Here is a 115,343-nt window from a genome sequence, read left to right as displayed (position 1 = left end):
CCTGAGGAAGCCGGTGTATATGGTGCTTATTGCATTGAAGCCGCTCTTTCCAAAAGTGGTGTCTTTGTTTTGAAACCGGGAGAGACGCTTGAATTCTATGCAATCTTTTCCGGAAGGAAACTGGCGGATGCTTCGTCCGGACTAAACAGCACCGGCCTTTCACACATCAACATCCTTAGTGAACGTGCCGCGCGTGAAGCGCTTATCAGTCAGTGGTGGGGCAATCTGGTTTTGGAGACTCCCGATCCCGTGCTCAATCGCATGTTTGCCTTCGCCAAACTGCGTGGTGCTGAAAGTATCTACCGTACGAAAGGCGGATTGATGCATGGTCCTGGTGGTGAAGCTTATTATGCGGCTGTCTGGGCTAACGACCAGGCAGAGTATATCAATCCTTTTTTCCCTTTCTTGGGTTATGAGATTGGTAATGAGTCCGCATTGAACTCTTTCCGCCACTTTGCCCGCTATATGAATCCGGAGTATAAACCTATCCCGAGTTCCATCATCTCCGAAGGTGTCAGCTTCTGGCATGGAGCCAAAGATAGGGGAGACGGTGCGATGATTGCTTACGGTGCCGCACGCTATGCGTTGGCTCGTGGAGATAAGGCGGAAGCGCGTGAACTGTGGCCTCTGATCGAATGGTGTCTGGAGTATTGCAACCGTAAACTAACTCCCGCCGGCGTGGTTGCATCGAATTCGGATGAATTGGAGAACCGCTTCCCGGCTGGTGATGCAAACCTCTGTACCTCTACGCTTTACTACGATGCTTTGCGTTCAGCCGTTATGCTGGGGCGTGAATTGGGAATATCGGCAAAGCAGTTGAATACGTATCGTGATCAAGCGAATGCTTTAGAGAAAGCCATAGAAAAACATTTTGGTTATGAGATAGAAGGTTTCCACAGTTACCGCTATTATGAAGGTAATGATATCCTGCGTTCCTGGATTTGTATGCCTCTTGTTATGGGTATCTACACCCGTACGCAAGGTACTATAGATGCTCTCTTTTCGCCCCGTCTCTGGACGGACGACGGATTATTGACGCAAGCCGGTACCGAAACCTTCTGGGATCGTAGTACCCTCTATGCTCTACGTGGCACCATTGCTGCCGGAGAAGTGGAGAAAGGTATGAACTTCCTCAAGAAGTATTCACATCGCCGTTTGTTGGGCGATCATGTGCCTTATGCCATTGAAGCGTGGCCCGAAGGAGATCAGCGTCATCTTTCTGCTGAAAGCGGATTGTATTGCCGTATCTATACCGAAGGTCTGTTCGGCATTCGCCCCACAGGATTGCGTAGTTTCGAGATGACTCCCCGTTTGCCACAGGAGTGGGAGTATATGAATCTGAATCGTGTACGTGCTTTCAATTCGGAGTTTGATATTCGGGTACGTCGTGCAGGAAAGAAGCTGCATGTAGAAATTCTGAAAGGTGGCAAGCCCGTGTTGAAGAAGAGCGTGACGGAAGGGGCAACGATAAAGGTGAATTTATAATCTATTTGTATGAATTTATAATCAATTTTGCTTTTCGAGAATGCAGTTCTTAACTACTTGTTTATCAAGAACGTTAAGTTGACGCATAATGAGTATACGAGTGAATAGGGTTCAGTATACGACTGAACCCTATTCAGTATACGACTGAAATAGGATAAGATTACGACTGATTTGCACTATAAAATTATTCTGTAACTATTTAGTGACGCCGGACTAACCTTTCTTTTCTCCTTATATTGTTTATTTCACCTTAATATTCTATGTTATTTCCGGGCTTTTCTTATTTTTGTGTGCAAAACATATCTATACTGATGAAAACGAAAATATTGATGATCTTTCTAATTTGCTCATTTCCGGTCTTGTGTTTATGGGCTGAGCATTCTAAATATTCATTCTACTATAGCCAGAAACTGAATGAAGGAATTTCCCAACTCTCCGTGATGACCATTTGCCAGGATACCCGGGGATACCTTTGGTTGGGGACACGTAATGGACTGAATCGTTATAATGGAAGTGAGTATACCGTTTTTCGTCACCACTCGGGAGATTCTCTGAGTTTGGCAGACAATGAAGTCAATGAAATACGCGAAGATCATAGCAAGAATTTATGGATAGGTACCAGTCGCGGATTAAGCCGGATGTGCCTTCGTACCGAACGTATCCGCAACTATTTTAATGTAGATGGACTCTCCAGTGCAAGTATTCTTTCTCTTTTAGTTGATAGTTCCGGCAAAGTATGGGTGGGTACCCGCAGTGGGCTTTGTTGTTATATTCCCGAACAAGACAACTTTAAAAGGGTGGAATTTGTAGAGAACTTCAATAGTTCCGTCACTGCCTTGATGGAGGATAAGACAGGCAATTTCTGGATAGGTACGGCAGTGAATGGTGTTTACCAGTGTAACAAACAGATGCAGGTGATTAATCACTATGACCGTCATGCCGGCTTACCGGATAATAGTATTTCCACTCTTTATGAAGATTCTTATCATCGCATCTGGGTAGGTTGTCAATTTGGCGGACTGAATCGCATTGATGTCCGTAACCATAAAATAACTTCTTATACATCTGCCAATAGTGGTCTGAAGAATAATTATGTCCGTTGCCTTGCCGAATGGGATGGAGAGATATTGATTGGTACTTTCGACGGTATTTATGCTTATGCGCCGTTGAAAGACCAGATTCGTAAAGTGAGCAGTTATGACGAACCCGGACGTGGCTTGGGGCATTTTTCCATTTATTCTTTTTGCCGTGATCATACCGGTACGTTGTGGATTGGTACTTTTGCCGGTGGTGTCACTTGGTTGAGTTCTCTTACCGACCGTTTCATTCATCATACTCCAGGGAAGACGGTGAATCTGCAAACGGGAATCTACGGTACGGCTTGTGTCGATAAACAGAAAAATTTATGGATAGCTACTGAAGGGTATGGATTATTGCAATATGAAATTTCGACAGGGGAAGGGCAGTTTTATCTGATTGATAAGGATAGCTATTCTGTGCATAATTCGAATGTTATCAAAACGGTGTATGCTGAGGACGATTGTATCTGGTGTGGTACGGTATTGGGTGAGGTTTATCGTTTTGATCTTGCTACCCGGCGTTTTTCTTTATTCTATAAATATCCCATAGAACTTGCTATTTATGGTATTGTGCGTGATGCAGGCGGTAATTTATGGGTAGGAACTTCAAAAGCCGGATATGCACTGACCTGTTTTACTCCTTCCGGTGAGCGGAAGACTGAGTTTACCGGACCGGAAGGAGAGAAATTACACTTTTCTTCCGTTCGTTGCATGGAGGAAGAGAGTCCCGGTGTGCTACTGATAGGTATGCGTTCTGCCGGACTGTACCGTTTTAATACTCATACAGGTGAACTGACTGTATTTCGTACATCTCGCCCGGAACAGGAAATGCAAATTCCAAGTAACTATATATCTTCTATATTATCAACCAGATCCGGTGATGTATGGGTATCTACCTATGGAGGCGGTATTTTCCAACTGGATAAACGGGGAGGTGTGCTTCGCCGGGTAACAGAGAAAGAAGGACTGATGGGAGGGGATATTTGTAAATTGCTGGAAGGAGCGGACGGGAATCTATGGATGAGCTCGTTGCAGGGAATTTCCTCTTATTCTCCGTCCACCGGGGAGATTAAAAACTTTCCATTCAATAATGGTATTCATTTGCGTGAATTTACATATCGGGGTGGGGTAGCCATGCCGGACGGTACATTGTGTTTTACCGGTAATGATGGCTTTATCACTTTTTACACACCGGAGATGCCGATGAATCGTTTTGTGCCGCCAATCGTATTGGAAGACCTGTTGGTGAATAATCGTGTGGTGCGTGCAGATGATGGAACTGGAATCTTAAGTGGGTTGCTTAATGAAGCGGAGGTTATCAATTTACGGTACAATCAGAACAATCTGGCTATAGGATATAAAGCGTTGAATTTCATCAATCCGGAGATGAACCGGTATGCCTATAAGTTGGAAGGATATGATGAAGACTGGAATCATGTGGGAGAACGCAGCACGGCTTACTATACCAATCTGCGTCCCGGCAGCTATCTTTTTCATGTCAAAGCTTGTAATAACGATGGGGTCTGGAATGAGGAAGGGAAGACTTTGAGGATTGTTATTACCCCGCCTTTATGGGCTACTTGGTATGCTTTCCTGATTTATGGATTATTGGTGATAGGAGTGCTTTACGCGATATTCCATTATTTTAATGCCCGCCGCCGCTTGCGGGAAAGACTGCAAATGGAGCAGAAGGAGAAACTTCAACAGGAAGAATTTCATCAGGCAAAGATGCATCTGTTCACGAATTTTGCCCATGAGTTACGTACTCCCTTGACGCTGATCATCACTCCTTTTGAAGAACTGGTGAAGCGGATGGATATGACTATGGAACTGCGGGATAAACTGATGGTTATTTATAAAAATGCCCAACGGCTTCTTTTATTGGTTAATCAGCTGTTGGACTTGCAGAAAAACCAGAGTGGTACGATGGAATTGCAAGTCACGGAGAATAATGTATATGAATTTGTCACGGAGATCTATTGTGCGTTCAATCAGATAGCGCAAACCAATGAAATCACTTTTACACTGGATTGCCGGGATCGGGAGTTTCAGGCCTGGTATGATAAGGTGCTGCTTGAGAAGGTCGTATTCAATTTACTGTCCAATGCATTCAAGTATACTCCTTCCGGCAAAGACATACGTATGTTGGTAGAATGTATTCCGGCTGGAGAGTTGGAAGAATCGTATCGAAAAGAAGTAGCCCCTTCTGCCCTGTATATGATGTTGCAGGTTGTGGATGCCGGTTGTGGAATCCCACTGCAGGAACGGGATAAGGTGTTCACACCTTTCTACCGGGTACCTGAAACGGCAGGGGTAAATGTACCGGGTACAGGTATCGGGCTAAGTCTGGTGTATTCCATTGTAAAGCTACATAAGGGAGTGATACGTATTGAAGACCGGGAAGATGGGACGGAAGGAGTACGGTTCATTGTTTTGCTGCCCGTTTCCCGTGAAGCTTTCACAGAGGAAGAGACGGATGCTATGCCTGTGGAAACGATTGGTGATACGGCATTTGCACAGCCGGTGGAGAAACCGCAAACATCTCCCATTGGAGAAATTGCACCTAAAAAGCCGGTGGTTCTCTTGGTGGAAGATGACAAAGATGTACGGGATTACCTGCATAAGTCCTTGGAAAATGACTATGAAATCATTGAAGCGGCAAACGGTATAAAAGGATATGATAAGGCAGTACAGTTCTTCCCAGATTTAGTGTTGAGTGATATTATGATGCCTAAGCGGAATGGGCTTGAACTCTGTTCCATGATTAAGAATGATATCCGTATCGGACATATACCGGTGATACTGATGACTGCACGTTCCATGGTGATGCATATCAGGGAAGGTTTTGAGGCAGGGGCGGATGATTACGTGATTAAGCCTTTCAGTATGGATGTGCTTCGGATACGTATTCAAAGCCTGTTGCAGTCGAGGGAGCAATTAAAAAAACTGTATGGCAAACGCTTTTCGCCCGAAGTGGTAGGGGTAAGTACTACCTCAGCGGATGAACGTTTTTCACAGAAACTGTATGAGATTATTGAGAAGAATATATCTGATCAGAATTTGGGTATAGAAATGCTTTGTGACCAGATTGGTATCAGCCGCGCCAATCTCTACCGTAAAATCAAAGCTATATCAGAGCTTTCACCCACGGAACTGATACGTAATAAGCGCTTGGAAGTGGCCTTGCGTTATCTGAAGGAAACGAATATGAGTGTTTCGGAAGTGGCAACTTTGTTGGGATTCAACAGTCATTCCTATTTCTCCAATTCGTTTAAAGCATTCTATGGGTTCACACCTACCGAGTTCGTACAGATGAACAGTGCGAACAAAGAGAAGATGTAAGACGAAAAATAAGATTTAAGGCGGAAAGAAGTTTCCGCCTTTTTTGTCTCAAACGATTCTCACTACCGTCTCAAAATGCTTACTGCATTTGTTTTGAGACATTATTGCAAGTCAATGATACACGATTGATAACCCTCAGAACAGTGATGCCCTATCTTTGTGATGTGAAAAACAAGCTTAATTCAATCACTATGAAGTATAAAAGTCGTAGCATCGCAAAGGTTATAGTGCCTGTGTTTTTAGTGGTATCTCTATTTGCATTTACTACTCATACTACGGAGCAGCCGGAAGGAACTCCATTGTTTATAACGGGTATCACTCCTTATAAATCCGGAATGATCGTATCTCAGAAGGGCGTTCAGAAGGTTTCTATTTATTCATCAGATTATAAAGAACGTTTGCAAGAGTGGGAACTGGATGAAGTCCCTACCGGGGTTGCTACAGATGGAGATCAAATTTATGCAACGGTGGCAGGTGAACATAAGAATGGTGTTTATTTCCTGTCTGCTTCCAATCCTTCGGAGAAAGTCTTTGTGGAAACAGCTTCCGGTGCCTGTGCTCCGTTGGTAAATACGGGTAACGGCAAGTTATATATTTGCAACCAGTTTGCCGGTACGGTGTCTGAGTTGGATAAGAATGGAAAGAATGTAGTAAGAACGGTGAAAGTATTGCGTGAACCGAAATCTGCTGTTTTTGATAAAGAAGGAAAACACCTGTTTGTTACCAATTTCCTGCCTATGCAACGGGCGGATGTAGATACTGTAGCTGCTTGCGTATCAGTGATTGATATGAACAGTTTCCGAAAGATAAAGGATATTCAACTGGCTAACGGAAGTAATGCCTTGCGTGGAATGTCGCTTTCTCCGGACGGGCGTTATTTGCTGGTTACTCATAATCTGGGTCGTTTCCAGGTTCCGACATCCCAGTTGCAACAAGGCTGGATGAATACCAGTGCCATCAGTATCGTTAATCTGGCTACTCTGAACTTTGAGGGTGCCGTGTTGCTGGATGAACCGGAACGGGGTGCAGCAGGTATATGGGATGTGAAGTGTACGGATGATAAGATTGTGGTTAGCCATTCCGGTACCCATGAGGTCAGTGTGATAGATTATCCTGCATTTATTCGGAAATTTGAGCAGTATCCTCAAAAGGATGCTTTAGCGTATGACTTACGCTTTTTATACGGTATGCGTAAACGCGTAGCCTTGGTAGGTAATGGACCGCGTTGTATGATGTTGAAGGACGGAACTGCCGTTGTTCCTACTTATTTCTCTGATACATTGAATATCGTGGATTTGAATACGGCAAATGTTCAGTCGGTTGCTATGGTGAAGAATCGTACGGAAAGCAGAATACAGCGTGGTGAGAAATACTTCAATGATGCGGAACATTGTTTCCAGAACTGGCAGTCGTGCAATGGATGCCATCCGGGAGATGCGCGTATGGATGCCATGAACTGGGATTTGATGAATGATGGCATTGGTAATTCAAAAAACTGCAAGAGCCTGTTATTCTCCCATGTCACTCCACCATGCATGATTTCCGGTATTCGTGCTCATGCCGAGATAGCGGTTCGTGCAGGATATAAGCTCATTCAGTTCAGTGATCTGCCGGAAGAGTTTGCAGAGTGTGTGGATGAGTATCTAATGTCATTGAAACCGGTTCCCAGCCCTTATCTGGTGAATGGTGAGCTTTCGGAAAAGGCTAAACGGGGGCGTAAGGTTTATGAAAAGTTTAATTGTGACGAATGTCATTCCGGTCCCTATTATACGGATATGAAGATGCACCGCATCGGTGAAGATATCGAGTTTGAGAATGGGTGGGATACGCCGACGCTGCGTGAAGTCTGGCGCACAGCTCCTTATCTTTTTGATGGACGTGCTGCTACCATGGAAGAAGTATTTACGGTGCATAAGCATGGCATTGAAAAGAAAATATCAGCTAAAGAAGCGGAAGAACTTGCCGAGTATGTGAATTCACTTTAATAGGATAAGAAAGAAGACCATGATTACACACGAAAATATAGAGATTGTTCATCATTTCCTGCAAGTTGCTAAAGCTCCTTTTAAGGAAATGCTGATGCAATTATTGGCGGAATACAGGGCGGTTTATACACCGGTACGCATGGTGATATTCGATGCACCGGTGGATAATAAAGAATATGTAACCCGTTTTGCTTGCATCAAGGAGGCGGTGAAAGAGCTTTTTAAAGAAAAACAACCTTCTGTAAGCTATGTGGCACAACCTCCTCAAACTATGGGCTTGGTGATGGAAGTGCATGAAGTGCAGTTGACGGAACAAGATCATATTGAATATCGGATACTGGAAGATTTGCCTTATATCACTATCGAAAGAGAAGGATGTAAACGCTTGTTCCTGAGCGGTGTGACGGGAGATGTACTACGTCAAAACATCCGTGAACAATCTCATGGCGTATTTTCCAGGATAGCCGGAGTATTGGAAACGGAAGGTATGCCGGTTTCTTCAATCATACGTCAATGGAACTATATTGAAAAGATAACAGCTTGTGATGCAACCGGACACCAGCATTATCAGGATTTCAATGATGTACGTTCGCTATTCTATAATGGTGTGGAGTGGACCACCGGTTATCCGGCTGCTACCGGTATCGGGACTCAGTGGGGCGGCATTATGATTGATGTGGATGCCTTACTCTGTAAAGATGGAAGTGTCAGGGTTCTTGGGGTGGATAATCCTTTGCAGATTGCCGCTCATGCTTATTCACAGAATGTATTATTGGGAGAAAAGGATGCCGCTCTTCCTCAAAAGACCACTCCGAAGTTTGAACGTGCCAAGGCTGTATGGAAAGAAGATCATGGTTTCGTATATGTATCGGGCACAGCCGCTATTCGTGGTGAGCAGAGTCTGGAAGGTGTTGGTATTGAACAGCAAACACTGACTACCTTGGAGAATATAGAATATCTGGTATCTCGTGATAACCTCAATCGTTCCGGTATTCCTGCTATGGAGAATGCTACCCTTATCACCTTCCGCGTGTACGTGAAACGTTGGGAAGATATGGAAAAAGCAAAACAGGTAGTGACAGAGCGATACCCCGATTTACCTGCCATCTATACTTTAACAGATGTGTGCCGTTCGGAACTATTGATAGAGATAGAAGGAATGGGAATATTATGTTGAAACTGATTATTAACCATTAAAATAGATAAGTACATGAGATTAAAGCAAGTATTAACCTTGGCATTAATTGCCGCCTGCGGTATGGGACTCGTTTCCTGTACGGCAGAATCTAAAAAAACAGAACAAGTTATGACACAAGAAAAGGCAACGTATCAGAAGAAGTACACGAACGCTGACTTCTACAAAGACGGAAAGTTTGATCAGGAAGCTGCCAAGAAAGCATTCCTTGACATGTTTGAATTTTATGGTGTGCCTTACACTCCGCTGATGGAGAAAGATATCTGGTTTACAGATTTCGGTTTGGGTGACTTTGAGAATGTAGGTATGGGAGGCATCTTCTGGGTAAACGACCCTGAATATGGCTACTTTGCACATGCTATTTATTTGTTGCCGGGACAAATGATTCCGGAACATGCACATGTGAAAACGGCATTCCCGGCAAAACACGAGTCATGGATGGTAAATCACGGCTGGGTTTATAACTTCTCCGAGGTAGGAGAGGAGACTCCGAATGCTCCTGCGGTTCCGGCATCTCACGGTCCTATCAAGAGTAAGAATTTCGTGAAGCAGAATGTGGGTGATGTCCTTCGCCTGAAAGAACTGGGTACTTTCCATTTTATGATGGCCGGTCCTGAGGGAGCTATTGTAGATGAATGGGCATGTTACCATGATAACGATGGTCTGCGTTTCACTAATGGACAGGCTGCTTTGTAAATCATTCAATAATTAAGAATACCATGAGAAAGATTAATCATTTTGGAATACCAACCACCACACCGCAACCGGGTGAGGTATATGTGGAAGGATTAAAGGTATGGCTGACTAACTTTAATGAAAGTCCCAATAAGATAGAATATTTGCGTTTTGAAGAAGGTAGCTGGATGCCTGAACTGATTCAGAAAGTAGCACATATCGCTTACGAAGTAGATGATCTGGCGGCCGAACTGGAAGGTGCAAAAGTATTGGTTGAACCGATGCCGGGCGGAGAGAATCTGACAATTGCTTTCATTGAAGAAGAAGGTATTGCTTTGGAGTTAATGCAGTTTGATAAATAATCAATTAGTAGAAAGAAATTATGATGAATAAATTCATAAATGATCCGGATAACCTGACAGCTGAATTGCTGGAAGGATATGTAATGGCTTATAGTAACCAGGTAGCCATCGGCGGAGAAAACATTATTGTGCGTGCACATGCGAAAGCTGAAGATAAAGTAGCTGTGATCACTTTGGGTGGTTCCGGTCATGAACCCGCATTAAGCGGTTTCGTGGGCGACGGAATGTTGGACTGCTCTGTAGTCGGTGATATTTTTGCTGCTCCGGGTGCGCAACGTTTGTTCCAGGCTTTGCAGATGTTCAAACGTGAGGCTGGTATCTTGCTTGTGGTGTTGAATCACTCCGGCGATATCATGAGCGCAAACATGGCGTGCCAGTTGGCTGAACGTACGGGCATTAAGGTAAAGACTATTCTGACACACGATGATATCAGTGCAGGACTGGATGCACCGGATGAAGATCGCCGTGGTCTGGCAGGTTGTGTTCCTTTGATTAAAATCGTTGGAGCTGCCGCTGAAGAAGGTAAGTCGTTGGACGAGATTATTGAAATAGGTGAACGCTTCAATGCACGCTTGGCTACGTTGGCAGTGGCAATGAAATCCTGTACCCATCCGCAAAACGGTATGACTATCTCTGACCTTCCGGACGGTGAAATTGAAATCGGTATGGGGCAACATGGAGAAGGTGGAGGAGGTCGCAAGCAACTGGTTTCTGCCGATGAAACAGCCGAAGAAATGATCGGTTTGCTGATGAAGAAACTCCAACCGAAAGCCGGTAACAAGGCCCTGTTAATTATTAACGGTGTAGGAGCAACTACGCACATGGAGATGAATATCGTTTATCGCAAAGCTCATCAGGTGTTGGAAAATGCCGGTATCGAAGTGGCTGCTGCCCGTATCGGTGAGTTGTTGACCGTTCAGGAACAAGCAGGTTTCCAAATGATTCTTGGTTTGCTGGATGACGATCATATAGATTATCTGAATAATAAAATGTCTAATGCTCCTTATTGGACGACTATTGGTAAGTAAGAGATGGATAAACTGACTATAGATGATTTCAAGAAGATGCTCCGTAATGCGCTGGTGTGCATTACGGAGCGCTCCGACGAATTCTCAAAACTGGATGCGGTATTGGGAGATGGCGATCATGGAACAGCTATCGTTCAATCCATGTCGGCCCTTGTTGCTACGGCTGATAAGGGCACTGAATTTAAGTCGATGCTGAATGACATGAGTTTTAACCTGATGCTTGAGATCAGCGGTTCGACCAGTACATTACTGGGGGGATTTTTCCTAGGAATGAGCGACCATGCAGAAGGTACCGAACTGGACGTGGCAGGCGTAAAAGCTATGTTTGCAGGTGGACTGGAAGGTGTGAGAAAACAAACAAAAGCAAAACTGGGAGATAAAACAATGATGGATGCCCTGATACCGGCGGTGGAAGCCATTCAGGCTTGTGATTCTGCTGATGTGAAGATTATCCTGACAGCGGGTGCTAAAGCGGCTGTGAAAGGTGCTGAAGCTACCAAAGAAATGAAGGCAAACTTCGGACGTGCCCGTAATTACGGCGAACGCTCTATCGGGTACGCAGATTCCGGGGCTTCATCCTGGTCATGCATGTTTGATGCGTTCGCAAAAGCTTTATGATAAATAACTAATGAAAAGATAAGAAATGGCTGATTTAGATGATTTAAGAGAAGGCTGCAATTTCGGTTTGGGGGTAGCTGCTACTAATAATAGTTTTCATGTAAAAGGAGCGGAACATCTTCCGTGGGGTATGAAGGATCGTTTATCGCGTATTTTCAATCCGAAGACAGGCAAAACCGTGATGCTGGCATTTGACCATGGTTTTATTATGGGACCGACATCCGGTTTGGAGCGTATCGATTTGAACATTGTTCCGTTGATAGAATATGCGGACTGCCTGATGTGTACACGCGGCATTCTTCGTACGGTGATACCGCCCAGTACCAATAAACCTATTTGTCTTCGTTCGGATGCCGGCACTTCTATTCTTACAGAACTGAATGACAACGTATTGATTGACATTGAAGATGCAATACGTATGAATGTATCGGCTATGGCAGTTATGCTGTCTATCGGAGATGCGGCCCACGAAGCAAAAACGGTTGCCAACTTGTACAAGGCAGTAGATAAAGGTACCCGTTACGGAATACCGGTGATGGGAGTGACGGCTGTTGGTAAAGATATGGCACGTGATGCCCGTTATTTCGGTTTAGCTTCCCGTATCGCTGCCGAGAATGGAGCGAATATCGTGAAGACCTATTATTGTGATGGCTTTGAAAAGGTAGTGGCAGCATGTCCTGTTCCTGTGGTGATTGCAGGTGGAAAGAAACTTCCTGAACTGGAAGCGTTGGAGTTGTGCTATAAGGCAATCAGCGAGGGTGCTTCCGGTGTGGATATGGGACGTAACGTGTTCCAGTCGGAAGCTCCTGCCGCTATGATACAGGCCGTTCATGCAGTGGTACACGAAAACCTGAAACCGGAACAGGCATTCGAACTGTTCAATGCACTGAAGAATAAGTAACACTGATTACAAAAAGAATGATGAGGGTTTATATAATTATTTGGATCATTCTTTCCATGGGATTTCGGGCGGCAGCACAAGATAAACTCTTGGTTGCCGGTTCCGGAAATCCGAATATCCTGCTGCTGGATAAACAGACGGGGAAAGTGGAATGGCAGCATGCTTTGGAGAAAGGGGAAGAATGTAATGCGGTTGCTTTGACCCGGAAGGGAGAAATCTTGTATTCGTATAAGCGGGGAGCAAAACTTGTGACATGGGATCATCAGGTGGTCTGGGATTATAAAACACCGGACAAGACGGAATTACAATCAGCTACCTTGTTGCAGAACGGTGGCGTGTTATTGGGAATATGTGGTGTTCCTGCCCAATTCATAGAATTGGATAAGAAAGGTAAAGAAGTAAATAAAGTAACATTGAATCTGGAAGTGGAAAGACCCCACAGTCAGTTCAGACAGATATTCCAGCTCCGGAACAGCAATTATCTGATACCGGTAATGGCAAAACAGAAAGTGTTGGAAGTAAGCCGTAAAGGGAAGATCATCGCTGAACACCAGATTGAGGGTAAGGCATTCTCGTCTCTTGAACTTCCTGATGAAAATCTGCTGTTGCCTTGTGGCGACAATCATTGTTATATCGTGATCGACCGCAAGACAGGCGAAGAGTTGAAACGGGTAAATGCACTGGATATTGAAGGAGTTGCTTTATTGTTTGTAGGGCAAATCCTGCAATTGAAGAATGGGAATCTATTGATTTGTAACTGGTATGGACATACGAAAGATGCCACGGTGGATGAACCACAATTGATAGAGATAGATAAAAACGGTAAAGTGGTGTGGAGCTTGCATGATAAGAAGAATGTCGGTAAGATATCCGCTGCCTGCTATATAGACAATTTCCGCTTACCGAACTTAAAATAGGAGATTAACTTTAGAACAAAGTATTATGAATAAGAAATTATTAGTAATGTCTGTATGCATTGCCCTGTCGCTTCCCACTATGGCACAGCGAAGGGCGAGTGCGAAGGTGAAAGCGCCTGCTACGTGGGCGGAAAGCATTGCTGCGGCTAAGAATCAGGCCCATGCGGAAATGCAAAAGACCTGTTTGCCGGTTGCATCGAAGGTAATTAAGGCAAAAGAGGTGGCAGTGCCTTTCTCGGCGGATATAACCGGACTGGATGAAATGGTGCTTTATACCTGGGGTACTGTAGATGGTACAGGAGATGATCAGGCTGTATGGGCAAATGCTAAATTAGTAGCGGCAGATGGCTCTTCGGTTTGGCTGAACGACTTGAGAAGTACTTTCAAGAAAACAGGTAGCGGCAATCTGCGTTTTAATGAGAATGCCAAGGGACAGGATGTAGTCATGAAAGGCAAAACCTACAAACGCACGATCATGGCAAATGCCAATGCGCAAATCGTGGTTCCTCTGGATAAGAAATATACCCGCTTTGAGGCGGAGACCGGATTGGAGAACCGCTCTTCTGCGGGGACGGTGATTTTCCGTCTCCAAGGGATTACTGGTGCCGGAGCTGCTTCGGATCTCGTTGCCAAATATCCGACTGAGGCTACTTTGTTTCTGCCATTCGGTGGAAGCGATATGAAAGCGTTGGTTACGACCTATGATGCCGGTATCGAAAAACATATAGCAACGGAAGTTATTAATCTGTTGAATGATAAATCTTATTTCACTGCCCAGGTTGTACAGATTGCTTCTAAACCAACCTTGGACGATCAGGTTATCGGCTATTTGAATCTGGCACAGGAGGCTATGAAAGTATATCAGTTGCAGGAATCTCTGTGTTGGTTGAATATGCGTGCCATTGAAGAGGCTTATAATGACATGGTAAAAGATGCCGGTTATGATAAGAATACGAACCAGGCCAAGCTTGCCGAACTGAAGTTACTGACCGGAAAAGGTTTCTCCGGTATTTATAAAAATGAGGCTTCTGCCTTGGAAGCTGCCAACAAAGCTTTGCAATTGAAGCGTGATATCCTGCTGGCAAATACAGCGCTGGATATGGATAAGATCATTGTCGGCCGTTATAAGATAGGTACTTCTGCCCGTCAGGTGAATCCGCGTGCCCTGGGTACTCAGAATAACAACTGGTCCAATCAGACTTCCGCTTCACGAGGTGGCTTTAATGCTGAGATTGCGGAGTTATCCAACTTGCGTGGAGATGTTAAGACCCGTACTATCTTTAAACCTACCAACGGTTCCTCTGTGCCTGATTTGAAATTACATTGGGATGCTGACCGTTTGATGTTCTCTATGGTAGATACCGACCGTCGCTGGCAAGTATTTGAAGTGAAATTGGATGGTACCGGTTTGAAGAAACTCATAGAGACTCCGGAAAAGGATTTGGAATTCTTTGATGCTACTTATTTGCCTTCCGGTAAGCTTATCGCTGTATCCAATATCGGTTATAACGGTGTACCTTGCGTGAATGGTAATGACGAAGTAGGTAATATGTGCTTGTATGATCCGAAAGATGGTTCTTTGCGTCGTCTGACCTTTGACCAGGATGCCAACTGGGCGCCAACGGTTATGAATAATGGCCGTATCATGTACACACGTTGGGAATATACGGATTTGACCCACTATTTTTCCCGCTTCGTAATGCACATGAATCCGGACGGAACGGAACAGAAGTCTTTGTATGGTAGTGGTTCTTACTTCCCGAACAGTACGTTCGATGCCAAACCGCTGCCCGGTAGTTCGTCACAGTTTATCGGTGTGATTTCCGGTCACCATGGTGTGACACGTTCCGGCCGTTTGATGTTGTTTGATCCTTCAAAGAGCCGTAAGTCAGAGAAAGGTATGTTGCAGGAATTGCCTTTCCGCGACCGTAAGATAGAACCGATTGTAAAAGACCGATTGGTGGATGGCGTTTGGCCTCAGTTTATCAAGCCTTATCCATTGACGGATAAATATTTCCTAGTTACTGCTAAGCTGAATGAAAGCGCCCTGTGGGGAGTCTATCTGATCGACATATACGATAACCTCACGCTGATTGCCGAATTTGAAGGTGAAGGCCTTATTTGTCCGACTCCTGTAGTGCAACGTCCGGTACCTCCGGTGATTCCTGAAAAGATTAATCTGGCCAGTAAGGAGGCTACCGTATTCATTCAGGATATATACGAAGGTGAAGGTCTGGAAGGTGTGCCTCGTGGTACAGTAAAAGCATTCCGTGTGCTTGCTTATGAATATGCTTATAACAAAACTCCGTCCGACCATTGGGCGCAGGGTGTTCAGAGTGGTTGGGATATCAAGCGCTTGCTGGGTACCGTTCCTGTAGAAGAAGACGGTTCTGCGATATTTAAGATTCCTGCCAATACACCTATCTCATTGCAGCCGTTGGATTCGGAAGGACGTGCCATTCAGTGGATGCGTAGTTGGTTGACTGGTATGCCGGGAGAAACTGTTTCTTGTGTAGGTTGCCACGAAGACCAGAATCAATTGCCTATACCGAAACGTGTGAAAGCTTCGGCTATGGCACCTCACGAGATTACGAAGCCGGAAGGTGGCGTACGTTCTTTCACTTTTGATCTGGAAGTACAGCCGGTGCTGGATCGTGCTTGTATTGCCTGCCACGATGGTTCTAATAAACTGGCTGACTTTACAGGTGGAAAGATAGATAAGTTCTCTGGTTTTGGAGTCAGTTACCTGAATCTGCATCCTTATGTATATCGTCAAGGTCCCGAAGCGGAGATTGAAGTGCTCGATCCGTATGAGTATCATGCTTCCGTGAGTCCGTTGATCAAGATATTGAAGACGGGACATCATGGAGTGGAACTGACCGACAAGGAATGGCAGGCTCTGTACAACTGGATTGATTTCAATGCTCCTTATCATGGCAAGTTCAAGGCCAATGAATTTAAGGGAGTAGAGCAAATCAGTCGCCGTACGGAATTGACGGAGAAATATGCCCGCTCCGGTGTAGACTGGCAGTCAGAGATCCGTTCGTATGCCAAATACCTGGAAGGACAAGAGAAACCGGCTCCAGTGAAACCGGAAAAGAAGGAGTATAAAGACAAGGATGTAAAAGTCAAAGGCTGGCCGTTTGATAAAACTGCTGCCCAGGCTATGCTTGCCAAAGAAGGAGAAACGAAGATGAGCATTGAATTGGCTCCGGGAGTAAAGATGAATTTTGTCCGCATTCCTGCCGGTTCATTTGTGATGGGTAGCAACAGAGGCCATTCCGATTATTCTCCTGCTCATAAGCAGGTTGTGAAGAAAGGATTCTGGATGGGTGAGATTGAAGTCAGCAATGAACAGTTCCGCACAATCTTCCCGGAACATGACAGCCGCTTCATCCGCCAGTTGTGGAAAGATCATGTACACGAGGGCTATCCTGCCAATAATCCTGAACAGCCTGCCATCCGTGTGAGCTGGGAAGAAGCAATGGCATTCTGTAAGAAACTGAGTGAAAAGACAGGTAAGATCGTCACTCTGCCTACCGAGGTTCAGTGGGAGTGGGCTTGTCGTGCAGGTAGCGACGGTGAGTTTTGGTATGGTTCTTTAAACACAGACTTTGGTAAGTTTGAGAATCTGGCCGACAAGCATCTGAATCAGATGGCGGTAAGAGGAGTGAATCCGATGCCGATGCGGGAGACTGACCCTTGGTATAAGTACTACACTTATCAACCCAAGGAGAATGGTGTGGATGACGGCAATATGCTGATGGTGAAAGGCGGCGGATACCAGGCTAACGCGTGGGGACTCTATGATATGCAGGGTAATGTTGCCGAATGGACATCCTCTGATTATCTGCCTTATCCTTACAATGAAAAGACGCAAGGAATGGGTACGGAGAAAGTGGTTAGAGGCGGATCATGGAATGATCATCCGAAAGCGTCCACCACATATTACCGCAGATCGTATTTGCCTTGGCAGAAAGTGTATAATGTAGGCTTCCGTGTGATTATCGAAGATTAATATGTGATTGAATAAACCGGCGCCTGAACTCTTGACAGGAGAGATTGCGCCGGTTTTTTTATGAATTGATATGGAGAATGGAAATATGAAAACTATAAGTTTAGTGGCCGGTCCGTGTAGTGCGGAAAGTCGTACACAGATGTTGGATACAGCAAGAGGACTGAAAGAGATAGGCGTTGGCACTTTACGTGCCGGCTTGTGGAAGCCCCGTTCGCGCTGTGGAACATTTGAGGGAGTTGGCGAAGAAGGACTGGACTGGATGCGAGAGATACAACAGAAACTGGGACTTCGGGTTATGACTGAGGTGGCACTTCCCTGCCACGTGGAAGCTGTACGGAAAGCCGGTCTGGATATGATCTGGATTGGTGCACGTACTACGGTCAACCCTTTTATGATGCACGAACTGGCAGAATCCCTGCGCGGGTGCGATATGCCGGTATGGGTGAAGAATCCTGTATGTCCCGACGTAGACTTATGGATTGGTGCGGTAGAACGCCTTCAACAGGCCGGACTGAAAGACATCCGCATCATTCATCGTGGCTTCTGCACGGTAGATAGTTCTCCTTACCGCAATGCCCCCCTTTGGGAGTTGGCGGAACGTTTTCATACTCATTTTCCTGAATTGCCTTTCTACTGTGATCCGAGCCATATCGGAGGAAAACGTGAATTATTGGCGGCTATTTGCAAGAAAGCCATATCTTTGCACGCCGACGGTCTGTTTATCGAGTCGCATTGCTGTCCGCAGAAAGCTCTTTCTGATGCTGCCCAGCAACTGACGCCACCGGCACTTGCAGAATTGTTGGCTATGTTGAATGTTTCAATTGAATGATACACACATGAAAAAAGTAAGCTCCTCCCTGAAAGCGATGTTCACTTCGTGGAAGATAACATTGATATTGCTGGTGCATTATGTGATTCTGCTGGCTGCCGCAACTTTTGTCGAGAAGGCGCAAGGGACGGCGATGGCAAGGGAAATAATCTATAACAATCCGCTTTTCTATCTTCTGCAATTTCTTTTGATTCTCAATTTCTGCGCTACTGCCTGGCAAGCACGTTTGTGGAGCCAGCGCAAATATGGAGTCTTACTGTTGCATATCTCCTTCATTGTAATCCTACTGGGAGCATTGGTAACCAATATGTTCGGTTTTGAGGGCATTGTGCATATCAGGGAAGGAGAAACCGTGTCCCAAATGTGTACGACGGAAGACCAACGTCCGTTGCCTTTTTCCATCCGCCTGGATGACTTTAAGTTAGTTCGTTATCCCGGTTCTCACAGCCCTTCTTCTTTCGAGAGTTTCCTGACCATTCATACGGAAGAGGGAGAACGGAGCGAACACATCTACATGAATAAGGTGATTTACGAGCAGGGATACCGGCTCTACCAGTCCTCCTATGATGCTGATGAGCAGGGTACCATCCTGACCGTCAACAATGATACGGCAGGAACGGGTATTACGTATGCCGGATATCTGTTGCTGCTTGCCGGTATGTTACTGACCTTGGCAGATAAAAAGTCCCGTTTCCGCCAACTGGCAAAACAATTGAAACAGGTGACTCCTCTTTTGCTACTGGCTTTTCTTCCCACCCTTTCCTTTGCGCAAAAGGCTGAAACGGAACATCTGCTGAAGAACACCATCCCTGCGGAACAGGCTGAACAATGGGGACGAATGCAGATACAATGTCCTACAGGCCGTATTGAACCTGTAGATACTTATACGGACAAACTCTTGCGCAAGATCTACCGTAGCGATACTTTTGAAGGACTTAGTTCCGAACAGGTCATTATCGGTTTTCTTATGAATCCGTCTTACTGGGGAAATATTCCTTTTATCCGCCAGACTAATAAAGAATTGCCGCAAGCTTATTCTCTGCCCGAAGGTAAATATATCCGTTTCTTTGATGTATTCAGTGAAGATGGCAGCTATCTGATTTCCGATGCCGTAGACAAGGCATATTCCCGTCCGGCAGCCGAACGTTCGCGGCTTGAAAAGGACCTGTTGAAACTGGACGAAAAGATTAATATCCTGTATTCCCTGCAACAAGGAAAGATGTTTGCACTGTTCCCGTTGCCGGGAGATACAAGTGGTAAATGGTATTCTCCGGGAGATGATTTAAGCATGTATTCCGGGAAAGACTCTCTGTTCGTATCGAAAATCATGCCGTGGTATCTGGGAGAAGCCTTTGATGCCTTGCGCATCGGTACATGGGAGAGTGCGGGAGAGGTGCTTTCCATGATGAACGTGTATCAACAGAAGCAGAGCGACACACCTCTGCTGACAGAGAAGCAAGTGTCGTGGGAATTGTTTTATAATAAGGCACGGTTGTTCTTCTGGTCGGCTATGGGGTATATAGCGGTCGGACTGTTACTGTTGATATTCGTGGTAGGGCAGTTGCTGAAACCCAGACGCTGGGTTAAGACCGTTATCATTCCCTTGGTGGCGCTGGTTGTGCTGATCTTCTTGTTGCATACTTCCGGCATCGGTATTCGTTGGTACATATCCGGGCGTGCCCCTTGGGCCAATGCTTATGAATCCATGATATATGTTGCCTGGGCTACAGCGTTGGCGGGACTTTTGTTTATCAAGCGTTCCTCCATGACGTTGGCTTTGGCAGCTTTCTTTGCAGGTATCATCCTGTTTGTTGCCAACCTGAACTTCATGGACCCCGAAATCACTCCTCTGGTTCCGGTGTTGAAGTCTTATTGGCTGATGATACATGTGGCTGTAATTACGGCAAGTTATGGCTTCTTCGGTATCAGTTTTCTGCTCGGACTGCTTACTCTTGCATTCATGAGTGCCGGCAATCCGTCGAAAGTAGCCTTGTTGCAGCCCCATATCCGTGAACTCCGCATCATCAATGAAATGTCCCTGCACATAGGGCTTTATCTGCTGACGGCAGGTATCTTTCTCGGTGCTGTTTGGGCAAATGAGTCGTGGGGGCGTTATTGGGGCTGGGATCCTAAAGAGACTTGGGCATTGATTACGATGGTGGTTTATGCTTTTATCCTGCATGCACGCTTTCTTCCCGTTCTCCGTTCGGATTATGCATTCAGTGTCATGTCCGTATTGGGCCTTGCTTCGGTACTGATGACTTACTTCGGTGTGAACTACTACCTATCCGGCCTTCATTCGTATGGCGGAGGTGATACGCCGCCGGAGCTGACTGCCGTGTTCATTACGTATGCCTGCGTTTTTGCGCTGATGATTTATGCAGGGTATAGTCAGCGTAGGCAGTAAGTTTCTTATTCTTTCTCACCCCTTTGAGAATATTTGCTCAATGCGATGAGAAAGAATACTCAATACGATGAGAAAAAACTCTCGCTACGGTGAGTATTTGATCTCAATAAAGCGAGAATTTGATGATTGTGGTGAATCTGTCTGTCAATCTCTAATTCTATCGCTGAACTATCCTATCTGAGAGGCATATATACGCTATTTTGAGCGAATAGTTCAAGCATTTGGAACGATCTTTCAAACCCTTCAGACCCAAATTCCCTAATTTTGCCATAGTTATTAATCTGCTAACAATACTATGGAATGAAGACGCACAAGATTTTACTTATCCTATTTGCCGCCTTTACAGGCTGGTGTGGAACAATGAATGCTCAAGATGCTGATTTGAAGAAACGCATGAAAGATGCCGATCCGAAAGTGATAGGTACGCGCATTGTCAACAAGTTCCTGATCACCCCTCATACCCGCTTTGGAAATCCGCGGGCGGAAAAGGCTCCCAATTATGTGACTTATCCTGATGCCTGCACTTGGTTGGGTGCTTTATGGTTCAGCAAAGCCGTGAAGAATAAAGATATGCAGCAACGGCTGAAGGAACGCTTCGAACCCTTGTTTACTACAGAAAAGAATATGCTTCCCCGCATGGTGCACGTAGACTATAACGTGGTGGGTGCTGTCCCCCTTGAAATCTATATGCAGAAGTTGGGCGACCGGAAGTACTTCGACCTTGGAATGAAGTATGCTGATACCCAATGGGAAGTTCCTGTCGATGCCAAGCCGGAGGAGAAAGCGTATGCCGGGCAGGGCTATTCCTGGCAAACCCGCGTATGGATTGACGACATGTTTATGATAACCACCATACAGTCGCAAGCTTATCTGGCTACGGGTGACCGGAAGTATATAGACCGCGCCGCTGCTGAAATGGCGATGTACCTGGAGAAGATACAACGACCGAACGGCCTTTTCTATCACGCTCCCACAGCCCCTTTCTTCTGGGCACGTGGCAATGGTTGGATGGCTGCCGGAATGTCCCGTTTGCTTTCCGTACTTCCGAAGGATAATCCGAACCGCCCGGTTATTATGGAAGCCTATAAAAAGATGATGGCTACCTTACTCGAAAATCAGGACCCCGATGGAATGTGGCACCAGTTGATCGATGAACCCGCTTCGTATAAAGAGACTTCCGGCACGGCAATGTTCACCTATGCCATGCTGGTGGGTGTGAAACACGGTTGGCTCGATAAGAAAACCTATGCTCCTGTCGCAACAAAAGGATGGTTGGCATTGGTTTCATATATCAATGATGAAGACGAGGTAACAAACGTATGCGAGGGAACCAATATCAAGAATGACAAGAACCATTACATGAACCGCAAACAAATCACCGGTGACCTGCACGCTCATGCTCCATTGTTATGGTGCGCTACGGAGTTGTTGACGAAATAAGCCTATCACATTTTTTTGACCTATGAGAAAACATATTCTTTTGCTGATAACCTTGTTAGTAACCCTGGAAGTAACTGCGCAGAATAATGAGAACTTCTATTTCTCAAACCTGAATTTGAAAGATGGTTTGTCTCAGATATCTGTGCTCAAAATATTCCAGGATACCAAAGGTTTCATCTGGTTTGGTACGCGCAATGGATTGAATCGTTATGATGGCAGTGAGTTCGTGATCTATAAACATGATCCGAAAGACTCTCTGACCTTGAGTGATAATCATATCTGGAGTTTAGCCGAAGATAACGACCGCAATTTGTGGATTGGTACGGCACGCGGATTGAATAAACTCGACCTGAAAACCAACCGTATCAAACCGTTTGTTGACGAACGATACGGTGCTTTTGCCAAAAGTGAAGTACGTTGCCTGACGGTAGACTCCCGTAATCGCCTTTGGATAGGAACTACTAAGGGGCTGTACCTGTATGTGCCTGCAATGGATGTATTTCAGCGTATAGACCTGAACGGGAAGATCAAAGATGAATTCATCTCTGTAGTCTACGAAACGAAGCAGCATCAGATTCTGATAGGTACTTCTACGAAAGGCCTGTTTGTCTGCGATATGAACATGAAAGTGCAACGGCAGCTGACTACCCGGACGCCGGGACTTCATCTGCTTGGCAATAGTATCTCTACTATCTATGAAGATTCAAACGGAACGTTATGGGTAGGAAGCGGACTGAGCGGATTGTATCGCATAAACTTTGAGAAAGAGGAAATGGTGACCTATCATAAGGGTAACAGTATTCTAACGAGCAATAGCGTCAGAGCCATATCAGAGTTGCGCGGAATGTTGCTTATCGGTACATTCGACGGGCTATATACCATCGATCTTTCTACTAATTCTTTCTGGAAACATACGGATGCTTCCCTTGAAAAGGGGAATCTGAGTCACTTTTCCATTTATTCGTTGTTTGTAGACAGGAGCCAGACGGTATGGGTGGGGACGTATGCTGGCGGAGTGAGCTTCTCCAGCCGCTTTAACAACCGCTTTGATTTCCATGATCCTGCTACGGTGTTTGATGCATTGTTTGGGATATACGGTTGTATGGTTTCTACTCCCGGAGGTTCTTTGTATATGGCAACGGAGGGCAGAGGGCTGCTCGATTATAATCTGGAAAACAGGCAGTATGCGTATTATCCGATAGATAAGGCTTCAAAGTTGCAGTACAGTCAGAATATTATAAAAGGGCTTCTGTTGGAAGATGATATACTTTGGTGCGGAACGAATAAGGGATCTATCTATCAATTCAATACCCGTACTAAGAAATATACGTTCTATTATCAGTTACCGGGGGAAATGTCCATTTACTCCATGCTTCGTGATAAGGATAACAGTCTGTGGATTATAACTTCCGATTCGCGTATGGGAGTGATGCGCTTGTCGGATAAAAAGGAACTTCAGAAACACTTTCCTATTAATGGCGGAAAGGATAGTTGCCTGTTTGCCAGTTCGCGCTGCATACTGAAGTTGCGTGATGGGGTAATGCTGATTGGCAGCCGTAATGACGGCCTGATAAAGTACGATGTAAATAGGGAAGAGGTGGTTTACTATGATACGGATGAGAAAGAGCCTCATCGGTTGCTTAGTAATTACGTGACGGGTATTGTGCGTGATAGTTCCGGCCGTATCTGGATTGGTACGTTCGGCGGCGGTATCGCTTTGTACGATGAAGAGAAAGGAATTGTAAAGACCGTAACAAAGGAACAGGGATTGATAGAGAATGATATCTGCTCCATTGTGGAGGATAACGACAATAACCTATGGATCAGCGCGAACAATGGCATTTCGAAATACAATCTGAAGACAGAGGAGTTTACCAATTACAATTCTTTGAATGGAATCGGAGTCTATGAGTTTACTCCCCATAGTGGTTTGTTACTGCCCAATGGAGAAATTTGTTTTAGCGGTAACAATGGCTTTGTGACCTTTAGTCCGCAGGAGTTGCAATTAAATTCTTTTGTACCGCCATTGGTATTCACGAAATTGGTAGTGAATAACCAAGTGATTGAACCGGAAGACGAAACGAGAATATTGGACACCGTGCTGGACGGTATGGAAGAAATAGAGCTGAGTTATAATCAGAATAATATCTCTATCGGTTACTGCGCACTGAACTTTGTCTTTGCCCGGCAGAATCAGTATGCCACTTTCCTGAAAGGCTACGATAAAGACTGGAATTATATAGATAATCGTCGGGAAGCCTACTATACGAACTTAAGTCCGGGAACCTATGTCTTTGAAGTGAAGGCTTCTAATAATGATGGAGTCTGGAGTCAACAGACACGTAAGATACGCATCATTGTGCATCCACCCTTGTGGAAAACCTGGTATGCTTACCTGTTTTATGCCATTGCTTTTGTCTTTATAATGACACTCATCATGTATTATATATCGAAGAAGCAAAAGCTGGAGCGTGAATTGCAATTCAAACAGAAGGAGAAACTGCAACTGGAAGAGTTCCATCAGGCGAAGATACGTATGTTTACCAATTTCTCCCATGAACTCCGCACTCCGCTTACATTGATTATTGCACCTTTACAGGATCTGGTGTCTATGCCGGAATTTTCTTCCAGTGTGAAGAATAAGCTGAGCCTGATATTCAGTAATGCTCAACGCCTATTGCTGCTCGTGAATCAGTTGATGGATCTGCGCAAGAACCAGGAGGGTAAATTGAAATTGCATATTGCCAAAACGGATATGAATCTGTTCCTGCAAGAGATTTACTATGCCTTCAACCATCTTGCAGCAAAGAAATCCATAGAATTTACTTTTGAGAAGAGTGAGGAGAGAATGTCGGCATGGTTTGATAAGTCTATCGTGGAAAAGGTGGTCTTTAATCTCTTGTCCAATGCGATGAAGTTTACTCCGAATAATGGTAAAGTTGTGTTCTCATTGTCCCGGTGTACCTTTGCCGAACTTCCGTCGGAACAGCAGGCGGAATTGAATAAGATGCCTGCCGATACCCGGTTTGCCTGTCTCTCGGTTACCGATTCCGGGAAGGGTATTACGGAGGAAGATATGAAGAATATATTTGCACCTTTTTATCAGGGTGAAGATGACAATAAAGAGAATGTGGGTACGGGTATCGGTTTGAGTCTGACACGCTCTATCGTACTTCTGCATAAAGGCACTATTTCTGTATCTCATAATCAGCCTACGGGTACGATCTTCAAGGTTTATATTCCGATCAGCAATTCTGTCTACGGCAAGGAGCAATTGGTGGAGGATGATGAAGAGCAGGTAGTGGAGGACGTTATTCCGTCAGCCAAAGAAATGCATTTTGAGATAGAGAAGAAGTGGACTGTACTTCTGGCGGAAGATAATGATGAAGTAAGAGCTTACGTCAAAGAATGTCTGGATCCTTATTTCTATGTGCTGGATGTAAATAATGGTAAGGATGCACTGGAACTGAGTCTGGAGAAATATCCGGATTTGATACTGAGTGATATCATGATGCCGCAGATGGACGGACTGGAACTGTGCTCACGTGTGAAGCAGGATTTACAGCTTGGGCATATTCCGGTTGTACTGATGACGGCTAAGTCCATGGTGGTTCATATCAAGGAAGGCTTTTCGGTGGGCGCCGATGACTATATTGTGAAACCTTTCAGTATGGATGTGCTGATTTGCCGTATCAACAGTTTGCTGGAATCCCGTGAGAAACTGAAGAAACTATATGGAAAGAAGTTCTCTCCCGAAGCGATGGGTATCGAGATTGTTTCGGGGGATGATCGGTTCACGCAGAGTTTCTTTGAGATTATAGAAAAGAATATTTCTAATCCGGAGCTTGGGGTAGACTTGTTAAGTCAGGAGTTAGGGTTGAGTCGTGCCAACTTGTACCGGAAACTGAAAGCGGTAACGGAGCTTTCTCCAACAGAGTTGATACGTAATAAACGTTTGGAAATAGCTGCCAAACTCTTGTTGGAATCCAGTTATACGGTTTCTGAAATATCGGTCTACACAGGCTTCAATAGCCATGCTTATTTCACCAACTGCTTCAAGTCATTTTATGGCTATTCACCTTCAGAGTGGGTGCAAAGGCATAATGATAAGGGAGAAACTCCCAAATAGCTTATGTTTTACATATCGTTTGGAATAGAATCTCAAATGAATAAGACAATATTGAAAGTTGCGCTAAGATAAATCGCCTATCTTAGCGCAATCTTTTTATGGAGAATTTAATCTTTAAATCAATATCAACATTAGTAAGAATAACTATTATGAAATTTAAAACAGGATTAGTATCATTATTGGTCGTATGTGGAGCATGCAGCCAAGCGACAAAAGAAGCGGATGTCGTAAAAGACAGTTTTGATTTTGCCGGACAGCAGTTGAAGTATGCATTTACACAAATAGACTCTGCAAAAGCAAGTATGCCGGAGGAACAGCTGAAAAGGAAGCCGGTTTCTCCCCGCACGATAGAAGATAACGGTACCTTACGTTTGGTAGCATCAAGAGACTGGACCAGTGGTTTCTTTCCCGGTGAATTGTGGTATATGTATGAGTATACACAAGATGATTTTTGGAAGAAGCAGGCACAGGCATTTACCGCTAACATAGAAGACCAGAAAACGAATGGCGGAACGCATGACATGGGATTCAAAATGTACTGTAGCTTTGGTAACGGTTATCGCCTGACCAATGATGCAAACTACAAAAATATCCTGTTGGAATCTGCTGCTACATTGATTACCCGCTATAAGCCAACAATTGGTTGTATCCGTTCCTGGGATCACAGCCGTGACAAGTGGCAATGTCCGGTTATTATCGATAATATGATGAACCTTGAATTGCTGTACTGGGCATTTAAGGAAACCGGTGACTCTGTGTATTATAACATTGCAAATACACATGCACGTACTACAATAAAAAATCATTTCCGCGATAATTATAGCTCTTATCATGTAATCGATTATGATACAATCACCGGAGACGTGCTTCATAAGCATACGCACCAGGGATACAATCACGAATCTGCTTGGTCAAGAGGCCAGGCATGGGGCTTGTATGGCTATACCATGTGTTATCGCGAAACGAAACTTCCGGAATTCTTGTCGCAAGCTGAGCACATAGCCAATTACATCTTTACCAATCCTACCATGCCGGAAGATATGGTTACATATTGGGACTTTGATGCTCCGGGTATTCCGAACGAACCGAAAGATGCTTCTGCTGCCGCAGTGATGGCTTGTGCCATGTACGAATTGTCCATGTATAATCCGGAGAAAGCAGCATTATACAAGAAATGGGCGGATACGATTGTTGAGAGCTTAAGCAAGAACTATCGTGCGCAATTAGATGGTGACCGTGGATTCTTACTGCTGCACAGCACAGGTGCGCACAACTTTGAGAGAGATGTGCCTTTGGTTTATGCAGACTATTACTTCCTGGAAGCTTTGCTTAAGAAAGCTAAATTAGAGAAAGAAGGTACGGCTATTCTGTAAACGTGGAGAATCAATAGGTATGAGACGTATAATTGCATTGTTAGTGATGAGTTGCTTTGTTGCAGGTACCTTTGCGAAGGTACCTGTGATGGGCAATAAGATCCGGTTAACGGATAACTGGGAGTTTCTCCGTCAGGATGTGGGCAATATCTGGGAACTGGTACGCCCTATAAAGAAAGGTCAGCCGGAAGAGCAACCTATATGGACAAAAGTGACGTTGCCCCACTGCTTTAATGCGGAGGATGCTGTTGATCCGGATTTGAATTACTATCAGGGACCGGGATGGTATAAAACACGTCTGAAGCTGGATAATCCATATCCTGACGGACGGGTGGTATTGGAATTCGAAGGAGCGGGACAGAAGACGGATGTATATGTTTATATGACCAAAGTGGGTAGTCATGTTGGTGGATATGATAGTTGGAATGTAGATATAACAGATGCCGTGCGAGCTTTTCTGGCAAGCAAAGAGGCTGAACGTTTTGGAGGCGAAATTCCATTAAGTATTCGTTGTGATAATACCCGGGATGCTGAAATGATACCTTCGGATTTATCGGACTTCAATTTGTATGGCGGCATTTACCGTTATCTGAATCTGGTGTATCTTCCGGAAGTCTCCGTGGCTTCTCTCCGGATAGAACCGGCATTGGACGCTAAATTGAAAAAGGGAATGTTAAAGGTATCCGGTACATTCTATAATCCTGCGGATGTGCGTGAAGCACTGGTGGAAGTTACTGTGAAGAATGCTAAAGGTGAAGTGGTATCTGCCCGTACGTTGGATAAAATAACTCCGTTGGGGGATTTGGATATGCTGGATATTCAGATTGATAAACCACAACTTTGGGATGTAGATCATCCGGTATTATATACTTGCGAGGTTACTGTAACAGCCAATGGACAGAAAATAACAACGAGTGAACGTTTCGGTTTCCGTTCTTTTGAGTTTATAGATAAGGGCCCTTTCATGCTGAATGGAAAGCGTCTCTTGTTGAGGGGAACACACCGGCACGAGGATCATGCAGGAGTAGCTGCTGCCATGACTGAGGAACAGATGATACAGGAAATGAAAATGATGAAAGAGATGGGTGTGAATTTCATCCGTCTGGGGCATTATCAGCAATCTGAAATCATTTTGAATCTTTGTGATGAACTGGGCATTCTGGTTTGGGAAGAAATTCCCTGGTGCCGTGGTGGTGTGGGGAATGAAACTTATCGCGGACAAGCGAAACGTATGTTGACGAATATGATAACCCAGCATTATAATCACCCTTCAGTGATAATCTGGGGATTGGGTAATGAGAATGACTGGCCGAATGACTTTCCTGAATTTGAACAACGTGAGATACGGAGCCTGATGAGTGAGTTGAATACACTGGCACATCATCTTGATGCCGAACGTAAGACAGCAATTCGCCGTTGTGCATTCTGTAGCGATATTGTAGATGTATATTCTCCTTCTATCTGGGCTGGTTGGTATCGTGGGGTTTATACAGATTATCAGCAGATGTCCAAAGAAGAAATGGAGAAGATAAAACATTTTCTGCATGTAGAGTGGGGGGGGGATAGCCATGCCGGACGTCATGCGGAGGCTACTGCTCCTATACGAAAAGAAGGTGAAAGTGATGGCGATGCGGCTCTGAACGGTTCGGCTCTGGTGTTGAAGAAAGGAGACTGGTCGGAAAGTTATATCGTTAAGCTGATAGATTGGCATTTGAAGGAACAGGAGAATATGCCTTGGCTGACCGGTGCTGCTTATTGGCCGTTTAAGGACTTTTCCACACCGGTGCGTCCGGATAATCCGGTACCCTATATGAATCAGAAAGGAGTGGTGGAACGTGACTTTACGAAAAAGGAAAGCTATTACGTATTCCAATCCTATTGGACAGAAAAGCCTATGGTGCATATCTATGGGCATGGTTGGCCTGTGAGATGGGGAGATGCCGATGAAGAAAAAGAGGTTTTGGTTTACTCTAACTGTCCATCGGTGGAACTGTTTGTGAACGGACAAAGCCAGGGGATACGCAAGCGTAATAGTCAGGATTTTCCCGCAGCGGGTTTGCGCTGGAATGTGAAGCTTGCTAAGGGGCAGAATACATTGCGTGCAGTGGCTGCTGGAAAAGAAACTCTTGCTGATGAATTGAGCTTTGAATATCAGACCGAGAAGTGGGGGAAAGAACATGCATTCCGGGTAACTTCTACTTCTAATGAAGACGGAATTGTTGAAGTTGAAGCCCAGTTGGTAGATAGTAATGGTATCAGGTGTCTTGATTCCAGAGTTTTTGTTTCTTTCGATATTGCCGGTGACGGAGAACTGATACAGAATCAGGGCACAGCAACCGGTTCCCGCAAAGTACAGGCACGTAACGGGCGGGCACAAATACAGGTTCGTACGCAAGGCGGTACTTCCTGTGTAGCTGTAAAAGCTGATAAAGTCCAAACATCATTTATAACGGTGCAGTAAGATTATGAAAAAGGTAGGTATGTTATTTTTAGGGATCTGTTCTTTTCTGGCTATTTCGTGTACATCGGATAAAGACGGTAAAGATTTTGTGAAGTGCGTTTTAAAGCAGGGCATATTGGAACGTGCCGCTATGAATATAAAGGAGGAACCGGTAACGGTTACCGCCTTTATAGCGGAACGCAGTGCAGGGGATATACATGATTTTTATTCGGAGGGTGATTATTGGTGGCCGGATACTTTGAATCCTGACGGACCTTATGTGCGTCGGGATGGCGAGACCAATCCGGATAATTTTGTAGCTCATCGTCATGCTATGATACGTTTTAGTTCAATCGTAGGTAATCTGACTTCTGCTTATTTATTGACTCAGGATAAAGAATATGTGGATGCGATACTGACGCATGTGCGTGCCTGGTTTGTGAATGAGTCTACGAAAATGAATTCTAACTTGCAGTATGCGCAAGCTATTAAGGGAATTGCTACAGGACGTGGTATTGGCATCATTGATACGGTACATCTTATGGAAGTAGCCCAATCGTTATGGCAGTTAGAAAAGCTTGGAGTATTGTCTAAGGATGATATAAAGTCTACTAAACAGTGGTTTGCTGATTATTTGAAATGGATGTTCACACATCAGTATGGCATAGACGAGATGAATGCTAAGAATAATCATGGAACTTGCTGGGTGATGCAGGTTGCTGTATTTGCCCGTTATGCCGGTGATAAGGATATGATGGATTTTTGTAAGCGGCGTTATAAAGAAGTACTTTTACCTAAGCAGATGGGGGAAGACGGTAGTTTTCCGTTGGAGACAGCACGTACGAAACCTTATGGTTATTCTTTATTTAATCTGGATGCCATGGCAACAATATGCCAGACGCTTTCGGATAAGAATGATAATTTATGGACTTATACGGCAGAGGGAGGTAAGAATATGGAGAAGGGTATTAATTTTATCTATCCCTATGTCGTTGATAAAGAAAGCTGGATTTATACGAAAGATGTAATGTATTGGGATGAATGGCCGGTAGCGCATCCTTTCCTGATATTCGGTGCGCTACAGACTCATAATAAAAATTGGCAGTCAACGTGGGAGAAGTTAGAACATTTCCCTGTAACCGACGAAGTGGTGCGTAATCTGCCTGTACGTAACCCGTTGATTTGGATTTAATCAATAATGACTATGATAATAACACGGAAAATAATAGTAGGAATTTGTATCGTATGTGTAGTCGGTACAAGTCATTCTTCTATGGCTCAAAACCGGGTAGTTACTCAACATACAGCCGGTATGGTAGTGGAAGGAGAGGTTACTATGCTGGTTACTCAGGAGACTACTACCCGCTATCGGCGAACTACTTCTCAGGGAGTGCCGGAAGCTAAACTGGGATATACACCCGGAGTTACTCCGAAATATTTAGCTATACCTTTGTCGGAAACAGTGATGACGAGATATCCGGATTATCGGATGGCTTACTGGAAAGATTATACATATGTGCAGGGATACATGTTTGAGGCTATGGACCGTTTGGGACAATTAACAGGTGATAGCAGGTATCTGGAATATATAAAGAAATATATGGATCATTTCGTCGATGAAGCGGGTAATTACAAAGGAGGCGGATTAACGAATCTCGATAATTTTATGACAGGTTCGGTCTTTTGTACATTATACGGGCGTACGGGTGATGAGAAATACAAGAAAGCTGCCTTGCAAATATTGAAAGCTGTGGATCAGTATCCCAGTTCCGATGGACAGTTTTGGCATGGAAACCGGAGTCCTAATATGTGGATAGATGGTGTTTTTATGATGCAGATGTTCCTTATACGTTGTGCACAATATGTAGGAGAAGCTGATTATTGCTATGATGTGGCATGTAGGAATATTATTACTGCTGCCCGTCATTTGCAACGCTCGGATGGACTTATCCTTCATGCATGGACTACAGAGCCTGAAAAGGCTGTGTGGGCGGATAAAACTACTGGACTGTCACCGGAGGTATGGAGTGAAGGTATGGGGTGGTACACTTTGGTGGTACCTGAATTACTGGCTTTACTACCCAAAACACATCCGAATTATCAGCAGGTCCTTGATATTTATCTGAAAATGTGTAAAGGGCTGAAAGAAGTGCAGGATAAGAAGACCGGCGGTTGGTTTATGGTTGTGGATAAAGGAGATAATCCTTTAAATTTTGTAGATCCATCCGGAACTGCTATGTTTGTATACTCTATTCAGCGTGGTGTAGAATTAGGGCTCTTAAAAGCGAAGGAATATACTCCGGTTGCATATAGGGGATATCAAAGTCTCTTTCCTTTTATACAGGTGAATGACAGAGGCTTACTGGATGTGATAGGAGCATGTGATGGAGTTGTGATTAAAAAGAATTTTATAGAATATGTTACTGTTCCCAAAATATTGAATGCCAAAGAGGCTGTTGCCGGTATATTGTGGGCGGCTGTTATAATGGAAACAGAACAACTGAAAAAATAAACAGGAATGAGAATTTTGCGTAATCTGATTATAATTAGTGTATTACTTGTATCTGTTACTGTACAGGCAAGTGGTGTGGATGAGTTGGTGCGTATCAAGCAAAATTATGCCCGAATGTTGGTTCCTTCCGGTAAAGATCCGTTTGGCTTATTGTCCATCCTTTCGTCTATTCAACCGGAAACAGAGATTTCGGATCAGGTTGTGGTAGAGTTACATCAGCGATATCCTTTTGATTTAAAGAAAATAGAAACTTATCTGTCTTCTTTCACGGAAGCCGGAACATGGCCGGATATTAATTACGATGACAAAAAGCGTTCTGGCTGGGAACCTAAAATTCATGCGGAACGTATTCTGGAGCTGGTAAAGCTCTATAACTCTGATCAGACTTCCTACTATCGTTCTTCGGAGGTGGAAGCGGTTATTCATAAAGCTTTGAATTATTGGTTTACTGCTAAACCTGTATGTTTGAACTGGTGGTATAATCAAATAGGTATTCCTAAAACACTGGGTACGGTTTTTATCTTGTTTGAGAAGCAATTGACCCCTGTGGAGAAACAGAATGCTATAACTGTAATGGAGAATGCTAAATTTGGGATGACCGGACAGAATAAGGTATGGCTTGCCGGAAATGTGATGATGCGTGCATTATTACAGAATGATTATGAGTTGGTAAAGATGGCGCGTGATACCATTGCATCTGAAATAGTCACGGGTGGAGCAGAAGGTATAAAAGACGATTGGTGCTTTCACCAGCATGGTGCTCAGCAGCAGTTTGGTAATTATGGGCTTTCGTTCGTATCCGGAATGAGTTTCTTCTCTGGGTTATTTTCAGGGACGTCGTTAGCATTTGATGATAAACAGTTGAGTATTCTGAGTACACTGATTGATAAGGGCTATCGTTGGGTAATCTGGAAAGGAATGATGGATGTGAATGCTTTGGGACGTCAACTGTTTCATCATGCTCCCGTACATAAAGCACTGAGTCTTGCATTTGCAGCCTCGGAGTTAGGTGGAGGTGAATCAGATGAGTGCGTGGCTGTGGCAACAGCTTTGCTTCGTGATAATTATCCTGCGCCTGCGGTGAATGTGCTTACAGGACATAAGCATTTCTGGCAGTCGGATTATACAATTCATCGCTGTCCTTCCTGGATGGCGTCTATAAAAATGGCTTCTGACCGTATTATCGGTACGGAAATGATGAATGGCGATAATATGAAAGGGTATTATATGGCAGATGGAGCTACTTATATTTATAAAGATGGTAAGGAGTATCTGGATATTTTTCCTTTTTGGGACTGGCGGAAATTGCCGGGAGTAACAGCTTTTGAAGATAATGCGCCTATGCCTCTGATTAAAAGTTATCAGCCTCGTAATAAAGGAACTTTTGTAGGAGCTGTTTCGGATGGAAAACAAGGAATGACTGTTATGGAGTTAGATCGTTCCGGAGTGAAGGCTCATAAGGCATGGGTTTGTACGGATGACTTTATTCTTTGTTTGGGAGCTGGCATACAAGCAGATAGTAATCTTGTTGTTACCACTTCTATAGAGCAATGCCATAAAAATGGGGAACTGCTTTCTTGGGAAAATGCACGATGGAATGTTGTGAATACAAAGCAATCTGCTAAGGGAAAGGAACAGCGCTATTTTCATGATCATACAGGATATATTGTATGGGGCAATAATCATGAAGTTGTAGCTGAAACAGCAAAACGTACGGGATCATGGTATGATGTGATGCAAATGTATCACCCGGAAGAAACACATGGAGAGGTGACTGCCATCTATTTGACGCATGGTGTTGCACCTAAGCAAGGCACATATCAATATTTGATATTGCCCGAAATGGACAAGGAAAATGTGGCTGCTTTTAATTTATCGGATATACGGATACTCCGTAATGATGCTACTGTTCAGGCTGTCTATAGTGAAGGAAATACTACTTGTTGGGTGGCCGCTTATCAGCCGGTACAATTGACTGTAAGTACGGATTTGATATTGAATATTCAAACTCCCGGAATCTATATGATACGGAAAAATGAATCCGGTCGGTACGTAATAAACTATGCCGATCCGACTCAACAGAGAAATGTTGCAGAACTTGAGTTGAATCATAAAAAGGTGCGTCTTTCTCTTCCCGAAGGAAAAGAGAAAGGGAAAACAACTTCTATAGTGGGTTAATGCGTTAAAAAACGCATTTTGAGCCATTTCTCCAAACGATTGAAATAATATTGCAAGCCTTGTTGGTAAGATACGTCTATTTTTGTTTTAGATAAATGATTATAGGACTATGAATACACACAAGGCTTTTATTTTGGGCGTAGCATTGCTGAGCACTATTGGGGTGAAAGCTCAGTTTGCCATTGATAACTATAAAGCTGTCTTTACTTCATCCCCACAGCATGTTCCCACTACCAAAACTCCGGATGCTCCTTTAGCCGGTAATGGAGATATCGGTATCACAATGGGAGGTACTCCTGATAAACTCTGTTTTTATATTGGTAAAAATGATTTTTGGAGGGCTTATCCTGTTTATCCGGGAGGAATTGCGCTTCCGGGCGGACTGGATATTGAGATAAAAGAACTGCAAGGAGCTACTTACTATGCGGAACAATTGCCCGGATCTGCTGAAATCAGAACTAAATTCACAACTCCTCATTGTCAGTTGGATTTGTCTGCATGGGTTGCTGCAACGGATAATAAGATTATCATTGAATTGCAATCGGACAAAGCCGTTACTGCCCATTTGCGTCTATGGGCTGCGGAAGGTAATACTTCGACTACTGCGGGAGGCAAAGATAAAGTAATGTGGGTAAGTCGTTCATTTGAAAATACGGAATTGCTGCGTTGGCCTACTCATGTGGCATTGGCTTTAAACTCAAATTCTGATGAATTCTCCTTGATTCCCGGTAAGAAAGTACAATTGGTTATATCTGTTTATACGAATCATGATACACCGGATTGGAAAGACAAAGCTATTACAGAAGCAGAGAAAGTAACGGAAGCGGGTGTTGAGCAATTACGGAAAGAACATCATTCTTGGTGGAATCATTTTTGGAAACAGTCTCATATTAATATAGGTGATAGTTATTTTGAAAAGTATTACTATCAGTCGCAATATTTGTTTGCTTGTTCTTCCCGTGAGGGTAAGTTTGCACCTGGTATCTGGGGACCATTTGTTACGCGTGACGAAGCGGCATGGGGAGGTGATTATCATCTGAATTATAATTATCAGGCACCTTACTGGGCGTCATTTTCTTCCAATCATATTAGTCTGACGGATAATTTTGATCAACCTCTATTAGATTATATGGAGGCTGGACGGAAGCATGCGCAGGAATTGCTGAATTGCAAAGGTATCTATTATCCGGTGGGTATCGGTCCTAAAGGTTTATGTACAGCTATGTGGCCGTTAACTCCTGAAGAAATGCAGGAAAAGTATTCGACCCGTGAAAATACAATTGATGGTGGTTATAAGTTTCTGGGACAGAAAATCAATGCGGTGTTTAGTGTTGGAAATATGTTGATGCGATATTACAGTACGTATGATGAGGCGTATGCCCGTAAAGTATATCCGTATCTTCTGGCCTGTGCGGATTTTTGGGAAGATTATCTCTTTTTAGAGAATGGACGTTATGTCATTCGTATGGATCATTTCAACGAGGTGATGCCTAATAAACGCAATGGAGGTGTCTGGCGTAATCGGTTAGGTGATTTTAATTCAACTCTTTCGTTGGGTTTGGTTCGTATGCTGTTTCAGGGTGTGATGGATATGAGTGATTTCCTTTCCATTGATAAGATACGGCAATCCCGTTGGCAGGATATTTTGGAGAAACTGAGTGAATACCCATTGGGTATTACAGAAGACGGGCGTCAAAGTTTGAAGAATATGGAGAAAGGACCTCAAGATAAAGAAGTACCTCCATCGGGGCTGAATAGGGTATCTATTCATGGTTTGATTCTCCCTGCCGGTGTTGTGGGACCCATGACAGATGTGGCTTTCAATGCTATTTTGCTGGAAGATGTGGCACATTGGGCGGATAAACAACGTGATCCGAATGATTGGGGAAATACATCTAATAATGGAATTGAAACCTGCTATCCCGGAGCTGTACGTGTGGGGTATCCCTCGGATAAGATTCTATCTTATTTGAAGAAGCGGATTGAGATGGATGTATATCCCAATTCCTGGATTGTGCAAGGTGGGGGAGGTATTGAAACTTTAGCAGCTGTTCCCCTGACTATTAATGAGATGCTGCTACAAAGTTATGAAGGTATTATTCGTGTTTTCCCAAATTGGAATCGTAAGAAGGATGCATCTTTTGAAAATCTGAGAGCTTATGGTGCGTTTTTGGTTACTTCTATTTTGAAAGAAGGACTAATTCAGGGAGTAACCCTAGTTAGTGAGAAAGGACGTGTCTGTAAAATAGAGAACCCATGGAAAGGACGCCCTGTGCAAGTTATCCGGGAAAATGGAAAAGCAGACATTCTTTATGGAGAATATCTGCAAATACCGACTGTGGTGGGTGAGAAGGTTGAACTGAATTTATATACAAACTAATAATTGAGAATAGAATGAATCGTGTAAAGAAACTTGTGGGGGGGATATTGGCGGTAACACTTTGTGTAAGTGTATCTGCCCAGACCAAATTACCTCCGGGCTGGCAATCCAGCTATGTGAAAATTACTCCGAAAGGGGAGTTAACTTATTATCCCGATAAACAAGGAAATACGATACCGGATTTTAGCCGGGTTGGTTATCATCATGGTGATAAATCAATTCCTGATTATCCGGTAACAAAAACCGTATATCCTGTGGAAAAAGGGGATAGTCGTCAAAGAATTCAGGATGCAATAGATGAAGTGTCTCGTATGAAACCGGATAAAAACGGATACCGTGGAACGGTTTTGCTGAAACGGGGAGTATATCATGTTCATGGAACCATTCATATAAATACAGGTGGGGTTATTTTGACCGGAGAAGGAGATAATGTGAATGAAACCCGTTTATTGGCTATCGGTAAGCAGCGTTTTTCATTGATAGAAGTATCTGGTAATGGTAGAATGGAGGAAGTATCCGGAACAAGGGTGAAGATTACGGATGCTTTTGTACCAGTGGGAACACACTCTTTTCAGGTTTCTTCTGCTACAAATTTTAAAGTAGGTGATCGTATCATTGTTTATCGTCCGGGAACAGAGAATTGGATACATGATATTAAGATGGATCAGATCGTTGAACGCCAGGGAACCCGCCAATGGACTGCACGGGAATATAATCTTTCTTTCGAACGTGAAATTGTAAAAGTAGAAGGTAACCGTATTTATATTGATAATCCGGTAGTAATGCAAATGGAAGAGAAATATGGCGGCGGTGAAGTATTTAAGTATACATTTGACGGTCGTATCAGTGAAGTCGGGGTGACTAATATGTGTTTGGAATCTGAATTTGAACATTATGAGGATAACGAGCATGGTTGGATTGGCGTTCAATTCGATAAAGTGGAAAACTGCTGGGCGCGTAATCTGACTTGTCGCTATTTCGGGTATTCAGCGGTAAGTTGTGAACGTAATGCGAAGAATGTAACTGTGACGGATTGCCGTTGCCTGGAAACAAAATCTCTGATAACCGGTGGACTGCGATATTCTTTTAATAATTGGGGACAGCAAAATCTGTTCATGAACTGTCAGAGTACAGAGGGGCGTCATGATTATGTGACGGGTGCACGTGTATGTGGTCCTAATGTATTTTATAATTGTACGGCTTCGCAAACTTATGCAGATATAGGTCCTCACCATCGCTGGGCAGTTGGTACTCTTTATGATAATGTGATTACCGATGGAGAAATCAATGTGCAGGATCGTGGTAAAATGGGAAGTGGACATGGCTGGGCTGGAGTAACTCAGGTGCTTTGGAACTGTCGTGTGAAACGTGCTGCTGTACAGAGTCCTTGGACATCAGGACATAATTATAACTTTGGTATGAAGGGTGAAAAATATCCGGGAGTTTTTATCGATCGTCCGGATGGTGTTTGGGAAGGACAGAATGAGAAGAATGTTTTCCCCCGTTCACTTTATGTGGCACAACTGATGGCTCGTCATAGGGATATGGACTTGCGAATACTGACTAAGTAAGCCGGAATTAGCTTGTAATTTGGTGTTGTAAAATCATAGTGCTTGGTAATGTATTGTATAATAGGGTGTTATCTAATTTGTTGTTTACAGTCTATAACACTTTGAGATATAATTGATAGTATTTGATACAATCTTTAAATCTCGTTTGGGAAAATTGTTGTTTGTTTGCGATATGGAAAACAATAATGTATAACTTTAAAAATGATGTATTGATATTATGTAAAAACAATCTATTATGAACAACTCAAAAAGAATTCCAGGTGAAATCCCTTGTTAATTTAAGTCTAATTTTAAAAAGTAGTTTAATGAAAAAGAAAGAACACAAATCGAAATCGCTGTTATGGCGGTTATCTTTAGTTCTATTAGCATTGGTCTTGAGTATTAATCTTATGGCTCAAACAATTACACAGACAGGTGTTGTTGTTGACCAAAACAATGAGCCAATGATTGGCGTAACTGTACAGACGAAAGGTACAGTAACTGGTGGTATTACAGATTTAGATGGTAACTTTACCATTAAATGCAATAAAGGTGCCACATTAGTTTTCTCTTTTATGGGATACAAAACAGTTGAGCACAAAGCAAACGGTCAAAGAATGAAGATTGAAATGGCTGAAGATGCTCAGGCTCTGGATGAAGTTGTAATTGTCGGTTTTGGTTCAATGAACAAAAAACATATTACAGGTTCAATGACTTCGGTTGATTCTAAAATCTTGGAAGAAAAGAATTCAGTGAATGTTTTTGATGCATTACAAGGTGCTGCTCCCGGTATGCAAATCGTATCAAACTCCGGAGCGCCTGGTTCTTCTTCATTTGTATCTATCCGTGGTGCTTCTACTTTTAGTGATGAAGGTGTCTCTCCGCTGTATGTTGTAGACGGAGTAGTTGTTGATAACATTGACGACATTTCTGCCAATGATATTAAGCAAATTGATGTTATGAAAGATGCAGCTTCTTCGGCTATTTATGGTGCTCGTTCTGCAAATGGTGTAATACTGATTACTACTAAATCAGGTGAATCAGGAAAACCTCGTATTGATGCACGTTACCAACATTCCTTTTACACTGTTGCCCGTAAATTGCCTCAGGTTAATGCGTTTGAAAGCCGTTTAAGTATGGCAGCTTCCGATTTAAACAATCCTTCCAAAACTTTAGAGAAGTTTTCCGCACGTACAGACTCTGTAGGCATGCAGTATAGTACAAACTATTATTATCAGGATTTATTGTTCCGTACAGGTGGACGTGATGATGCCAGTGTACAAATTAGTGGTGGTTCCAAAGGGTTCAAATATCGTGCATCTTTGAACTACATTGGTGAAAAGGGTGTAATTCTAGAGTCTGGAAATGACAAATATACCGCTAATGTCAATGTTGATTATGAACCGTGGAAAAATATAAAGTTTACCACTCGTGTTCGTTTAAGCTACAATAAAACTAACAATATTAAAGAAACTGTTTTGCAAGATGCCATGCGTCGTGATCCGGATATGATTATCTGGTATCCGGATGGTGAATTAATTCCCTATTATTCTTCGGGGGGACGTCGTAATCCTATTGCTGAGCTAAAACAAAAGTTAGATGAACGCTCGACTTATAGAGGAAACTTTTATCAGGGTATAACCTGGACATTTACTCCTTGGTTAAGATTGGATGCTGACATTTCAGCTGATTATACATCTAATAGAAATTTAACATTCTCATCCAAGTATCTGGAAGGAAGTGATAATGGGAAAAATACAGGAGCAGATAAAAGCCAACAAACTTGGAAATATGCAGGCGAAGCTTATTTAAACTTCAATAAGACAATTGCCAAAGACCATTCTTTGAGTGCTATGGTTGGTAGCAGTTTTGAAGTTAGCAATCAATTGGCATATAATATAGCCGGTTCGTTTTTTCTCTCCGAAGATATTCATTATATGAATTTGGCTACTGTAAAAGATGTGAAGAATATCAATACAACCGGTTGGGATGAAGCTATGGTGGGTGTATTTGGACGTGTAGTATATAGCTGGAAGAGTCGCTATACGGTGACTGGTAATCTTCGGTTTGATGGTTCTTCTCGTTTTGGTAAGAATAACCGTTGGGGATCTTTCCCTTCTGTCTCTGCTGCATGGCGTGTTTCGGATGAACCCTTTATGCGTTGGGCTAATAACATTCTTACGGATGCCAAAATCCGTGCAAGCTATGGTATTACTGGTAATGACAAGATTGGTCGCTATGAATCGCAAACCGTTTATACAGCCGGCTCTCAATATTATAACTCAGTAGGTGGTATTGTACCTGCATCTAAATATGGTAATCCTGACTTAAAATGGGAACAGACGAAACAAACAAATATCGGTGTGGATTTGAGCTTTCTAAATGGACGTATTATGTTTGTTGCCGACTATTACATAAAGAAAACAAGTGACTTGCTTTCTGACTATAATCTTCCAAGTACTACCGGTTATGATAAAATGCGTGTAAACTTAGCTAGTATTGAAAATAAAGGTGTTGAGTTATCACTTACAGCAACACCTGTCAGAACACGTGATTTTAACTGGAGTACTACTGTAAATTGGTGGAAGAATGATAATAAGATTCTTGATTTAGCACGTGAGGATTATATAAATAGTGCTTGGCTGATTGCAGCAGGAAAACCAGCTGGTCTATTCTATGGTTATAAGAATTTGGGGGTATATGAATATGACGCAAGTAATGCCTGGACTCAAGATTATAAAACCCGTCTGACTCCTGTTTTCAAACGGGATAATGAAGGCAATGTCGTTATAGGTTTGAATGGTCAGCCAACATTGGAAAAATATCTAAACCCAGATGGTACTGAATATACAGGCAAAATAGCTCAGATGAAAGTAAATGGAGTAGTTGCTGGTGGTGGTGATGTTATATGGTATAACAAACCTAATGAAAACGGTGAGTTAGATGGTGTAATCAATTCTAACGACCAGACAGAATTAGGCAAAGCAAATCCTGATTGGTTTGGATCCTGGGGTAATACCCTTACATATAAAGACTTTTCTCTTTCATTTAACTTCTATGTTAGTTGGGGAGGACAAGTTTGGAATGACTTGAAGCGTTACTATTGTTCATGGGGAGGAAATACTCATAAACAAACTCCTGAATATATTATGCAAGGCTGGAAATATCCGGGTGAGATTACAAGTTGGTATGCATTGAACTCCAAACAGCGCAAAACAAATAATCACTCTATGAGTTTGAGTGATCAGTTCCTGGAAGATGCGACTTTTATTCGTTTACAATCTGTTCGATTAAGTTACAGTGTGGATCCCAAATTCTTAGGTAAAACTCCACTTCGCTCAGTTCAAGCATATATTTATGGTAATAATTTGCTGACTTGGACTAATTATACAGGATATGATCCGGAGTTGAGTGGCGGTGTTCTAACCCCAGGTAAAGACAGTTCTAAATATCCTCGTAAGCGTGAGTTTGGCTTTGGATTCAACATTGGATTTTAACTAAAAAGATAAGAAAAATGAAGAAATATATAATATTAGCTTTTACAAGTCTTTTGGCTTTATCAAGTTGTGAGAGTTTTTTAGACAGAACCCCTTTGTCAGATTTGTCTCCATCAAGTTACTTTAAAGATAAAGCTGAAATGAAGAACTGGAATGCAGGTATTTATGATGCGTTTCAAAGTGCACTTTCCAGGCGTCAGGTTCTTTTTGGTGATGTACGTTCAGATAATGTAACCGGCACATCCTATGAAGATTCTAAGATTTACATGAATGCCTTGATGCCCAATATCTCAGAAGCCAGTTGGGAACCTTTTTTCACTTGTATCTCCAGATGCAATATTGGTATTCAAAAATATCCGACAATTCCTAACATCCTAGAATCTGAGTATGCCCCATATATCGGACAATGCTATGCCATGCGTGCTTATATGTATTTTTGGGGAACTCGTACTTGGGGTAAAATGCCAATAATAACGGAACCATGGGATGGATCCTTAAATTCTATTGCCATTCCCCGTTCTTCATTAGAACAAGTAAAAGAACAAATATTATCTGATATAGAAAAGGCTATCAGTTACTTTAACCAATCTGATACAAGTGATAAAATTTACTTGGGCAAAGATGCAATGTACGCTTTATTAACAGAAGTTCACATGTGGTATAATGACTATCAAGATGCATTAACAGCTTCAGAACATTTTATCAACCATAAGAGTTTGTCACTATCTAATGGAGAAATTGAATGGAAAAACATCTTCACCAATCCTAGTAGTTCAAAAGAAGTAATCTTTGCTATGGCATGGGATTACGAAACAGATGGAGCTTTAAGTGGCTGGCCGCAACTTTTAGGAGCAAGTAACACGAATAATGGTTACAGAATGGCAGAACCCATTTTTAATGAGTTTATAGATCGGCTTCGTTCAGGAGAAGGTTCTGATGCACGTTTTTGGAATACAATTGACACTGTGAAAGTATACTATAAGGCCTCTCGTGTTCCTTTGACGTATGCAAGTTATACAGCTGGAGTAGAAAGCGTAAATAAATGTATCAAATACAGCAATATTGATCCTGAACGTGAGTATGATTCTTCTAATCAAGTGTATAAATCATATTTCTCAGTAATGAACACAACCGACAGCGAGTTTTCTCTGGTAATGATGCGTATGGCAAATATTATGTTACTACGTGCAGAAGCTTTAAACAAATTGAACAGAGGAGATGAAGCACTTAGCATCGTTAATGATATTCGTAGTCGTGTGGGTTACTTGAAAGATGCAAAATTAGAGGTATCTAATGTTAATAATGTAAATGAAGTAGAAAATATTATTCTACAAGAAAGGCAATTAGAACTTTATGGAGAAGGGTATCGCTGGTTTGATTTAATGCGAACAGGTCATTTAATAGAAGTAATGGACCCTATCTATTCCGCGCGTCAGGAAGCAGCAGATGTGACAGTAACTGGTTTTGGTAATGAAGGTACTAAATACTGGCCAATTCATTATGCTGAATTTGAATCAAACAAGGCACTGGTTGGAGACCAGAATCCACCTTATACTGAACGTTAAAAATAAACTATAAAAAAAGAGTTAATAATGAAACAAGAATATTATAAAAAAGCATTAGCCTTGATGGTAATTCCTTTCCTTATAGCAAGCTGTGAATTATTGGGGTTAGATTATCAAGATTCATACGATTATGATTATAATGCTGGCATGCCAAGTAATAAAATAGATATGTCTGCTTTCGAATTTATCAAATCCCGTACAGATATATTTTCTTTATTGGAAGAGGCTATTTTGTATGCAGGAGTTGAAAATGAGTTTAAACAAAGTGGAATGACCTACTTGTTACCAACGAATACAGCATTTAACTCAGAGACGAGTACTGATTTAAGTTATTTTCAGACGCATCAACTAACGTATATAGATGAGGAAACTGGAGAACTTGTTTCTTACGCACCTATAAGTATGACTGCCTATCCTAAAGAACAAGTGAAAGAATTTTTGCTTTATCACATTGTGAAGGGTAAATATACTTTCACTAATCTTCCGGCAGAACCAACTTGGTTTGAGACGGTAGCTACAGCTGATACAGCTAAAATAAACATGTATTTATTGAAAGACCGTAATCCCAACATTGTATTCAACAATTTTGATGGGCATTACAAATCTTCCATCAAGCCACGCACTTCCAATCTTTACAATGCTGACGGTTCATATATGCATGTCATGGATAGTTGGTTGGATCGCCCTACAAAAGAACAACTAAATATGAAATAACCTAAAAAGATTACGATTATGAAATATATTTATCAATTTTTCATTGTTCTACTTTGTGCTTTCTCTTTTGCAAGCTGTGGTGATGATGATTTTATCGAAATAGATTCGTTAAGTACAGATGGAGATGAATTCTACTGTAATCAGAAAGTGAAAGTATGGATGTGTGTACGCTCCAGCGATTTATGGCATACGAATTATGAATGGAGTTGTGATGCGGGTTCATTGACCCAACCTCAAGGTCTAAATGAAATGACATGGAAAGCGCCAAGCACTCCGGGTACATACACAATTACCTGTCGCGCTAGTATTGGTGGCGAATCACAAGTCCGTTCTCATAAGATGTATGTATCCAGTTATTATTTTGATAAATTTGAGAAAACTCCTCATTCTTTATCTTTACAAGGTAGTACGACTGGAACACTTAAAAAAGAATCTAACGGTAACCAATATCTGCAAGCAAAAGTGAATTCTGCCGCAGAAGTAAATCGCTATCTTCGCCGTGCTTTTGGAGATAACACGCTATATACTCCGTTTAGTACCCGCATGAAACTTGGTTTTGACTCTAATGTCCCTAATATGCAAGAAATTGTAGTTGGGAAAAAAACAGGAAAAGCAACATTGGAATATCGTTGGAATTTACGTTCCGATGCTTCCAACAATGGTTCTTATATTAACCAGATTCGTCTGATATGGTATCCGGGAAAGCTAAAAAGTGGAGAAGTGTATCCGGCTGTACCTAATGAAGAACTTACGATGGAAGGTACCACGGATTATAATGTACAGTTAATTGTTCAGTATACATCTGCTGCAGGCAAAAAAATTACGTATAACGAATATCACAACCTGAATACAATGAATACATTTACTGCCAAACTTTATCAGACGGTATCCATGTCTGTTGACGAAAGTGAAGCAATCATTGTGCATGTAGCTGGTCAGGAAGTATTAAAGAGTAATATTTTAAAAGATGCACGTACTGAAAACTCCTGTGAAGGTCGTATGTCTATCAATAACTGGGAGCTTTATATACCCAATGGCAATGCTGGTAAAAACATTCCGTTAGTATATATTGATGACGCTTACGCCTCTAATACAGGTATTTTAGAATAATATTCATTCATCAAAAAGTATCTTGGGAATTATTGTATCCTAAGATACTTTTTTTAATTCTTGTAATTATGAAAAAACGATTATTTCTTGTTTTGTACACATCACTTTTTGTTGTAACTGTCTTTGGTCAAGACTTTAAGGGAGTTATTGTAAATGCCAAACAACGTCCTTTAAAAGGGATGAAAGTTTGGAAAAAGAATACCACTGAAAGTGTAAAGACAGACAATATGGGAGTATTCTTTTTTCCCGGTTTGCAGCCCACAGATACATTGGTAGTATCTATATCTAAAAAAGAAGAAGCAATTATCCCTATTGGTAAGCTATCTCAAGCTTCTCTTAAATTGGAAAAGAAATTTTTCATCTTATTCGATGGACAGAAAGAAGAAAAAAGAGAATACACGAGGATTCTCCGTACAAGTTATAACTCAAATGTATTGACCCGTGAACAGATTCAGAAGTTATCAGCCAATAGTATTTACGATCTATTTAAGGGTGGAGCTATTCCGGGGGTAACAGTGAACGGAGACAAAATTACAATTCGCGGAGGAAGTTCATTTGATTTGGATAATGAGCCTTTATTTGTTGTCGACGGTACTTTATACGAAAGTAGCAGTGAAGTAGATGGTGTCGTATCAATCAATGACATAGACAAGGTAGAAATACAAAAAGACGGTGCAGCTTATGGCATGAAAGGAGCTAACGGTGTTATAATTATTACTACAATTAAGAAATAATATATAACTATTAAACACGCATGCACTATGAAAAACAACCGGATAAGATATTACCTGAGTTTATGGGTGATACTATTTGTTAGCATCTTTACAGGTAATGCTCAACAAACAGATACTGTTTATATGAACAATATTGTCAGTTCATTTAAACAAGTTACTAATTTGCCGCAGGAGAAAGTATATTTGCATACCGATAAACCATATTATTTTGCAGGTGATACTATCTGGTTGAAAGCATATTTGGTGAATGCCATTACCCACTTTTCCGGAAATGGCAGTCACTATGTGTATGTAGAGCTCATAAATCGCAAGAATAAAGTTCAGCAGCGTATTAAGGTTCAGCAACGCGAAGATATTTTCTCAAGTTTTATCCCTCTTCCAAAATCATTGGAGGCTGGTGACTATTATCTCCGTGCATATACCCATTGGATGTTGAACGAAAAATCCGACTATTATTTTTCCAAAAATCTAAAAGTCTTTGCTTCCCAATCTTCGTTTATGTATCCGGAAATAAGATATGAACAGAAAGGGAAAAAACGTATAGCAACTGTTACCCTCAAAAGACCCGACAATACTGTCTATGCAGGTAATTACGTACACTATATGGTTCGTACCAAGCCATACGAAAATAAGTTCCGTCAGCAACAGACTAACAAGAACGGAGAGATTCAAATAGATATACCTGAAAAAGATAAAATAGAACAATATATCTATGTTGTATTGGAAGATAAACAGTTAAAGCATAAACACACATTTTATGTTCCGGATGCTTTTGACTACCATGTCGATTTTTTTCCGGAAGGTGGTAGCTTAATTTCGGGATGTACCCAAAAAGTGGGTATAAAAGCTATAGACACAAATGGAAATTCAGTAGAAGTGACTGGTAGTATTTTAAACAGTAAAGGTGATACCATTACTCATTTTAAGAGTTCTTATGCAGGTATCGGCAGTTTTATGCTACCTATTTCAATAGGTGAAAAATATAAAGCAGTCGTTAGTTCTATTACAGGAGATATGAAGAAAGAGTTTTTACTGCCTGATCCGGAGGCCGACAAATTCTCTTTATCCATTACCGAACGTAACGGCATCATACATTACACAATATTACATTCTCCCCAAGAGAGGTTGCCGGATAATTTATACTTGATAGCCCATGTTCGTGGTTTTCTCCTATTTGTACAACCCATACAGAAAGGACAAGGAGCGGTCAGCCTGAAATCCATCCCTGAAGGGATATTAACCCTTACTTTATTGGATGGAAATTACGTTCCACACAGTGAACGCCTTGTATTCGTTCGCCAAAATCATTCAATCTGGCAATTAGCCTCTGATAAGGCATCCTATGGTTCGCGTTCACCGATATCTCTTGATATCCACCTCTCCGATCTGTCAGGGCAACCTATAACGGGTGACTTCTCTTTAAGCGTTACAGACAACTATGCCATCAGATGTGATTCTACCGCAGATAATATTCTTTCTAATTTGCTGCTGACGTCAGATATAAAAGGATACATCGAAACACCCGGATATTATTTTAAAGATAATTCTCAGCGATTGAAAGCCTGTCTGGATAATTTAATGCTGACGCAAGGATGGAATCGTTTTAATGTAGAAGACATTCTTAAAGAACAGCAAAAGAACCCCAAATACTTTATGGAAATCGGACAAACTATTTCCGGTAAGGTATTAGATATTCGTAATAAGCCACTTTCTGGAAAAACTGTGAATGTCTTTGTCAATAAGCGTCCTTATCCCTCAACACACACAGATAATGACGGAGTGTTTATTGTAGATAAGTTAAGTTTTGCAGATACAGCCAGAGTTGAAGCACAGGTAATAGAAAAAGGAAAATTCTTTCGTGCTAATATCCGGATAGACAGGGATTATTTTCCGGAAGCAGTAAACACCCATCCATACAAGGATGCAAAATATGAGCAACAGAACGAATATAGAGAAGAAATGCAATCACCTTTTGTCAGAGAAGATGGAGTCTTGATGCTACGTCTTCCAGAAGTCGTGATTAATGCCAGAAGTTTAGTAAAAGATCGTTTTTCTTCCTATAAAATGGATGATGAAGAGATGTTGGCTCAACAAGATGCGCGCACGGCACTTGATTTAGTCAAGAATGTTCCCGGATTCCGAATTATAGATAATCGTCCCTATATAAACCCCAAATACTCCCAACGTCCGGAACATCTGATGTCTAATGATGTAAATAACAGGAATGCCTTGCGTCCCAAAGAGAAAATAGATTATGGCCGTACTGCACGCTTCATGCTGGATAACAAAACGATCAGTTTCAATGCTCTTTCTCTCATCAATGCGGAAGACATAGTAGGAGTACACAAAATTGATCCGGAAGTTGATGCAGCCGTCAATATTACTCAAAATCTGAAATACTTGGAAGCAGCCTATAATGAAGCATTTGAGAGTGGTGCCACTTTAGAAGAATTGGAAGAACTGGAAGTGGACAGACAACTCCAGAAAATGAAGGATGGAACTCAAAGTATCTCCGGTGGATGTATTGTGTTAACCTCACGTACCGGCAATTTAGAGATACCGCGTACTTCCCAAGGAGACACGGCATTCCTGCTCGGCTTTAATCGGTATAAATCCTTTTATAGCCCTAAATACGTAACAGGCGAAGAACGCAAATCACTTGTACCGGATAATCGTACCACCATTTACTGGCAACCTCAACTCCGAACCGATGAAAGAGGTAATGCCAGCGTACACTTTTACACAGCTGATCGTCCCAGCTATTATACAATTATTATTGAAGGTATAACAGATAAAGGTGTACCTTGTCGCTATGAACATTTATTAAAAAGATAAGCAGCTTATTTTTTATTTTAAATTTGATATCATGAAGCGTATAAAATTATTTTTAGCACTATCTGTATTGGCTATTCTTTTATGTGGAATAAGTTCTTGTTCAAAAGAAGAGAGTGATAAACCGAATACTGAACAGCCCGACCCCGAACCAACTCCTGAGCCTACCCCGGAACCGGCTCCAGAACCGGATGACTATAAACTGCAGGGAAATATGCAAGCCGCACAACAACTGGTTGGAAAAGATTATTCGGAAATCCATAAGTATATGCGCTCTTATGGATGGGACTATTCTGAACATCCCAATTCATCTGATAAAGATCATAAAGACGGAGTGCATTGCGAAGTTATATATGACGAAACAATACAGCAATATGTTTTCAAGTTTATCAGCCATGCCAATGCTGATGCCCTTGACGGTGACCGGGGGAAACTGGAAGACCGCCAACGTAATGAAATGAAAACGCAAACGACTGCTGCCTGGTATAAATTGAATGGTAACTGGGATGAATGGCAACGCCTTGAATGGAAATTCCGTATTCCGAAAGATTTCAGACCTTCTACAAGTTTCTGTCATATTCACCAATTAAAGGCACAGGAGGGCAATAATGGTTCTCCATTGATAACCATAACTCCCCGCTGCAATAGTAATGGCAGTAATCGTCGTGTACAAGTGATCCATACTGGTGATATTAGTGCTACTACTAAAGGAACAATCATAGACAATCTGCCATTGTCTGATTTTGAAGACGAATGGATACAAGTAGAAACAGAGATGCACTTTACACACGATGGGGCATTCAGTATTAAGATGACACGTATCAGTGATAGTAAAGTATTAGTTGATAAAGCTTTTAGCAATATTGACCTATGGCGGAAGGGAGCGATAAGTATCCGAAATAAATTCGGCATTTATCGTAGCTTTGGAAGAAAGATGGAAAGTACTGATGATCGTCCTACCAATGGAATAAAAGATGAGACTTTGCAACTGGCAGATTTCAAGGTTTATGAGAAAAATACAAATCCCAAGCCTGAAAGCCACGATTAGGGTGAAGGGAGAATTTATCAGAAAACATTATGAAATATATACTGTTATCGCTAATAGGAGTTTTCATTTGTTCTCAAGAAATTGCTATACCATATCAAGAGAAGGTATATCTCCATACTGATAAGCCTTTCTATTTAGTCGGTGACACCATCTGGCTGAAAGGCTATTTGGTAAATGCGCAAACACATAAAGAAAGTGATGTGCAAAGTCGCTTTTTATACATCGAACTCATAAACCGGAAGAATAAGGTAATTCAACGTAAAAAGATAAAAGAGGAGAACGGGCATTTCTTTAACTTCATTTCTTTAGAAAAAGATATTGAAGAAGCCGATTATCAAATTCGTGCTTACACCAATTTCATGAGAAATCAAGGAGAGGAGTTCTTCTTTACCAAACAGATTCCTGTATATGCCAATACCTCTTCGTTACTCACTGCGAACATCGAATATGATTCGGAAGAAGCCGATGGGAAATATATTGTTATTACCCTGTTGCGTAAAGATGGAACTCCCTATGCAAATTCTCGTGTTGAGTACATAATTCGCACAAAAGAATATAAGAATCGCTTTCACCGTGTGAAAACAAATACCGAGGGGCAAATACGCTTTAAGTTACCCGAACGAGAGAAAGGCGTGGAACCTTACGTTTACCTTTCTCTATACGAGAAGGAATATGTACACCGTAAGCGTATCTTTCTGCCGCAGGATTATGAATATACGGTCGGTTTCTACCCTGAAGGAGGGCATTTACTGGCAGGAGTACAACAGCAAGTTGCCTTTAAAGCAGAAACATCTACCGGTGAAATCATAACCGTAGGGGGATATGTCTTAAACCAGCGAAAAGATACATTAGCTACATTCAACAGTGAGTATGCAGGTATAGGTTCCTTTGCTATTCGGACTGAAGAGAAAGATACATTGTGTGCTTTGGTAAAAGACAACTTCGGAAATGAACGGAGTTTTATTTTACCTAAAGCTTCCAGTACTCATGTTTCTCTTGCCATACGTCAGGATACTACTTTTGTACACTACCGTATACTCACTCCCTCAGAGAGAGAACTAAATGAGAATTTCGATCTGTCAGTGCATACACGCGGCAGGATTCTCTTGAATCGTGTCATATCTCATGAACAATTATCCGATAGCCTCCCTCTCGATTTATTTCCCGAAGGAATTGCTCATTTCACATTGTTCAATCGGGATACGACAGTAGTAAGCGAACGGCTTATTTTTGTCAGGAAGCCTTCTGCGGTATTTCAGTTGGCTGCTTTGGGTAGCCCGGCCGACAGCCGCCAACCTATAAGAATAGGATTACGCGTGTTGAATGAGCAGCAAATGCCAATTCAAGGAAACTTCTCTTTGAGTGTGACTGATGATTTCGCTGTAAATATAGATCCTAACGCCAATCATGTGGTCAGTGAACTATTGCTGAATTCTGATTTAAAAGGCAACGTCTTTTCGCCTGGTTACTATTTCTCTTCTCACACTCCGAACGTCAAGAAGCATTTGGATCAACTCATGCTGACACACGGCTGGCGTAGATATAATGTGAGTACAAATTTGAGAGAAGCGGAACAGAAGTATAAATATGAAGTTGAGAGGACTCAGCAAATCTGCGGATATGTTGAAAGTCATTTTGATAAGAAGAGATTGCCTCATTTTGCACTGCTTGTGAATAATCCTCAAAAAGCTTTCAAACAAATTGTTGTCTCCAATGAAAAAGGAGAGTTTTGTTTTACCCATAATTTTCAACAAGTGAAGGAACATTTGACAGGGTTCTTAATTTATGGTGCCGGGAAGAAACCCAAATGGCGATATGGTATTTATATGAATGAAATAGAATATCCCGATATCAACCATTTGCATTGGCAAGAAGAAGATATACCTTTGAAAAGCAAAGCTTTCATTAAGAGTGTGCGCGAAGATTATACTCTTGTAAATGGAGAAAAAATATACCGGCTACCGGAGGTAGAGATCACCGCTTTGCAATTACCGAATGGGTGGATCTCATATAAAGTGGTTGAACCGGAGAAGATAGAACAGATAAATGAAAAGACGGCTTTGGATTTATTAAAGAGAACTCCTAATATTGTTGTTCATTCCGGGGTTAGAAATAATACCAGTCAGATGTTTGTATTAGTTCCAAACAGAAACTTCAATGAAAAAAGCTCTTATAGTAAAATATCCGGTTCTAATGGTGATAGTCCGATATCCGGTTACTGGGAACGCTTTTGGAAAAGAGTACCCGTCATAGTGGATGGATATGAACTAAAGAATATACAAGATCTGGAAAATCTGCATGCCGGAGATGTGAAGTCTATAGATTTTGTACGGGACAAAGCAATGTATATTGCAAACAGCGAGGATCATTATACTTGGGAAAATTATGAAGAAACAGAAGCCGCAACAATAGCTAATGCACCGCAAATTGGCGATGCGCTACCTCTGATTGTTCAGCCTCAGAAAGTATACATAAGTACTTATCTCTCTAAAGGAATTATAGGTTCGTCTATTCCGAGCATTGCCCGTATCGGTTATTTATCCTATGCTAAGAATGCAGAATTCTATGCTCCTAAATACCCCACCGAGGAAAGTCGTAAAATTATCAATTCCGACAAACGTACTACTATTCATTGGGAACCCAATATCCGTTTGAATGAGAAAGGAGAAGCAGGGCTTAGTTTCTATACTGCCGACCGTCCCTCCACTTATACTGTGGTGATAGAGGGGATTACTGACGACGGGAAAGCATGTCGATACGTAAAACAGATAAGATAAATTGCTAATAAACGGAAGAGGCGGAGGTATAGTCAGATTATTTCCGTATCTCTTTTAAGGAACAATATGTTCACAGGCAAGAAATATTTGTTTCACAGTCAAGAAATGAATGTTTCTTGACTGTGAAATAAACGTTCCGCAGGGGTGGAACAACGACATAGCTTCTTCGTGGAGTCTTATTTATCGCACTTCGTTACAGAACAATCTATAAAAGAAAGCCTTATCGGACAGGGAGGCCTGCACTAGTCAGCGACGCCCAAGGCATAAACGATTGATTGGCCGTTCCTTCCGGACGGCTTTTTTGAATCATCTTACGAGTGTACGGCATATCCATTCCTTTGCGGTCGTGATAATGATGATAAGCCCGTTCCCAGGCTGGACAGATTTTCTCCCGCTGTTTGGATGAGATCTCAGGTCCATAGACCGGCTTTCCAAACCAAGTGATATACTGTACATGAGGAACTTCTTCACCGGACATGTATCGGGCCGTGTACTCAAATCCTTTGTAGAGGCGATTGTCGAACGCTCCATATAAGTCTATATCTTGATTCCAGGCTATTTCGGCGGCACAGGCAAGGAAAGCAAGCCCCATCTGTACGTGCTGCTGGTCACGTCCACTCTCCTGGCATTGCCCGCTTTCATAAAAATAGTTTTTGATAGCACCATTCGTATCACCATCGAGCAATTGCTTACAGGCAGTGTCAAAAATATCCCGCCGGTCGAGGAAGATGCCGATACACATAAGTGTTTGTCCGTTGGCAGCATCCCAATTGCCATTATAACGAGGCGTCCAGTCCTTTATCACCGGATACCAGACGTTGATGACCATATCTTCAAAAGCTTTACGATCTTTGGCATTCCAGCCCTTATAAGTATGTTTTATTATCTCGGCAGCATTGAGATATTTGATTCCCGCCGTACCCACCTTCAATTGACGGTTGTGGTTTACGACCGATTCAAGAGTCTGAGCCCAGGCATTGAATATCTCGATAGCCTTCTCCGCATAAGCTTTATCCCCTTCCACATACCATTGCAAAGCCATGGTGTAGGCTGCCGCACCATCACGTACAAACTCTTTTCCTCCATTATCGGGTTTATTATAAGGGCCGTTATCTACAACCTTAAAAGGAGTCGGTTTGTAATTGAGCGAAGCGATTTCCGATGACTTGAGCTGGTTCCATGCTTCCTTCCAAGGTTCTTCGCCTGCAAGGACTTTAGCTTTCATGAATTCAAGATCAGAGGTCGTGTGTAACATTCCGGGATGTACGAATTCCTGTCCGAAACTGACAATGCATATCAGCGCATACAGGAGTGAGAAAAAAGTTCTTTTAGCCATAATCATTAAGAAATTTATTGCTATTGATATAATACATAGTTACGTTATTTTCCAACAGTTCTTATCAGAACCTTCCGGCTATAAGCCTTCTGGCCAGTTTCTTGCACACGAACCACATAAAAATCATCGTTCAATGGCATACTCTCCATCCAATTGCCAGAAGAAGATTTGAGCATCTGCACCATGCTTCCATGAGTCGTGTAAATAGATATCCATGCATCTTTTTGCGATTTTACTCTCACACGATTTGTTTCCACAACAATATGCGGGATATCTTCTCTGCCTGCTTCAGGCATTATCCCCGTAGAGATACCTCTTGCCACCCTCTGAGCCTCATAGAGTGATGCGGGCTGCAAACCTTTACGATTCTGCCCTTCTATGTATCCATTGGTATATTCGCTCATATTGTTGCGGTATCTCCGTATTGTTTTAGCCGTGCATCCGATAGCGTAGTTTTGTCCCGTAGGCACTTTATCCAGATAAATGGCACCGTCCTGTACATCACAATTCCAGAACACGCTGTTGGTGCCTCCCCATCCGTGGCCGCTTCCCATATTGTCACGCAGATACATGCCTATTTTCCCGGCATTCGATTTTATAGTTCCCAATTCCGCCCAGTTATCAAACAAAATCCCCTGCGACCACAACCGGTGTCCCTCAGCTTGTGCAAGGGAAAGTTCCGAACGGAAATTCAATACAACAATGCCGCTGGTGGAGGCACAGCCATTAGAGATATAGTGATGACGCCCGTTACGGGCATAGCAATTTTTCAATAAGATGAGTTGTGAACGATGGTAATTCTCAAAATTATAATACGTACCTCCTGTGCAAAGTCCGGAGGGATCAATAGCATAGCAATCTTCAATTGTACTCCTCGTAGTGGAAGTCGTTTTAATGCCCGCATGAACAAAACCGGACATTGAAACACCTTTCACCCATGAATTCTCCAACGAACTCATATAGATACAATTCTGATCGACGTTAGCCGTAGAATTCTCCGGACTTCTTTCAAAAGAGATGTGCAGATTTTCAATGCCTACATTGTGGCGGATTGTTTCCGGATTTGAAATCTTGTAGATATACGCCTGTGCATACTGTACGTCGAGCGCATAAAATATGGGAGCATCCACTTCAATCATATTACCTTCCACTTTGGTGACGTAGCGATGATAGGAAATATCGATATCCTTAGTTTTCCATTTCTTGCTTTCATCTGTGTTGCGTTTCGTATTGCCACCATACCAGACTGCTTCCAACCAAGCTGTTGTGGTAGGATATTTAATACAAATCAAGTCGCCTGCCCGATAGGCGCTTGCATCTTCCACTTGAAAGGAATAGTCACCGGGCATCACCTTCTGTGTTACAATATTTACCTGAGCATCTCCTTTCCCATTTCCCCAATTGTGCGCGGAGGAATTTCCCATTAAAATAAGCCGTTTTGCCTTTTCAGCAGCATTTCTACCATAGAGAACCGTGGAGTCTTTGTCCGAGAAGCAATTACCTTCGCCACGCAGAATGACTCCGTCGTAAGTCAGATTTAACGTCCCGTCTACATTATATCGTCCGGCTTTCAGCAATACGACTCCTCTGATACCCTCTGAGTCCAAAGCATATTTTCCTACTTCGTCAATGGCTTTCTGTATATGTTGCGTATTGTCGGCCTCCTTGTCTTCCAAAGGACTGAGAGTAATGGTGCGTTCCGGCAAACTGACCACAGGAATGTCTTTTCCATTCCCGTATCCGGCCTGACTAAAATCTGGGATAACAAAACCATCATTATCTTTCTTATAAGTCAGGTTTCCGGATTCATCTTGAATAACAAGTTGCGATTGCCAACTTTCCTGGGCATTAAGGGAGTAACTGCCTACAAAACATAAGCTCCCGATACATAAAGATACAAGTTGTGATTTCATGTGTATTTATTACTTTTTTTGTGATATGTAAAGAAAGGGAGATTACTTTTCTTAGTTTTGCAGTGTTATCTCATTTCCTTGTAATATTGTATCGGTCTGTTTCAAGGTGACAAGGATTATATCATTTTACCGACACAAAGACATGCTATGGGCGATTATTCTAACAGGGTTTTGAGGAGAAAACGGTCTTTTAGCCAGACTAACCATCTGTTGTTCTCTAACAGATGGCCTATCTGACCGGAACAGACGGTCTGCTTACCCCAAACAAACCATGTATTTCCCTTTAACATACCACTTTTTCGGGCAAAACTAACATTCTTCTTCGTGATAAGGCTACACCTTATGCCCGAAAGGGTGTAGCCATGTTGCATAAAGGGTGACACCATCCCGGATATAAGGTGTAGCCCTTTACTTATCGGGTTATATTCTTTTTTGGTTATATCGGGAAAGTATTCGGAGGAAAAATATTCTTTTCACACATAAAGCGCATGAAAGATATCATTTTTTTTAAGATACAACAGCCATTGCATCCTTTTTTGTGATTCTGTCCCCTTTTCCTTTCTTTCCGCATTTCTTTAATAGGGAATGCTTGCGTTCTTTCTTTTTCCCCCACCATTGGACGGAAAGAAAGGAATCTGAGACAATAGGATTATCATTTTGTCAGCCATGACAAAATGATTTTTAAAGGTTATTTTCTGAAAAAACGATTAGTCGTGCGGCTGAGGATTCGGATTGGTATGTGCTTCATAAACTTTGAAATCAGCCAACTGCAGGCTTTCATCTTTAAGTCCGTTATCAGGTCTGTCAGATGCACTTTGCATTTTCCGCCCCAGACTGCGATAAATACCGAATTTATTCCGGATACTTGTCGCCCCCTTCCTCCATAAGTCTACATCTGCGAAAGATTGGTCGGCAAGCACTTTCCCATCGCTGATACGGGTCAGTTTGATGCGGAACGTGCCATGATGGGTATAATGCATTTCTGTCTCCACTTGTATCCATTCATCTTCAAAGTCGGCAAGCGGAAGGTTGTCTATGATAACACCCTTGCCGGAAGTCCGTGTGTCGCCAGTATGAATCACTTGTACACGCTTATTCCCTCCGTCTTTATCGCAACGGGTACTGATAGTAATGAGTGGGGCGCCATTGTTGCCTTCCTGTGCCTTTAGTTGGTGAAGATGACAGAACTTGGTGGTGGGTTGGAAACCTTTGGGTATGCGGAATTTCCATTCCAGCCGTTGCCACTCATTCCAGTTTCCGTTCAGATGATACCAGTCATGGTTGGTTTGGCTCTTCATTTCATTGCGCTGGCGGTCACTCAGCAATCTTCCCCGGTCACTGTCCAGCGCCCTGGCATTGGCATGATTGGTGAATTTGAAAACATATTGCTGCAGGGTAGCATCAAAAAGAACTTCACAATGCACACCGTCGTAATGGTCGTTTTTCGAGATATTGGGATGTTCGGAATAGTCCCAACCCAAGGCACGCATATATTCGTGTATAGCTCGGTAATCTTTTCCCGCTAACTCGCGAGAAGCTTGCATACCTCCCTGAAAAGTATAGTCGGAGCGGACAGGGGAAGGTAACTGCACGGTAGGCCCATATCCAATGGCTTGTAATGCAGATTCGCCCAAACGTTCCTTCAATTGCGCCAGATAAAGACTTTGAGGAGCAACCGGAGTATCATGCGAGTCGAAAACACCTACCGGCAACGTAGGACCGGACTGATTGAAGGGACGACGCAACGGAGTACTTTCTCCTTTACTGCCTATTACCCAGTTATAAGTGCCCGGAGGAATCTGATTTACATAACTCTTCGCCAAGCAATTCCAGGCAACAGACCAGGCTGTGCCCCAACCATGACCGGAACCCATAGAGCCGCGGTTCTTGAAATCAATACCTCCGCCCGGCAAATTACAATTGTCAAGCAATAAACCTGTACTCCAGCGTTGATGCCCTTCTATACGGCCATTCCCTTTGAAGCTACAATTAAGGAACACAATAGGCCCTGTTTGCCCGGCGCCAAGTGCCACAAACCAGATATTATCTCCTTCTACCGAACAACGGTCAATCAGAATCTGTCCTCCGTTCGGTGCAAACTCCGCCGGCTTGGAAGCTCCCTGGTGCAAAGCCCTTCTGATTACGTTAATCTGCTGCAAAGTGATGCGTCGCCCGCCTACACCTATACTCTCCATGGTTTCCAATGCATTGATGTCCTTTGCCCAACAGTCTTCTCCGTAGATTCTTAGTGCATAATATAATGCTTTCCCGTGATTGACCGCTTGTGCGGGCGACTCGATGCGCAGATTCTCCACACCGCACTGACGGAGGCGTTGTACGTTATTGGCTACCACTAATGTAGTATTGTCATCGGTAAATTTTGCATCGTAAGAGTCTACCAGCGGGACACTCAGCACAATTGTATTTCCTTCGATACCTGCAATGGTCCGTTCGGCAATCAGTTGCCGTCCTGCCTTTATCCAAGTTTGAGGTTTCCCGTCACGAACCAGATCATTCATTTTCATATATTTGATCCATTTCTCGGTTACGGGTTTGCGTATTTCTATATTGTCGCCGACGGAAAGTCCGGAAACATCAGCTACCGTCAAACGATATGAACCGGCAGGGATGTACTTGTCAGTCACCTTTATACTTTTTTCATCCGGAGCAGCTTCGCCTAAACGATTGCCTGCACGTTGGCGGATGCCATTATTCACTACGATTGCCGTATGTTTATCTCCGGTCATGACGATAACACTTCCACTCGGATCACTTCCGCTACCGCGCAATACGACGCCATCTGTCATTATCTGAAGAGAACGGTTACATACGTAACGTCCCGGTGCCAGCAGAACTGCACCCCGAAAGCCATCGGCATCTTTGGGAAGTGCGGAAACCATATCAATGGCTTTTTGAATATAATCCGTGCAATCTTCGTTTTCTCCTAAAGGATGTACGGTCAGTTTTGCCGGAACGTATGGCAAGGTTACACCACCGCCCTTATATCCGGCATGTGAAAAGTCGATAATCCGGTCACCTCTCTTAGTGGCTTTATACACTAACTTTCCGTTAGCATCCGAATAAACCCACTGGCTTTTGCCCATTGGTTCCTGCCCCATAATGGATAGGGGGAAAAGAAGGCATAGTAGATAATAAATGTTCTTCATTCTTTGTCTTATTCAATAAAGTTAATTAATGGTGTAACAAAGGAAGAGGAAAAAAATGATTTCCATTATATAGATTGTCTCAAAAGCTTGTAAAAAAAGAGCAAACTTCTACTACTGAGAGTAAAAGTTTGCTCAATATTGACTTAACTAAATACCTTAATTAAGAGATTCTGTATTTTGGTATACTATTTTAATGGATCGAAATCACCACTTTCCCAACCGATGGTCTGTTGCAGTTTCGGATTCTGTTCGAAGTGTTTACGAGCCAATCCCTGGAAGTAATAGGTGTCTTTTACATTCCATTGATAGGTTTCGTCAATTCTCCAGGTTTGAGTAGTGAAATACTTGAAATAATTCTTTGTCATCAATTCCGGATCGTTCTTTATCATAGTGATAAAATCTCTTCGTGCCATAGTAGCATATTCGCTCTTCACCTGTATTTCAATTCTGTAACGGGAATATCCTTGCATATCAGAGAATATCTTGCGACGAAGCAAATCCCAGAAACGTTTGCCCTCATAAGCCAATTCAATGCGGCGTTCATAAAGAACGGCATCAATCAATTCTTGTTGGCTCATATTTGCTTTTAAACCATAGAGCCCGTCCGCATTGGCCGTTATACCGGCTCGTTTACGAATATCTTTCAGGATAGTATAAACTTCATCAGATTTATTTCCTACTTCCGCAGCACATTCAGCAAGATTCAATAATACTTCTGCATAACGCATTTCGATCCAATCCATGTCACCGTGATCCTTAGCTTCGGTAGCTGTCTTTTCAGGGATAGAGAACTTGCATGAATAAAATCCCGTGCCAGTCGGACTATGAGTATCTTCGCCACCTTTGTAAGTGTACATGCAACCTTGGAACCAGTCCGGCATACCATTCAATGGATATTCAGCACCATTGTAAACGATGATATCATAGAAACGAGGGTCACGGTTCAACCAAAACATACCGGTAGCGTCAGTAGCAGTAGGATCAAAAGCTTCTTTCACGCCATCACCATCTACATCTACTCCCGGAGTAGTACCATCAGCCATTGGGAAAGCAAGTGCCATATCCAATGTAGGATGGTGGTTACCTGTAGCTCCTACCGAAAATTCCAACGGACGAAGCCCTGCCATGAAATTGTGTGTACGCACCGGATCGAGAAAACGGGTAGTGATTACAGTCTCAGAGGTAGTCTCTTTTGTCCATATCTCCTTATAAACAGGATGTAAAGCACGTTGTCCGTTCTCTGACAGTTCCTTTTGGGCCGCTAAGCAGGCATTGTATGCTGTCTGCCAACGGGTACGGTCATTATTCGGATTAAATTGCTTACTGGCATAAGTCAGCAACACACGTCCTTTAAAAGCCATAGCTGCTCCTTTGGTGATACGTCCAAAGTCATTTTCACCCCAAATGCTGGGTAACGAGACAGCAGCATCATCAAGATCTTTCACTATCTGGTCAATACACTCTTTTGCTGTATTCCGAGTAACATATAAATCGTCACTATGTCTGTCCTGCGGGATTAAAACCAAAGGTACACCTCCATAAATTTTTACCATCTCAAAATACTGATAAGCACGTAAGAAAAGCGCTTGTGCTTTTATACGATTCCGGATGTCCTCGGACAAGCTACCTCCATCAATACTTGTTAACAGAACATTGATAGTATATATCTTGTCATAAGGCCAGTGTTCTCCTAACGGACCTCCGGCAGTAGCTACCGCTGTCAGTCGACCATGAATAAAATCACCGCCTCCGTTGCCCTCATCACTATATTTAGAATAATCACCACTAAATGACGGTAGATTATCTTTGTAGCATTTATCCAAAAAAGCTGTAGCTAGAATTTCACTATTCCATGTTGCCTTTTCGCTGACAGCTGTCAGGTCATCTTTATCCAATACGGAAGTACAACTGGTCAAGCTTGCAAATGTCAATGCTGTAATAGCTATTATATGTTTTGATTTCATAATATTCAAGTGTTTTTTATATAATTAGATCGTTATATTCAAACCAAATGAGAAGTTTCTCATAACAGGATAGTCTGAAATACTCGTAGCTTCGGGATCCATCCATTTTACTTTATCTTGTAATAAGAAGAGGTTTGTACCATTCAAGAAAAGCCTTGCCTTATCAATGCCTATCCGCTGAACGAATGTTTTCGGCAAATCATAAGATATGGATATATTTTTGCAACGCAAGAAAGAAGCATTACGTACCCAGAAGGAAGAAGCTTCATTATTCTTATACTGTGTAGCGCCCGGCATTGAAGCGTTTGTATTCTCCGGGGTCCAGTGATCATTATAATATTTGAATGTACTTGTATGGGCATTGATACCATTACCACGGAAATCCATCAACTTCTTATGACCGGCCATACCTTGGAAGAATATATCAAGCATGAATCCTTTCCATTTACCGCCAATCGTAAAACCATAAGTGATAGGAGCTACTTTATTCTCAATAATAACAACTTTGTCATCATCTGTAATGATACCATCCGGTTCATCACTCTCAGGACCACGTACATCTTTGTATATCAACATACCTAAACCGGGTTTCTGCCCTTTAATGGTCATATTCGGATTTTCTTCCATATATTGCTGTAACTGTTCCTCGGTACGAATCATACCAATGCATTCAAATCCCCATTCACGGCTCAATGACTGACCGATTTCAGATTTGTATGCCCGGATATTTTCTGCTTCATCTTTCTTGGACCACCAGCTGTTTGCAAAACTAAAGTTACCTCTTAAATAATAGTCCAATTTACCGATTCTGTCATTGTATCCCAGTTCTACTTCGAAGCCACGGGATTTAACCTCAGAATAGTTCTCTTTTGGCAAAGATGCACCAAATGTAGTAGGTACACTCACATTCAGATTATCAAGAATATCGTATGTACGTCTGTAAAAATATTCAAAGCTGAAATCAAATTTATTTCTAAACCAACGGCTATCAAAACCGATATTGTAAGAAGTTGATTTCTCCCAAGTCAATTTAGGATTAGGAACTTCCTTAGGCTCCAATCCATAAGATAACCCATTGAATACGGCACCTGTAGTAATTCCGTAACGAGCCATCCATTGCCAACCGCCAATAGCATCATTTCCTAATGTAGCAATGGAACCGCGCAGTTTCATATAATCGATAAACTTGATATTCTCTGAGAAGAAAGGTTCACTGGAAATACGCCATCCTGCTGAAACGGAGGGGAAGAAACCCCAGCGTTGATCAGGAGCAAATTTTGTAGAACCATCGACACGGAATGCAGCTTCTAGTAGATACTTGTCTGCATAAGCATAGTTCAGACGACCTACGTAGGAAAGACGACCACTTTCACTTACAGAACCAGCCCCAACAATAGATTCAGAAGCATCACCACTTGCACCGAAAAATTCCGGCATTTCCCAAGTGATTAGTTTATTGCGCTGTGCATCAAATTTCTCACTATCACCTTCAGATTGTTCATAAACAAATAATGCACTTAAATCATGATTACCAAACTTACGGTCGTAAGTTACAAATAGGTTTAATTGATATTCCTCTGCCAACTGATTTTCTTTAAATACATAGTTACCGTCATCACGAGTTTTGGTAGATACTACTACATTACTCGGGTCAATATAATGATTGTTTGTTCCGGCAGTCTGGAAGTTATACATCTCATACGGGAAATTCACCTTTTTAATCAAACGATTATCCAATGTACGGTTATACTGTACTTTCAACTTCAACCCCTTTACAAATGGAACTCGATATTCCGCAGTCGCATTGACATTAACATTTTGCCATTTCTTAGTATGCAAACCCGATTCTTCGCTAATAAGCATTAACGGATGCCATTCAATAAAGTTACCTACTGGCATTCCATCAATCATACTTGGAATCATCTTGGTACGGAGCAATAATCCCTTGTATAAGTCATTCATACGATCACGGTCACCGTCAGACTTCCAATTGGGTTTGGTATCTTTACGATTATCTGTACTGATATTCAAACCAACTGTAAAATTCTTACTAATATCAGCATCAATACTAGCACGGAAATTATATTTAGAATACTTCAGATTATCAAATGAACCTACATTGTAGAAATAAGAACCACCGATAAAATAGCGTACTTTTTCGGTTCCACCGGTAATATTGATAGCATGACGAGTAGACCATGGAGTTTTCCATGCATCATCCAGAAAACTATAATCAGTTGTTTTGAAATGTGCCAACTCGTCATCTGTATACCAAGAAGACTTGGTAGTCGGATCTTGCTGTTCTACATTCGGATTCCAAATAGCATTGTTAAGATAACCCTGTATAGCACGGTCATTCAAATAAACAGCATGTTCATAAGCACTGAGCGTCTCTGGAATCATAGCAGCTACATCGATACCTACCGTACCAGTATAATTGATAGTTGGTTTCGCGTTTCCACCTTTCTTAGTGGTAATCAATACAACACCATTAGCAGCACGGGCACCATAAACTGCTGCCGATGCACCATCTTTTAACACCGATATATTAGCCACCTCACTAGCATCCAGTGCGTCAAACGCCATCTTATCCCTTACTACTCCATCAATAACATATAGTGGGTCAGAATTATTAGGAGTACCTTTAGCGCGTACACTAAAAGAGGCTGAAGTTCCCGGTTTACCTGTCCCTTGAGTTATATATACACCCGAAAGGCGTCCTGCTAATGCTGAAGACAGATTAGCAGATGGAAAATCTTCAATAGCTTTGGCATCAACACTAGTTACACTACCCGTTACACTTCCTTTTTTCTGCGTACCGTACCCTACTACAACTACTTCATCTAAAGCTTGTGAATCCTCAACTAATACAATTTTCAGATTACTTTCAGTAACGACTTTGGTTACATCCTTATAGCCAATGTAACTGAACTTAAGAGTCGCACCCTTAACACATTTAATAGAAAAATTACCATCAATGTCAGTAATTGCTCCGTTAGTAGTGTTCAATTCTGCAACTGTCACTCCAATTAACGGTTCACCATTCTGATCCTCTACGCTTCCTGTTACTGTTATATTCTGAGCATGTACTATAGTACCAAAAGAGAAGCTCAACAGTACCAACAAAATACGCCATAACAGCGATTTCGATTTGTGTTCTTTCCTTTTCATTAAAATTGCTTTTTTTTGATTAGACTTAAATAAACAAAGCATTTTTCCAACGCTTTCTCGTTTTATTATTAAATGATTTCTATTACATAAGCCATAGCATATGTATATAAAAAATAATATACATTGCTATAAATTTAGTATTAGAACATTCATAATGTGGTTAGACTAACAACACTACAAAGGAAGGAATGAATTTATTAACCTAATATCAGTTGCATCTCAAAAGTTTGCATTTTTATTGCAATAGATAATAATTTCCCAAAAAACAACTTCATTTTATGGGAGAATCAGTTTAAGATGTTTTTCATGACAGAAAAGTTAGTGAAGGATCATTTTATCCGTATGATAATAACACCGTTCGCTCCTTTCATACCGTATTCAGAACCATCTTTTTTAATCTCGACTTCTCGTATGTCTTCTACTGACACTGCATTATTGGCTTCTTCCAATGAATTATATTCGGTTCCGCCTACAATGAAAAGCGGTTCGGTACTGAGAGCAAAAGATGAACTTCCCCGTATTGAGGCCTTCATTTGTCCGTCTGAATAATTAATCTGCAATCCGGCAATATTACCTCGCAGCAAATCTATTAAATTGTTGACGTCTAATTGCTGGATTCTCTCATAAGTAATAATATTACTGTTATAGGTCTGTTCCGGTATTTTCTGATACATGCAGGTTATTGTTTTTTCACTCGTGGCATAGCACAATGAATTCTTCCCCAAATGTATGGTATAAGTTGGAATTCCTGACATAGGCACATAAGCCACCAACTTTCTGTTAGGATAGACCAACAGTGTATCGCCTGTTTTCACATTACCCAGTTCAAATGTACCTTTTGATGAAGTGGAAAGCATTTTCATACGCCCCTTTACCCGCATTTTTACCTTCTTGACCGGTTTACCTTTTTCATTCAGGACAACTCCTGTCACATTATCTTGTGCTATTCCTGCCAATGAAACCAGAATAACTGATAATAAAACTAGAATACGATATTTCATATCTTTATAATATTAGTAAAAAGGAGAGAATATTCAAACACAATATGTATGTCCAATATTCTCTCCTTTTTCGATGAATGAGATTGATTATTTATCTTTCACGAGGTTCGGCTGTACAGATTGTACCGTTATCAAATACAAATAGATTGTCGGCAAAAATAATGACTTTGTTGTCCAATCCGAAACCAGAGCGAGATACATAATACTGCTCCTGCACACTGGCTAATGCACTGCTCTCAAAATATTTCTTGCCATCATAGTAAACTATGAATTTCTTATTTGCATCGATTGATACTGCAATTGTTTTGAAAGCGTCCTTTTTAAATTTAAAGTTTGCCGTATCCGTACCTTCATCTATTGTAATATCTGTCGTCTCTCCTGTTGTCACATTGGTTGTGGTATAAGTTGCTTTCCATGCTCCTGTTTTGGGGTAGGTTGTAAAGCATGCCTTAGTTACATAAAACGTGGCATTATTGATACGGGCAAATTCAATACGGATCTCTGCAAAATTATTATCTGAAGGACAAGCATTTACTGCATAGTCCACTTGTGTGGAGAAAGGAACAGATACATTATTCCAGCTACGGGCAAAACGGCCGTCGGCTTTAGTGGAAGTCAGTTTAACTGCACCATTCGTTCCCTTATTAGCGTCAAATGCTACTGTCATAGATGCATTAGACCAGCCTTCATTATAATAAGGAGTTTCAAAGTTAGAATAAAACAGCTCGTCCAGTACAGTCATTTTAGAACGACGGGTTTCTTTCTTACCCCCACATTTCACCGTACACCAGATTTCATAAGTTCCGGCTTCATTCGGAGCTTTCCATACATTCTCAAATAGTCCTTGAGGATTTGTCATGCTTCCACCATCGCATCCCCATTCATAACTAACATCTGTATCATCACTGAGTTCGGCAGAAACAAACACTTTCACCACATCATTACGGCAAAACTTTGTGCCGAAAGTGTTCAATGAAACAATATTTACGCTGTCATCGTCTGAACAGGAAGTGAAGATCACACATATTAATATAGCGATATTGAATACTAGTTTTTTCATACGTTTCTATATTATTAATTTATTCTTGACCCAAAAAATATCTCGATGGGCGAGGTTGCCACCAGTCAGATACATGGATATAACCATCACGTGCATGAATGTTAGTAGTGCGGCAACTACCGGAAGATGCAGCCAGCAACCCTCTGAAGTTCCATTCAAAATTATTCAACTGAAGCGGTAGGTTACGGTCATGTCCGGCTTTGACACACATTACTGCAGTATCTCCTTGAAGCGTCTGCCCATCTTTGCTGTAGGAAAAGCTACCTTCTCCATAAGTCCCGATCCAGCGGTCCGAAGAATCTATATTAAAATATGACCATTCTCCTCTTACAATATGATAAGTTAGCAGTTCTTTTACCACTTTTTTGTCATATTGCTCCCAGGCAGTAGCAGCTGCGGCTTCCGTAGCTCCTGGAAGCATCACCGGATTTTTCTTCCAAAAACAGTTATCCCCGCTGCTAAGAGCACTATTGGTCAGTAATATATGCGTATTTCCTGCTTCTTTGTACAGATCTTCGATTCCGGCATATTGAATACCTTCAATTAAAGAACTGAATATATCAGGACGGCTCTGGATAAATTCCCAGATTGTCATATTTACCTTATTATCCGCTTTTTTTGCTTCATATTCCTCGTTACTTTGAAAATCAAGATCAAACAAGGTGCATGAACTCAGTGAAATGCAAAATAAGGCAAGGCTTATAAAATATCTAAAGATTTTCATATTCATTATTGTTTAAGACATTATTGTTATTCTTCATAAGGCTTGTTCTGTTGTCCTCTCATAGATGGGTTCTTACGGAATACATCCTGATTCAGAGGCCACAAAATTCTGCCGTAACCGCCAATCTGATTAGCTTCTTTCTCAGCACCAATAACAAAACCTTCCGGAATTCTCTGATCACCCAAGTCTTCATTCTGCAAATATGGATCTAAGTATTCTTTTACCATATCATTGCGTACCAAATCAAACCAACGTTTACCTTCTGCCCAAAGCTCAATGGTACGTTCATCAATAATCAACTTAATCAGATCTTTTTCGGTTGGGTAATCCTCTAAAACTGCAGTACTTTCCCAGCCTGCACGTTCACGTATTTGATTGACGATATTAATCGCGCCTTGATAATCTTTATGTGTACCTAATACTAAAGCTTCAGCTTTTAGCAACAATATATCTGCTAAGCGATAAATTGGCATATGGGTAGAACATGATCCGTTAGCAACATAGGAATATCCAGGCCTGCCATCATTAGCAGTCGCTCCGTATTCTGTGAATTTCGGGCATTTAATCTGGAAATTAGCGGCATTACCATAATCACCGTTCATTGCTTTCTCATACGATTCGTCTATCATCTCGTCAGGAGTAATGAAATAGCTGATAGCAAATGTATCCATAATCATAGTGACGCGGGTATCTTCTCTCTTACGGGATACCAACTCCTTATAATATGCCTTTGTCGGATGATATCGGATTGTGTTTGAACCTGACGCAAGTTCCTGAGCATATCCAAAGCCGTTGCTATCTTCTTCATAGTTCCAGAAAAGATTGAATATCATCTCTTTAGAGCTTGATGGATTTAAAAACATGCTGGAATAGGTAGATGCCGGTTCAAGACTGTATTTATAGTTTGTCAGCAAGTCATTAGCTGCTACAAGCGCTTTGTCATATTCCTTATACCACATCAATACATCTACACGCAATGCCATAATAGCTCCACGATTTAAATAGTATTTACTGGCACTGGACATATCTGTAGAAGCGCCAATATATTCTAATGCTTTCTCTATATCTTCCAGAATAAAAGCTTTTAATTCTTCTACAGAAGTTCTTCCATAATATCGTTCCTGAGAAGAGACATCTTCCATAGGTTCAGTGATTTTAGGTACACCGCCCCATACACGTATAGCATAAAAATACATCAATGCACGCATTGCATAAGCTTGACCTAAATATGGAGCAGATACAGAACTACCTATAGGACTAGTGGGAATATGCTTAATAGCTGCATTGGCACGATAAATTGTTTTATAAAGATCACTCCAACTGGAAGATCCCGACTGAGAATTTAAACCGTTGTATAGTAAATTGCGGTCGTAAGCCGTACCACGTTCTGCATACACACCGGAACGAAGTTCGCCCCAATAGAACCAGTTTGTACGTAAGGTAGATTGCAGACCGTCATACATACCTGCATTCCAGGTTTTCAAATCCTGTTCTGAAGTCCAGAAAGTTTCGCCCGATAGCGAACTTTCGGGTTGTCTGTCTAAGAAGTTCTCACAAGAAGCGAACAATAGACTGACACCGGCGATCAGTAAATATTTTAATCTTTTCATAAGTTTTTACAAGTTAAAAGTTAACATTTAGTCCGAAACCAATTTCTCTTGCGGTAGGATATCGTCCGTTATCAATACCCGGACGAAGCACATTACTGTTGGAAATACTTGACGGATCAAATCCTTTGTATTTTGTCCAGGTCAGAAGGTTGTTTCCATATACGTACAATTGAAGATCGGAGATGTGGAACCGCTTAGTAAAATTACGGTCAACCCTATAAGCTAAACGAGCATTTGTTAGACGAATATAGTCGCCATCTTCCAGAAAGAAAGAAGAAAGTTCACGCGCGTTGTTTACACCAGTTGTTGCTTTGGCACTACTATAAACTTCTGTTATTTGTCCTTGATATTTCCACAAACGATAACAGTCTCTTGCTAATGGAGTCATGTTCGATGATGAATTCTGTAACAGGTCACGGCGTTGTTTATTATAAATCTTGTTACCGAAACTTCCATAAAACGAGAAGGATAATGAAAAATTCTTATAATTCAAATAGTTAGTCCATCCCATATACCATGTAGGCATACCATTACCCAAGATACGTCTGTCCGAGTCACCTATTACACCATCATGATCCAAATCATCCCAGATTATATCACCACCTTTGCTCACTGAACCTGCGGTAGTCATTTGACCTACATCACCTGTATATTTCTGCCCTCCTTTTGTCTCATAATGTGAGAAAATGGGTTTACCGTTAGAACCATAAATATAGTTATTATAGTTATTCGGATCTCTTTGGTACACAGGAATCAAACGATCACCAAACGAACCGTCGCTATTCTTGATATATGCATTTGCTTCATCTGTGGCATAAATGCCCAAAGCTTTTTGTCCAAACCATTGTCCCAAAGGCGAACCTTCTTCAATCAAGTATTTACCGTCTTCCACAAAGCTTTTGCCTTCCGATAGCTTTAATACTTTATTTTTGTTTTTAGTATAGGTAAGAGTGGTCTGCCATGAAAAATCGCGAAGCTGAATAGGAGTTGCATTTATTGTCAGCTCAATACCTTTATTCTCAATATTACCCATATTGACGCGCATACTACTAACACCTAATTCTGAAGGGATTACTTCATCGGCCAACAAGTCTTTTGTTTTCTTGATATAATATTCCGCTACTAAAGAAACTCGTCCGTCAAGTAATGTCACATCCAAACCAATATTAGTTTGTTCTGTTGATTCCCAACTCAAATCAAGGTTGGCCAACTTATCCGTTTGGGTAACTCCGATGACACCATTATAATATGAACCAATATTATATTGGTTAATTGATTCATAGTTACCTACACGTTCATTACCATTGGTACCCCAGCTAAGTCTGAATTTAGCATCAGTCAACACAGGTTTTGCCCAATCAAAGAAGAATTCATCAGATGCACGCCATGCAATAGATGCAGATGGGAATAGCCCCCAACGGTTACCAACAAAACGTGAAGAACCATCATAACGGAGATTTGACGTAAATATATATTTTCCTTTATAACTATAGTTTACGCGTCCGAAGAAAGATGCCATAGCATGACTTTCATATGTAGTCTTAGTTTTTGTCAAATCTTTCACCTGCTGAGCGTTAGAAGTAAGAATCGACTCTGATACATAATCACTACCTTCTAAGTGGAATGTTTCATCACGCCAATCCTCGACACTGGTACCGAACATAGCACCTACTGAATGATCTTTGAAATCTCTGGCAAAGTTAATGTAAGTTTCCGCAGATAATTTGCGAGGGATTTTTGCATCATTAGAACCGGAACTGATACCTGAAGAAACCAAATCTCCACGGATCAGCTGGTCATTACGGTTGACTTTCAATTCACCCTGTACATTGGCAGACCAGATCAAGCCTTTCATAAGCTGGAATTCCGCTCCTTGATACAAAGAAACTGAATAAGAAACACTTTTATTAACACGTTCATAGGCATCAGCTATCGGATTGAACTGCCCACCATTATTATATACATAAGATCCATCAGGGAAGTAAAGCGCCATTTGTGGCGGACGACGTAATGCCTGATTAATTACACCACCGGTATTAATGTTATTCTTATCCGTATAAGCCACATTAAAGCGGCTCATTAATTTGAAACGATCCGATACTGCGAAATCAACATTAGTTCTGGAAGTTATACGATTCAAATAACTATTTAGTACAATACCTTGTTCGTTCAAATAACCAATACTTGTATAATAACTCATTTTATTCTTTGCACCGCTGATATTAATATCAACTTGGTTAGAATGAGCCATACGAGTAATCAAATCCTGATAGTCGTTATCAGCCATGAAGTTAGGATGCAAAGAGTCATTACTGGTTTTCCATAAAGAAGTTCCTGCATTACCGGCTCTTTCTTTCAAATAACGTTCAAATGCATTTGCCTGATCAATCTTATGTCCTAACTTCTTCATTGAGTGGTTGTACTTCACCGAAATTCTGGCAGGAGCACCTTCTTTACCACGTTTAGTACTGATGATAATTACACCAGCAGCCGAACGTGAACCATAAATAGCGGCTGAAGCAGCATCTTTCAAAATTTCCATGCTTTCAATGTCGGCAGGATTGATAGTAGAAATATTATCTACTGCCACACCGTCTACAATATATAACGGAGTAACACCTGATCCCATAGTAGAAGCACCACGAATCAGCATAGTACCTGTATCCCCAGGAGCACCTGAGTTATTGGAAATCTGCAGACCGGACACTTCCCCCTGTAATGCTTGAAAGATATCAGTCGGTTGGCGTTCTTCAATCGTCTTGGCATTTACAGTGGAGATAGCACCTGTCAAATCTCTCTTCTTTACTGTACCGTAACCTATGACTACAACTTCATCCAATGCCTGAGCGTCTTCCGTCAGTACTATATTCATTTTAGTACCCATCGCTACCTGTGTTGCATCCTTATAGCCAATATAGCTAAATTTCAATGTAGCACCTTTGTTACATTGAATAGAAAAGTTACCATCAATATCAGTAATTGTCCCATTATTACCTTTCATAACGGAAACCGTTACTCCAATTAGAGGTTCCCCATTTTGATCGACAACCGTACCAGTTGTTGTTATTTCCTGAGCATATAGATTAAGACTCATAGAAAATGCAAACAGAACGAGGAAAAACCGCCATAACAGCGATTTCGATTTGTGTTCTTTCTTTTTCATTAAACTACTTTTTAAAATTAGACTTAAATTAACAAGGGATTTCACCTGGAATTCTTTTTGAGTTGTTCATAATAGATTGTTTTTACATAATATCAATACATCATTTTTAACTCTGTCTACGAAAAGCAGTTATCTTTCTGATTTTATGAAAAGAAAGAAATTGAAATGGCTTTTGTCCGTCACTACGGAACATGCTATTTACATATATATATTTGTTTTATAGATCGAACCTTGTTAAGAGTATTGAATTCTTTTTCCTTTCTTCAACATCAAAACTTGCGAGATAGTTTTCTGTAATGGCTAAATTGGAATGTCCAAGACTTTCGGATATATAGGAAATATTGACGCCACTGCGTTTTAACACTGTTGCGAAGGAGTGACGTGCTGCATAGGTCGTGACGCGTGGAATGCCTGTCTTATGCGAAATCTTGTAAAGTATCTGATTACATTCGGTGACCACTTCTCTTACCAGTTTTACTCTTTCAAAAGGATTCTCTTTTCCGGTAGCAAAAGGAAAGATATAAGTTTCGGGTGACGTGGGTGGATTGCCCCACTTCTCTATTATCTTTTGCATTTCGGGCGTGATGACTGCATGGATAATCTTACTGTGTTTGGTATTTCGGGCTGTTTTTGCACGTATGAAGCAGATTTCACCATTGATGATATTGGAGTATTGCAGATATAATAAATCACGAAAATTAATACCATTACATAAATAAGAAAAAAACCACAGATCACGATAAAATTCAGTCTTTGGGGTTCCATCATTATAAGTAATAATTTTCTTGATTTCTTTCAGGGTTAATGCTAATTTGCGTCCACATCCGGTGGGTACTTCATATTTCCCTTTTCCGAAAGGATACTGACTTTCCTTAATGATACCGTCTTTACGTGCTATATTAAGAATGCATTTTAAGTTTCTGAAATAGAATCCCATACTGGAGTAACTGATTCCTGATGCGGATAAGTGATGCTCAAAACGGTTTAACCAGTTGATGGTAATTTCATGAAAAGAAATGTGTTTTCCTGCAAACTGTTCTATTTTGTTTAGTGATCCTTTATAAGACAGATAAGTATTGGCTTGTCCATTTTCCTTTAAATCCTCCAACTTTTTATGAAATAAGGCATTGACTGAAAAATCAGAGTATCTGCCTAAGCGTGCATTTAGGATGTCAAAATGAAATTCACCTTGAAAAGATAGAAATTCGACTTGCTGCCTGATTAAAGAAAAACTATTTTCGATGTTACGCCGTATTTCTGATAAGTGGCGACTTTTGGTGTATGGTAATACTTCCCAGTCTCTAATAGAAACTTCTTGTCCGGTGGAGTAATATTTCTGTTTTCTGTTGTGGATAACTTGTACTTTTACGGGGAATAATCCATTCATCTTTTGTTTTCTTTTATCTAATACTGTGAGTACGGAAACTCCATCCTTAGAATATTTGTACATGGCTTTTTAAATTTGTTGGTTATTAACTATGAATTGATATTGTTTTTAGTAACATGCAATTTGCATACAAAGTTGATAAATAAGACCCACATTAAAAGACATTTGAGACAGTATTAACAGAAACATAGATAATATTGATAACCGTCTATTTTTCTATTCCTTACTTTTGTTGGGTTAACAATTTAACAGAATAATATGAAAAACAGATTTCTTATTTTATTGAGTTTTATACTCATTGTGGGGCAAGATGTTGTTTGTGCAAATACTTCAATGGTGCGTGAGCGCATAAACATTAATCGTGATTGGCGTTATCAGATAGATGATCCGGATAGGACAGGTGCTGCATTACATTACTCTCAACTAAAGCCTTATTTATTACCTTGTGCCAATGACTTTATTATATTCGGGAAGAGGTATCAGAGACCGGAAGGCAATCCAAGAGAAAATATAGGCTATGTAAAATCTGACTTTGATGATAGTGAATGGCGACATCTGAATTTACCCCATGATTGGGCTATTGAAGGGCCTTTCAATATTGACTATAACGGTTCGACTGGAAAATTACCTTATTGGGGGATACGCTGGTATCGTAAAACGCTGGAATTATCGCAGGATGATGCCGGGAAACAAATTTATCTTGATATTGATGGGGCGATGTCATACGCTTCTGTGTGGTGTAACGGGCAATATGTGGGTGGATGGCCTTATGGCTATGCTTCTTTTCGTCTTGATCTGACACCTTATATAAAGGCAGGACAAAAGAATGTGCTGGCTATTCGATTGGATAATCCGGACGATACTTCACGTTGGTATCCGGGTAGTGGCATTTATCGGAATGTATGGTTAGTGAAAACGTCTCCTGTCCACGTGGAACAATGGGGAACTTTTGTACGAAACCAGCAGGTTGATTCAGAAATTGCTGTTATGGAAATGGGAGTGAATATTGAGAATCATGCAGGAAAAGATGTTCAGGTAAAGTTGCAGACAAGTGTATATCTGCAAGGGAAAGATGGACGTCCTGTGGGGGAAGAAGTGACTCAAAGTATGACTAAGGATATTGCGATTAAAAAAGATAGCTGGTCGAGTGTACGCTTTCAATTTAAAGTAGATAAACCGAAGTTGTGGGATATTGATACTCCGAATTGCTATGTAGCGGTCAGCCGGGTGTTCATGGATGGAAAGGAAATGGATAGTTATGAAACTTCTTTTGGAATTCGTACAATTGAATTTAACCATGACCAAGGTTTCATGCTGAATGGACAAAAGGTAGCTATTAAAGGTGTGTGTATGCATCATGATTTGGGTGCTTTGGGCGCTGCTTTTAATGAAGTGGCTGCCGAAAGGCAGTTACGTATCATGAAAGAGATGGGTGCAAATGCCATTCGTACTTCACATAACCCACCGGCACCGGAGTTGGTTGCTCTCTGTGACCGTATGGGACTAATGATGCAGCTTGAATTAGCTGATACCTGGCAAAAGGGGAAACGCAAGAATGATTATAATCTTCTTTTTGATGATTGGAGTGAAGCAGATATGCGTTCGTTGGTACGTCATTATCGTAATCATCCTTCTGTAATTATGTGGAGCATAGGTAATGAAATGCCTGATCAGACGACTGATCAGGGAGTCATAATTGCTCGTAACCTGACAGCTTACTATCATGATGAAGACCCCACACGGCCTACTTCTTTAGGGTGTAATAAGCGGGACGCCGTTTTCCGGGATATTGTGAATCAGGTGGATATATTCGGTTTGAACTATTTCCATAAAACTTATCCGATTTTCAAAGAGCAGAATCCTACTCGCTGTTATCATGCCAGTGAAACTTCGTCTGCAACGAGTTCTCGTGGGGAATATTTCTTCCCGGTAACTACTGACGTTAATGATAGTCGTTCCGGTTTCCAACTTTCATCATATGATATGACAACTATAGGATGGGGATGTGCTCCTGAGGTTCAATTTAAAATGAATGAAGAATATCCGTTCATGAGTGGTGAGTTTGTGTGGACCGGATTCGATTATTTGGGTGAGCCTACCCCTTATAATAAAGACCTGACCAATTTGTTAAACTTCAGTGATCCGAATGAATTAGAAAAGGCTCGAAAGGAATTGGAAGAGTTAGGCAAAATTAAGACACCTTCTCGCAGTTCTTATTTTGGTATTGTCGATTTATGTGGTTTTCCGAAGGATCGTTATTACAACTATAAGAGCTATTGGCGTCCTGATGTGCCCACTGTGCATATATTGCCTCATTGGAACTGGGAAGAGCGGATTGGTGAAATAACTCCCGTTCATATTTATACTTCGGGAGATGCTGTTGAACTGTTTTTGAATGGTAAGTCACTGGGACGTAGAGAGAAATCTCATTCGTATGACCGTTTGACCTGGGATGATGTACGTTATGAACCGGGAAGTTTGAAAGCCATAGCTTATAAAAACGGTCAAAAATGGGCGGAAGAGCTTGTAGAGACCACTGGAAAACCAGCCGCTTTACAGGTAACGGCAGAGAAAACAGAGCTTAAAAGTGATGGTACTGATTTATCATTTATTCGTGTAGCTGTTGTGGACTCTCAAGGTCGTGTTGTGCCTCGTTCTAAGAATCATTTGAAGTTTTCTGTAACAGGGCCTGCTGAGATTATAGCTACGGATAATGGAGATGCAACAAGCTTATTACCATTCCAATTATCAGAAAGAGATGCTTATAACGGTTTGGCATTAGTCATTTTGCGTAGCCAGTATATGAAACAGGGAAAAGTACTGCTTACAGTAGAATCTAAGGGGCTTCCGAAACAAAAGATTGCATTAAAGGTAGAATGATGTTATGAGTATAAATTGGAGAAATACGATATGAGACGGAGAGGACTTTCTTAGTACACCTGCCTGTCGGATAGTAAAAGAGGATTCTATCCAGACATCAGGTGAAATTACATTGGTGATGGACTACTAATTCATTAATTCTGTAAGAGTCTTCATTTCACTTAGCTCAACGTTGTGCCAAGAGGTTCCGCAATCCATGGGGGAAACAGCTTGGTGCCGTTGAGCTTTTATTTGCTCAATGTTGAATGTAGTAAATTGGAATCCTTTTATATTGGGTGATTCATTATTTTTGAACTGACAGAAGTTATTGATAAATGTAATGCCGGGAAATATAGTAGGATTACTGATTTTGATATTGGGAACAGTATTCGGAGAATAAATTCGGTTATGAGCAAAACGTACATTCCGTGGTTCCTTATCTCCTCGTCCATCTCCAAAGTTCAGTTCGGTACAATCAACAAAAGTATTAAAAGCAATGTCAATATCTGCTGCCCGATGATACGATTTAAGTTTTTCGTCCTCATAATCTTCGGATGTATTGGGGCGTTCATATACTCCCATGCGTAATATGAAGGCGGCACCGGAGCCTTTGCCTGTTACACTTTCCACATAATTATTGCTGACAGTATGTCCTTGATTGATGATGCGGATGCCCAAAGTAGCAGGCAGATGATTGCCAATGATTACGTTGGAATCTATAATATTGTTGTGACCGTGACGACATACTAATCCGCCACGCGATTCGTAAAACAAGTTACGGCGTACGATGTTGAAACCGGATTTTACTGAAATGATCTCATTTTCTCCGTCACAATGATAGAATATATTTTCTTCGATGATACTGTAGGAAGGCAGTTGCGATGACCAAGAGTTACCTACGCGTATGATTTCCGCACCATTGCCCCCGAAGGGTTTCCGATAACCAAATACATTATGATCTATCTGGTGGTGATTGTGATCTCCACCGTCTTCTACTGTAATTTGTATAACCAATCCACGGGCACGTTTATTGGCAAAATAACAGTGGTCTATACGATTATTGTTTCCATGTAGCCCAATCCAGTTTTCAGTTCCTCCCCCGGTTTTTCTCCTTTGGCAGGGTCATTGCAATCATCAATGGCACATCGGGTAATCCGGCAATGAGTGGCTGGGTGTTCTTTATCCAGTTGAAATTCTATCATCTCAAAATCAGATGCCCAAGCTTTATGAAAGTAGAGTCCCTCCAATTGTAGATAACTGCCTGACATACGTATTTCTGTTGTTCCAGATATGATAGCCTTTCCGGTATTCGCTGCTTTCAGTATAATTGGATAATCTGTTGTTCCATTTCCTGTAAAACTAACCTTACCAAGATGGGAATAGGTTCCATCTTGTAGAAGCAAGGTATCACCAGGTTGTAAAGATCCGTCAGACATCTTGACCTTTAAACTATCAATATCGGTTGGTGTGAAGGTGTGTGTCACCGCCAAAACCGGACAAACGAGTATTACTGCAATAATAGTGGATGCAAATGATTTCTTATTCATGATATTTATATAATTTAGAGAATACAAAAGAATAAAAAGCGGGTGTCTCACAACAACCGCTTTTCGATCAACAATCTACCTAAAATAACCTATAAAATATAATACCTATTTACCAACTAACTATGAATTTAAAAAGCCTATGATTTATTCTATATTACAAGTATGATGTGATGTTTTAATAGCAGTTCTGATGTTATCCATTGGTGTTTGAGGCAAGATTGTACAATCTGCCCCTAAAATAAATCGTTTCCCTTTCAAAGTTTTCTTTAGTTCATATATTTCTTTTGCTATTTCATCAGAACTTCCTTTTAATATAGCGCCTTTACGATATAATCCTCCCATTGCCGGGCGCTTAAATAATTGTTCGCATGCTTGTAGACTGAAAGGCTGGTCGGCTACTTCACAGGGTGCATTAATTATTTGGCCCGGATATGACACGAAACGGGTTAAATCGTCATATTTGCCTTCGTAGTCACAGATATGGAGTATATTAAACTGAGTTTGGGTATTACATTCCTGCATGACTCTTATGTCATATGGTTTAACGAAGGTCTCAAAGAATCCGGGAACTTCATAAAATTTAATTTCTCCCCCTTGTGTAGGTGTGTAAAATCCATCTACACCAATCTTTTTACATGCTTTTACATATCCGATAAGTGCTTTAGTAAAATATTCGAGTGCTTTTTTCACTCGTTCCGGTTCTGTTTTAGCATATGCTATCACAGTTTTATCTCCTACGCTTTGTATCAGCATCTGAAGTGGAGAATAAACAGTGGGTAGTATCATCGCATTAGCGCCGGCAATATCATAAATGTATTTTATAATTTCTAATGTTGGAGTAAAGAAATCTGAGGGAAGTGGTTTAATTAGTTCCCAATCTTCTGGTTTCTCAATCCGAATACGTCCATACCCTTGTTCGAATTGGATTTTTACAAAATCCATACCAGTGGAAAGAAAATAACGTAAATGTGCATCTATAGCTTTTTCTCCGGTGCGTGCATCTTTTCCGAAATGCATGAAAAATGCTGCTGGTACATACGATTCGTCCAATGTACCTGATAGAAATTGCTGCATTACTTCCCGCTTATTGGTGGGAATTTGTGCCTGAACTAATGTCGTGAAGCAAAATAATATAAATAGTACTCTTTTCATGGGATTCTGTATTTCATTGAATTCGATAGAACAAAGGTACGCATTAAGGTAATGCATGACTTAAAATATTGTTCCAATAATTATATATATTGTTTCAACCGGTATGTTTTGATGTGAGAAATATGATTTATTGTTTTGTTAGTTTGAAATTCCGGTGTGATATCTAAAAGGAAATAAAAAAGAGGAGCCAACTCTTGTTTAGCTCCTCTCACATGAAATGTTTTGCTGATTATTTTTTCACTTGAATAATATCGTAGTTTAGGTCGCTGACAGCTTCTTGCAGACTATCGTTAACCAAACGTAAAGTGGTATCGTTCACTACTACAAAGTATACGGGAGCGTCACCATCATTCGGTGTCAGTTTGTAGGCTGTCTTTTGTTTGTTGTCTACTGTTTTCTTGATGACTTGCTTCTTGCCTTTGGAAGTAAAGCTCTTATTCTTTCCTTGACCTTCCGCATCCAGATAAGTCGTAACCAAAGTATAACCACTTTCTCCGTCAGGACCTACACTGTCCACGCTCAATACGTATTGGATACCCGGACCGTCGGCAGCGGGAAGAAGACCTTCGTATACGGCTACGGCAGAAGAATCATTCCCGGCAACTGTCAACACTCCTTCATCTACGGTGGAATCATTGTTCTGGGTTCCTTTTGATTGGCAGGATACCAATGCAGCTGCGATGGCTGCAATCATCATTACTTTTTTCATTGCTTTAATGGTTTAAGTTAATATATAATACAAATTCACACTATTCTTCCTCTTCTTTTTTGATAACGAGTAGTTTATCCACTCGTCCACGATCCATGTCCACAACTTCAAACTGTAGGTTCTTGTAGCTGAACAAGTCTCCTGCTTTAGGTACCCGCCCGATGAGGAACATGGCGAGACCGCTTAGTGTGGTAAAATCCTCCACCTTCAGATCATCATAACTCAGGATGCCCATCTCTTCCATAAAATCATCTATATTCATAGAAGCTTCTACGAGCATCGAGCCATCTTGCCGGATGACAATATCTTCTTCTTCCATTTCGTTTTCTTCAAGAATGTCTCCGAAGATGCTTTCTGTCAGGTCGTGCAAGGTGATAATGCCGGCTGTATTACCATACTCGTCTACAACAACTCCGAACTTATTTTTGTTCTTCTTAAATAGCTCTAAAACTTTCTTGGCATATAAACTTTCCGGAATAAACAGGGGAGGGCGGGCAATACCACGTAAATCGAAAGGGTGATCATTACCTAACATCAGAATAATATCCTTGACGGACACTACTCCGATAATATCATCTTTTCCTTTCTCTACCAACAAATATTTGCTGAAATGTTGTTCGCGGATAATGTGTAGTACCTCATCACGTGTGTATGTGGGATATAGTACGACAAGATCGCGGCGGTAAGTCATCAATTCATTGGCACGCTTATCTGAGAAGCGGAATACATCCCGTAACATTTCTGTTTCCTCCTTATCGATAACACCCTGTTCTGAACTTTGATGCAGAATCATTTTCAATTCTTCCTGTGTCATGGGACGTTCTTCTCCATTGTTCAATCCGATTAGTTTATTCACTATTTGGGTTGAGAAACTGAGCAGGCAGACGAACGGATAAGATACTTTGGTCAGTAAAATCATGACCGGACTCAGTAGAGTTGCATATCGCTCAGGATTACTCAGTGCTATGGATTTGGGCACCAATTCACCAATGATGAGTGAGAGGTACGTAATGATTGCCACTGTTGTAATCATGGCAAGGTCTTTTGCATAGGGGGCGGCCCCAGGAATGGAGGCGAATAATGGTGCTACATTGTCGGCAATGGCTACACCACCGAAAGCACCGGATACAATACCGATGAGCGTGATGCCGATTTGGATGGTAGAAAGAAATTTCTCGGGTTCTTCTAACTGTTTCAATACTCCTTTGGCTCTTTTGTTTCCCTTTCCTGCAAGGGTTTCGAGTCGTGCTTTGCTGGATGACACCAATGCTATTTCATACATGGCAAAGATGCCGTTCAGTACTAATAAAAATAGAATAATAATAAATTCCATATAGGTTGTGAATAGTTTATATTGCAAAATTACTAATTTTTTGAATTTTATTACTAATATTGCTGCCTATTTATAGAGATTATTAAAGAATGAAAGACATGAAAAGAAAACAAATTTTATTCAGTATTCTATTACTGTTTTCGGTTGTTGCAACACAGGCTGCACGAGTAGATACTATTATGGTAAAAAGTCCTTCCATGAATAAGGAAGTACAGGTAGTGTATGTGCTTCCTGATAAAGCATTGGGAGAGAAAGCTGAGGCTTGCCCGGTCGTTTATCTGTTGCATGGTTATGGTGGGAATGCACGTACCTGGATAGGTATTAAGCCGGAGTTACCTAAGATTGCAGATGAAAAAGGAATCATTTTTGTATGTCCTGATGGTAAAAACAGTTGGTACTGGGATAGTCCTAAGAATCCGGCTTACCGCTATGAAACTTTTGTAGCTTCAGAACTGGTGAATTATACAGATAAAAACTATTCCACAATTCCGGAGAAAAAAGGAAGGGCCATTACCGGATTGAGCATGGGTGGTCATGGTGCTTTGTGGCTTGCAATCCGTCATAAAGATGTATTTGGTGCCGGAGGAAGTACCAGTGGTGGAGTGGATATCCGCCCATTCCCGAAGAATTGGGAGATGAGCAAACAACTCGGTGAATACGAGGCCGACAGCGCTTTATGGGACCAGCACACTGTCATTACCCAGATTGATAAGATTACAGATGGTGATTTGGCATTAATTATCGATTGTGGCGAAAAAGATTTCTTTCTGGAAGTAAATAAAGCATTGCATAAAGCTTTATTGGAAAAGAATATTAGTCATGACTTTATTACTCGTCCTGGTGCACATAACGGGCAATACTGGAATAACTCTATCGATTACCAAATTCTTTTCTTTGATAAATTCTTCAGGAAATAATATTTCAATTTATTCGATTGTGTACTTTATGGTACGCTCGTAGTTGTCTCCGTAACTCTTGGTCACCTCATCACAGGAAGTAACGATACCTCGTCCGTCGAATTTATATTTATAAGCCGTGGTTTCGTTACTTTCACTGTTATCTTCGGGTCTGAGGTTAGTAATCAGAGTATTGTATGCATCTCCCAAGAACTTCCCGTAAATGGCTACCGAGTGGAATGAAAGGGGATATAGATCTGTCAAGAATAGATACGGAATCTCTGACGTGTTGGCAATTTCATTATCAGCAGGTGTGCTGGCTATATACGTTTGCTCATAAACATCAATCTGCTGGGTGATGCGTAATGCTCTATAATTGTTATAATCAATATTGATTGTGGAATAAATTCGATCTCCATTCAGTGTTTCTGTTATGTTCTTAAGAAAATATTTTCCGGCTGTATTGGTGAGATAACTGAATGTGTAAGAGCGTACTTTCCCATCCATTTCCTGACGTACACAACTTACGGCATATCCTTTATCATTCAGTGTATATGTAGATACATTGTTGATTTCATCTGTAACTATTACTTTGTGATCTTCATAAACAACATCGGTAATGTTCTCTATTTCAAAGGATTCTCCTCCGGCTGCAAACTTCTGTAGAGATGTAAAGCTTGCTATCCGACCAGCTTCATAGTCATAAGTTTGAGTGAGAGTAACCGGCTGTGCGTCTCCTGTCTTAATCTCCGATAATTTTATTTGTGAGAAATTAGTTACAGGATATCCAAGGGCATTTGGTATTGCTAATTCGTCACTACAGACAAAGATATTTACGGATTCTAAATTTTCCGGTTGTTCGTTATCACTATCATTACAAGCCGTCAATCCTCCTATGAATAGCAATGCTATGAGAATATTTTTCTTCATTCTGGTTTATTTAACGATAAGACCGTTGCGGAAGGTGCGTTTTACTTTCACACTTTTCACCGCCTTCATTTGGGTTTCGGGCTCCGGTTCCGGAAGTACGATGCTGCCGTCGATAATTCCTAATGCTGCACTCAACATTTCTTCATTAGGATTACCTAAGGGCAGTACTTTTGCAAAGTCTTGTAGGGAATTGACTGCATAGTCTGCAGTAAAGCCAGTGGAATAATCAGCCTTGCCTTCGGAATTGAATACCTCGCATACAACGGGGCGAAGAATCCACTGGAACTTATCACTGGAGAAACTGGCTGTTGCTACGTTTTCTCCCTTAGTTGTGGCACCCACAAGTACTACGGTCATATAAGGCTTCAGGCAGTTGATCAGCATTTCTGCGGCGCCTGCAGTAGTACTGCTTGTCAGGATATATACTTTCGATAGATTTAAATTGTTACCTCCTTGCAAAAGCTGGTTGTCGAAAGTGAGTTCCCGGTCTTTGGACATCTGCTTTTGGCTGTATTCCAGTGAAGCGAGGGTACTGCCTAATTTATCTGCAGGTGCTAATATCGTTGCCAGAAGTTGTACACAATCCATTGCTCCACCGGCATTGTAGCGTAAGTCGAGAACGAACTCTTTCACATTGTTCTCTTTATAGTATTGGGAGAGTCGAAGCAATTCACTATTATCTTCTGCACTGAAACTATTGTATGCCAGATAACCTACACCACCGGTGAGAACATCATAGGCGGGTATCGTAACGTCTTCCACGGGGCGGGAAGCGGGTAGGTTGGCTTCACCATAGGAAGTAATGACACCTTCTGTTTCCCCTGCTTCATTTTCCTGTGTACTATATTCTCCCATTAATAACTTCCGGCTTTCACCTTCTTTCAATAATTCTTCAGTTTTCTTGGTGATAAAGTCATCGTTGACTTTCATAATCCACTCACCCCGTTTTAAACCAACTTCGGCGGCAGGAGAACCGGGTATTACATAAGTAATCAGCGCATTAAAAGCAGTGTCATTACCAACTATACTATACAGCGTATAGTCGAAACCATAACTTGGCAATGGGGTAGCATACAGCGTATCTACGCTGGAGTATCCTTTATCGAGTGGGGATATTATTTTCTTCAAAAAAGCATCTGGTTCAAGGAAGTAGTTCAGGTCCTTTGTGTTGGGGATGTCTTCAAACCACAGATATTCTTCTCTCATGACGCTGTCTATCCATAGATCACGCCCGGTCCATTTGTAATATTCCGGCCAACGGTCTACTCCACAAGAGAATAAACTTGTCATTGCGAGGACTCCCAATAGTAGGAAAAGCTGTATATTCCTTCTTCTCATCTGTATCTATCGTTTGGTTTTCGTTGCAAATTTAGCGAATAGTTTGTTTATCTACCATAAATGTGGTATAAAATTCCCTATCTTATGTCATTGCCCATATCAGGACATCCCATTATCTTTGCGCTCAATCAATTAATCCTAAAAATACAAAGACAATGGAAACAAAGAGATTGCATTTTGAGACGCTTCAACTCCACGTAGGACAAGAACAGCCCGACCTGGCTACCGATGCGCGCGCCGTGCCCATTTACCAAACTACTTCATACGTATTCCGTGACTCAGCCCATGCTGCCGCACGCTTCGGTCTGCAAGATGCGGGTAATATTTACGGTCGGCTGACAAACTCCACACAAGGCGTGTTTGAGGCTCGTGTGGCTGCACTGGAAGGTGGCGTTGCTGCATTGGCGGTTGCCTCAGGAGCTGCTGCCGTTACTTATGCTTTTGAGAATATCACCCGTGCCGGAGATCATATTGTCTCAGCCAAGACCATCTACGGAGGTACCTATAATCTGTTGGCGCATACTTTGCCGGCCTACGGAGTGACTACCACTTTTGTAGACCCTACGGAGCTTTCAAACTTTGAGAATGCGATACAGGAGAATACGAAAGCCGTATTTATCGAAACCCTGGGCAATCCCAATTCCAATATCATTGATATTGATGCCATTGCCGAAATTGCCCATCGCCACCGGATTCCATTGATTATTGATAATACGTTCGGTACTCCTTACCTGATACGTCCCATAGAGCACGGGGCGGATATCGTAGTCCACTCCGCTACGAAGTTCATCGGCGGTCATGGCACGTCATTGGGAGGTGTGATTGTGGATAGCGGTAAGTTCGACTGGGTGGCTTCCGGTAAGTTCCCCCAACTCACGGAACCGGAACCTTGTTATCATGGTGTACGGTTTACGGATGCTGCGGGGCCTGCGGCTTATGTCACACGTATCCGCGCCGTACTGCTTCGTGACACGGGGGCTACTATTAGCCCGTTCAACGCATTCATTCTGTTGCAGGGACTGGAAACGCTGTCTCTCCGTGTGGAACGCCATGTGGAAAATGCCTTGAAAGTGGTTGATTTCCTGAAGAAGCATCCTAAAGTGGCGGCGGTCAATCATCCGTCATTGCCGGAACATCCGGACCATGCTTTGTATGAGAAGTATTTCCCCAATGGTGCCGGTTCCATCTTTACCTTTGAAGTGAAGGGCGGAGTGAAAGAGGCGCATACTTTTATTGATAACTTGCAGATATTCTCGCTTCTGGCGAATGTGGCGGATGTCAAATCTCTCGTCATTCATCCCGCTACCACCACCCATTCGCAACTGAATGAGCAGGAACTGGAAGAACAAGGTATCAAGCCGGGAACTATCCGTCTGTCCATCGGCACGGAACACATTGCCGATTTGCTGGACGACTTGTCTCAGGCATTAGATAAAATTTGAAAGAACAATAACTACTCCTTAACTAAATGAATATTGCTGTTTTATTATCAGGAGGTGTCGACAGTTCTGTTGTCGTACACCTTCTTTGTGAACAAGGCTACCGTCCGTCCCTCTTTTACATTAAGATAGGAATGGACGGTGCCGAATTTATGGATTGTTCGGCCGAAGAAGATTGGGAGATGGCTTCGGCTGTTGCCCGCCGTTATGGCTTGCCTTTGGAGATGATAGATTTGCAGAATGAATATTGGGAACAGGTGGCTGCCTATGCCATTGATAAAATCCGTCGCGGCTTGACTCCCAATCCTGATGTGATGTGCAACCGGTTCATCAAATTCGGCTGTTTCGAGCAGAAGGTAGGGAAGGAATTTGACTTTACCGCTACCGGACATTATGCCACTACCGTCAGTAAAGACGGGAAGATATGGCTGGGTACAGCCGTAGACCCGGTAAAAGACCAAACCGATTTCCTCGCCCAGATTGATTACCTGCAAGTTTCCAAACTAATGTTCCCCTTGGGTGGGCTGATGAAACAGGAAGTACGGGACATTGCCCGCACGGCAGGATTGCCCACTGCCCGCCGCCGTGACAGTCAAGGCATCTGCTTTTTGGGCAAGATTAACTATAATGACTTTGTCCGCCATTTCCTTGGCGAGCGTGAAGGGGACATTGTGGAGTGGGAAAGCGGTAAGAAGATTGGTACGCATCGCGGATATTGGTTCCATACTATCGGACAGCGTAAAGGTCTGGGGCTGAGTGGCGGTCCCTGGTTTGTTATTCGGAAGGATATTGAAGAAAATGTGCTTTATGTTTCTCGCGGATATGACACACAGTGGCAATACGGTCGTGAATTCCGAATGCACGATTTCCATTTTATTACAGAAAATCCCTGGCAGGAGGCTGAAGAAGTGGATGTTACTTTTAAAATCAGGCACACGCCGGAGTTTATGAAAGGAAAATTAGTACAGGAAGGAGGGAACTACCGTATCATTTCTTCTGATAATCTGCAAGGCATAGCTCCGGGACAATTCGGTGTAGTTTATGACGAGGCTTCCCGGATATGTATCGGTAGCGGAGAAATCTGTGTCTGAAAACTCCCTTATATATAGTATTCCACCAAGTCGACAATTCCCGCTTTCATCGCATATTTTGTAGCTTCGTGGGCATTGTTCACCCCTAACTTGCGGAATATATTTTTGCGGTGGCTGTTTACGGTGTGGAAACTGAGATTTCTTTCCGCCGCAATCTCTTTGGTTGTTTTTCCTAAAGCTATTTCTTTCAGTATGCTACGTTCCGCCGGGGTCAGTAAATCATCTTTCGGCACGGGGCGGGCGGGAGCAACACTGCTGCCGGACAGCAACAGGTTACTTACATGATTGCAGATGAACCGTTCCTTCCTTGAGGCGCATTGCAGTGCAGACAGTATTTCTTCTTTTGAATTATCTTTCAATACTACCCCGAACGACATGCTGCTGAACAGCACTTGCCGCAAAAACTCTACACTTAACTCATCCGAGAAAAGCAACCAGTCGGCTTCCTTAAATCGTTCGTGCAATACAATCAGCTCGTCTGCTCCGGAAAAGTCAAACAAGGTATAGTCCAGTATAACCACTGCTTGCGGATGCAGGCGCAGTTGCTGAACCAATTCTCCTTTGTTGTCCGCTTCCAGCAACAAGGCAGTGTCTTTTTGCTTGCTAAGTAAGAACATCATACCTGCTTTGGTGATGTCCTGATTGTCGGCGATGATAAATTCTCTCATATCGGGTACAAAGATAATGCAAACAGAGGCAGAATGAAATGAACTACTCCTTTTTTTGTTCGGATGGGTTGGAAGCCGGGCTGTAATGGTCAAGGTATATGACAAAGACAGGATAAGGATATAGATTGGCATACCATCAATGGCATTGATGATAGTCATCATCGGCATTGATGGTAGTCATCATCGGCATTGATGGTAGTCATCATCCGTATTGATGATAGTCATCATCCGTATTGATGATAGTCATCATCCGTATTGATTCTATGCTTATCTATAACCTTATCCTGTCTCTCTCATATATCTTGACCATTACAGTCCGGCTTTCGTCCCTTTCCGATCCTATGGGGAGCTGTCTGCTGATTCGTATTTATCACAAAAAACTCCGCTGCAAATAATCCCTAAAAGGCACCTTTGCAGCGGAGTGGAAATATATATATTGTAAAGGGCTTTACCAGGAACGTCCTTTGAAGATACTGGATTGGTCTAACGGAACCAGATTACCGCTCAACGTCATAGTGTTGGAGTTGAAGTTCGGGCTGATGGTTACACTGGCATTGTTGCCACCGTTGGTCAGCGTAATGAAAATCTGTGCCGAAATACCGATACCCTGAATACTGAACTGGCAATTTACATTACCTTTTTTATCAGTAGTAATCTTCATATCCGAGGTTGTTCCGTCCACAGTTACACCACCGATACCGTTAGGACCGGGATATACAGTGTTGAATGCTACCTGCACGGTACCACGTCCTTGGTTCACTAATACGAAGTTGGTGTTGGAGTTTACGAAAGCCGTCTGTCCGTTGCGGAACATCACCTGGTCAGCTTCCAGTACAAACTGGTGGGCTTTCAATGCTGCCACAGCGTCATCATACGAAATGGCGTCGGCCACTTGTTCTTCAGCTTTCATGCGGGCGCGTTCTGCGTCTCTCTGAGCTTTACGGTCTGCGCGGCGTTCCGCTCTACTTTCTTGTGCATACATGGCGGTCGTTGCCGCACTCATCATTACTAATGCTACTAATGCAATAAACTTTTTCATAATTCTTTAATGTTTAGGTTTTACGATTCTTGTTCGTTTATTGCAAAACAACCTTTATTCGGGATTGTTCACGGGACGCTTCACAATTTTATATCCGATGGCTGCAACCAGGATGCTCATCAGCGGGCTGATAATGTTGAAAAAGCAATAGGGAAGGTACGTCAGCGTAGATACGTTCAATATCGTTGCCTGCGTCATTCCACAGGTGTTCCAAGGTATCAGAGGCGAAGTGACGGTGACGGCATCTTCCGTTGTGCGGCTCAGCAACCGGTTCTCATATCCTTTTTTCTCATAAATGTTGCGGAACATATTTCCGGTAAGGATGATACTGATATACTGGTCGGCAGTGGTGAGATTGAGAAACAATCCCGAACAAACGGTGGAGGCCACCACACTGACCCTGCCTTTCATGAAGCGTACGAAGACGGATGTAATGCTGCCCAGCATGCCGCTTGCCGTCATTGCGCCGCCGAAACACATGGCACAAAGTATCAGCCAGACCGTATCCATCATGCCCGCCATGCCACGGGTGGAGACAAGGTCGGTCAGCATCGTGTTTCCCGTGTCCAGGCTGGTGCTTCCGTAGAATGTCATCATTACGCCTTTAAATATATTACTCTCTCCGGCAATTTCTCGAAGCAATTCCGGCTGGAAGATGATAGCGCATATCCCTGCCAGCAGAGTAGAGAGGAACAAGGTGATGATGGACGGAGTCTTCCGCGCAATAAGTATTCCGGTCACTATGGGCACAATCAGCAGCCAGGGAGTGATGGTGAATGTATCTTTCAGCGAAACGGCAAAGTCGGCCATGTGTTCCGTAGAGTGCGTTTCGATGACGAAACCCATCACGGTGAAGATAACGAGTGTGATAATCAATGACGGCGTAGTCGTAATCAGCATATAACGTATATGCCGGAACAAAGGTACATCCGTTATGGAAGAAGCGAGTATGGTGGTTTCTGACAATGGAGAAATCTTATCACCGAAGTAGGCGCCGGAGATGATGGCTCCCGCTATCCAACCCTCATTGAAGCCCTGTGCTTTGCCGATGCCCATCAAGGCAATACCGATAGTGGCGATTGTGGTCCACGAGCTACCCGTCATCACGGAAATCAGTGCGCAGATGATGCAGGTGGATGCCAGGAAGAAATCGGGATGGATAATCTGCATACCATAATATATAAGGGTAGGGACGATGCCGCTTATCATCCATGCACCGCTCAGTGCACCGATAATCAGCAGAATGATGATGGCAGTGGCAACTCCGGCAATATTATTCGTAATGGCGAGTTCGTAATCTTTCCAGGGAACCCGGTAAAAAGCTATTCCTATAAATACGCAGAAAGCTGTAGTGGTCAGCAGGGAAATCTGGCTTCCTCCTCCCAAGGCATCGCTTCCGAATGTATGTATTGTGGCAAATAACATTCCTACCAACAGTACGATGGGCAGGAGAGATACTAAAGGAGAGGGAATTTTCTTCAATGAACTCATTCTGTTTGTTATATCAGTTAAAACTTTGCAAAGTTACAACAAATCTGATGATTCTATTTTATCCCTGCTTTTCCGCCAATAAATATTATTATATCTTTGCGTTTGCTTGGAATAAAAATACAACTTTGCAGTTTAGTTAATCTTTATTATTGACATCGTATGAACAAGAAACAAATTACCACAAATAAGAAAGTAGTCACCTTTGGTGAAGTAATGCTGAGGCTTACTGCTCCTGATTTCCTACGTTTTTCACAAACCAATCAGATGATAGCCACTTACGGTGGCAGTGAAGCAAATGTGGCCGTTTCGTTGGCTAACTTTGGTATTTCCACAGAATTCGTAACCCGCCTGCCGGACAATGCTGTGGCACGTGCCTGTATAGCTTCGCTCCGTGCTAACGGTTTAGGTACGGAAGGTATTGTTTTTGGTGGTAAGCGCATGGGGCTTTATTTCCTGGAAAGTGGTGCGGCATTCCGTAATTCTAATGTGGTTTACGACCGTGAAGGCTCTTCTTTTGCTACTTTGCGTCCGGGCATGATTGATTGGGAAAAGATATTCTCTGATGCCGGTTGGTTTCATTGGTCGGGTATTGCTGCTGCTTTGTCACAAGATGGTGCCGATGCATGTCGTGAGGCTCTTGAAATAGCTGACCGTATGGGATTGACTATCTCCTGTGACCTGAATTTCCGTAAGAAACTTTGGAACTATGGGAGTTCTGCTGCCGAAGTCATGCAACCTTTAGTACAATATAGTGATGTTATTTTCGGTGCCGAACCGGAATATAAAGAGATACTTGGCATACAGCCTGTCGGTTTCAAAGCGGTAGATGCTGCGGATACTACGTTTGAAGCAAACCTTTCTGCCTTTGAAGAGTTCGGTCGTCGGGTGGTGGAACTTGTTCCTCGTTGCCAGAAGGCATTTCTGGAACTTCGTAATTCCATTACTTCCAATCATAATTTGCTGGCTGCCGTTCTCTATTCTGATAGCACATTGAAGCATACAGGTATTTATGATATCGAATGCGAAGTGGACCGCGTGGGTGCCGGTGATGCTTTTGTCGGTGGCATGATTTATGGTCTCATAATGTATCCGGATAATGATCAGAAAGCATTGGAATATGCTCTGGCAGCCTCTGCATTAAAGAATACCGTATACGGTGATTTTAATCATGTGACGGTGGAGGAAGTAGAGAGCCTGATGCAAGGAAATACATCCGGAAGGGTATCACGATAAAAATGTTTTTCCGATTCATCAGTTTATAGGTGCATAAATTGATGAATCGGAAAAAGAATACAATTAGATAACCTCTTTTGCAAGTGCCTCGGCAGTAGAGGCGTTTATCGATTCATCCAGCACATAGATCCGATAAGAAAGACGCAATTCCTGATCGGGATGCAAAGTAAATGACTGGCGTTTGGTTGGAGAGAAGTTCCACATCAGGTCGCCTCGGGAATTATTGGCTTTATCATTCCATACCCGTATCGGTTCGGGATAGTTCAGATTGGAAGGGTAAGGAACAATCAGGATACAGGCATCGTCTTTGCCGGGTTTCTTTTGAAAGTAGCACCAACGGGCCAGTGATCCATCGGCATTGTTACGGTCGAGTCCTTCGGATGTGAGCATCTCGGTTGTCTGCCCATTCCAACTTTCGCATACACGGATACAAATGCCTCCATAGCGGTAGCTTTCCAATACTACCGGGGCAGAAGTGGCACAACGAAGCATGGTGTGATAGTCAATGTAATATCCCCGTTGTTTGGGTTTTCCCACACGGATTTTCAGTTGCTCGGTCATCGCTATTTTTTCTTTCGTGGAGTCGGGATATGCCACATGGTCGAGTACAGCGGAAAAACCATCAGGTTGCACTTCTACGAATTGCCGAAAACGAACTGTACCTTGTTTCTTATAGAGATTCCAGAAGTCAATTTCATTTTCTTCGAATGTGGTTTTTGTCCAGGCATACCACAAGCCGAAATGGTGATAATGGTCGGCTGGGGAACAATTGGTCAGTACCTCACCTTCCAATGTACGTAAAGGATGGATGAATCCGCTTCGTTTATAAACAGTATCTACACCCTGTGGAGGATAAGTTACTGCATAATTGTAAGTAAACAAGTGCTTTCCATCCATTGTGTACTCCAATGCTCTATTTGTATCTACCACAGCAAACGGAGTGTGGGTAGAAGAGCATGAGCTGAAAAGTACGAAAAAACTTAAATGGAATAGAGATAAAATGATGCTCTTTATTTCAGTGTATTTATGCATGGTTATCAATGTTTTGTTGGCAGTGCAAATTTATCAACTACAATGTTATAGAAGATTTTCTTTAGCACTGGGAGTATGCTGAAAAATAGGACTAACTATCTGGCAGTTATCCAATTCTTTACAGTCACCACAGGTGTTAAATCCTTTTTCGTTTACGCATTTGCGAATTGCGCACATATCGCTGCAATACATCGTTTTCACCCCATCTACACGACAGCCCATACAATTAATGGTATCTGCCGTAATCTCCGGTATGTTATTCAACTCACTCCACAGTTGGGCTGTTTTTTCTCTTAACTCATTGTCATCTCTGACAGTAGCTATGCGGGCATCGCAACTTTCGCAATCTAATCCGCAACAAGCAATTAATTGTTTCATCATTAGGCTATGACTGTTGATATTTGGTTGATTGCAAATATAGTAATTCTTATGCGGCTTAATCTTCATTGAATATATTTTTTCTCGATATTCTTTGTTCCTTTCATTTTTTATATTTTACTTTGCATCACAAAGTACTTTTTGTATATGGATAAGAATAAAGCAATAGAATCAGTAAATGAGATAAAAGAATTGATGGAAAGATCTTCCAAGTTCGTATCTCTCAGTGGAATGACGGCTGTCTTGGCCGGAGTGTATGCATTAGCCGGTGCTTATGTGGCCGGTCAGTTATTAAGATCAGGAGATAATAGGGAAGGACTAATAATGGTTGCTTCACTGGTTTTGACTGTTTCAGTCGTTACCGCCTGTATCTTGTCCTGGTATAAGGCCAAGAAGATGCAACAAAAGCTATTCAGTAAACTAACCTATCGCATTGCATGGAATTTTTCATTGCCGTTGTTGACGGGAGGGTTGTTCTGTATAGCCTTATTGCTACATGAACATTATGGATTGGTATCTTCTGTGATGTTACTTTTCTATGGACTTTCTTTGGTCAATGTGTCTAAGTTCACTTACTCCAATGTAGCATGGTTAGGATATGCTTTTCTTTGTCTGGGTATTGCAGACTGTTTTTTTGAAGGACATGGCTTGATGTTTTGGACAATTGGTTTTGGTGGATTCCATATTTTGTATGGCATGTTGTTTTATTTACAGTACGAAAGAAAAAAATAATAAATGATAGAAGCATTTCAAAATATAAATAAGGCATTTGAAAGTAAAGTTCGTCTGGGTATTATGGCAGTTCTCATGGTAAATGAAGATGTCGATTTCAATACTTTGAAGGAATTACTTTCACTGACGGACGGTAACCTGGCAAGCCATACAAGGGCTTTGGAAGAGTTGGGCTATATCGTTTGCCAGAAGAGCTTTGTGGGTAGGAAGCCGAAAACATCTTTCCAAGCCACTGCGGAGGGGAAAAAGGCTTTCAAAACTCACATTGAAGCATTGGAGAATTTTCTGAAATCAACGTAGATGTTTGGCTTCACACAAAACCGGACAATACTAAATATCTTACTTAATACTATTCTATTATGGACAATTTGAATGACAATTTGAATGAAGATTTCAATGTAGATTTCACAGAGAATCTGAATGAAACAAAGAAACAGGCAAGGGGCTGTCTACGCCGTTTCTCTAAATCAATTAAAGTGGTAGTTATCGCTTTTCTAATTTTATTGCTGTTGATCCCGATGTTTATGATCGAAGATATGATTAGGGAACGTGGGCAGATACAGACGGATGCTATTGAGGAAGTCGGCCAAAAGTGGAGTTTGGCACAGACTATTACAGGCCCTTATATTAACTTGCAATATCCCATTACTCAGGAAGATAATGGAGTAAAGAAGATTACTATGGGGAGTATAACATTGCTTCCTGATGAATTGTCAATAGATGGACAGTTGAGTACAGAGATTCTTCAGAGAGGAATTTATAAGGTAAATGTCTATCAATCCGAATTACTGATCAAGGGATTCTTTAGTTCGGAAGAACTCCGTAAGAGTAATGTCGACATGGATGTGCTTCAGTACAATAGAGCAGCTGTTTGCTTGAACCTAACAGATATGCGTGGTCTCAGTGAACAGGTCAGCATTACACTGAATGATTCTGTCTATACGTTTGAGCCGGGAGTGGATGGACGAGGTATTGAAAGTATGGGTGTTCATGCCATTGTCGACCTTTCCTCTCTGAAAGAAGACAGGAAATTGCCTTATGAAATGAAAATTAAATTGAAAGGTTCCCAGTCTATCTACTTTACCCCATTGGGCAAAACCACCAAAGTGAACCTGAAAGCAAATTGGAATACTCCAAGTTTTGATGGCAATTATTTGCCTGAGAAACGGGAGATTACAGAGAAAGATTTCTCAGCACAGTGGCAGGTGTTGAATCTTAATCGGAATTATCCCCAGGTACTTGTCAATTATCAGAATGCCAGCATTAAAGATATTCAAAACTCTAATTTTGGTGTCAATCTGAAAATGCCGGTAGAGCAGTATCAGCAGTCTATGCGCTCTACTAAGTATGCTATTCTGATTATTCTACTGACTTTTACAGTAATATTCTTCACAGAGATAATGGAGAAAACCCGTATTCATGCCCTGCAATATTTGTTGGTAGGATTAGCTCTTTGTCTATTCTATAGTCTGTTATTATCCATGTCCGAGCATATTGGTTTCAATATGGCTTACTTGGTGGCATCGGTGCTTACTATTACTTTGGTGGGTGGATACATGCTGGGGATTATCAAAAGAAAAAAAACGGCGTTCATTATGGTAGGTTTGCTAAGTGTTCTTTACATTTATGTTTTCATCCTTATCCAGTTAGAAACCTTTGCTTTGCTGGCCGGTAGTCTCGGACTGTTTGTGATACTGGCAATGGTGATGTATTTCTCTAAGAAGATTGATTGGTTTAATGAATAAATATCTATATATAAAAGAGAGTATCTAAGTCATAACTGGATACTCTCTTTTATATAACTTTTTCAGTCTTATCCTTTATCTTTGAGCTTTTGGAGAGTCCTTAATTTTTATACCAATCTTTATTCTTTTCACCATTACTGGTTACCCATTCATCATAACCACTATATAACAGATTTATAGCTTTTCTTTCGTTGTTTCCATCCAGTAATTTGCTTAAATCACTTTCTGTAGCCCGACTCAGAAAGAATGCAAAAGGATAGTTACCTTTACGCACATAGTAGATGCCTCGATCCGGTTTAGATGCATCATCTCCCTGACCAAAATGGGTTTTATTTATTTTGGATGTCGGTGTTTCCTGAGGAATATGTACTTCCCATCGTAAACCATCTTCTTCGTTCTTGAATATGAATGCCTGAGCTTCTGATTGCGCTGAAATGGGCTTACTATAATTAACAGTCACTTTGTATTCTGCTCCCATATTATCTTTCACATTTTCAGTCAGGAGGTATATGTTTTCCTGGGGCTCGTATGCAAATGTGGTTTCGGTGAAGTCTTTCTCACCTTCTTTACGAATGGAGCAGGTGGCAGATTTAATATTTTCTTCCGTAATGAGTCTGAATCCTAAACCATTATTATTGGTAGCAATATTCTGGAATGTTTTGAATGTGAACGATTCGGAATATATTTGATTCTTTTCATTGAAGGTGTTTCCATAGTTATATCGCACAATTACATCATTCATGTCGTAATCTCCCTGATTGGGCCATAGATCCTCGAATGCGTATATACCTTTAAGGAAATCAATACTTGTTTTATCATCATCAGGATTTGTCACGGGTATGTCAGTAATAGCGTCTACCGGATTCGATTTTAAAGCAATGACTACATCGCTGAAGTTTTCGTCAGTCATATAATCTTCAAAAGAAGTCAATATCCAGTCGCTATATCTGTAAACTGCAGTGCGTGGTTCATTAAATTTCATGCCTTTGTCGTTTAAACTTAAGCCACTTGAAGTGGCAGCACGGTATTTTTTGTATCCGGAAAAACCGTTAACATGATGATTCCAACCATTGGTGGCCAGAACAAAACCGATTCTGTAACCGGCAGGAAATACCGTGGTTGCCCCTTCTTTACTTTTGGATGCAATATTGGGATAATACATTAGTTGTACAGCGGTCAACGGATTAATACCGGCACTTTTATATGCTGTCCAATTTCTCCAAGTACCATCCTGAGTATTCGGGAACAACATAATTACATGAGCATCATTTAAGTCTTTGGGTTGTTCTCCTGCTTTATAATAGTAATATCCCAAAGAGCATGTCCAACAGGTGTTTTGCCCCAAGAATGTAACTACTACTTCAGCATCTTCGTTAACATACATATCCGAGTAGCCACGGTATTCTTGCGGGCAAGTACTATGGGTGTTTATAATACGGGTATGTGCAGCATATAAACCATCTTTTTCTGTTGCTGCCAATATACCTGTATACTTGTAGTTGATATCTCCGTTTTTATGCTTATCGTAGTCACCTAACCAGGTTTTCCACACTTCATTTCCATACTGATTGCTTACCAGATAGCTATCATACGGGGAGGAAGTTGAGTAAATTGCACGAGTAGGTATAGGTGCCGCCTTATCCGTAACTTCAATATTGCCATTTACAATATTTGCTTCCATCAGAGTTTGCGCAAAGAAAACAGGAGAATAGATATATACCTTTGTTAAGTATGAAGGTAATTCTATCTTTCCTCTATAGGTACCGTCTTCTTGGGTATAGGCAGCAAACAGGTAATTTACATCCTGACGCTTGATGTAAGTACCGTATTCACTTTCAGTAACAGGCATTTCATCATATACTTCAAAATACACATTTGATTTTACAGTACCATTTACGTAATTCACATTTAAGTTTACGCCTTTTTGTACAGTAGAAAAGGAGAAATTGTTGAATTCTTTTTCATCCTCCTTAGGCCCCTTATAAACGTCATTGTCCGTACAGCTGCTTAATACGAGTGCAGCGCATAAAGTAGTTCTTAATAATTTTTTCCACATATTATTTAGTGTTTATTGATAGTCTCGCGTTCCTTTTTCAGGTCTATGTGTGATCCTTACAAATGCAAGATAAGTCTGTGCTCGGTTGACATTTGTAGAAAATGATCATAATAAACAACTACAAAGATATTGTGTTATTATCGAATATACAACTGAATATTTGATTTTTTGTTCAAAAACTCTTATTTGTAGTCAAATTCTGCAATTTTATTGTGTACCTTTAGAAAAACTCTAGTTAAAAAATACAAGAATTTTATTCGCTTGTTATAAGTTCTTAGGGATATTATCATTTTATTCTTCTTATGTTTTGAATTATGGAGTGGGGCAGTTTATAAATATCTTGTATCTGTGTAGATGAAATAAAAATCCCCATAACCTTATCAGTTACAGGGATTTATTATTTTGATTAAGTAATTACTTACTTGCTCAAAGCCTGAGCTACGTCAACCGCACAAGCCACTGTACAACCTACCATCGGGTTGTTACCGATGCCGAGGAATCCCATCATTTCTACGTGAGCAGGAACAGATGAAGAACCAGCGAACTGAGCGTCTGAGTGCATACGTCCCATGGTGTCGGTCATACCATAAGAAGCCGGACCGGCTGCCATGTTATCCGGGTGAAGGGTACGACCTGTACCACCACCGGAAGCTACTGAGAAATAAGGCTTACCAGCAAGCATACGCTCTTTCTTGTAAGTACCTGCAACCGGGTGTTGGAAACGAGTCGGGTTAGTAGAGTTACCAGTGATAGAAACGTCTACACCTTCTTTCCACATAACAGCTACACCTTCACGAACGTCGTCGCAACCATAGCATTTTACTTTGGCACGCTCACCGTCAGAGTAAGCGATTTCGCGAACAACTTTCAGTTCAGAAGTATAGTAGTCGAATTGAGTTTGTACGTAAGTAAAGCCATTGATACGAGAGATGATCTGTGCAGCATCCTTACCCAAACCGTTCAGGATACAACGCAGAGGTTCTTTACGTACTTTGTCAGCTTTAGCAGCAATTTTGATAGCACCTTCTGCAGCAGCAAATGACTCGTGACCTGCCAGGAAAGCAAAACACTTAGTCTCTTCGCGCAGCAACATAGCTGCCAGGTTACCATGACCGATACCAACCTTACGGTCGTCGGCTACAGAACCCGGGATACAGAAAGCTTGCAGACCGATACCGATAGCTTCGGCAGCGTCAGCAGCATTCTTGCAACCTTTCTTCAATGCAATAGCTGCACCTACTACGTAAGCCCATTTTGCATTTTCAAAACAGATCGGCTGAGTTTCTTCACACGTTTTATAAGGATCAAGTCCGGCAGCTTCGCAGATTGCGTTTGCTTCCTCGATGTCTTTGATGCCGTTAGCGTTCAAGGCAGCAATGATACCTTTGATACGACGGTCTTGACTTTCAAATTTTACTTCTCTAATCATAATTTCTTTCCTCCTTATATTATTCGTGACGTGGATCAATATGTTTAACTGCTCCCTGCTCAGGTGTTACGCGACCGTAAGTACCGGTAACCTTCTTCAATGCTTCGTTAGCATCTGTACCCTTCTTGATTTCATCCATGAATTTACCCATGTGAACGAATTCGTATCCGCAGATCTCGTCATTCTTATCCAAGAAGATATTCTTGATGTAACCTTCGGCCATTTCCAGGTAACGAGGACCTTTGGCCAGAGTACCGTACAGTGTACCTACCTGGCTACGCAGACCTTTACCCAAGTCTTCCAAACCTGCACCGATAATCAAACCACCTTCAGAGAAAGCAGACTGAGTACGTCCGTAAACGATTTGCAGGAAAAGTTCGCGCATTGCTGTATTGATAGCGTCACAAACAAGGTCAGTGTTCAATGCTTCGAGTACTGTCTTGCCCGGAAGGATTTCGGCAGCCATAGCAGCTGAGTGAGTCATACCGGAGCAGCCGATTGTTTCAACCAATGCTTCCTGAATGATACCTTCTTTTACGTTCAAAGTCAGTTTACAAGCACCTTGTTGAGGAGCACACCAACCTACACCATGTGTTAAACCTGAAATATCAACTATTTCTTTTGATTTTACCCATTTGCCTTCTTCGGGTATGGGAGCCGGTCCGTGGTTAGGACCTTTCTTTACAACACACATGTGTTCCACTTCGTGTGAATAAGTCATAATTAGCTCTTTTTTTAAGTTATATAAATTAAAAAACGTAATCTACTTTCTAAAATCGCTCGCAAAGTTACTCCTTTTCTTTATTTATGCAAATCGAGTTATCTGACTTTTTTTATAAAAATAAATAATAAGAGACAGTGGTTCTGTGTATTGCAATCTCCACATTACAATAAAATTAACGAGGACTTTTGAAACTGTACTTTTTCCCTCCCGATAGGATGTTAATAATGGCAGGTTGGGTGAGGGGGTATACAGCCTGTTCGTCAGAGCTTTGATAGGAAGCCATGATTCTTCCCGATAAATCATAAATTTCGATGCGTGCCCCTGCGCAAAGTCCCTTAAGGACAATTTGCTTATCCTGCCGGAAACATTTTACCGCATCTGTTTCTTGGGCAGAAGGAGAAGAAATCCCTGTGGTAGTGCCATATAAACCGAAATCGTGGTTGCTTGGGGAATTACTGCTGTTTTCGTAACAGGCTTTCATCAAGTCGTCAACGAGGCTATTGATGTAAAGTTCCAGATAAGAGTAACCGGTAGATGGTTCTATGTCCTTATAGGTTTTGCCGACGGGAAGATACTGGGTAGCCCAAGTGTCAGGAATACCGTCCCCATTGGAATCTGCAGGCTTTTCTTCATTATTGTACAGAGGCCATCCTTCCACATCGGCTTGTGAATCAATCAGTCCGTTACTACTGCCGTTGCTACCTTCATAAGTGTAATTCCCATTCTTAACTTCAAAGATGATCCGTTCATCGACGGCGTCACGCTTCAGGCTGGCGCCTACTTGTGCCAGTACTTTTTCATAAGCCTGTGCTGCAGCATGCGTACTAACGGATGCGACTTCAAATTCTGTCTTACTTTTTATGCCGTCTTTACTTCCTCCCGGCAGTTCACCGTTACCCAGATGCGGATGAATGCCTTCCCAGTTATCTGCATTGGTTTCACTCACCAGTTTTTTCATGTCATTACTCAATTTGGAGCAAGTATCGTCAAAGTAGTTACCATCCACATAAAAGCTTCCCCATATACCTGCAGGATTGCTTTGTGTACCATCATCGGCATTGGGCTGAAAGATACGGTTGACGATACTCTTCTTTGTGGCAGTAGAGGGGCCTGGTTTATAATAATTGTTCACAAAGTTATACCGTCCGCCTTCTCCGGCATATCCTCCGTTGGTAGGGCCCCAGTTATAGAATACATTGTTGCGCAGATCGGTGAGCTCCTCTTCCCATCTTCCTATGGATCGGCTGCCATCCAGACGAGGAGTGCGGCTACTGTGATGAGCCAGCAGATTATGGTGAAAACTTGCTCCCTCACCTCCCCAAATGGCTCCATATCCGTGGTTTCCTTTGACGTGTACCGATTTGGTTAGGCTTTCACTCAAGATACACCACTGCATAGTAAAGTTCTTATTACTATAAAAAGAAGCGCATTCGTCCGTACTCCAGCTCATACTACAATGATCTATGATGATATCCGAGGTATAACGTCCCCACATGGCATCGTCTTCCGCTTTCTTTTCATCTCCCATCCGGCAGCGAATGAAGCGGATAATAATATTAGTGGCGCATTGGTCCTTTTTATCTTCTTCCTTGTATCCGGCAATGTGCAGGGTGTAGTTCTTGATACAAATCCCATCTCCCGGAGCTGTTTGTCCGGCGATAGTAAGATTCCCGTTTTTTATGACCAGCCTGCTTTTCAGTTCAATAATACCCGACACATCAAAAACAATGGTGCGGGGAACTTTCATCTCAATTCCTGCACGCAGTGATCCTTCGCCGCTGTCATTAAGGTTGGTGACGTGATATACGATACCTCCGCGCCCGCCGGTTACGGTGTAGCGGGCAAAACCTTCGGCACCGGGGAAGGCCGGAGTGGTTTGAGCTTGTGCAAAAACGGCACATAAAAGCATGATAAATAGAATCGTGTAGTTTTTCTTCATGGTCTTAAGATTAATATTCTGATGGGACAAAAGTATGGGTTTCCTGAGTGACGGATGTCGACAAATTCTTTTTCTATGTGGAAGTTTAGGTCTTACTGTGTCTTTTTTTAATATTTTTTTCTATTTTCGCAGTAGAATAGAGAAAAAAGAATGCTGGTGGTTACAGAAACTTCTCATACACTCATTAGTATTAGGCTTAATGAACGGGAGTTCCATAATGTTTTTGATAAATATTATGTGGCACTTTGTTTGTTTGCAAACCAATATACTGAAGATGAAGAAACCTCTGCTGATATTGTACAGGATTCCTTTGCAAAATTATGGCAAATTAGAGATGATTTTTTCTATTTGCATCAAGTCAAAGCTTTCCTTTATACAGCCGTGCGCAATAAGGCGTTGAATGAATTGGAGCATTCTAAGGTAGTATTTGAATATGCTCAAAAAGTTATTGAAAAGAAAAAGGATTCTTTCTTCCATGATGCAGTAGTGGAAGAAGAAACTTACCGGATTCTGGCAGAAGCTATTGACAAACTTCCTGATCAGATGCGGGCTATTATGCGATTGGCTATGGAAGGAAAAAAGAATGCTGAAATAGCTGAGCAATTAAATGTATCTGTTGAAACTGTACATACTCTTAAAAAGATTGCATACAAAAAGCTTCGTATATATCTGAAAGAGTATTACTATTTCCTTATACTCTTTTATTTATAAACGTGCAACCTGTCACTTTGATTTCTCTCTATAGCATTAGAGGAAAACAGAATTTTAGACTAATTTCTTATCACCTCCATATCCTCTCCCTGTCTGCTCCATACCAAGCCCATACCAACTCCTTCTGTATAGGTACGGAGCAAACACGGACTTGATACGGTTTTAATCATAAGGAACAGGAAAAATAGAACAAATTATCTTTTTTCCGCGAGAGTACTATGCCTCTTATTCTTTTGTGGATAATTGTAACACAACCATTTCACTTTCCGTTCCTATCCTGAAAGGAGGTCCCCAAAGAGATAATCCACTGGAAACATATATATGGCTGTTTCCCCACTGGCGATAGCCATGACTTTGTTCGTAGATGTAGTCTGTTACCAAGCTCATAGGCCATACTTGTCCTCGATGGGTATGTCCACTAAATTGCAGGTCGACACCGGCTGTTTCACTTTCAGTCAGTTTATAGGGCTGATGGTCTAACAAGATAATAGGCTTGTTTTTATCTACATTTGCCATCAGCTCTTGCAATGAACGGCGGGCAGTGTTCGATCGGTCATCGCGTCCTATCAATTGTATGCCACTGGGGAGTGTGACTATTGAATCGCGCAACAACTGTATGGGAGTGTCTTGTATAAATCGTGCACTTGCATTCATGCCACTGATATATTCGTGATTACCGGGAACCATGTAAATACCTAACGGTGCTTTTAATTCGGACAGTTCCTCCATCATGTTTTCAGCATAAAGAGGCACTACACTGTTGTCAATCAAGTCACCTCCGATCAGAATCAAATCCGGATTTTGCTCGTTAATCATCTTCACGTATCGCTTTAAAGCCGTTTTCCCGGTTCCATATCCGAGATGTAGGTCACTCACGGCGGCTATTTTAATAGGTTGCCGGTCACCGGTCAAAGGTTTGTTGAGGGCGATATTGACTATGTTCGTTTTAGGGTGGCGATAATTATAGTACCCATATCCTAATAAGATGACTGTAAATAGCAAAGAGACGACGAAGCTGTAGTTGAAAGGGATACGGCATAGTTTCAACAGATCGAATGCGAGTAGGAATAAGACCATATATAAGGTGAATATCAGCCAGCCAGTGCCTATTTCATACATTGTATGAGATAAGAAAACCGGCATTTTTATGTTACGGGTCAGCATCGTCCCCACGATGGATAGAGCTGCGAGCCAAAACAAAATAGCCAACGGGATTTTGATTCCAACAGGAAGTCCGGATAACGCTTGTGCACCTCTATAGAATATATAGGTGTTTCCGCCAAGATATATGGTGATGAGGATAATGAAGAATATCAGCATAAAATAGATGTATTAAAATTGAGTGGCAAAAGTAGTTTAATTCTTGATAAAGAAGGAATAAACTACTGATATAAACCTAAAAATTGCATAATAAGATCGGCATTTTGAATTTTCTTAGGAAAAAAATGCTTTTCGATTCACCATGATTTTAATTATGCCTGTTTTATTATAAAAGACAACGAAAAAAGTTCAATTTATGATAAAACAGGATTTTCATATATCTAATATTATTGCCAGACACTTATCGGGTGAAATCACTCCTGAAGAAAACGCTCAACTGGAGAAATGGCGAAAAGCAGATTCCGCTCACGAAGCACTCTTTCAGAAAATTTGCAGTAAAGAGAATTTGAAAAAGCATGTGGAAAGTGGTACGTCTTTCAACACTGCAACCGGTTGGATGGAGGTGCAAAAGCGCATCAGAAAGAGTAATAACTGGGAACGGATGATAAAAATCCTCAGTTATGCCGCTGCTGTTTTAGTACCGGTCTTTTTTGTTGGCATCTCACTAAAATACACTACTCACGACTATTTTTCTAACAAGTCCGTGCTGATAGCCCAACCTATATTGCCGGGAGCGGCCAAAGCAATATTGACTTTGGATAATGGAGAGACTATCAATCTGAATAAAGAAACGGCAGATGCTTTACAAACAATAGAGGGAACAAATATTCAGATAGATTCAACCACCCTGAATTATCAGTTGGCACAGAGTACATCTGTCTCTCCAAAACCTGTATATAATAAGGTGGAGATTCCCCGTGGCGGTGAGTATGCATTAGTGTTGAGTGATGGAACAAAGGTGCATTTAAATTCAATGAGTAGCCTCCGTTTTCCGGTAGCATTTACTACGGGTAAGAGAGAAGTCGAGCTACAAGGTGAAGCCTATTTTGAAGTGAGTAAAACTGGGCAGCCTTTTATTGTAAATGCCAATGGCATACAGGTTGAAGTATTAGGTACGACTTTCAATATCTCCGCTTATCCCGATGAGGAGTACCAGACCACCCTAGTAAACGGATCTGTAAAGGTCAGTGCCGAAAAGGGTGAAAGCCTTATACTGAAACCGTCGCAACAAGCTACCATCGCTTTGGGAAGTAATTCCATACAGGTGCGAACGGTAGATACTTCATTCTATACTTCATGGGTGAAGGGGAAGATCAACTTCAAAGATCAACGCTTGGAAGATATCATGAAGACACTTTCACGTTGGTATGACATGAACGTAGTTTACGAAAATGAAAAACTCAAGAATATACGTTTCGGTTGTAATCTGAATCGTTATGAAGAAATAACTCCTTTCGTCAAGTTACTGGAAAAGACAGAAGAAGTACACGTGAAAATCGAAGGTAATACAATAACATTCCATAATTAACCCAAAAAAGATTACTATGAACAAGAAAGAACACAAGAATCAAGCTGAAAGAAGTAGTAGACGTTTATGGATAACGTTACTATTTTTTTGTTTCACAGTTACCGGTTTTATGCAGGCTGCCAATGCAGTGTTTGCACAAACCACTGTCACAGCAACTTTTAAGAATGCCACTCTTAACGAAGTGCTGTGGGAAGTTCAGAGACAAACTGATTTCACCTTTGTGTATAGCACTGAAGAGGTGAAAAATGTAAAAGTAGAAAAGTTGATTGTGAATCATGAAAAGATTGCTGATGTGCTGGATAAATGCCTGAAAGGTAGTGGGCTGACTTATACGGTTCATGAAGGTGTCATCGCTATTAAGCCTGCTTCTAAGGTTGAAGCTGTAGCTGCTCCCCAGCAAGAGGTTAAAGTGAACGGAAGCGTTGTAGATGAGACGGGTGAATCTGTTATCGGAGCCAATGTACTGGTAAAAGGTACTACCAACGGTTGTACCACCGATCTGGACGGGCATTTTTCTCTTGATGTGGATCATCTGCCTGTTACTTTGATTGTTTCTTATGTAGGCTATATCCGTCAGGAAGTTAAAGTTATTTCTGCAAAGATGGTTAAAGTGGAAATGGTACCGGATAACAATTTGATGGATGAAGTGGTCGTTACTGGTTATGGTACCTTCAAGAAATCTGCTTATGCCGGTTCTGCTTCCAGTGTAAAAGGAGAGACACTGAAAGATGTTCCTGCTATTTCTTTCAAGGACCTGTTGCAAGGCAATGCGCCGGGTGTGCAGTTCACATCATCTTCCGGTCAGCCAGGTGCCTCTTCTTCATTGAGGATTCGTGGTATGGGGTCTTTTAACGCCAGTAATTCTCCTCTTTATGTGATAGACGGAGTACCGATGCGCTCAGGTACTATTAATACGATGAGTTCGGATGCGGGGCTTGATATCATGTCGACTATCAATAGCTCCGACATCGAGAGTGTTACAGTCATTAAAGATGCCGCTGCCGCTTCTCTTTACGGTTCGCGTGCTGCCAACGGCGTTGTATTGATTACGACAAAGAAAGGTAAGGCGGGCAAAGCCTCCATCTCATTGAAAGCTGATTGGGGTAGTTCTGATTTTGCTATGGATTATCGTCCTGTCATGGGTGGAGAGGAACGTCGCCAATATATTTATGACGGTTTGGTGGCAGGTCAGATAAAGAAAGGTAAGAGCGAAGCTGATGCAATGGCTTATGCCGACGGAAAGATTGATAACTATGCTCCGGTTCCCTGGTGTGGATATGTGGACTGGGATGATATTATGTTTCAGAAAGGAAATCATCAGTCCTATGAAGCCTCTCTTTCAGGAGGTACGGACAGATTTAAGTACTACTCTTCGCTTTCTTATTTGAAACAGGACGGTATTGCTATCAATTCCGGTCTGGAACGTATCAGTGGAAGACTGAATGTTGATTTTCGAGCTACTGACAAGCTTAAGTTAGGTGCCAATGTTCTGTTTGCCACTGTCAATCAGGATGTGTATAGCGAAGGTACTTCTTATTCTTCTCCTTTCTATACTTCGCGTAACGCCGTTGTCCCTTCCGATCCTGTTTACAATGAAGATGGTAGTTGGAACCGTGATTTTATCCGCAACAGTGACCGTAATCCGGCATTGGCGGCAACTTATGATTATCAGCGCGAATATGTGACCCGCACGTTCAATACCATCTACGGTGAATATGAGTTCATCAAGGATCTGAAGTTCAAGTCTACCTTGAGCTATGATTATGTTAACACGAAAGGCAATGACTGGAAGGACCCGCGTACCTCTAACGGCGATGACATCAATGGTGGCATGAGCAAGAAGTTCTATGAGTACAAGAAAATGGTATGGGCCAACCAGTTGAGTTATAAAATGTCTATAGCCGCGGATCATCATCTTGATGCATTGGCAGGATATGAGATTGATGACCAGTATCGCGACTACTTATCCGGTTATGCCACTAATTTTGCCACTTACGACAAAAACCAGATCAGTAATGGTATGAAGACCGAATCGGTGGGTGGCAGCGATACGCGTACCCGTATGGTATCTTATCTGTTCCGCCTGAATTACGACTATAAAAACAAATATTATCTGGGTGGCAGTTTCCGTATGGATGGCAGTTCCCGTTTTCTCAAAGATAATCGTTGGGGTAGCTTCTGGTCGATATCTGCCGCATGGCGTGTGATTGAGGAAAGCTTTATGGACTCTGTCAAGGATTGGTTGACTGACCTGAAGATACGTGCTTCTTATGGTGTGAATGGTACTCTTCCTACTGACTATTTCGGATACAGAGGACTGAGCAGTCTGACCAATGGATATTTGGAACAGCCGGGCATTATTCAGTCGCAACTTAAGAACGATGATTTGCAATGGGAAACCAACTATAACCTGAATCTGGGGTTGGATTTCAGTCTGTGGAACCGTCTGAATGTTACGTTGGAATATTATACCCGTACCACTAAAAATTTGTTGATGGACCGTCCTATCTCTATGACAACCGGGTTTGGCAGTTATCTGATGAATATCGGTAAAGTTTCGAATAAAGGAGTGGAACTGGAAATTAATTCTACTAATATCCGGACAAAAGATTTCTCATGGAACACCACATTCAATATTTCACACAATAAGAATGAGATTGTGACACTCGATGGCATGCAAACAGAAATTATTAAAGGAACTCAGATTCGCAAAGTCGGCAAATCATTCCGTACGTTCTATATGAAAGAATTTGCCGGTATCAATCCGGAAACCGGTGCTCCGCAGTTCTATACGAATGACGTGGACGAGAATGGTAACTATAAAAAAGAGATTACTGAAGTTATAGATGAGGCACATGCCATTGTGTTGGACAAGCATGCGGAGCCTAATGTGATAGGCGGCTTGTCAAATACTTTACGCTATAAATGGTTTGATTTCAACTTTATGTTCTCTTACCAGTTTGGTGGTTACTCTTATGATACTTGGGCACAAAAGACCGAACACGGAGGTAACGATCTGGAGGCTAATATTCCGACTTACTATAAGAACAGTTGGAGGAAGCCGGGAGATGTTACCAAGTATGAATTATTTTACGAAAAGCCGAATGTAGCTATGAATAAGGTGACAACGACGCGCAGACTGCACAGTACTGATTTTATCCGTCTGAAGACTTTGACATTCGGCGTGACCATCCCGAAAGAGTGGACCCGTACAATCGGTATTGAGAATGTACGCTTGTATGCATCAGCCAATAATCTTTGGACTTGGGCAGCATACGATTATTACGATCCGGAAGCCGTCAGCGGTGGTACTGCTATCTGGGGAACCCCTCCTTTAAAGACTGTGACTTTCGGCGTAAACATTAATTTCTAACCGTTAAAAAACTTGATATTATGAAGCTATTAAAATATTTATTTATCAGTTCTGTATTGTTCTTCGTAAGTTCTTGCGGAAACGATTGGTTGGATCTGGATCCTTCCACTTCGATAGATACTGAAACCAGTATTAAGATATTGTCGGATGTTGAGTTTACCTTGAATGGTATTTATAGCACGATGCAAAGCTCGGATGCCTACTCCGGTCGGCTGGTATATTATGGAGACGTGACGGGAGATGATATGCAGGCGGTTAGTTCTACCAAACGTGTGGCCGACTATTATCGTTTCAATTTTACAAAAGATAATGGCCCCACTTCTCACTGGTCTTATCTTTATTCTATCATTCAGAATTGTAATCTGATTCTGATGAACATTGACAAGCTTGTCATTGATGAAGAAGATACCGAATACAGAGATGACCTGAAAGGCGAAGCTTTGGCAATCCGTGGGCTGGCCTTATTCGACTTGACCCGTATCTTCGGCTATCCCTATACCAAAGATAACGGAGCATCATTGGGGGTGCCCATTGTGGAAGGATTGTCCACTATTGAAAGTAAACCCTCCCGAAACACCGTAGCTCAGTGCTATACGAAGGTGATTTCCGATCTTACCGAAAGCATTGGTTTGCTGAGCGGTGATTTTAATAAGGGTAAAATTAATAAATGGGGAGCAATGGCATTACTCAGCCGCGTATATCTCTACAAGAATGATAACACTAATGCACTGAAAATGGCGAAAGATGCCATTAAGGGAGCGGAAAAAGAAGGCTATGCCTTGTGGACCAATGAAGAATATCCCACAGCATGGAGTAATGATGCGTCTGCCTCCAATCCGGGTGAAGTCTTGTTCGAAATCGTGAACCTTACTACTGATAGCCCGGGTAAGGAGAGTATGGGCTATCTGAATTCTAAGGATGGTTATGATGACATGTGCATCACTTGTTCCTTCTATCAGTTCCTGAAGAAAGATCCTAAAGATATACGTCTTAAATTGTTGAGTTTCGATAAGAAATATTATGCTTATGTCTTTAAGTATCAACCGCAGCAGAATGAAAGTATCACGGATGCCAATATTCCGCTTATTCGTCTGTCCGAAGTTTATCTGATTGCGGCTGAGGCAGCTGTCAAGTTGGGCGATAATGCCACAGCGATTGAGTATCTCGATCCGATTGTGAAGCGCGCTAATCCGGAAAACACAGTAGTGGGACAGACCATTACTCTGGAAAGAGTGCTGGATGAACGCCGTAAAGAACTGGTTGCCGAAGGACACCGCATGTATGACGTTATCAGAAATGGATTGACAGTAGAGCGTAAGGATGTAAAAGACAGCAATCTGAGTAAAACCAAACATGATACGAAGTATATGACCTATGACTGGAATTTCTATATGATTGTACTTCCTGTTCCCAAGAAGGAAATGGATGCCAATCCTAATATGGAACAGAACCCTGGATATGGTGGAAGATAATAATGATATATGATGAGTAAAACAAGTTTCACGAAGTACTTTCTTATTGCATTTACTCTAATGTTCATCAGTTCCGGCCTTAGTGCCGGAACTTTTGGTTCAGACGGTAAGAAGAAAGATAAAGAGAAAAAAGAAGAGTTATCGGCTGACGGACCGTATGTGCTTTATCAGCCTGATGGTAAAACGCGTGTTATCAGTGTCGATAAGAAAGGGAAAATTATCGATACGACTTATGTTGCACTACCTGAAGATTTTATCTTGCATGTGGTAGATCATAAGGGGCAGTTTCCGTTTGATGTGAGATTGCATCCGGTGAAACGTCCCGATTGGAAATATCGGCAACCGGAAAAAGTGTTTGTTATGTCCGACCCGCATGGTAAGTTGGATTGTGTTATTAGTTTGTTGCAGGGTAATGGGATTATTGATAAAAACTACAATTGGAGCTTTGGTAATAATCATCTGATGGTTATCGGTGATATTTTCGATCGTGGAAAAGATGTACCGCAAATATTCTGGCTGTTTTATAAGTTAGAAGATGAGGCTGCAAAAGCAGGTGGAACTGTTTCTTTCCTGTTAGGGAACCATGAGCCGCTGGTGCTGGCTAATGACTTACGCTATACGAAAGATAAATATAAAGTGCTGGCACAGAAATTGAATATGAATTACCCTGAACTTTTTGGACCCGATACTGAATTGGGTAAATGGTTAGGTACCCGTAATACGATGCAGGTCATAGGTCGCGATCTTTATGTTCATGCCGGGTTAGGCAAGAATTTTTATGATCGTAATCTAAGTATCCCTACCGTGAACGAAGAAATGAGTAAAGCCCTTTTCATGAATAAGAAAGAACGCAGGGCTCTTTCTCCATTGACCGCATTTCTGTATGGTAACGACGGTCCCATCTGGTATCGTGGGCTTGTGCGTACAGATGCCAAGTATCATCCAATGGCGCAGGACAGCCTGCAAATGGTGATGGAACGCTATAAAGTCAAACACATTATCGTAGGGCATACCATCTTCAAGGATATTTCTACTTTCTATGATGGCAAGGTTATCGGTGTCAATGTAGACAATAAAGAAAATCAGAAGAAGAAACGGGGCCGTGCATTGCTGATTGATAAGAATACTTACTTCGTTGTGGGTGATAAAGGCATTCTGCGGAAATTGTAGGAACACTTTTCATTGTTTTTAGTCTTCTTGTTATACCTTTATCTTTTAATTCCATATCTTTGTCGTAATAATTAGAAAAAGACATAATAAGAAGACTATGATAGAAATTACTGATGCCGCCTTGCGCAAAGCAGCAGGCGAGGGAATGGATACTTTTATTCAGGTATTTACCGACAGATATAAAGAAGTGATAGGTGGTGAGCTGACCGCTGAGTCCATGCCGTTGCTGACAGGTGAGCAGCACACTTTGCTTGCTTACCAAATATTTCGTGACGAAGTAATGGATGGTGGCTTCTGCCAGTTGATACAGAATGGGTATGGGGGGTATATTTTTGCCAATCCGTTTGCTAAAGTGATGCGTCTGTGGGGAGCAGAAGATTTCGGTAAACTGGTATATAGAGCCAAAAAGATTTATGATGCCCATCGTGAAGATTTGGAACGGGAGCGTACAGATGATGAATTCATGGCTATGTACGAGCAATATGAAGCTTTCGATGAACTGGAAGAAGAATTCTTGGAAAAAGAGGAAGGCATAACAGCTTTGATAGCCGGTTATGTAGATGAGCATTTGGAACTGTTTGCTAAAATCGTCTGACAAGAGAGTTTATTTTGTATGGAATATCTACGAAAAAAAATATTTTGTTGTATTGCAGTTGATTATTCGATAAATGTTGAATGGAGGCTTTTCCCCCTCCCAAAGTCGTATTCTCTCCTTTTCTTTCTAAGGGGTTATTCGTAAATGACTAAGGAAAGACTTCTTTTCCCTTACTCCTAAATGTACGTACCCTTAATTTAAAACTCCATCCCACAACTGCGAGTCCGTTGGTTTCCATCTGCGGGCTCTTTGTTTTCCAATTGCGGGCTGAATAGCCTGCAATTGGAAAATAAGGATTGGAATAAGGCATAGTGATAAAAAGGTTAAGGCATAGTCGTGTTTTACCTTAACCTCGTTGTTGTTTTCATGTATGTTTCTTGTTTGTGAAATGGTGTTAAAACGTTAGTGAAAATATACTATTTTCTGTTTCTTTGTATTCATTTAGTTTAGAAAAATGAATAAATATCTGTTTCTGCTTTTTTCATTTCTTGGGGGAGGACTTGTTTCATGTATGCAGACTCATACAAATGTCGATTTACTGGAACGGGCTGAAAGGTATATAGAAGTATATCCTGACAGTGCTATGAAATTATTGAATCTGATACAGTATCCTGAAAGGCTTCATGCTAAAGAAAGTGCTGACTATGCTTTATTGTGGACACAGGTGCTGGATAAAAACAATTTGGATAGCTTGCAATCAGATTCTTTGATTAGGGTTGCTATAGATTATTACAAGGGAAAGAATGATCCTGTGAAAGCTGGAAAGGCTTACTATTATTATGGCAAAACAATGCTTGTGAAAGGTAAGGAATCCGAAACTATGGAAGCTTATTTGAAAGCATTGACATTCTTAAAAGACACAAAGGAGTATAAATTGCAGGGATTGGTATTTGAACATATCGGGTACTTAAATTTGGGACAAGGTATGTATGAACAGTCGATAGATAATTACCGGGAGTCTGTTCGATATTATGAATTGGCAGATGATAATATAGGAGAGGTGCACGGTTGTAGAAATGTTGCCCGGGGATATTTGGCAAAACAGGATTATGATAGTGCCCATTGGTATGCAAATAAAGGATTATCTCTGTTAGTGGATACTACCGATCATGTAAAGTCTTCCCTTCTTCAGTTGTTGGGACTGATAGCTAAGGATAATAAACAGTATACAGAAGCTATTAATTATTTTGTTTCTGCTATCGGATCGAGTAAAGATAGGAATGATGGATTACGTTATTATTTATCTTTGGGACGTACTTATATGGATATGGGGAAGTTTCGTTTAGCTGAAAAGTGTTTCAATCATTGTAAAAATGTGGATGATGAATTTATTTTATCAGGTGCATTTTATTATTTATGTCTTCTGAAAAGGGAGGAAGGAAATTATAAACAAGCTTTTTTGTACAAAGAAAAGTCTGATTCACTATTAGAGATTGTGCGTAATAATGAATTGAGGGAACAACTTTTGGCTTTACAAAAGAAGTATGAAGCTGATAAGCTTGTTTTTGAAAATAAACAGATAAAACTGGAAAAAGAGAAGCAAGCCTATTTTTATTTGGTTGTAGTGCTTCTGATAAGTGGAGTGAGTTTTAGTCTTATTAAAAGATATAAAAAGAAAAATTTACGGAATATAGAAGCTTTAAGAATAAATGAGAAGATTATAGAAGAATATGCTTGTAGGATAACAGAATTTAAGCAGAAAGAGGAATGGGAGCAAAAGGCAAAGAAGGAAACGATTGGAAAATTGAATAGAAAAATTCTGGAATTGACATCTGAAAATAAAAAAATACGTGATAATTCATGTGTTGAAGCATTATTCATATTAGGAGAATTGAAACAAGGTAGGTTAATTGCGGAAAATATGTCAGCAACCGAACGCCAGAATATATTCGACTTTTTGGACTTGGTTTATGCTAACTTTATTTCTCGTATAAAAGCTGATTTTGATTTAACTAAAGGTGAATTATTATTGGCAGCATTGATAAAGTTAGGCTTTTCAAATCAGCAGTTGATGATTGTTTTTGATTGTGAAATGAAGTCTGTTTATAAGAACAAGCAAAGATTAAAATCGCATTTATTGCTAAGTAAAGACGATGCTTTGGAGCAAATGATAGCGTTTTATTGAAAATAATATCTTGTTTTTGTCCACTATGTAATTTGTTACTTTGTTGATTAATAGCAGCTTAGTTGCTAATTGTGTGTCCACATATCCATTCCTGTTATTAGGTTTTATAGCACTAACTTTGTTTCTGAATTTAAAAAAGATAGGCTATGAAATTAAAATTGATTCTATGTTTATTAGGGGTATTGCTCTTTGGAAAGGTAAATGCTGGTTCTCCGGAAGGTAATGATGGAGGTTTTGAGAAGGTCCTTATTCAAATGACCGGAAATGATGTTCCTTTTGACATTCTAACAAAAGGTAATTTGGGAGATCATCGTTCTGTACAGCCATTAATTCCAATTTATGTGGTGTTAGATAGTAGTAGTTGTTCTTTGGCAGTATACTTTGAACAAGCTATAGGGGAGGTAGATATTACTATTTCTCAGGATGGTGCTGTGGTTTATTTTTCTTCTGAAAATATACAAGACTCTATGGAAAAGACTATTCAATTGAATTTTGAAGTCTCTGGTGATTTCCTGATAGAAATAGAAGGGAGAAATGGGGCTTATGTGTGTGGACACTTTGAGTTGTAATAATAGTATAATATGTTTAACTTATAATATGTGATGCTTATGAAAAAGATCAGTTTATTGTTAGTAGGGTTATTGGCTATGTTTGCTTGTGAGCAAGAAGAGCTAGAAGGTATTGTGAAAAGTGATACTGAACAAGTGCAGACGAGGGCGGCAACATCGATTGCGGATTTTAATCCATTGACGGAAGTAGCAAATATACCAGTGAATATTATAAATATGGGAAGTGCAAAATACAAATATTTAACGGCTGGCTCTACAATTGTTGGAGAACCTGTTTGGTTGGCAGAAGGGGATGATGGCAGTATGAAACAAAGATGGTATGTGAGAAATGGTAATATAGTTCTTGCTATGGGCAATGATGCTATAAATGTCACTCCTAAAACTGGCGGAGACTATCCTGTTTTAGGACTTGCTTCACCATTTATGCGGTCTCCTTTTATCAGCTATAATGGTGTCTTTTATAACATACAAGGATTCTTGCCTAAGATGGGAATCGGTTATGACTTTGTAGGATATTTGCAAGCAAAAGATGAGAATAGTAGCGATTTGAAGTATAGACCTGATAATTCTTCTGCGATATCTCGTTGGAAAATTGTTCCTGTTGGAGAATATCGAATTGTAAATATGGAGTATGTAGAAACAGCTGGTGATTTTATAAATCGGAAGGACCAGTCTATTGATGGAGCTATTGTTCCAAATACTTCAGCTACTCAAGAAATAGAACATTCTATTTCTATTTCAAAAACAGCGAGAGAGAAGAGTAGCTTTACAGAAGCAGAAGGAATTTCTACTCATGAAGGCAGTTCTTTTAATTTGAATTTGGGTTTAAAAGTTGGTATAGTTAATATAGGTGTTGGTGGAACGATTGATAATAGTACTACTAGTTCCCGTACTGTTACTTATGGTACGGAAGAAGAATATACAGTAAATGTTACTCAGACATTTAAAATTATTATTCCACCTATGACTACATACAGGATTGAAGTATTGAAGATGTCGTACGATGCATCTGTTACGTATGTTGCAACTTTGGAGAAGATGGATGGTAATGATAAAGGCCATAGATTTAAAATTAAAGGAAAATGGGACGGTATTGTGACTACTGATTTATACTATAATTTATATATAATGGATACTAATGAATTAGTCGAAACAAAGATTATAAGTTGAAATGTAAATAAATGCTAAATAGATGTTGGAGCTTGCAGTATTTAGATTAATATTTCATTTACTCTTAAAAACAATGAAAAAATGGAGAGAGTG

Annotated in this window: 75 protein-coding genes (1 of these 75 running past the window's edge); 47 read left to right on the top strand and 28 right to left on the bottom strand. The window is 41.5% G+C overall.

The annotated features are described in order from the left end of the window. The 30 genes from BACINT_RS14225 to BACINT_RS14080 form a co-directional block, all read left to right on the top strand. Window positions 1–1,485, top strand: the 3' portion of a protein-coding gene (locus tag BACINT_RS14225) for a glucosidase family protein (protein WP_007664285.1). Its footprint begins 558 nt before the window's first position; the window shows 1,485 of its 2,043 coding nt (coding positions 559–2,043); its start codon lies off the left edge, out of view; the stop codon is at window positions 1,483–1,485. A gap of 311 nt (window positions 1,486–1,796) precedes the next feature. Continuing rightward, a complete protein-coding gene (locus BACINT_RS14220) occupies window positions 1,797–5,906 on the top strand; it encodes a hybrid sensor histidine kinase/response regulator transcription factor (protein ID WP_007664284.1) in 4,110 nt (1,369 codons plus the stop codon). Between the two features lie 146 nt (window positions 5,907–6,052). Beyond that, a complete protein-coding gene (locus tag BACINT_RS14215) occupies window positions 6,053–7,891 on the top strand; it encodes a hypothetical protein (protein WP_007664283.1) in 1,839 nt (612 codons plus the stop codon). Between the two features lie 19 nt (window positions 7,892–7,910). Next, entirely contained in the window at window positions 7,911–9,068 is a 1,158-nt protein-coding gene (locus BACINT_RS14210; protein WP_007664282.1) for a chorismate transformation enzyme, FkbO/Hyg5 family, read from the top strand. Window positions 9,069–9,101: 33 nt separating this feature from the next. After that, window positions 9,102–9,782 carry a cupin domain-containing protein gene (locus tag BACINT_RS14205; RefSeq protein ID WP_007664281.1) on the top strand — a complete coding sequence of 227 codons (681 nt, stop codon included), beginning with the start codon at window positions 9,102–9,104 and terminating at the stop codon, window positions 9,780–9,782. 23 nt (window positions 9,783–9,805) lie between these two features. Continuing rightward, window positions 9,806–10,123 (top strand): VOC family protein, encoded by a 318-nt coding sequence (locus BACINT_RS14200; RefSeq protein WP_007664280.1) that lies wholly within the window; start codon window positions 9,806–9,808, stop codon window positions 10,121–10,123. Between the two features lie 20 nt (window positions 10,124–10,143). After that, window positions 10,144–11,151 (top strand): dihydroxyacetone kinase subunit DhaK, encoded by a 1,008-nt coding sequence (locus tag BACINT_RS14195; protein WP_007664279.1) that lies wholly within the window; start codon window positions 10,144–10,146, stop codon window positions 11,149–11,151. A gap of 3 nt (window positions 11,152–11,154) precedes the next feature. After that, window positions 11,155–11,769, top strand: a complete 615-nt coding sequence (locus tag BACINT_RS14190) for a DAK2 domain-containing protein (protein ID WP_007664278.1) — start codon at window positions 11,155–11,157, stop codon at window positions 11,767–11,769. A 25-nt stretch (window positions 11,770–11,794) separates the two neighbouring features. Then, a complete protein-coding gene (lsrF, locus tag BACINT_RS14185; protein ID WP_007664277.1) occupies window positions 11,795–12,670 on the top strand; it encodes a 3-hydroxy-5-phosphonooxypentane-2,4-dione thiolase in 876 nt (291 codons plus the stop codon). A 20-nt stretch (window positions 12,671–12,690) separates the two neighbouring features. After that, a complete protein-coding gene (locus BACINT_RS14180; RefSeq protein WP_115501895.1) occupies window positions 12,691–13,587 on the top strand; it encodes a beta-propeller domain-containing protein in 897 nt (298 codons plus the stop codon). A gap of 25 nt (window positions 13,588–13,612) precedes the next feature. Next, window positions 13,613–17,605 carry an SUMF1/EgtB/PvdO family nonheme iron enzyme gene (locus BACINT_RS14175; protein ID WP_007664275.1) on the top strand — a complete coding sequence of 1,331 codons (3,993 nt, stop codon included), beginning with the start codon at window positions 13,613–13,615 and terminating at the stop codon, window positions 17,603–17,605. An 85-nt stretch (window positions 17,606–17,690) separates the two neighbouring features. Continuing rightward, window positions 17,691–18,434 (top strand): DAHP synthetase I family protein, encoded by a 744-nt coding sequence (locus BACINT_RS14170; RefSeq protein WP_044155274.1) that lies wholly within the window; start codon window positions 17,691–17,693, stop codon window positions 18,432–18,434. A 7-nt stretch (window positions 18,435–18,441) separates the two neighbouring features. Beyond that, a complete protein-coding gene (gene ccsB / locus BACINT_RS14165; protein ID WP_044155272.1) occupies window positions 18,442–20,841 on the top strand; it encodes a c-type cytochrome biogenesis protein CcsB in 2,400 nt (799 codons plus the stop codon). Between the two features lie 300 nt (window positions 20,842–21,141). Continuing rightward, complete coding sequence (locus BACINT_RS14160) at window positions 21,142–22,281, top strand: glycoside hydrolase family 88/105 protein (RefSeq protein WP_007664271.1); 1,140 nt, start codon at window positions 21,142–21,144, stop codon at window positions 22,279–22,281. 22 nt (window positions 22,282–22,303) lie between these two features. Then, a complete protein-coding gene (locus BACINT_RS14155; protein WP_007664269.1) occupies window positions 22,304–26,410 on the top strand; it encodes a two-component regulator propeller domain-containing protein in 4,107 nt (1,368 codons plus the stop codon). Between the two features lie 149 nt (window positions 26,411–26,559). Further along, window positions 26,560–27,783 carry a glycoside hydrolase family protein gene (locus tag BACINT_RS14150; protein ID WP_044155055.1) on the top strand — a complete coding sequence of 408 codons (1,224 nt, stop codon included), beginning with the start codon at window positions 26,560–26,562 and terminating at the stop codon, window positions 27,781–27,783. A gap of 19 nt (window positions 27,784–27,802) precedes the next feature. Continuing rightward, the gene (locus BACINT_RS14145; RefSeq protein WP_007664264.1) at window positions 27,803–30,244 is read left to right on the top strand and encodes a glycoside hydrolase family 2 protein; all 2,442 of its coding nucleotides are present in this window, start codon (window positions 27,803–27,805) and stop codon (window positions 30,242–30,244) included. Between the two features lie 4 nt (window positions 30,245–30,248). Continuing rightward, on the top strand, window positions 30,249–31,415 hold the full coding sequence (locus BACINT_RS14140; RefSeq protein WP_007664262.1) for an alginate lyase family protein: 1,167 nt from the start codon (window positions 30,249–30,251) through the stop codon (window positions 31,413–31,415). A gap of 12 nt (window positions 31,416–31,427) precedes the next feature. Next, window positions 31,428–32,735, top strand: a complete 1,308-nt coding sequence (locus BACINT_RS14135) for a glycoside hydrolase family 88/105 protein (protein WP_052302181.1) — start codon at window positions 31,428–31,430, stop codon at window positions 32,733–32,735. Between the two features lie 6 nt (window positions 32,736–32,741). Then, window positions 32,742–34,913, top strand: coding sequence for a polysaccharide lyase 8 family protein (locus tag BACINT_RS14130; RefSeq protein ID WP_007664257.1), 2,172 nt, complete (start codon window positions 32,742–32,744; stop codon window positions 34,911–34,913). Between the two features lie 109 nt (window positions 34,914–35,022). After that, entirely contained in the window at window positions 35,023–37,293 is a 2,271-nt protein-coding gene (locus tag BACINT_RS14125; protein ID WP_007664256.1) for a glycosyl hydrolase family 95 catalytic domain-containing protein, read from the top strand. 14 nt (window positions 37,294–37,307) lie between these two features. Next, window positions 37,308–38,864, top strand: a complete 1,557-nt coding sequence (locus tag BACINT_RS14120; protein ID WP_007664255.1) for a hypothetical protein — start codon at window positions 37,308–37,310, stop codon at window positions 38,862–38,864. Window positions 38,865–39,169: 305 nt separating this feature from the next. Beyond that, entirely contained in the window at window positions 39,170–42,340 is a 3,171-nt protein-coding gene (locus BACINT_RS14115; RefSeq protein WP_007664254.1) for a SusC/RagA family TonB-linked outer membrane protein, read from the top strand. Between the two features lie 17 nt (window positions 42,341–42,357). Beyond that, window positions 42,358–43,905: a RagB/SusD family nutrient uptake outer membrane protein gene (locus tag BACINT_RS14110; protein WP_007664252.1), complete on the top strand. Its 1,548-nt coding sequence runs from the start codon at window positions 42,358–42,360 to the stop codon at window positions 43,903–43,905. Between the two features lie 27 nt (window positions 43,906–43,932). Continuing rightward, complete coding sequence (locus BACINT_RS14105; protein WP_007664250.1) at window positions 43,933–44,619, top strand: fasciclin domain-containing protein; 687 nt, start codon at window positions 43,933–43,935, stop codon at window positions 44,617–44,619. An 18-nt stretch (window positions 44,620–44,637) separates the two neighbouring features. After that, a complete protein-coding gene (locus BACINT_RS14100) occupies window positions 44,638–45,729 on the top strand; it encodes a hypothetical protein (RefSeq protein WP_007664248.1) in 1,092 nt (363 codons plus the stop codon). A gap of 68 nt (window positions 45,730–45,797) precedes the next feature. Then, window positions 45,798–46,463 carry a TonB-dependent receptor plug domain-containing protein gene (locus BACINT_RS14095; protein ID WP_007664246.1) on the top strand — a complete coding sequence of 222 codons (666 nt, stop codon included), beginning with the start codon at window positions 45,798–45,800 and terminating at the stop codon, window positions 46,461–46,463. A 27-nt stretch (window positions 46,464–46,490) separates the two neighbouring features. After that, window positions 46,491–49,298 carry a hypothetical protein gene (locus BACINT_RS14090; RefSeq protein ID WP_007664244.1) on the top strand — a complete coding sequence of 936 codons (2,808 nt, stop codon included), beginning with the start codon at window positions 46,491–46,493 and terminating at the stop codon, window positions 49,296–49,298. A 31-nt stretch (window positions 49,299–49,329) separates the two neighbouring features. Continuing rightward, window positions 49,330–50,343 carry a hypothetical protein gene (locus BACINT_RS14085; protein ID WP_007664241.1) on the top strand — a complete coding sequence of 338 codons (1,014 nt, stop codon included), beginning with the start codon at window positions 49,330–49,332 and terminating at the stop codon, window positions 50,341–50,343. A gap of 29 nt (window positions 50,344–50,372) precedes the next feature. Continuing rightward, window positions 50,373–53,120, top strand: coding sequence for an SdiA-regulated/phytase-like domain-containing protein (locus BACINT_RS14080; protein WP_007664239.1), 2,748 nt, complete (start codon window positions 50,373–50,375; stop codon window positions 53,118–53,120). Between the two features lie 220 nt (window positions 53,121–53,340). Here BACINT_RS14080 and BACINT_RS14075 read toward each other — a convergent pair whose 3' ends face one another. The 11 genes from BACINT_RS14075 to BACINT_RS14025 all read right to left on the bottom strand — a co-directional run bounded on the left by BACINT_RS14075 (window position 53,341) and on the right by BACINT_RS14025 (window position 73,679). Next, a complete protein-coding gene (locus tag BACINT_RS14075; protein WP_115501897.1) occupies window positions 53,341–54,456 on the bottom strand; it encodes an alginate lyase family protein in 1,116 nt (371 codons plus the stop codon). Between the two features lie 44 nt (window positions 54,457–54,500). Then, window positions 54,501–56,369: a hypothetical protein gene (locus tag BACINT_RS14070; RefSeq protein ID WP_007664236.1), complete on the bottom strand. Its 1,869-nt coding sequence runs from the start codon at window positions 56,367–56,369 to the stop codon at window positions 54,501–54,503. 707 nt (window positions 56,370–57,076) lie between these two features. Beyond that, window positions 57,077–59,536 carry a hypothetical protein gene (locus tag BACINT_RS14065; RefSeq protein ID WP_007664229.1) on the bottom strand — a complete coding sequence of 820 codons (2,460 nt, stop codon included), beginning with the start codon at window positions 59,534–59,536 and terminating at the stop codon, window positions 57,077–57,079. 185 nt (window positions 59,537–59,721) lie between these two features. Further along, window positions 59,722–61,500, bottom strand: a complete 1,779-nt coding sequence (locus BACINT_RS14060; protein ID WP_007664227.1) for a RagB/SusD family nutrient uptake outer membrane protein — start codon at window positions 61,498–61,500, stop codon at window positions 59,722–59,724. 24 nt (window positions 61,501–61,524) lie between these two features. Next, on the bottom strand, window positions 61,525–64,671 hold the full coding sequence (locus tag BACINT_RS14055) for a SusC/RagA family TonB-linked outer membrane protein (RefSeq protein ID WP_044155053.1): 3,147 nt from the start codon (window positions 64,669–64,671) through the stop codon (window positions 61,525–61,527). A 329-nt stretch (window positions 64,672–65,000) separates the two neighbouring features. After that, on the bottom strand, window positions 65,001–65,672 hold the full coding sequence (locus tag BACINT_RS14050; protein ID WP_007664225.1) for a TonB-dependent receptor plug domain-containing protein: 672 nt from the start codon (window positions 65,670–65,672) through the stop codon (window positions 65,001–65,003). Between the two features lie 91 nt (window positions 65,673–65,763). Further along, a complete protein-coding gene (locus BACINT_RS14045) occupies window positions 65,764–66,732 on the bottom strand; it encodes a hypothetical protein (protein ID WP_007664224.1) in 969 nt (322 codons plus the stop codon). A 19-nt stretch (window positions 66,733–66,751) separates the two neighbouring features. Continuing rightward, on the bottom strand, window positions 66,752–67,456 hold the full coding sequence (locus BACINT_RS14040; RefSeq protein ID WP_021968236.1) for a hypothetical protein: 705 nt from the start codon (window positions 67,454–67,456) through the stop codon (window positions 66,752–66,754). A gap of 26 nt (window positions 67,457–67,482) precedes the next feature. Continuing rightward, entirely contained in the window at window positions 67,483–69,066 is a 1,584-nt protein-coding gene (locus tag BACINT_RS14035) for a RagB/SusD family nutrient uptake outer membrane protein (RefSeq protein ID WP_007664222.1), read from the bottom strand. 13 nt (window positions 69,067–69,079) lie between these two features. Further along, window positions 69,080–72,229: a SusC/RagA family TonB-linked outer membrane protein gene (locus tag BACINT_RS14030; protein ID WP_007664221.1), complete on the bottom strand. Its 3,150-nt coding sequence runs from the start codon at window positions 72,227–72,229 to the stop codon at window positions 69,080–69,082. Between the two features lie 217 nt (window positions 72,230–72,446). After that, window positions 72,447–73,679, bottom strand: coding sequence for a site-specific integrase (locus BACINT_RS14025; protein WP_007664218.1), 1,233 nt, complete (start codon window positions 73,677–73,679; stop codon window positions 72,447–72,449). Window positions 73,680–73,874: 195 nt separating this feature from the next. Here BACINT_RS14025 and galB point away from each other — a divergent pair, with 195 nt between their 5' ends. Continuing rightward, entirely contained in the window at window positions 73,875–76,496 is a 2,622-nt protein-coding gene (gene galB, locus BACINT_RS14020; protein ID WP_007664216.1) for a beta-galactosidase GalB, read from the top strand. A 126-nt stretch (window positions 76,497–76,622) separates the two neighbouring features. On the opposite strand, the gene BACINT_RS23335 is transcribed toward galB, so the two are convergent. From BACINT_RS23335 to BACINT_RS14000, 5 genes are all read right to left on the bottom strand, one after another. Beyond that, entirely contained in the window at window positions 76,623–77,528 is a 906-nt protein-coding gene (locus tag BACINT_RS23335) for a polysaccharide lyase 6 family protein (protein ID WP_262481990.1), read from the bottom strand. Beyond that, entirely contained in the window at window positions 77,525–78,022 is a 498-nt protein-coding gene (locus tag BACINT_RS24725) for a chondroitinase-B domain-containing protein (protein ID WP_007664213.1), read from the bottom strand. Before BACINT_RS24725 ends, BACINT_RS23335 begins: the two co-directional genes overlap by 4 nt. A gap of 144 nt (window positions 78,023–78,166) precedes the next feature. After that, the gene (locus BACINT_RS14010; RefSeq protein ID WP_044155270.1) at window positions 78,167–79,174 is read right to left on the bottom strand and encodes a uroporphyrinogen decarboxylase family protein; all 1,008 of its coding nucleotides are present in this window, start codon (window positions 79,172–79,174) and stop codon (window positions 78,167–78,169) included. A 229-nt stretch (window positions 79,175–79,403) separates the two neighbouring features. Beyond that, window positions 79,404–79,883 (bottom strand): copper resistance protein NlpE N-terminal domain-containing protein, encoded by a 480-nt coding sequence (locus BACINT_RS14005; protein WP_007664207.1) that lies wholly within the window; start codon window positions 79,881–79,883, stop codon window positions 79,404–79,406. 40 nt (window positions 79,884–79,923) lie between these two features. Beyond that, window positions 79,924–81,216, bottom strand: a complete 1,293-nt coding sequence (locus BACINT_RS14000; protein WP_007664205.1) for a hemolysin family protein — start codon at window positions 81,214–81,216, stop codon at window positions 79,924–79,926. Between the two features lie 98 nt (window positions 81,217–81,314). Here BACINT_RS14000 and BACINT_RS13995 point away from each other — a divergent pair, with 98 nt between their 5' ends. Continuing rightward, complete coding sequence (locus BACINT_RS13995; protein ID WP_044155269.1) at window positions 81,315–82,133, top strand: alpha/beta hydrolase; 819 nt, start codon at window positions 81,315–81,317, stop codon at window positions 82,131–82,133. 9 nt (window positions 82,134–82,142) lie between these two features. Here the strand turns inward: BACINT_RS13995 and BACINT_RS13990 are convergent, their stop codons facing one another. Further along, window positions 82,143–83,042, bottom strand: a complete 900-nt coding sequence (locus BACINT_RS13990; protein ID WP_007664201.1) for a DUF4595 domain-containing protein — start codon at window positions 83,040–83,042, stop codon at window positions 82,143–82,145. Between the two features lie 6 nt (window positions 83,043–83,048). Then, complete coding sequence (locus tag BACINT_RS13985; protein WP_007664199.1) at window positions 83,049–84,380, bottom strand: S41 family peptidase; 1,332 nt, start codon at window positions 84,378–84,380, stop codon at window positions 83,049–83,051. A 155-nt stretch (window positions 84,381–84,535) separates the two neighbouring features. Here BACINT_RS13985 and BACINT_RS13980 point away from each other — a divergent pair, with 155 nt between their 5' ends. Continuing rightward, window positions 84,536–85,822, top strand: coding sequence for an O-acetylhomoserine aminocarboxypropyltransferase/cysteine synthase family protein (locus BACINT_RS13980; protein ID WP_007664197.1), 1,287 nt, complete (start codon window positions 84,536–84,538; stop codon window positions 85,820–85,822). A gap of 26 nt (window positions 85,823–85,848) precedes the next feature. Continuing rightward, window positions 85,849–86,910: a tRNA 2-thiouridine(34) synthase MnmA gene (gene mnmA / locus BACINT_RS13975; RefSeq protein WP_007664195.1), complete on the top strand. Its 1,062-nt coding sequence runs from the start codon at window positions 85,849–85,851 to the stop codon at window positions 86,908–86,910. 8 nt (window positions 86,911–86,918) lie between these two features. Here the strand turns inward: mnmA and BACINT_RS13970 are convergent, their stop codons facing one another. The 3 genes from BACINT_RS13970 to nhaC all read right to left on the bottom strand — a co-directional run bounded on the left by BACINT_RS13970 (window position 86,919) and on the right by nhaC (window position 90,099). Further along, window positions 86,919–87,578, bottom strand: a complete 660-nt coding sequence (locus BACINT_RS13970; protein WP_044155266.1) for a response regulator transcription factor — start codon at window positions 87,576–87,578, stop codon at window positions 86,919–86,921. Between the two features lie 448 nt (window positions 87,579–88,026). Next, window positions 88,027–88,617 carry a DUF4251 domain-containing protein gene (locus BACINT_RS13965; protein ID WP_007664192.1) on the bottom strand — a complete coding sequence of 197 codons (591 nt, stop codon included), beginning with the start codon at window positions 88,615–88,617 and terminating at the stop codon, window positions 88,027–88,029. A gap of 54 nt (window positions 88,618–88,671) precedes the next feature. Further along, entirely contained in the window at window positions 88,672–90,099 is a 1,428-nt protein-coding gene (gene nhaC / locus BACINT_RS13960) for a Na+/H+ antiporter NhaC (protein ID WP_085930040.1), read from the bottom strand. Window positions 90,100–90,267: 168 nt separating this feature from the next. On the opposite strand from nhaC, the gene BACINT_RS13955 reads away from it, so the two are divergent. Then, window positions 90,268–91,341, top strand: coding sequence for a sugar kinase (locus BACINT_RS13955; protein WP_007664186.1), 1,074 nt, complete (start codon window positions 90,268–90,270; stop codon window positions 91,339–91,341). A 63-nt stretch (window positions 91,342–91,404) separates the two neighbouring features. Here BACINT_RS13955 and BACINT_RS13950 read toward each other — a convergent pair whose 3' ends face one another. After that, on the bottom strand, window positions 91,405–92,373 hold the full coding sequence (locus BACINT_RS13950) for a DUF6807 domain-containing protein (RefSeq protein WP_021967687.1): 969 nt from the start codon (window positions 92,371–92,373) through the stop codon (window positions 91,405–91,407). 45 nt (window positions 92,374–92,418) lie between these two features. Beyond that, window positions 92,419–92,751, bottom strand: coding sequence for a DUF3795 domain-containing protein (locus tag BACINT_RS13945; protein WP_044155264.1), 333 nt, complete (start codon window positions 92,749–92,751; stop codon window positions 92,419–92,421). 147 nt (window positions 92,752–92,898) lie between these two features. Here BACINT_RS13945 and BACINT_RS13940 point away from each other — a divergent pair, with 147 nt between their 5' ends. From BACINT_RS13940 to creD, 3 genes are read left to right on the top strand one after another with little or no spacing between them, the layout of a single operon-like run. Then, complete coding sequence (locus BACINT_RS13940; RefSeq protein WP_007664179.1) at window positions 92,899–93,483, top strand: hypothetical protein; 585 nt, start codon at window positions 92,899–92,901, stop codon at window positions 93,481–93,483. A 3-nt stretch (window positions 93,484–93,486) separates the two neighbouring features. Continuing rightward, complete coding sequence (locus tag BACINT_RS13935) at window positions 93,487–93,783, top strand: winged helix-turn-helix domain-containing protein (protein ID WP_007664177.1); 297 nt, start codon at window positions 93,487–93,489, stop codon at window positions 93,781–93,783. 59 nt (window positions 93,784–93,842) lie between these two features. Then, window positions 93,843–95,228 carry a cell envelope integrity protein CreD gene (creD, locus tag BACINT_RS13930; RefSeq protein ID WP_007664175.1) on the top strand — a complete coding sequence of 462 codons (1,386 nt, stop codon included), beginning with the start codon at window positions 93,843–93,845 and terminating at the stop codon, window positions 95,226–95,228. A gap of 100 nt (window positions 95,229–95,328) precedes the next feature. On the opposite strand, the gene BACINT_RS13925 is transcribed toward creD, so the two are convergent. The 4 genes from BACINT_RS13925 to BACINT_RS13910 all read right to left on the bottom strand — a co-directional run bounded on the left by BACINT_RS13925 (window position 95,329) and on the right by BACINT_RS13910 (window position 101,376). Continuing rightward, window positions 95,329–97,284: an LruC domain-containing protein gene (locus tag BACINT_RS13925; RefSeq protein WP_007664173.1), complete on the bottom strand. Its 1,956-nt coding sequence runs from the start codon at window positions 97,282–97,284 to the stop codon at window positions 95,329–95,331. 418 nt (window positions 97,285–97,702) lie between these two features. Next, window positions 97,703–98,713 (bottom strand): GGGtGRT protein, encoded by a 1,011-nt coding sequence (locus tag BACINT_RS13920; RefSeq protein WP_007664171.1) that lies wholly within the window; start codon window positions 98,711–98,713, stop codon window positions 97,703–97,705. 19 nt (window positions 98,714–98,732) lie between these two features. Further along, window positions 98,733–99,434, bottom strand: a complete 702-nt coding sequence (locus tag BACINT_RS13915) for an iron-sulfur cluster assembly scaffold protein (RefSeq protein ID WP_007664170.1) — start codon at window positions 99,432–99,434, stop codon at window positions 98,733–98,735. 175 nt (window positions 99,435–99,609) lie between these two features. Then, entirely contained in the window at window positions 99,610–101,376 is a 1,767-nt protein-coding gene (locus tag BACINT_RS13910; RefSeq protein ID WP_007664169.1) for a polysaccharide lyase domain-containing protein, read from the bottom strand. Between the two features lie 156 nt (window positions 101,377–101,532). On the opposite strand from BACINT_RS13910, the gene BACINT_RS13905 reads away from it, so the two are divergent. Continuing rightward, a complete protein-coding gene (locus tag BACINT_RS13905) occupies window positions 101,533–102,087 on the top strand; it encodes an RNA polymerase sigma-70 factor (protein ID WP_085930039.1) in 555 nt (184 codons plus the stop codon). 225 nt (window positions 102,088–102,312) lie between these two features. Here BACINT_RS13905 and BACINT_RS13900 read toward each other — a convergent pair whose 3' ends face one another. Then, window positions 102,313–103,407: a metallophosphoesterase gene (locus tag BACINT_RS13900; RefSeq protein ID WP_007664165.1), complete on the bottom strand. Its 1,095-nt coding sequence runs from the start codon at window positions 103,405–103,407 to the stop codon at window positions 102,313–102,315. Window positions 103,408–103,603: 196 nt separating this feature from the next. Between BACINT_RS13900 and BACINT_RS13895 the strand changes: the two genes are divergently transcribed. The 8 genes from BACINT_RS13895 to BACINT_RS13860 all read left to right on the top strand — a co-directional run bounded on the left by BACINT_RS13895 (window position 103,604) and on the right by BACINT_RS13860 (window position 115,250). Continuing rightward, window positions 103,604–104,776, top strand: a complete 1,173-nt coding sequence (locus BACINT_RS13895; RefSeq protein WP_007664163.1) for a FecR family protein — start codon at window positions 103,604–103,606, stop codon at window positions 104,774–104,776. A 16-nt stretch (window positions 104,777–104,792) separates the two neighbouring features. Then, window positions 104,793–108,149, top strand: a complete 3,357-nt coding sequence (locus BACINT_RS13890) for a TonB-dependent receptor (protein WP_007664162.1) — start codon at window positions 104,793–104,795, stop codon at window positions 108,147–108,149. Between the two features lie 20 nt (window positions 108,150–108,169). Beyond that, a complete protein-coding gene (locus BACINT_RS13885) occupies window positions 108,170–109,621 on the top strand; it encodes a RagB/SusD family nutrient uptake outer membrane protein (protein WP_007664160.1) in 1,452 nt (483 codons plus the stop codon). Window positions 109,622–109,630: 9 nt separating this feature from the next. Further along, window positions 109,631–110,791, top strand: a complete 1,161-nt coding sequence (locus tag BACINT_RS13880; RefSeq protein WP_007664158.1) for a metallophosphoesterase — start codon at window positions 109,631–109,633, stop codon at window positions 110,789–110,791. A 97-nt stretch (window positions 110,792–110,888) separates the two neighbouring features. Further along, window positions 110,889–111,386: a DMP19 family protein gene (locus BACINT_RS13875; RefSeq protein ID WP_007664151.1), complete on the top strand. Its 498-nt coding sequence runs from the start codon at window positions 110,889–110,891 to the stop codon at window positions 111,384–111,386. A gap of 454 nt (window positions 111,387–111,840) precedes the next feature. Continuing rightward, a complete protein-coding gene (locus BACINT_RS13870; protein WP_007664149.1) occupies window positions 111,841–113,511 on the top strand; it encodes a tetratricopeptide repeat protein in 1,671 nt (556 codons plus the stop codon). Between the two features lie 146 nt (window positions 113,512–113,657). Beyond that, on the top strand, window positions 113,658–114,080 hold the full coding sequence (locus BACINT_RS13865) for a DUF3244 domain-containing protein (RefSeq protein ID WP_007664148.1): 423 nt from the start codon (window positions 113,658–113,660) through the stop codon (window positions 114,078–114,080). A 39-nt stretch (window positions 114,081–114,119) separates the two neighbouring features. Next, window positions 114,120–115,250, top strand: coding sequence for a hypothetical protein (locus BACINT_RS13860; protein WP_157448659.1), 1,131 nt, complete (start codon window positions 114,120–114,122; stop codon window positions 115,248–115,250). Window positions 115,251–115,343 lie beyond the last annotated feature (93 nt).

This window comes from Bacteroides intestinalis DSM 17393, assembly GCF_000172175.1.
Taxonomy (GTDB): Bacteria; Bacteroidota; Bacteroidia; order Bacteroidales; family Bacteroidaceae; genus Bacteroides; species Bacteroides intestinalis.
Note: the sequence above shows the minus strand (reverse complement) of the source record. Positions and strands in the feature narration are given on the sequence as shown.

What these genes read in the sequence shown, in the direction of transcription:
- BACINT_RS14145 (WP_007664264.1), top strand. Translation starts at nt 27,803, where the DNA reads ATGAGACGTATAATTGCATTGTTAGTGATGAGTTGCTTTGTTGCAGGT.
- BACINT_RS14215 (WP_007664283.1), top strand. Translation starts at nt 6,053, where the DNA reads ATGCCCTATCTTTGTGATGTGAAAAACAAGCTTAATTCAATCACTATG.
- BACINT_RS13990 (WP_007664201.1), bottom strand. Translation starts at nt 83,042, where the DNA reads ATGAAGAAAAATATTCTCATAGCATTGCTATTCATAGGAGGATTGACG.
- BACINT_RS13935 (WP_007664177.1), top strand. Translation starts at nt 93,487, where the DNA reads ATGATAGAAGCATTTCAAAATATAAATAAGGCATTTGAAAGTAAAGTT.
- BACINT_RS14120 (WP_007664255.1), top strand. Translation starts at nt 37,308, where the DNA reads ATGAATCGTGTAAAGAAACTTGTGGGGGGGATATTGGCGGTAACACTT.
- creD (WP_007664175.1), top strand. Translation starts at nt 93,843, where the DNA reads ATGGACAATTTGAATGACAATTTGAATGAAGATTTCAATGTAGATTTC.
- BACINT_RS14210 (WP_007664282.1), top strand. Translation starts at nt 7,911, where the DNA reads ATGATTACACACGAAAATATAGAGATTGTTCATCATTTCCTGCAAGTT.
- BACINT_RS14155 (WP_007664269.1), top strand. Translation starts at nt 22,304, where the DNA reads ATGAGAAAACATATTCTTTTGCTGATAACCTTGTTAGTAACCCTGGAA.
- lsrF (WP_007664277.1), top strand. Translation starts at nt 11,795, where the DNA reads ATGGCTGATTTAGATGATTTAAGAGAAGGCTGCAATTTCGGTTTGGGG.
- BACINT_RS14175 (WP_007664275.1), top strand. Translation starts at nt 13,613, where the DNA reads ATGAATAAGAAATTATTAGTAATGTCTGTATGCATTGCCCTGTCGCTT.
- BACINT_RS13870 (WP_007664149.1), top strand. Translation starts at nt 111,841, where the DNA reads ATGAATAAATATCTGTTTCTGCTTTTTTCATTTCTTGGGGGAGGACTT.
- BACINT_RS13920 (WP_007664171.1), bottom strand. Translation starts at nt 98,713, where the DNA reads ATGATTAGAGAAGTAAAATTTGAAAGTCAAGACCGTCGTATCAAAGGT.
- BACINT_RS24725 (WP_007664213.1), bottom strand. Translation starts at nt 78,022, where the DNA reads ATGAATAAGAAATCATTTGCATCCACTATTATTGCAGTAATACTCGTT.
- galB (WP_007664216.1), top strand. Translation starts at nt 73,875, where the DNA reads ATGAAAAACAGATTTCTTATTTTATTGAGTTTTATACTCATTGTGGGG.
- BACINT_RS14070 (WP_007664236.1), bottom strand. Translation starts at nt 56,369, where the DNA reads ATGAAATCACAACTTGTATCTTTATGTATCGGGAGCTTATGTTTTGTA.
- BACINT_RS14045 (WP_007664224.1), bottom strand. Translation starts at nt 66,732, where the DNA reads ATGAAAAAACTAGTATTCAATATCGCTATATTAATATGTGTGATCTTC.
- BACINT_RS13925 (WP_007664173.1), bottom strand. Translation starts at nt 97,284, where the DNA reads ATGTGGAAAAAATTATTAAGAACTACTTTATGCGCTGCACTCGTATTA.
- BACINT_RS14055 (WP_044155053.1), bottom strand. Translation starts at nt 64,671, where the DNA reads ATGAAAAGGAAAGAACACAAATCGAAATCGCTGTTATGGCGTATTTTG.
- BACINT_RS14075 (WP_115501897.1), bottom strand. Translation starts at nt 54,456, where the DNA reads ATGGCTAAAAGAACTTTTTTCTCACTCCTGTATGCGCTGATATGCATT.
- BACINT_RS13900 (WP_007664165.1), bottom strand. Translation starts at nt 103,407, where the DNA reads ATGCTGATATTCTTCATTATCCTCATCACCATATATCTTGGCGGAAAC.
- BACINT_RS13965 (WP_007664192.1), bottom strand. Translation starts at nt 88,617, where the DNA reads ATGAAAAAGTTTATTGCATTAGTAGCATTAGTAATGATGAGTGCGGCA.
- BACINT_RS14190 (WP_007664278.1), top strand. Translation starts at nt 11,155, where the DNA reads ATGGATAAACTGACTATAGATGATTTCAAGAAGATGCTCCGTAATGCG.
- BACINT_RS14030 (WP_007664221.1), bottom strand. Translation starts at nt 72,229, where the DNA reads ATGAAAAAGAAAGAACACAAATCGAAATCGCTGTTATGGCGGTTTTTC.
- BACINT_RS14100 (WP_007664248.1), top strand. Translation starts at nt 44,638, where the DNA reads ATGAAATATATTTATCAATTTTTCATTGTTCTACTTTGTGCTTTCTCT.
- BACINT_RS14080 (WP_007664239.1), top strand. Translation starts at nt 50,373, where the DNA reads ATGAAATATATACTGTTATCGCTAATAGGAGTTTTCATTTGTTCTCAA.
- BACINT_RS13890 (WP_007664162.1), top strand. Translation starts at nt 104,793, where the DNA reads ATGAACAAGAAAGAACACAAGAATCAAGCTGAAAGAAGTAGTAGACGT.
- BACINT_RS14205 (WP_007664281.1), top strand. Translation starts at nt 9,102, where the DNA reads ATGAGATTAAAGCAAGTATTAACCTTGGCATTAATTGCCGCCTGCGGT.
- BACINT_RS14115 (WP_007664254.1), top strand. Translation starts at nt 39,170, where the DNA reads ATGAAAAAGAAAGAACACAAATCGAAATCGCTGTTATGGCGGTTATCT.
- BACINT_RS13970 (WP_044155266.1), bottom strand. Translation starts at nt 87,578, where the DNA reads ATGAGAGAATTTATCATCGCCGACAATCAGGACATCACCAAAGCAGGT.
- ccsB (WP_044155272.1), top strand. Translation starts at nt 18,442, where the DNA reads ATGAAAAAAGTAAGCTCCTCCCTGAAAGCGATGTTCACTTCGTGGAAG.
- BACINT_RS14040 (WP_021968236.1), bottom strand. Translation starts at nt 67,456, where the DNA reads ATGAAAATCTTTAGATATTTTATAAGCCTTGCCTTATTTTGCATTTCA.
- BACINT_RS13875 (WP_007664151.1), top strand. Translation starts at nt 110,889, where the DNA reads ATGATAGAAATTACTGATGCCGCCTTGCGCAAAGCAGCAGGCGAGGGA.
- BACINT_RS14085 (WP_007664241.1), top strand. Translation starts at nt 49,330, where the DNA reads ATGAAGCGTATAAAATTATTTTTAGCACTATCTGTATTGGCTATTCTT.
- BACINT_RS14000 (WP_007664205.1), bottom strand. Translation starts at nt 81,216, where the DNA reads ATGGAATTTATTATTATTCTATTTTTATTAGTACTGAACGGCATCTTT.
- BACINT_RS14130 (WP_007664257.1), top strand. Translation starts at nt 32,742, where the DNA reads ATGAGAATTTTGCGTAATCTGATTATAATTAGTGTATTACTTGTATCT.
- BACINT_RS14010 (WP_044155270.1), bottom strand. Translation starts at nt 79,174, where the DNA reads ATGAAAAGAGTACTATTTATATTATTTTGCTTCACGACATTAGTTCAG.
- BACINT_RS13885 (WP_007664160.1), top strand. Translation starts at nt 108,170, where the DNA reads ATGAAGCTATTAAAATATTTATTTATCAGTTCTGTATTGTTCTTCGTA.
- BACINT_RS13955 (WP_007664186.1), top strand. Translation starts at nt 90,268, where the DNA reads ATGAACAAGAAACAAATTACCACAAATAAGAAAGTAGTCACCTTTGGT.
- BACINT_RS13865 (WP_007664148.1), top strand. Translation starts at nt 113,658, where the DNA reads ATGAAATTAAAATTGATTCTATGTTTATTAGGGGTATTGCTCTTTGGA.
- BACINT_RS13950 (WP_021967687.1), bottom strand. Translation starts at nt 92,373, where the DNA reads ATGCATAAATACACTGAAATAAAGAGCATCATTTTATCTCTATTCCAT.
- BACINT_RS14125 (WP_007664256.1), top strand. Translation starts at nt 35,023, where the DNA reads ATGAATACACACAAGGCTTTTATTTTGGGCGTAGCATTGCTGAGCACT.
- BACINT_RS14150 (WP_044155055.1), top strand. Translation starts at nt 26,560, where the DNA reads ATGAAATTTAAAACAGGATTAGTATCATTATTGGTCGTATGTGGAGCA.
- BACINT_RS13880 (WP_007664158.1), top strand. Translation starts at nt 109,631, where the DNA reads ATGATGAGTAAAACAAGTTTCACGAAGTACTTTCTTATTGCATTTACT.
- BACINT_RS14025 (WP_007664218.1), bottom strand. Translation starts at nt 73,679, where the DNA reads ATGTACAAATATTCTAAGGATGGAGTTTCCGTACTCACAGTATTAGAT.
- BACINT_RS14105 (WP_007664250.1), top strand. Translation starts at nt 43,933, where the DNA reads ATGAAACAAGAATATTATAAAAAAGCATTAGCCTTGATGGTAATTCCT.
- BACINT_RS14090 (WP_007664244.1), top strand. Translation starts at nt 46,491, where the DNA reads ATGAAAAACAACCGGATAAGATATTACCTGAGTTTATGGGTGATACTA.
- BACINT_RS14110 (WP_007664252.1), top strand. Translation starts at nt 42,358, where the DNA reads ATGAAGAAATATATAATATTAGCTTTTACAAGTCTTTTGGCTTTATCA.
- BACINT_RS13940 (WP_007664179.1), top strand. Translation starts at nt 92,899, where the DNA reads ATGGATAAGAATAAAGCAATAGAATCAGTAAATGAGATAAAAGAATTG.
- BACINT_RS14170 (WP_044155274.1), top strand. Translation starts at nt 17,691, where the DNA reads ATGAAAACTATAAGTTTAGTGGCCGGTCCGTGTAGTGCGGAAAGTCGT.
- BACINT_RS13860 (WP_157448659.1), top strand. Translation starts at nt 114,120, where the DNA reads ATGAAAAAGATCAGTTTATTGTTAGTAGGGTTATTGGCTATGTTTGCT.
- mnmA (WP_007664195.1), top strand. Translation starts at nt 85,849, where the DNA reads ATGAATATTGCTGTTTTATTATCAGGAGGTGTCGACAGTTCTGTTGTC.
- BACINT_RS14050 (WP_007664225.1), bottom strand. Translation starts at nt 65,672, where the DNA reads ATGAAATATCGTATTCTAGTTTTATTATCAGTTATTCTGGTTTCATTG.
- BACINT_RS13910 (WP_007664169.1), bottom strand. Translation starts at nt 101,376, where the DNA reads ATGAAGAAAAACTACACGATTCTATTTATCATGCTTTTATGTGCCGTT.
- BACINT_RS14195 (WP_007664279.1), top strand. Translation starts at nt 10,144, where the DNA reads ATGATGAATAAATTCATAAATGATCCGGATAACCTGACAGCTGAATTG.
- BACINT_RS14035 (WP_007664222.1), bottom strand. Translation starts at nt 69,066, where the DNA reads ATGAAAAGATTAAAATATTTACTGATCGCCGGTGTCAGTCTATTGTTC.
- BACINT_RS14200 (WP_007664280.1), top strand. Translation starts at nt 9,806, where the DNA reads ATGAGAAAGATTAATCATTTTGGAATACCAACCACCACACCGCAACCG.
- BACINT_RS14135 (WP_052302181.1), top strand. Translation starts at nt 31,428, where the DNA reads ATGATAATAACACGGAAAATAATAGTAGGAATTTGTATCGTATGTGTA.
- BACINT_RS14180 (WP_115501895.1), top strand. Translation starts at nt 12,691, where the DNA reads ATGAGGGTTTATATAATTATTTGGATCATTCTTTCCATGGGATTTCGG.
- BACINT_RS13980 (WP_007664197.1), top strand. Translation starts at nt 84,536, where the DNA reads ATGGAAACAAAGAGATTGCATTTTGAGACGCTTCAACTCCACGTAGGA.
- BACINT_RS13985 (WP_007664199.1), bottom strand. Translation starts at nt 84,380, where the DNA reads ATGAGAAGAAGGAATATACAGCTTTTCCTACTATTGGGAGTCCTCGCA.
- BACINT_RS14160 (WP_007664271.1), top strand. Translation starts at nt 21,142, where the DNA reads ATGAAGACGCACAAGATTTTACTTATCCTATTTGCCGCCTTTACAGGC.
- BACINT_RS14095 (WP_007664246.1), top strand. Translation starts at nt 45,798, where the DNA reads ATGAAAAAACGATTATTTCTTGTTTTGTACACATCACTTTTTGTTGTA.
- BACINT_RS14005 (WP_007664207.1), bottom strand. Translation starts at nt 79,883, where the DNA reads ATGAAAAAAGTAATGATGATTGCAGCCATCGCAGCTGCATTGGTATCC.
- BACINT_RS14065 (WP_007664229.1), bottom strand. Translation starts at nt 59,536, where the DNA reads ATGAAGAACATTTATTATCTACTATGCCTTCTTTTCCCCCTATCCATT.
- BACINT_RS13995 (WP_044155269.1), top strand. Translation starts at nt 81,315, where the DNA reads ATGAAAAGAAAACAAATTTTATTCAGTATTCTATTACTGTTTTCGGTT.
- BACINT_RS14220 (WP_007664284.1), top strand. Translation starts at nt 1,797, where the DNA reads ATGAAAACGAAAATATTGATGATCTTTCTAATTTGCTCATTTCCGGTC.
- BACINT_RS13895 (WP_007664163.1), top strand. Translation starts at nt 103,604, where the DNA reads ATGATAAAACAGGATTTTCATATATCTAATATTATTGCCAGACACTTA.
- BACINT_RS14140 (WP_007664262.1), top strand. Translation starts at nt 30,249, where the DNA reads ATGAAAAAGGTAGGTATGTTATTTTTAGGGATCTGTTCTTTTCTGGCT.
- BACINT_RS13915 (WP_007664170.1), bottom strand. Translation starts at nt 99,434, where the DNA reads ATGACTTATTCACACGAAGTGGAACACATGTGTGTTGTAAAGAAAGGT.
- BACINT_RS13945 (WP_044155264.1), bottom strand. Translation starts at nt 92,751, where the DNA reads ATGAAACAATTAATTGCTTGTTGCGGATTAGATTGCGAAAGTTGCGAT.
- BACINT_RS14060 (WP_007664227.1), bottom strand. Translation starts at nt 61,500, where the DNA reads ATGAAATCAAAACATATAATAGCTATTACAGCATTGACATTTGCAAGC.